Consider the following 113705-nt stretch of genomic DNA (forward strand, 5'->3'; position numbering starts at 1 on the left):
CTTTCAGGCGAGCCAGCACTTCAGGTGGTCGCGTCCGGCAGGGAGCCTAATGAACATTTCGCTCGCACTCATCGCCGCCACCCTGCCTGCGGACTTTTCCGAACTAGAGGCGGATGCGACACTGGATGGTCACCGGCATCTGACCCGCTTCGCCGCGGAGTTTGCGTCTGAGCGAGCCATGTTCCACGCGATTTACACGTGTCGCGTGGATGGCCAATTGGCTGGGACTGGGGCAATTACGGACGAACCTGCGATGACCGTGCATCCCGGCAGGCGGATGCGCCGGCTTACGTGCACCGTCGATTTAGACGGCGCGAAATTGCCCGCACCATAGCGAGCGCGCTGATGTTGGAAGCGGCAACCAAGGTTTCCATCGTGACTGCGCACGCAGGAAACGATGGGGCCGCCAAGTTTTGGGAGGCGATTGGATTTAGACCCGTGCAAGATCAGGCTTGGTCTCACGAAGTACGGATAACAACCAAGTCCTGAGGTGCGGCAATGGCCCCTCAGCCGAACCACGCTGATCCCATCGTGGTGTCGGCTTCCGGCAGCAGTGGAGCGGGAGCGCGCCTGTGCCAACAGCCGCTCTTGTCACACAGCGGACCCCATGTCGGCGATATGCGCTGGCTAATCGGAGGACCTCACGTCCGCTTTCGCGTCGCCAACAGTTGGCGGATGTGGTCCAGCACGGGTCGATAATCCAGCCTCTTCGCGGCGTGCGGACCGTCCTCGCAAAGATCACCCGCCAACGCGAGAACCCTCCCGACTGTCGCGCCCAGCATCGTCTTCACATTCGGCTGGTTGCTCCGAATCCACGCAGAAAGAGCAAACCCCGAACCGGTGGGGCCGCCTACGTCGATCAAGGCGACATCGATAAAGTGTTTCCCGCCTTCGAGGCATTCACGAGCGTCGTCGTGGTGAGTTGCTTCCACAACGCGGTACCCACACTCGCGAAGGTACTCCGCCAGCGGATGGCGCACGAGCACATCTTGCTCGACAATCAACACAGTTGTTGTTTGCATGCAGATTACAGCGCCGGGCCGAGCATCTCCACGATCAGCATTGCGATCTGCTTGGGATCGTAGGGCTTGCGGATGAACCTACCTACGCGGCTCGCTGCGCTCTCCAATTCTATGCTTCCGGAGGCAACGAGGACAAGGAGCATCGGTTGCATATCGCGTACCCTCCCAGCCAACGCAAGGCCATCAAGGGTTCCCGGCATTCGGACGTCGGTTATAAGCGCGTCAATCCGCTCGCCTGATGCAATGTAGTCCATCGCCTCATCTGCGGTGCTCGCCTCAACAACCTCAAGCCCCACGCCTCGAAGCTGCTCAGCGACGTCGAATCGGATGAACCATTCGTCCTCCACGAGCAAAACCCTCACGCGCTCACTCTTCAGCTGCTCTTGGGGGACCATTGTTGCTCCTCGGACGCTGGTCGGCCAACCTCCGGAGTGGCGCAACGTTCCAAACCATTGACTTGTTCGCTAATTGCATGCCGCAAGCACCACCAAAAGTATCCCATGTTAGTGGGGAGTTCTGCTCGCGATGATAGATGTTGCCCATCACCAGCAGCGGCTCTGTTCGTAGGCACCGGTGGCTGAGAGACCGATTGCGCTCCCGCCTGCACAACCAGGGAGCGCAGCCATGCTAGTGCGCCGCGGAATTTGTCGTCCGTCCCAACACGAGTTCAACGAAATAGAACGATTACGAGAGCTCGTCACGGAAGCCCGAGACACCCTGATGCGATTTCCTGTGCCGGACACGTTCCTCGGGAGGAAAACACAGGAGCCGTTCCCGCAAGAGACCGCAAATGGCCGCTCGAAAATTCCGAATGATTCACATAGGTAAATTCCCGAATCAGGAACAGGTTGTTTGCTTGCGCCATCCTGCGTGACGGGGAAGTCACAATGCCTCATCGTATGTACCGTGCGTTAGAGCGGGATTGCCAGCTGCAGGCGGCCCTTACAGAGCACAAAGAAACGAGAGAGGAATTGAAGAAGATGCAAAGGGAGTACAAAGTCATAGCCGATTGGCTGGAGCGGCAATTGGCTGAGGCGGAACGGTCTCCCGATGTGCGATAGGTGCATCAGCATCGACAAAGAGCTTGCCGCGCTCAAACGTGTGAGACCTCTTGTAGACGATCAGCTGGCGCTGGCTCTGATGGCTGAAGTCGTCAAGGACCTTGATACAGAGCGGGCCACACTGCATTGGGACGAGAACCACACGACTAAGTGAATGGTCTGATCCGCACCGGCCACGGCGCGGAGTGTTGGCGGTTCATCCCGGCATGACTATCCCCGACAAACTGACGGAGTGTAAGGAAGCTAAGCCGTCCCGGCTGGAGCAGGCACGACTGGATGACTTCGCCTTACCTGCGACGCAGTACGCGCTCAGCGGTGACGTGAGCATCGCCTATCAGGTCATGGGCAATGGTCCCATCGATCTCGTGATGGTGCCGGGCCTGGTTTCGTAGCCGCGAAGCGGACGAAGCCTTGGTACACGACGGCCGCCCCCTCGAGTTGGACCAGGCACGGACGGAGCGCAACAAGTTTGAGGGTGAGCTATCAGCGAGTGTTTCTGACCGCCTCAGCCAGAATGGCGTAAAGCTGCGGCTTGCTGAATTCGTCGGGCTGCGGCCTCTTCCCTGTGTTTCGCGACACCTTCTTTGCGACTGGACGGGCGCAGGCTGCCGACGATGCCGGCCTCAGCTTCGGGGGCGGCCTTATGCTCGGTCTTGCTGTAGGTGGCTTGCGGCCGCGCTTCAGGCCCCTTCGGGTCAGCATGCCGCAGACCGCATTACGGCTGCACCCGAGACGGCGCGCAATCTGCGCGGCGCTCTGTCCTGCGGACCAGAGTTCAGTGAGAAGCGCGATGTCTTTCGCATCCCAGCCCATGGGAGATATCATAGCGCAGACTGCCGAACGCGCACCAGTCTAGTCTTCGTCCGGCTCGCGCACGACCGGCGGTTCATCAGCGTCATCTTCCTCATCGTCGTCTTCGTCTTCGTCGTCTTCATCGGGGTCTCTTGGCGGCATCGCGGTGCCCATGAGCACGAGCGGTGTCCAGCCGATCGCGGCGGCGAAAAATGTTTCGGAGGTGTGTTGCTTCATGGTGTTGCCACTCCTCGAAAAGAACGCGCAGTCGCATATCCCTGGCCGATGACGTGCAGATGCCGAAGGCGCGCAAACGCGACGGGATCAGGTCGACTGCATCAGCCGCGGGCGGCCCCCGCCACGTAACCTTGTGACGTTTGCGCCTACCTTATGCCAGAGGACGCATCGGGCTCTATGTTCACCAACACTTCGCCGGTGGTAATTTCGGGAACTCCAAGATCGAGGTCATGTAGACTTGCTTGAGCAAACGCCATTATCTTGTCGTTCGCTGTATTGGCGCTTTCGCGGTCGTCAAAGATCATCACGGCGATACCGACACCCTCGCCCGCATCCAGCACATAGTAAGATCTGAATCCCGGCGATTGCCTCAGGATCTGGCCGACCCCACTCCTGGCGCGGCGAGCGGCGTCCGCTACCGAACGAACCTTGGTGTACTTGCGAATGAGCATGTACATGACGTCACCACGCTGCCAAACGCCGCTCGCATCAAAGCATATCGGTCCCCCGTCAGGCTAGGGGCCAACTTCCGAGCTGTCACACCGCCCGGTTGGGCGGACCGCGCAACGCGCCTGTTTCCAATGAGCCATCTTCGCCCACAAGCGCGGGCGAGGTGCGGAGGCTTAGGAGCCCTCGAACTTGAACGACACGTTGAGCTTGGCGCGATAGGCTTCAACCTTTCCCTTTTCATCAAGTTGCATATCGAGCTTGACGACCTCTGCAATGCGAAGATCGCGGAGAGATTTTGCAGCTTGCTCGACCGCATTGGCGGCCGCTTTCTCCCACGAGTCACTGCTGGTACCGACCAGTTCTATGACCTTGTAGACGCTATCAGGCATGTCATCCTCCTGTCCGACATGACCCGGGAAATCTAGCATCAGGATCTCGACGCCGATACCGTTTCGCGAATGCCCCGGAACAAGAAGACAACTGCATTCGCGGAGGGCGGCTCTTGGCCCGAGCTAAAAGGGTCCGACTGGCTGTCGCTTTGCTGTTGAGCTGTCCTCTGTGATCCCAATCGTCCTGATGCTTGCCTTGGGGCCGCAGGGTCGGACAGCATCAGGATGCCCGCTCCCGACCCGGATCGTACGTCGGATCTCGTGTTGTGCGAAACCGTCGACACTGCTGCCCATGGAATGCTCTTCATTTACAGCAGGCTGGCCTGTCGCAGTTTACGCGCAAGACGGCGCGAGAACTGGATTTAACGATGCCGACATCCATTCTACTCAGCGCCGACGAGGTGCTCGAACAGGCGGGTCGACGTCGCTTATTGCCTTTAGGGCGTTGCGGCGCGCAGGGGCCACAAATCGTTCGAGTCGAGCGTTCGGCGCGGTGCTGACGAGACGAGATATTTCGACTATCCTTCCATGCGGGCATTCAAGGCGGGGCCCACGAGAGGAGACCGATGAGCACCGTAAAAAACGCTCTGGCCCAGAAGGGTGGCGCCCTGATCCACGTCGGTTCCGGCGACATGGTCGTCGAAGCTTTGCGCAAGATGCGCGACGACCGGGTCCGGTCGGTGCTGGTCATCGACGACGACGTGCTTGTCGGCATCGTGACCCAGGGTGACTGCGCGATCAAAGTGCTGCTGCCCGGGCTCGATGCGAAGCAGACACCGGTGGGCCAAGTGATGACCGGCAACCCGGTGACGGTCAAGCCGGACGATCCACTGGACGGCTGCATGGCAATGATGGCTCAGCGCAGTTTTCGCCATCTGCCGGTGCTGGACGCGGGCAAGGTCGTCGGAGTGATCTCGATCGGAGACGTTGTCAAGAACATCATCCGGGACTTGGAGCACAACGTGGACGACCTGATGGGCTACATCATGAAGGACGGGCCCGGGGGCTGACAGACGAACTGCCGTGCCGCACATCCAGGCAAGTTGCCCGGCGAAAAGCAAGTCGCCGAAAGCCGCCGCCAAGCCCAAAGGCCCCGGGGTCTCTCCCGGGGCCCTTCGATCACGCGCAGAATTTCCCGAGGGGGCGGACCAACGCCTTTATCCCCCCGCTGCACCAACCGCGGCGACGCCAGGCACGACGGTCTCCGACGTGCCCTCTTCGACCAGACCTCGCTCGTCTTCCCACTTCGCCACGGCAGCCGTTGCGATGCCGTTGCCGATGACGTTGGTCATGGTCCGCCCCATGTCGAGGAACTGGTCGATACCCATGATCAGAAGCATGCCGCCCACCGGCAGGTTGAACATCGGTAGCGTCGCGGCAACGACGACGAGCCCGGCGCGCGGCACGCCGGCGATGCCCTTGCTGGTCACCATCATCACCAGCAGCATGACGAGCTGCTGCGTGACGCCCAGCTCGATGCCGTAGGCTTGGGCGATGAACAAGGCCGCAAACGCCTGGTACATCATCGAGCCGTCGAGGTTGAAAGAATAGCCCAGCGGCAGCACGAAGCCGGAGATGCGCTCGCTGACACCGAACCTGGTCAATTGCTCGATCATCTTGGGATAGGCAGCCTCGCTGCTCGCCGTCGAGAAGGCCAGCAGCATCGGCTGGCGCAGCAGGCCGATGAGATGAAGGACGGGCCGGCCCAGCGCCAGCAGACCGGCGAGGACGAGGACGGTCCAGAGCACCGCCAGGCTGAAATAGAAGGTGGCGATGAACTTGCCGTAGGTCAGGAGCACGCCGAGCCCCTGCGTGGTGATGACAGCCGCAATCGATGCGAACACGCCGAGCGGCGCGAACTTCATCACGAAGCTGGTGATCTGCAGCATGATGTGGACCAGTTCGTCGATCGACGCCGCGATGGTCCCGGCATGGCTGGTCTTCAGCCTGCTCAGCGCCAGTCCGAAGAACACGGCGAAGACCAGGATCTGCAGGATCTCGTTCGCGGACATGGCCTGGGCGATGCTGGTCGGAAAGACGTGGGTGATGAAGTCCTTCAGATTGAAGCCGGCGGTCTGCAACGTGCTGGTGGCATCGGCATCGGGAAGCGGCAGCTGCAGGCCGTGCCCCGGCGCGAACAGGTTCGCAAAGACCATGCCGAGGCCGAGCGAGACGAGCGAGGCCGAGACGAACCAGCCCATCGACCTGGCGGCAATGCGGCCGACCGCTCCGCCTTCGGAGCCGAGGCTGGTGATGCCTGACACGATCGTGGCGAAGACGAGCGGCGCAATGATCATCTTGATCATGCGCAGGAACACATCGGTGACAACAGAGAAATAGCCGGCGATGGTCTTCGCCATCTCCGGCGTCGGAGCCAGTTCGTGGCAGGCGTAACCCGCCAGGATGCCGAGCAGCAGGCTGAGCACGAGAGCATTGGTCAGACGGTTGGACCGCGCAGGTGAATTATCGGCGCTTGATGTCATTTCCTTGTTTCCTCCCTTGGACGCTTTGGTTCACGACGGTTGGATCTGGCGGCCATCCTGGTCCGCGGCGGCCAGACTTTGCGGCCGCGTCAGCATCTCGGGCTTCAGGATCGCCGCGAGGGTGGCCTCGGTGAGCAGCCCGCGCTGGCGCACCAGCTCGGCAACACCGCGACCCGACGCATGAGCCTCCACGGCGACGGCCGTGGCGGCGGCATAGCCGATGTATAGATTGAGTGCGGTCACCAGGCCGATCGAGTTCTCGACATCGGCCCGCAGCCGGTCCCGGTTGGCTGTGATCCCCGCGACGCAGCTCCGCTCCAGTGTCAGGCAGGCCTGGCTGAGATGGCTGATGCTCTTGAACAGGCTGTGCGCAATGATCGGCTCGAACGCATTGAGCTGGAGTTGGCCGGCTTCGGCGGCCATCGTCACGGTGATGTCGTTGCCAATGACTTCGAAGGCGACCTGGTTCACGACTTCAGGGATCACGGGGTTGACCTTGCCGGGCATGATCGAGGAGCCGGCCTGGACGGCCGGCAAATTGATCTCCCCGAAGCCGGCCCGCGGGCCGCTCGAGAGCAACCGGAGATCGTTGCAGATCTTGGAGATCTTGACCGCGACGCGCTTCAGCACGCCCGAGATCTGAACGAATGCACCGCAATCCTGCGTCGCCTCGACGAGATCAGGCGCGGTGACCAGCGGCAATCCGGTGATCGCATTGAGATAGCGGCAGACGAGACGCGCATAATCCGGATGCGCGTTGATGCCGGTGCCGATGGCGGTCGCGCCCATGTTGATCTCGTGGATCAGCAGCCCCGCCTCGCGCAGCCGCTCCTGATCCTCGCCGACCATGACGGCGTAGGTGTTGAACTCCTGTCCCAGCGTCATCGGCACCGCATCCTGCAGCTGGGTGCGGCCCATCTTCAGGACATCCTTGAAAGAACAGGCCTTGCCGGCGAAGGCGAGACGCAGCACGTCCATCGCCTCCACGAGATTCTGCAGGCCATGAGACGTCGCGATCTTCAGCGCGGTGGGGTACACGTCGTTGGTGCTCTGGCTCATGTTGACGTGCTCGTTCGGATGCAGCGCGGCGTACTCGCCCCTGCCATGGCCGAGGATTTCCAACGCCCGGTTCGCGATCACCTCATTGGCGTTCATGTTGGTGGAGGTGCCGGCGCCGCCCTGGATCACGTCAACGACGAACTGGTCGTGGAGGCGGCCGGCCCGCAATTCCTCGCAGGCCGCCACGATCGCCCGCCCGCGGCGCTGGTCCAGCAGACCGAGCTCCATGTTGGAGAGCGCCGCCGCCTGCTTGACGGCAGCGAGCGCATTGATCAGCTCGGGATAGGCCGAGATCGCGGTGCCCGAGATCGGAAAGTTCTCGACGGCGCGCATGGTGTGAACGCCGTAATAGGCCTCAAGCGGCACCTCGCGCTCGCCAAGCAGATCATGTTCCGTCCGCATGTTTTCTCCCGCAAATCGGCTCCGTTGTCCGCAGACAGCGGCAGGGGATGCATGCGCCGAGGGACGGAGGGCCGTCCAATGTTATGCCGGCAAGTTCTATTCCGAATTTGCATAGATTTCCCCGGCGCGTCAGGGCATCTTCCGGCGAGCGAGGCTGACCGGAGCAGGCACGATGGAGTTGAAATGGCTGGAGGATTTTCTCAGCCTCGCCCGCACCCGCAGCTTCTCGCGCGCGGCCGATGAGCGGCACGTGACGCAATCGGCGTTCAGCCGCAGGATCCAGGCGCTGGAGCTTTGGCTCGGCGTGTCCCTCGTCGACCGCAGCAGCTATCCGACCACGCTGACCACCGAGGGCCGCGAATTCCTGGAGACCGCGGAAGAAACGGTCCGTATGCTGCATGCGAGCCGTCTCGCGCTTCAGGCCAGCAAACGGCCGAACACGCAGATGGTCTCGGTCGCGGCCCTGCACACTTTGTCGCTGCATTTCTTTCCGCGCTGGTTCAGGAGCATCGAGCAGGAGGTCGGGCCGATCGGCAGCCGGTTGCTGCCCGACGATTTTCACAGTTGCCTGCAGGCGCTCGTCGAAGGCAGCTACGACTTCCTGCTCACCTTCCATCACGCCAATGTGCCGATCCTGCTGGAGCCGGAGCTCTACCCCCATGTCGTCGTCGGCATGGACAGTTTCGTCGCCGTGCGCAGTGCAACATTGCCGGCCGCGGCGGACGATGCCGCTTCGCTTCCCCTGCTCAGCTATGCCTCGAACTCTTTCCTGGGGCGGGTCGCCACCTTCGCGCAGGCCCAGGCCGGCTCGCCGCCCGCGCACGTGACGCATACCAACGAGAACGCCATGGCGGAGGGGCTGAAATTCATGGCGCTGGAGGGCTATGGCCTGGCGTGGCTGCCGCGCAGCCTGGTCGCCCGGGAGCTGGACGAGGGCACCCTCACCATTGTCGGCCCCGAGATTCCGCTGGAAGTCCGGCTCTATCGCAGCGCGCGGAGGACGCGGCCGATCGTGGAGAAGGTCTGGAGCGCCGCGCAGGCGGCCAGCCCCGAAACTATGTAGAAGCCGCATATGCCGTTCTGAACAGGCATTGGATTTGCCTGAAGCAAGCATGCATCGTGGCTCCAACAAGGAGACTTCGATGCTTGGTATTCTGGGCGGCATGGGCCCGATGGCGACCGTGGATTTCATGGGCAAGATCGTCAGGAACACACCCGCATCGTGCGACCAGGACCACATCCAGATGGTGGTGTGCGCGGCAACCGATGTGCCCGACCGAACCGCCGCCATTCTCGGCCGGGGCCCGGATCCGCTTCCCGCCATGCTGAATGCCTTGCGCCGGCTCGAGCTGTCCGGCGCGACCCGGATCGCCATCCCCTGCAACACCGCCCACCATTGGCACGGCGCGCTGCAGGGCGAGACGCCGGTGCCGATCATCCACATCGTCGACGCCGTTGCCGACGGGCTCGCTGCGCAGCAGGCGAGCAACCCGACCATCGGCCTGCTTGCGACCGACGGCACGGTGCACGCCGGAATCTACCAGCAGCGCCTGGCCGAACGCGGTTATGCCTGTGTGGTGCCTGGCGCGAAGGCGCAAGCCGAGGTCATGCGCGCGATCCGACTGGTGAAGGCGGGACACACGGACGAAGCGGCCGGCATTCTGGGCCGGGAAGCAGAGGCGCTCGCGGCCAGGGGCTGCTCGCACGTCGCCATGGCCTGCACCGAAATCCCCCTGGCCCTCGCCACGCCGGACAGCGATATCGGCGCGGCATTGCTGGACCCGACCGACCTTCTCGCACGGGCCTGCGTCAGATCATGCCTGGCCGCGCCGCAGGAGGCGATGCGGGAAGTCGCCTAGCCCTTCCCTCACGCCGCAGCGGGCGCCTCGATCTCGCGCGGCAGGATGATCGCCGCCGCGATCGCGAGCAGGCAGAGGCCGGCGAAGGCGTGCAGCATGGTGACGAAGCCGCCCTGCCCGTAGAGCCAGGCGACGAGGCCGACCGAGGCGCCCGCCGCGGTGAAGCCGATGAAATAGCGCACCGCGTAGGCGCGCGAGCGCCATTCCTCGCTGGTGTATTTGCCGACCATGGCATCGTTGACCGTGACCTGGCCGAACGCGCCCATGACGATGCCGATCGAGACCAGGATCAGCGGCAGATTCGACAGGCTCGCGGCCAGATACAGGAACGGCGCCAGCATGAAGGACAGCGGCAGCGCCACCGTCTTCAATGAGTAACGGTCGAGCAGCCGGCCGATCGTGTACTGCGTCATCGCGCCGAACACGTAGACGCAGGCGGCGATGACCCCGAGCCACGCGGGGCTCCTGGTCAGGTCCGCGAGCCGCTCGGCGAACAGCTTTGGCAGCGCGACGGTGACGGCATTGAACGTGGTGGAGATCGCGATCACGACGATGAGCAGCGACAGCACCACGCGCCACATGTCCTGTTTTGCCACCCGCGCCTGCGCCGCCGCCTGCTTGCTGCCCTTGCGGTCCTCGTGCACCACCATCATCGCGAAGGCGAGGCCGATCAGGATGGTGACGATGCCGGGGATGATGAAGGCAGAGCGCCAGCCGAGATATTGCCCGATCACGCCGGTGACCAGGGCGGACGAGGCCACGCCGAGATTGCCCCAGACGCCGTTGATGCCCATCTCGCGGCCGAGCCTCTCGGCATAGGACACGATCATCGCCGTGCCGACAGGGTGATAGATCGAGGCGAACACGCCGATCGCAAGCAGCGCGCCGCCGAGCTGCAGCGGGGTCTGCACGAAGCCGACCGAGATCATGGCGGCGCCGATGCCGATGAAGAAGATCAGCATCATGTGGCGGCGGCTCCAGCGGTCGCCGAGCCAGCCCGTCAACAGCGAGCCGGCGCCAAAGGCGATGAAACCGGGGGTCGCGTAGGGAAGCAGTTCCGAATAGGCCATGCCCAGCGCCGGCCCCATGATGATCACGGCGGCGGCGAAGATCAGCATCGAATAATGGTCGATGAAATGGCCTGCGTTGACGAAACTGATGACCCTGGCGGGGCTGTTCATTCGGAATTCTCTCCTGCTCCGAAAGGAGTTATATGTCATGGGCATGACGGAATGCTGCCAATGACTGTCGTCGAAACGCCAATCCTCCGGGAGGTCCAGGGTAATCATCGCTCCACCGCGGGCGTGCACCTGGTCGCGCGCGATTATCCGAAGGGCATGCGGATCGATCTGCACATGCACCGCGAGTCGCAGCTGATCTATGCGGCGAAGGGCACGATGCAGGTGACGACGCCAGGAGGACGCTGGCTGGTGCCGCCGGACCGCGCGGTCTGGGTGCCGGCCGGGCTCGAACATGCCATCGACCTGCTCGCCGACATCGAGATGCGCACGCTGTATTTCGACCTCGCCTGGCTCAAGCGGGAGCAGCGCTACGAGGGGCTGACCAAAGAATTCGTGGTGCGGGTGTCGCCGCTGCTCAACCAGGCGATCCTCGCGCTGTTCGACGCGCGCAACACCGCGGAGCGCACCGAGCTGCTGGTGCGCCTGGCGATGCTGGAATTGCACCAGGCCGAGGATTCCGCGACCTTCGTGCCGCTGCCGCACGAGCCGCGCTGCCGGCGCGCGGCGATGATCGTGCTCGACGATCCAACCGGCCTGCACGACATCGACACGCTGGCGCGCGAGGTCGGCACCTCCGCGCGCACGCTGTCCCGGCTGTTCTCGAGCGAGACGCAGCTCAGCTTCAAGAGCTGGTGCCAGCGCGCAAGGATTGCCGCGGCGATCCGGCGGATATCCACGGATGCGAATGTCTCGATGAAGCAGCTCGCGACGCAACTCGGCTATGCCAGCGTGCCGGCGTTCTCGGCCGCCTTCCGGCAGGTGACGGGTCGGACGCCGACGGAGTTTGCGGGGAAGGATTGAGGCGAACGCGCCCGCGTCCCTGTCAGCGAGGAGATCGCGACAAAATTGGTAGCAATTTTGCGCTGATGCCACCAAGCAATACAGACTGTCCGGCCAAGGGACTCTGGATTGGTTCGCTTCGCTCCAATGGCGTTGTGAGGCAACTGCCCCCAGCCCGGCACAGCGGCAGTCTCGGAAATGCACGGCCCGACTAAAGATGCCGCATCCCACCGCTTGATTGTGATCGGCTTCCGCCTAAATCCGATGTAAGCTTCCGCACCGCACAAACCCGGATTCGAAAGCCCAGATGGCCAATGCCTTCTTCTCCGACCTGCTCGCCACGATCTCCGAGCGCGGCCGCACCCTGCTGCGCCGGGGGAATTCAGCCGATACCCGGCAGGACGCCGATGGACTGATCGCGCTCTGCGGTGCGCTGCTGTCGGGCCGGGGCGAAGCTTCCGGCACCGCCATGGCGCGCGAGGTGCTCGACATCTACCGGCAGCTGGATGCGGCAGGACGCCGCGCCTTCTTCGAAGGCCTGCTGCGCGATTTCGGTCCCGATCGGGAGCGGCTGTCGAAGGCGATCGAAAGGTGGCGCACTCAACCTGATGACGAGGATGCGAGCTCGCTGCACTTCGCCTCGGAACCGCGGCGGCAGGAGCTTATCCGGCGTCTCAACCGCGCGCCTGGCGGGACCGGCGACCTCGTCGCCATGCGTGCCGATCTGCTCGGCATGATGAACGGACACACCCACCTCGCCGCGCTCGATCGCGACGTCTCGCATCTTCTCTCTTCGTGGTTCAACAGGGGGTTTCTCGTGCTGCGCCGGATTGACTGGTCGACCCCGGCCAACATCCTCGAAAAGATCATCCGCTACGAAGCCGTGCATGAAATCAGGGACTGGGACGATCTGCGCCGTCGCATCGATCCGGTCGACCGCCGCTGCTACGCCTTCTTCCATCCCGCGATGGTCGACGAACCCCTGATCTTCGTCGAGGTCGCGCTGACCGAGACGATTCCCGGCGCGATCGCGCCGCTGCTGGCCGTCGATCGACAGTATCTTCCGATCGAGAAAGCGCGCACCGCCGTGTTCTATTCGATCTCCAACACCCAACGCGGCCTGGGCGGCATCTCGTTCGGCAGCTTCCTGATCAAGCAGGTGGTCGAGGAGCTGCGCCGCGAATTGCCCAAGCTCGACAGTTTCGTGACGCTGTCGCCGGTGCCGGGCTTCATGTCATGGCTGAAGCAGGACAAGGACCTGCCGCTCTCGGACGAGGACCGCGAGATCCTCAAGCGGCTCGACGATCCCAAATGGTACGAGAATCCGGAGACGACGACGCAGCTGCGCGGCGTCATCGAGCCGCTCGCCGCCTATTATTTCCTGAAGGCGCGGACGTCGAAAGGCCGCCTGATCGATTCCGTCGCCCGCTTCCACCTCGGCAACGGCGCGCGGCTCGAGCGCATCAACTGGCTCGGCGACCTCTCGCCGAAGGGCCTGCGCGAATCCGCCGGCGTCATGGTGAACTATCTCTACCGCCTCGACGACATCGAGAAGAACCACGAAGCCTACGCCAATGACGGCGAAGTCGTGGCGTCGAGCGCGGTGAAGAAGCTGCTGCGGGGCGAAGGACGACGGTTGCTGGATATGCGGTTGTCGTAGGGGGGCGGGCGGACTCACTGTTCACGCCCGCCGTCATTGCGAGCGCAGCGAAGCACTCCAGACTGCCTCTGCTGAAAGACTCCGGGTTGCTTCGCTTCGCGCGCAATGACCGAGTATGCGGCAGCGTGTCGGCCTACTCCGCCAGCGCCTGCATCTCCCTGTAGAGTTCGGACTTGCCTTCGAAGCCGATGCCCGGGAGCTCAGGCATGGTGATGTGGCCGTTTTCGACGCGGACGCCGTCGGGGAAGCCGCCATAGGGCTGGAACAGGTCGGGGTAGCTTTCATTGCCGCCGAGCCCCAAGCCGGCCGCGATGTTGAGCGACATCTGGTGGCCGCCGTGCGGGATGCAGCGGCTGGGGGACCAGCCGTAGGTCTTCAAGACTTCCAGCGTGCGCTGATACTCGCACAGGCCGTAGGACAGCGCGCAGTCGAATTGCAGCCAGTCGCGATCCGGGCGCATGCCGCCGTAGCGGATCAAATTGCGGGCGTCCTGGTGGCTGAAGAGATTCTCGCCGGTCGCCATCGGACCGGGATAGAATTCGGCGAGCGCGGCTTGCAACGCGTAATCGAGAGGATCGCCTGCTTCCTCGTACCAGAACAGCGGATAATCGCGCAGCATTTTTGCGTAGGCGATACCGGTCTCGAGATTGAAGCGACCGTTGGCGTCGACGGCGAGCTGCGCGTCCTTGCCGATCTCCTTCAGCACCGCCTCGATGCGCTTGCGGTCCTCCTCGATATCGGCGCCGCCGATCTTCATCTTCACGACGTTGTAGCCGCGATCGAGATAGCCCCGCATCTCAGCTCGCAGCATCGCGAGATCCTTGCCGGGATAATAATAGCCGCCGGCGGCGTAAACGAAGACGCGCGGATTGGCCTTCACACCATGGCGCTCGGCGAGCAGACGAAACAGCGGCTTGCCCGCGATCTTCGCCACCGCATCCCACACCGCCATGTCGATGGTGCCGACCGCGACCGAGCGCTCGCCATGGCCGCCCGGCTTCTCGTTGGTCATCATCGCGGCCCAGACCTTGTCAGGGTCGAGATTGTCAGCCGATGCATTCAGCAGCGACTTCGGATCGGCCTCCGTGATGCGCAACGCAAAGCGCTCGCGGATCAGGCCGCCCTGCCCGTAGCGGCCGTTGGAGTTGAAGCCGTAGCCGACGACGCGCCTGCCGTCCGCTACCGCGTCGGTGACGACGGCAACGAGGCTCGTCGTCATCTTGGTGAAGTCGATATAGGCGTTGCGGATTGGGGACGAGATCGGTTTGGTGATCTCGCGGATGTCGACGATGCGGACGGACATGGGGACGGCCTTTCACTTTCGTCATTGCGAGCGTAGCGAAGCTATCCAGAGTGTATCCGCGGAAATAGTCCGGATTGCTTCGCTTCGCTCGCAATGACGGGGAGAGGGAGTGGGGCTCCTCGCAATGACGAGGACAGAGAGCGCCCGTCGCAACGACGAGGAGAGTGCGCGACGCTTACTTCTTATCCCTGAAGTACGGCTCCACGGGCCCATGCACCTTGATGGTCAGCGGATTGCCGTAGCGGTCCTTGGCGTTGCCGGCGGTGACGCGGACCCAGCCCTCGCTGATGCAGTACTCTTCCACGTTGGTCTTCTCGATGCCCTTGAAGCGGATACCGACGTCGCGCGACAGGATGTCGGCGTTGTAGTAGGGGCTGTTGGGATCGACCGAAAGACGGTCGGGAAATTCGTCGCTCATTGATGTCTCGCTCATAACAGGGTCTCGATCTTCTGCCGCAATCCTTCCGGCCGCGCGGTCGGCGCGTAGCGCGCAGTCACGTGGCCGGCACGATCCACCAGGAATTTGGTGAAATTCCATTTGATGGAAGCGCCGAGGAGTCCGGATTGCTGGCGTTTCAGGTACTCATACAGGGGGTGCGCCCGTGCGCCGTTGACGTCGATCTTTTCGAACAGCGGAAAGGTGACGTCGTAGTTCGTGGAGCAGAACGCCTGGATCTCGTCGGCCTGCCCCGGCTCCTGCGCGCCGAACTGGTTGCAGGGAAAGCCGAGCACCGCGAAGCCGCGCGGCGAGAGATCGCGATGCAGATCCTCCAAGGCCCGATATTGCGGCGTGAAGCCGCATTTGCTGGCGGTGTTGACGATCAGCAGCACCTGCCCTTCGTAGGCGCGCATGGACACCTCGTCGCCGGCAAGAGAATTGGCCTTGAAATCATAAAACGCGGACATGGCTAACCCACGGGATCGATCGGCGACGGCGGCACGCCGCCCGCCTCGATCGCTTCGCCGGCGAGCAGACAGAGATCCTCGCGATAGCGGCCGGAGACGATGTGGACGCCGACCGGAATCTTGCCGACGAGGCCTGTCGAGACGACCAGGCCCGGCAGCCCCATGAAGGGGGTCGCGATCTGCGGCAGCTGCGCTTCCCAGACGCGCTCGAAGGATTGAGCGTCCTTGCGGTCGAGATGATCGGGGAACGGCAGCTCGCCGGACACCGGCGTCAGCACGACGGCGTATTTCTCGAAGAACAGCATCCAGTCGCGGGTCAGCGTGGCGCGGCGGGTCAGCGCCTGCGCGTAGTCGGCCTGGTCCATCGGCGTCACCTTGGCGCGGTTGCCGCGCAGACACGCCAGCGCGCCGGGATCGCCCTCGCGCTCGGCCATCTCAAGCTGCGCCTCATAGGCTTCGCCAAGCCAGAGTTTTCGCTGCCATGTGACGGCTTCGCGCATCGGCGGGGTGTTCTCGATCACCTCGACGGTCCACCCCGCGCGCTCGAGGCGCTTGCCGGCGTCGGTCACGGCCGCCTTCACCTCAGGCGTGGTGGCGAGGCCGTCCGGGTTGAGGCAGACCGCAGCGCGCTTGTCGCGCGCGGGGCCTTCCAGCGGGACCGGCACATACCAGGGATCGCGCACGTCGCGCGCCGACATCGCGGCGAGCGAAATGCGCAGGTCATTCACGGTGCGTGCCAGCGGGCCCGACACTGCCATGAGCTGCGGCCCGATCGGGCGTTCCGGCAGCGCCGGGTTGAATGCGGGAATGCGGCCCAAGGTCGGGCGCAGGCCATGCACGCCGCAGGCATAGGCGGGATAGCGGATCGAGCCGGCGATGTCGGTGCCGTGGGCGATTGCACCGATGCCGGCAGCGACCGCCGAGCCGGCGCCGCCGGACGAGCCGCCGGGGGTCAGCGAAGCATCGCGCGGGTTCTTGGTGTCGCCATGGACGAGATTGGTGGTGAACCAGCGATAGGAGAAGGCCGGGCAATTGGTGCGGCCAAGGAGAACAGCCCCGGATTTACGGAAATTGGCGACGACGGGATTGTCCTCGCGGGCGATCAAGTCGCTCTGCAGCTTGAGGCCGTTGGTGGTGGCAAAGCCCGCCTGGTCGACATTGGCCTTGATGGTCACGGGCACGCCGGCGAGCACGCCGGGGTCTTCCCCCCTGGCAATGGCGGCATCCACGGCGTCGGCCTGCTTGATCACGTCCTCGGGCCGGTGGTCGATGACGGCGTTGAGCTGGGGGTTGACCGCGTCCAGGCGATCGAGGCCGGCCTTGGCCGCCTCCCGGGCCGACACCTTCCTGGATTTGACGAGATTCGCGAGGTCGGCTGCCGAGAGGCGCCAGAGATCTTGCATGACATGCTCCGTGTAACCGGCGTCTTTTAGCGCCGGGAACGCGGCAAAGCCATGCGGATTTCGCAGGGAAACCGTCATTGCGTGCGAAGAAGCAATCAAGGCTGTCGCCGCGGAGGCAGTCTGGATTGCTTCGTCGCTTCGCTCCTGCCAATGACGGGAGGGAGCGGCGGCCCCTCTAATGCCGCGTCGCGGACTCGCCCGGCATGTCCAGCAGCGCCTCGCTGAAGGGAAATTCCAGAACGATCTCGCCGTCATCGTCGGTGACCTCGATGACCGCCTCGAGCAGGGCCGGCTGCGCGCCCTCGGACTTCACGACCTCCAGGATCATCTGGCGGGCGACCTCCCAGGCGCGATCCGGGTTGCGCAGATCCTCGCCGTCGGGATCCACGATCAGTTCGTCGCCGATACGGGTGTTGAAGAAATATTTGGGCATCACGAGATCCAGCTAAAGGCGCCTGTATCGGATTGAAAGCTGCACTGCACTCACAACTGCTTTATCAGGACAGGGTTCGCGACCGAATGTGCCAAGCGCGAGGCCGCATCCCCGGAAGTAATGTTCCCAGTGTCATTTTTCGCGTCGCAACATGGCGTTTCTCGGGAAGATTTCTCTGGCGAACTTTTTCGCCCGCATTAGTTTACCCATGGTCGGACACGTCCGAGTTCGCAGAAATGGAGAACCAAAATGGCCTGGAAAGCCCCCAAAATCGTCGAAGTGCCCTGCGGCATGGAAATCAACATGTATGTGAGCGCCACCCGTAAGTAAGCGGTCGGCGAGTTAAGCGTTCTGCGCATGGGTCTTTCGGTCGCGAGCGGTTTCCCGGCGGGAAACTGTGTCGGTCTGAGATCCCCTTCGCGAATTTGCCCCAGGAGACGGATCATGCTTCGCGTCGTCGTCCTGGGCGCCGGCGCCGGCGGCGGTGTTCCGCAATGGAATTGCGGTTGCGACGGTTGCCGGGCGGCCCGCGCCAATGGCCATGAGCTTTATCGAACCCAGGCCTCGGTCGCCTTCAGCGGTGACGGCGAGCACTGGTTCCTGATCAACGCCTCTCCCGATCTCCGCCAGCAATTGAATGCCACGCCGCAGCTGCATCCCAAGGCGGGCGCGCTGCGCCATACGCCCGTTGCCGGCGTGATCCTGACCAACAGCGAAGTCGATGCGGTCGCGGGCCTGCTGTCGATGCGCGAGGGCTCGCCCTTCACTGTTTATGCGCATGAGAAGGTTCTGGCGATCCTGGCCAGCAACAGCATCTTCAACGTGCTGAACGAGAAGAGCGTCAAGCGCCAGCCGATCGGCATTTCCGAGCCGTTCGAACCGAGATTCCCGGACGGCGCGCGCTCGGGCCTTGAAGTGCTCGCCTTCGCCGTGCCGGGCAAATCGGCCTGGTATCTCGAAGGCAAAACGCATCCCGGCGGCGAGAGCGGCGACGGCGACACGCTGGGCGTGAAGATCACCGACAAATCGACCGGCAAGTGCTTCTATTTCATCGCCGCCTGCGCCGAGGTCACCGATGCGGTGAAGGCCGAGATCGACGGCGCCGCACTGGTGTTCTTCGACGGCACGGTCTGGCAGGACGACGAGATGATCAAGGCCGGGCTCGGCCACAAGACGGGCAAGAGCATGGGCCATGTCGCGATGTCCGGCGCCGATGGCGCGATCGCGCGGCTGGCCGATCTCTCACTCGACAGGAAGATGTTCCTGCATATCAATAACTCGAACCCGGCGCTGCTGCCCGGTACGCCTGAACGCAAGACGGCCGAGGCGGCGGGATGGCAGATACCCGCCGACGGAACGGAGATCGTGCTGTGACTGCCGCGTCCAAGCCTGAAATGAACATGACTGGAATCACTGCGCTCTCTGTCGGCAAGGACATCCGGCTCACGACCGCCGAGGAACTGGAGGCGACGCTGCGTCACATCGGCGCCACGCGCTATCACAGCCTGCATCCGTTCCATAAGCTGCTGCACGGCGGCAAGCTGAACAAGGGCCAGGTGCAGGCCTGGGCGCTGAACCGCTACTATTACCAGAGCACTATCCCGATCAAGGACGCGGTGGTGATCTCGCGCTTCCGCGACCGCGCCACGCGGCTGGAATGGCGCCACCGCATCGAGGATCATGACGGGGATGTCGGCTCTGAAGGCGGCATCGAGCGCTGGCTGAAGCTGACCGAAGGTCTCGGCCTCGACACGGCCTATGTGGAATCGACCGAAGGCATTCTGCCGGCGACGCGCTTTGCGGTGGAGGCCTATGTGCACTACTGCCGCGAGAAGAGCCCACTGGAGGCGATCGCCTCCTCGCTGACCGAGCTGTTCGCGCCAAACCTGCACGAGGAACGCATCTCGGGCATGCTGGAGCATTACGACTTCGTCAATCCCGACATCATGAGCTACTTCAAGCGCCGCCTCACGCAGGCGCCGCGCGATGCCGGTTTCGCGCTCGACTATGTCAAGACGCATGCCACGACGCCGGAGCAGCGCGCGCAGGTCTGCAACGCGCTGATCTTCAAGACCAACGTGTTGTGGGTGCAGCTCGATGCGCTCCAGCACGCCTATGTCGAAGGCAACATTCCGCCGGGCGCGTTCGTGCCCAAAGAAAACTGAGAAGGCGAGCTGAGGAATAAGAGCATGGTCCGGCCGCGGAACATCAGCGTCAGCGAGGCAAGCCGCCCCGTGCTGCCGCGGCACGCCAAGCTCAAATATGACGAGACGCGACAAGTCTGGGTGATCCTGGCGCCGGAACGCGTGCTGGCGCCTGATGAAATCGCGGTCGAGGTCTTGCAGCTCTGCGACGGCAGGCGCAGTGTCGGGGAGGTATCCGATCAGCTGGCGGCGAAATACGCCGCCCCCCGAGAGGCGATCCTGGCCGACGTCATCGTCATGCTCCAGGATCTCGCGGACAAGGGCTTCCTCACCGAAGTCAGGGAGAAGACGCCATGAGCGATGTGCTCCCGACCATCCCGCTTGATACCGGCGACAGTCTCGCGGTGCTGGAGAAGAGCCGCTCGACGGCCGAGACCTTCGGCATTCCGCTCGCGGTGCTGCTGGAGATCACGCACCGCTGCCCGCTGCAATGCCCCTATTGCTCCAACCCGCTCGAGCTCGACCGCTCGGGCAACGAGCTGACCACCGAGGAATGGAAGAAGGTGCTGAGCGAGCTCGCCGAGATCGGCGTGCTCCAGGTGCATTTCTCCGGCGGCGAGCCGACGGCGCGCAAGGACCTCGTCGAGCTGGTCAAGCATGCCAGCGATGTCGGCCTGTACACCAACCTCATTACCTCGGCCGTGCTGCTGACGCGCGAGCGGCTCAGCGATCTCGCCGACGCCGGGCTCTGCCATGTGCAGATCTCTTTCCAGGGCATCGAAGAGGGCCTCGCCGACCGCGTTGCCGGCTACAAGGGCGGCCACCGCAAGAAGCTCGAAGTCGCGAAATGGACGCGCGAGCTGGATCTGCCGCTGACGGTGAATGCGGTGATGCACCGGCAGAATTTGCATCAGCTCCCTGAGATCATCCAGATGTCGGTCGATCTCGACGCCGACCGGCTCGAGGTCGCCAATGTGCAATATTACGGCTGGGCGTTGAAGAACCGCGCCGCGCTGATGCCGACGGTCGCGCAGCTCGAGCAATGCACCCGCACCGTCGAGGAGGCCCGCGAGCGGCTCAAAGGCACGCTGGCGATCGACTACGTCGTCCCTGATTACTACGCGCTGCGGCCGAAGAAGTGCATGGGCGGCTGGGGCCGGCAGTTCTTCAACATCTCGCCGGCCGGCAAGGTGCTGCCCTGCCACGCCGCCGAGAGCATCACCGGGCTCGACTTCGAATCCGTGCGCTCCAACCATTCGATCGCCTGGATCTGGCGGAACTCCGAGGCCTTCAACCGCTATCGCGGCAGCGGCTGGATGAAGGAGCCGTGCAGGAGCTGCGAGTTCCGCGAGATCGATTTCGGCGGCTGCCGCTGCCAGGCCTTTGCGCTGACAGGCGATGCCGCCAACACCGACCCGGCCTGCGCGCTGTCGCCCTTGCACGAGACCATCTTCAAGCAGGCCGAGCGGGAGGCCGAGGGCGAGACCAACCGCTTCCTCTATCGCAACTTCGCCGGCGGCACTCTGGAACACGAGAATGGTGCCTGACGCGGACGCGGCTGCATCCGCGAGACGTGCCGATCCCTTTGCGCCGCTGACATCGGACATGCTCGATGTCGGCGACGGCCACGAGCTCTATGTCGAGAGCGTCGGCCGCGCTGACGGCATCGCCGCGATCTACCTGCATGGCGGCCCCGGCAGCGGCTGCCAGCCCGATCACCGCCGGCTGTTCGATCCCGAACGCATGCACGCCGTGCTGTTCGATCAGCGCGGCTGCGGCCGCAGCCGGCCGAAGGGATCGCGCGAGCACAACACCACGGCGCATCTGATCGCCGACATGGAGAAGATTCGCGAGAAATTCGGTCTTGACCGCTGGATGGTGGTCGGCGGCTCCTGGGGCGCGACGCTGGCGCTGGCTTATGCGCAGGCCCATCCCGCGCGCGTCTGCGGCATTGCGCTGCGCGCGACGTTCCTCGGCACGCAGGCGGAGGTCGAGATCGCCTTCACCTCGCGCCTGGCGCAGTTCTATCCGGCGCTGCACGAGGATTTCCTGAGCGTGCTGACGCCGGAGGAGCGCGCGCATCCGGTTGAAGCCTATTATCGCCGCATCCTCGATGCCGATCCCGCCGTGCATGGGCCGGCCTCGCGCGCCTGGCACGACACCGAGCGCGCCCTGTCGGAACACAAGGCGACCAAGACCCGCATCGACCTCGCCTCGCTCAACGTCTGGCGTACGCTGCCCGCGACGCCGTTCATGGAGGCGCATTATTTCGCCAACAGCTCCTTCATGAGCGAAGACCAGCTGCTGCGGAATGCAGACAAGCTCGCCGGCATTCCCGGCATCATCGTGCAGGGCCGCTACGATTTGTTGTGTCCCCCTGAGACATCCGCGCGGCTTGCGCAGGTTTGGCCGGGTTCCGAGGTCAGGATCGTAGAAGGCGCCGGGCATTCGCTCTATGATGCCGGCGTGCGGGACGCGGTCATGAAGTCGATCGCCGATCTCGCGTCGAAGGCCGCGCGCTGACGCGCCCTTCCCGCTGCCCGTCTCCCTCGGCACCTATGCGCACATGTGGGGCCTCGCGAAGAGCGATATGGTGCGCGGCTGAAGTCGGAAGATCGCCACGCTGCCCGCCAGATCTTTTCGCGGATGCACCTCGCAGCGACGGAGATAGAGCACCGCGTGATGCTGCACCGCCGCATGACTGCGCGCGGACGTTAATGCTGTCTGCGCGGAGCTCCCATGAAAGCAGGTGATCGCGAAAATTTGCCGTTGTACTCCGGAGCGGTTCTAATAAGCTAACCCAATGACGTCATTCAGAAACCAGATTGCGACGCGTTAAGCGTTCGACAAGCTCGAGAAAAGGCCGCCGGGTCTTTGAGCCTGTGCGGACATGGTAGGAATGAAACCGACCGATATCGCGGCCCCCGACTACTTTCACAAAGTGGTCGATTGCCAGTGGGCCTGTCCTGCGCACACCCCCGTTCCCGAATACATCCGACTGATCGCACAAGGCCGCTATAGCGACGCCTATATGATCAATTGGAAGTCGAACGTGTTTCCCGGAATCCTGGGACGCACGTGCGATCGTCCATGCGAACCGGCGTGCCGGCGCGGACGCGTCGAGGAAACGCCGGTGGCGATCTGCCGCCTCAAGCGCGTCGCTGCCGACTTCAAGGACGACATCAAGCAGCGCCTGCCGCACCCTGTTGCGAAGAACGGCAAGCGTGTCGCGTTCGTCGGCGGCGGTCCGGCCTCGCTGACGGTGGCCCGCGACCTCGCGCCGCTCGGCTATCACTGCACCGTGTTCGACAGCGATCCTGAAGCCGGCGGCATGATGCGGACGCAGATCCCGAAATTCCGCCTGCCCAATTCCGTGATCGACGAGGAGACCGGCTATATCCTGGGTCTCGGCGTCGAGTTCAAAGGCGGTCACCGCATCGAGAGCATGAAGGCGCTGCTCGCGGAAAAATATGACGCGATCTTCGTCGGCTCCGGCGCGCCGCGCGGCCGCGAGCTCGACATCCCCGGGCGGAAGGAGGCCGCCGCCAACATCCATATCGGCATCGACTGGCTCTCCTCCGTGTCGTTCGGTCACACCGACAAGATCGGCAAACGCGTGATCGTGCTCGGCGGCGGCAACACCGCGATGGATTGCTGCCGCACCGCGCGCCGCCTCGGCGGGGAGGACGTCAAGGTGATCGTGCGCTCCGGCTTCGAGGAGATGAAGGCCTCGCCCTGGGAGAAGGAGGACGCCATCCACGAGGACATCCCGATCCTCAACTACATGGTGCCGGTGGAATTCAAGCATGTCGCAGGCAAGCTGATCGGCGTCACCTTCCAACACGTCAAGGCCGAATACGACGCAAAAGGTCGCCGCAATCTGGTGCCTTCGGGCGATCCCGATCAGACCATCCCCTGCGACGACGTGCTGGTCGCGGTGGGCCAGGAGAACGCCTTTCCCTGGATCGAGCCGGATTGCGGCATCGAGTTCGACAAATGGCATATGCCGCAGGTCGATCCGAAAACCTTCGTCTCGACCAACCCAAAGGTGTTCTTCGGCGGCGATGCCGCGTTCGGGCCGAAGAACATCATCTGGGCGGTGGCGCAGGGCCACGACGCCGCGCTGTCGATCCACAAGCTGCTCTCGGGCGAGGACATCACCGAGCGGCCGCTGCCGGAGGTGAACGTCTCATCGCAGAAGATGGGCATCCACGAATGGAGCTACGACAACGACATCTCCATCGATAAGCGCTTCAAGGTGCCGCATCGCGACAAGGTCGTCGCGCTGAAGGACATCCGCACCGAGGTCGAGCTCGGCTACGACGTCAAGCTCGCGCTCGGCGAGGCGCATCGCTGCCTGAACTGCGACGTCCAGACGGTGTTCTCGACCTCGCTCTGCATCGAGTGCGATGCCTGCGCCGACATCTGCCCGATGGACTGCATCACGTTCACCGCCAACGGCGAGGAAGACGATCTGCGCCATCGCCTGAAGGCGCCCTCGCCGCATCAGGACCAGGACCTCTACGTGTCCTCCGCTCTCAAGACCGGCCGCGTGATGGTCAAGGACGAGGACGTCTGCCTGCATTGCGGGTTGTGCGCCGAGCGGTGTCCTACCGGGGCCTGGGACATGCAGAAATACTTCATCGAGATGACTCACGCAGGTTCGACATGTCCGACAAAAAGCCGATCAGCAGCGTAAACGACTTCGTCGTCCGTTTCGCCAACGTCAACGGCTCGGGCTCGGCCAGCGCCAACGAGATGTTCGCGCGCGCGATCCTGCGCCATGGCGTACCGGTGTCGCCGCGGAACATCTTCCCCTCCAACATCCAGGGCCTGCCGACCTGGTACGAGGTGCGCGTCACGGAAGCCGGCCATCTCGGCGCCCGCGGCGGCGTCGACATGATGGTGGCGATGAACCCGCAGACCTGGGACAAGGACGTCGCCGGCATCGAGCCCGGCGGCTATCTGTTCTACGATTCCACCAAGCCGATGCCGTCGACCAAATTCCGCGACGACATCACCGTGATCGGCGTGCCGCTGACCGCGATCACCAACTCGACCTATACCGATCCGCGCCAGCGCCAGCTGTTCAAGAACATCATCTATCTCGGCGCGCTGTCCGCGCTGCTCGAGATGGATCCGAAGCTGATCGAGCAGCTGATCGGCGAGCAGTACAAGGGCAAGGAGAAGCTCTTGTCCTCCAACGTCCATGCGCTGCATCTCGGGCGCGACTGGGCGCTGCAAAACCTGAAATGCCCGCTGGGCTTACGCATCAAGAAGTCCGACAAGGTCGGCGACCGCATCTTCATCGAGGGCAATAGCGCCGCCGCGCTCGGCGCCGTCTATGGCGGCGCGACCGTCTGCGCCTGGTATCCGATCACGCCATCGTCCTCCGTGGCGGAGGCCTTCACCGCGCATTGCAACAAGTACCGGCACGATCCTGAAACCGGCAAGGCCAAATACGCGATCGTGCAGGGCGAGGACGAGTTGGCTTCGATCGGCATCGTCATCGGCGCCTCCTGGAACGGCGCCCGCGCCTTCACCGCGACCTCAGGGCCCGGCATCTCGCTGATGACCGAGTTCATCGGCCTCTCCTACTTCGCCGAGATTCCGGCCGTGATCATGAACATCCAGCGCGCCGGCCCGTCCACGGGCATGCCGACCCGCACCCAGCAATGCGACATCATCGCCTGCGCCTATGCTTCGCATGGCGACACCAAGCATGTGCTGCTGTTCCCGGAAGACCCGGCCGAGGCGTTCGAGTTCGCGGCGGCCGCCTTCGATCTCGCCGAGCGGCTGCAGACCACGATCTTCCTGATGCTCGATCTCGACATCGGCATGAACCACCGGCTCTGCCGCCCGCTGAAATGGGACGATGCCAAGCAATATGACCGCGGCAAGGTGATGACGGCGGAGATGCTGGAGGAAGGCCGCGATTTCGGCCGCTATCTCGACGTCGACGGCGACGGCATCCCCTACCGCACCTATCCCGGCACGCACCCGACCAAAGGCTCGTATTTTACCCGTGGCACCTCTCGCGACCGCTATGCGCGCTATTCCGAGGAAGGCACCGTTTATGCCGACAACATGCAACGCCTCGTGCGCAAGTTCGAGACCGCGCAAGACCTCGTGCCGCGACCGCTGCAGGCCAATGCGGAACGGCCGACCAAATATGGCGTGATCTATTTCGGCTCGACCTCGCCGGCCATGGACGAGGCGATCGGCTTGTTGGAAGCGCGCGGGCACCAGCTCGATCGCCTGCGCATCCGCGCCTTTCCGTTCCACTCGAGCGTGGCGAGCTTCCTTGCCGAGCACGACTTCGTCTACGTGGTCGAGCAGAACCGCGACAGCCAGCTTCGGCAGCTCATCGTCAACGAGAACGGCATCGACCCCGTCCGCCTCGTGCCGATCGTGCACTATGACGGCACCCCCATCACCGCACGTTTCATCGCAAAAGCCATTGGCGACCACCAGGATCACCTCAAGGTGACCCCGCTCCGCAAGGCCGTGTCATGATGGCCGGCTGCATCTACATCGTCTTTGCGAGCGCAGCGAAGCAATCCAGAGCCTTGCCGCGGAGGGATTCTGGATTGCTTCGCTGCGCTCGCAATGACGGGTTGCCGCAGCAACAGCCCGGGCGGGGCTGAAAGACGTGGGATTGCGGCGAGGAAGCAGAAAGAAATTGTCATGACCTACATCGCAAAGCCGAAATTTCATCATCCCGGGCTGAAGAAGAACGAGCTCGGCTACACGCACCGCGACTACGAGGGCAAGATCTCGACGCTGTGCGCCGGCTGCGGCCATGATTCGATCACGGCGTCGATCATCGAGGCCTGCTACGAGCTCTCGATCGAGCCGCACCGGGTGGCAAAGATCTCCGGCATCGGCTGCTCGTCCAAGACGCCAGACTATTTCCTCGGCAATTCGCATGGCTTCAACTCCGTGCACGGCCGCATGCCGTCAGTGCTGACCGGCGCCAATCTCGCCAACCGCGACCTGATCTATCTCGGCGTCTCCGGCGACGGCGATTCCGCCTCGATCGGCTTCGGCCAGTTCGCGCATTCGATCCGGCGCGGCGTCAACATGACCTATATCGTCGAGAACAACGGCGTCTACGGCCTGACCAAGGGTCAGTTCTCGGCCACCGCCGACCGCGGCTCAAAGTCGAAGAAGGGCGTGACCAACACCGACAACGCCATCGACCTCGTCGCGATCGCACTGCAACTCGGCGCCACCTTCGTGGCGCGCTCGTTCTCCGGCGACAAGACCCAGCTGGTGCCGCTGATCGCAGCCGCAATCCGCCACAAGGGCGCGTCCTTCATCGACGTCATCAGCCCCTGCATCGCCTTCAACAATCACGCCGGCTCGACCAAGAGCTTCGATTACGTCCGTGAGCACAACGACGCCGTGAACCGGCTCGACGTGCTGGTCGGCCGCGACCCCATTGCGGTCGACTACGCGCCTGGTACGGTGCAGGTGGTCGAACAACATGACGGCAGCAAGATCGCGCTGCGCAAGATCGATGCCGACTACGATCCCCATGACCGGTTGGGGGCCCAGACCTTCCTCGCCAAGCACGCCGCCAAGGGACAGATCGTCACCGGCCTGCTCTATGTGGATCCCGATGCGGAAGATCTGCACGCCCATCTCAACACGGTCGAGACGCCGCTCAACAGGCTCGAAGCGGACACGCTGTGCCCGGGCTCGGCGGTGCTGGACAAGATCAACGCCAGCCTGCGCTGAATCACTGGCTGCGCTGCGACGGTGGCCTGACACGCACGGTGATCTTGTCTGAGACGACGGGCGGATCGAACGGATAGTGCTTGGCATCGCCCAGCAGCAGCTGAAGGGTGTGGGTGCCGGGCGGGAGCTCCAGAAACGTTTCGGTCTGTCCCGCGCCGAAATGCAGATGCGACTTGTCCTGGAGAATCGGCTCCTTCGGGTCAATCGGGTCGGTGACGTCGACAAGCAAATGATGATGACCGGCGTTCTGGTAATCATCACCGGCATGCGTCACCCCCATGTTGCGTAAGCCGAACCGGACCCAGAATCCGCCGCGGACCTTCTGCCCGTCATACGGGGTGATGAAGTAGAGCTTTGCGTCCTTTGGAGCTGTCTTGCCTTGCGCAAGTGCTGTGCCCGGAAGCAACGCAAGCGCCATCGACAACGTGATGCAACGAAGGATTTGCATCAAACCCACTCCCCTGACTAAGGACCAAGAGCGACTCGGAATCCATGCGTCGGATAGCGAACATTGGTGTCGTAGCCATCGCGGTTGGATGGCCTCACATATCTCGAATCGTTCTTCCACGAGCCCGAGCGCAAGACATGCGATGTACAGTCCCCGCCGTTCCACGCCGAGCCGTCACCAGGCGCGCCCTGGTAGGTTCTGTGCCAGCAGTCCTCGACCCACTGGTCGACGCCGCCGCCCATGTCATGGAGCCCGAATGGATTCGGCTTGAAGCTGCCGACCTTCGCCGGCTGCTCGGCCGCGAGATCACCGCAATCCTTGCATCCGGCCATGCCCGACTGGAGCTTGTCACCCCACCAGTATTTGGTCTGCGTTCCGCCGCGGGCGGCAAATTCCCATTCGGCTTCGCTCGGAAGCCGATAGGGCTTTTTGGCTGCTTGCGCGAGATAGGCCACGTACTGCTGCGCGTCGGTCCAGCTCACATTGGTGACGGGCGCATCGTCCTTTCCGGTCGCAACAAATCCGCATGCCTTCGCAGCAGCGCATTCGTTCCATTCGGCGGTCGTCACCGGGTACTTGCCGATTGAAAATGGCTTGATCGTCACCTGGTGGACAGGCCGCTCGGTCGGGTCGTCATTGCTTCCCATCGCGAAGCTGCCGCCGCGAATGGCGATCATCTCGGGTTCGCGGGCGGGCGTCGCCGATGGGCTCGGCGACGGCGCGGATGACGGAGTTGAGGCGGCCACTGACGGAGACGGTTGAGGTGTCGGCGCCGCCGCTTCGCGTGGCGGCGGTTGCGGACTTGGAGATGCGACCGGAGGGACGGCCGGCGCGGCGGCGCGCTCGCCTGTCTTGCCCGGCTGCTGCGCCAGCAGATATCCCAGCACGCCGGCAGCAATCACCAGCAGCGTGACCGCGAGGAGAAAGATCAGCGTGTTCTCGCGCCGGCCCCGTGTCCTCCCGACCGCATCGGCGTCCGGCAGGACGCGATAGACGCGAACGGGATCCGTGATGTTCTTGACCTTGCGGTCTCCGAGCGACTCGTAGCCGCACACGACCTTGTGCTTGATCTGCTCGTAGATCGCGCCCGAAATGTAGACCTGACCGGGATCGGCGATTCCCTCGATGCGCGTGGCAATGTTGACGCCGTCGCCATACACGTCGTCCGGTTCTACGATCACGTCACCCAGGTTGATGCCGATCCGGTATTCGATCCGCGATTCCCTCGGCAGCGAAGCGTTGCGGCCGATGAGATTCTGCTGAATGACGATACTGCACCTGACAGCCTCGACAGGACTGTCGAAAATCGCGATGAAGCCATCGCCGGTCGTCTTCACCAGCGCGCCATGATGCTCGATGATGCTGGGCCCAATGAGGTCTCGCTCGATCCGCTTGACACGGACATGCGTGCCTTCCTCGTCGGCTTGCATCAAGCGGCTGTAGGAAGCAATGTCACCGACAATGATCGCAGCGAGGCGACGGGGCATTGAGCCCTGCGGAGGCGGCTCGCCGTGATTTCCGGATCTGAAGTTGCGAATTTCGCCCATGACGGGGCTCCACAAACTTGCAAAGACGGATCAGCTTAAAACTCCGAAATGCGATTGCCTGTGAAGAGTATCACATCGATGAACCGCGACAACGTCGTAGCGGACCGCGCGCGGTTCCCAGACACAAGCGCCGCTGAACCTTCCTGGTCCGACGGCGACTAAGGCTGACGCGAGCGCACCCATTAACCTGCGTCTATTCTCCGCGACACGTTGCGCGACAACCTGTTCGACCTCGGAAAGCTCCACACTACTTCAGCGAGGCCGCCGGAGCGAGGGCAGATGAACGCTCGGCGAGCGGCTTGCGACTAAACCGCAACGGCCCGCTTCCTTCCCGATACGGGCCGTCAATGGCCAACGTCCCCGGTGCGATCATGAAGCTTGCCCTCATCCTCCCGCTTGCCCTCGCCGCCTTCATCGGCGCCGCCCGGGCCGAGGAGGTCGACGATATCCACGAGGCCACCACGGCCGAAGCCGATACCTTCAACGCGCGCATCTATGCAGGCCCACCCGGCAAGACGGCCTATGCCTGCTTCGTTCGCCGTTACGATGCCGCACATCTGGCGCAGCATCCGAAGCAGAAGGTTGCCTCGATGAAGCTGCTGGTCTCGGCCGAGACCGACGCAGTGGACAATCAGCTGCGCAACTCGTTCCGGATCGGCTTCCACTATCGCCACCGCAGCGGCGCTTTCGACTCCAGCGGCTCCTGCCACCACGCGGTGTTTACCAAGCACGGCAGCGAGGTGCGCCTCGACTGCGGCGTCGATTGCGAGGGCGGCGGCGTCGGCATTGCACTGTCAAAGGACGACAAGTCAGCCATCGTGCGGCTCGAAAGCATCAGGATCTGGCTGCACAACAACCCGACTGAAGATAAAGACCGATCCCTGGTCGCAGGCCAGGACGACGGGATTTTCCGGCTCGATCGGACCGACAACAGCGAGTGCGCCGCGTTGGTGACCGACCGCAAGGAACTCGCTGCGCTGCGCCACAAGTGATATGCCTCCGGCAAAATCAGGAGATCATCATGAACCGCCGGAACATGTTGTGGAGCACCGTCTCGGCGCTTGGCGCAACCTTTGCGGCCTCGCGCGCCAAAGCGGCGGCTGAACCCACCAAGCCCGACAAGCTGAAGGTCGTCTATCACCTCGCTGACGCCGACAAGGTCAATTTCGTGCTCGGCAACATCCAGAACCACATCGACGGCGTCGGCGGTCCCGACCACGTCAAGCTCGCGCTTGTCATCCACGGGCCGGCGTTGAAGGCGTTCCACTGGGCGCACGCCAACCCCGACGTCAGCCGGCGGATCAGCAATTTCGCGAAGGACGGCGTCGAGCTCGCCGCCTGCGGCAACACCATGAAGGCGCAGAACATCAAGCTGACCGATCTGCTGCCGGGGTTCGTGAGTGCGGAGAAGGGCGGCGTGGTTCATCTCGCTGAGCTTCAGTCGCAGGGGTATCTGTATTTGCGGCCGTAACGGCTGCCGCGAATTCGCGCTCTCTCCCGGCTTGCGGGGGAGGGGGTGTCTCCGCGACGGGACAATCCCCCAGAGCAAAAAGCCCTCCCGCAAGCGGGCGAGGGAAGGCGGAGCCCGCAGAGTCGCCTACTCACTTCGATCTCACTTGACACACCCATAACTCCACGGTTATGGGTTGATCCATAACTTCTGAGTTATGGATTCCCGATGTCCGCCGCCCCCGACCTCCTGTTCCGGACGCTCGCCGACCCCACAAGGCGGGCGATCTTCGAGCGGCTTTGCCGCGAGGGCGAGCAGACGGTCGGGGCACTGACGGCGACATCAGGCGTTTCCCAGCCGGCGGTCTCAAAACATCTGGGCGCGCTGAAGCAGGCGGGCCTGGTGCGTGACCGCCACGAAGGACGCCAAACCCATTACAGCGCGCAGCCCGGTGCGCTCGATCCACTGATCGACTGGACCAGCCAGATGGCGGGCTTCTGGCAGAACCGGCTCGATGCGCTCGACGATCTCCTCAAGAGGATGGACCAATGACTGAAGCTGCGACCGAAACACGTTCCGTGGTGATCGAGCGGGAATTTGCCTTTCCCCCGGAGCGGCTGTGGCGCGCGCTGACGCAGCCGCATCTGATCGAGGAATGGCTGATGAAGAACGACTTCAAGCCATCGGTCGGTCATCGCTTCAATCTGCGCGGCGAATGGGGCGGTGTGCTGGACTGCGAGGTGCTCGCCATCGAACCGCAACGCTCGCTCGCCTACACCTGGAATTTCACGCATGAGGACGCGGCCTACGACCTCAAGAGCGTCGTGACGTTCACACTCACCCCACGGGGATCAGGCACGCATCTGCGCGTCGAGCAGGCAGGCTTCCGTCCCAGCCAGAAGCAGGCCTATGGCGGAGCGCATGCCGGCTGGAAGCAGTTTTTCACCAAGCTGGACGAGCTGCTGGCGCGGACCGAATAGTCCGGCTGATTCCGTCCATCCCACACATCGCCGAAGGAGATTGAGATGAGTTCGAACACGTGGATCCGGCAGATCCATCGCTGGCTGTCGATTGCCTTCACGATTGCCGTGATCGCCAACATCGTTGCGCTGACCATGCAGATTCAGGCGACATGGATCGGACTGCTGGCTTTCGTGCCGCTGATCCCGCTGCTCGCGACCGGGCTCTATATGTTCGCGCAGCCCTATCTCGGCCGCTCCAGCGAGGCGCGATGATGAAGAAGGCCGTGACCGCAAACAAGAAAGAAACGGACGGGCCGTCGCCGTCAAAGCTGATCGACGGTCGGATCAAGGAGCTCGGCGACTGGCGCGGCGAGACGTTGAAGCGAATCCGCGCGCTGATCAAGGAGGCCGATCCTGATGTCGTCGAGGAATGGAAATGGCGCGGCGTTCCCGTGTGGGAGCACGATGGCATCATCTGCACCGGCGAGACCTACAAGACCGTGGTGAAGCTGACCTTTGCCAGGGGCGCGGCGCTGGACGATCCGGCCGGCCTGTTCAACTCCAGCCTCGACGGGAATGTGCGGCGCGCGATCGATATCGGCGAGGGTGCGAAGATCAACGAGAAAGCCTTGAAGGCGCTCATCCGCGCGGCCGTGGAGCTGAATGGGTCGAAGAAGAAGCGACCGGCGTAGGCACGCCATGCAGCCACGGCGCCTTCCTTCTCCCCTTGCGGGAGAAGGTGGCGCGAAGCGCCGGATGTGAGTATCCACGAACACCAAAGTGTGCCGGGAATACCCCTCACCCGAGCGAGCTTGTGTCTCCCGCCGTCGCTGCCCTCTCCCGCAAGGGGCGAGGGCACATCAACGCACATCCCGCCATGTCGCTTCGCGTGCCCGCCTCAGGCCACCGCCGCCGCGATCGGACGCGGGCTGACGACATACTCCCGCAGCACCTTGTCGCTGGAATCGACCTCGATCAGCGAGACGTCGTAGGTCCAGAGATCGGCGAGATGCTGAAGCACCCGCTTGGCATCGGTCTCGTTGAGCTGCGAACCCTTGATGACGCGGTGATGCAGGATCAGCCGGCGGTCGCCGGAGAGATCGACGTCGACCACCTCGATATTGGCATCGATGAAGCCGACGTCGTGCTGCCGCGCCAGCTCGCGGCGAACCCGGCGGAAGCCGCGCTCGTCGTGGATGGCATCGACGCGGATGCCGGCGCGCTCCTCGGGATCGTCGTGCAGGTGGAACATGCGGAAGTGCCGCATCAGCTTCGGACTCAGGAATTGGCCGATGAAGCTCTCGTCACGATAATTGGCCCAGACGTCGCGCAGCACGCCCATCACGTCGTTCCTGCCGGCGATATCGGGGAACCACTCGCGGTCCTCATCTTGCGGATTGGTGACGATGCGCTCGATGTCCTGCATCATTGCGAAGCCGAGCGCATAGGGATTGAAGCCGGAGAAGCGCGGATCGTCGAATTCGGGCTGGAACACCACGTTGGTGTGCGATCCCAGGAATTCGAGGAAGTTGCCGTCGGTGATGCGGCCCTGCTGATGCAGCTGGCTCATGATGCGATAGTGGACGTAGGTCGCCGTCCCCTCATTCATCACCTTGGTCTGGCTCTGCGGATAGAAATATTGCGCGATGTGGCGGACGATGCGCAGGAGCTCGCGCTGCCAGGGCGCCAGCCTTGGCGCGCTCTTCTCCAGGAAATAGAGCAGGTTTTCCTGCGGCAGGCCGAGCAGCTTGCGGCGTCGTTCGAGCGAGATCGCGGTCCGGGCCTTCGAGGCGCCCTTGGGTACCGTGCGCCAGAGGTCGTTGAAGACTTCCTGCTCGTGCTGCCGGCGACGCCCTGCCCGCTTTTCTTCCTCGCGCAGATCCAACTGCTTCTTGCCGGGATAGCGGTCGATGCCGTGCGACATCAGCGCGTGCGCGGCATCCAGCGTGCGCTCGACCTCGGTGCGGCCGTAGCGCTCCTCGCACTGCATGACGTAGTTCTTGGCGAAATCCAGATAGTCCAGAATGCCCTCGGCATCGGTCCACTGCTTGAACAGATAATTGTTCTTGAAGAAGTGGTTGTGACCGAAGGCCGCGTGCGCGATCACCAGCGTCTGCATCGTCGCCGTGTTCTCCTCCATGAGGTAGGAGATGCAGGGCGAGGAGTTGATCACGATCTCATAGGCAAGGCCCATCAGGCCCTTGCGGTAGGAGGCCTCGTGATACGCGAAGTGCTTGCCGAACGACCAGTGCTTGTAGAACAGCGGCATGCCGACCGAGGAATAGGCATCCAGCATCTGCTCGGCGGTGATGACCTCGATCTGGTTCGGGTAGACGTCGAGACCGAGACCCTTCAGCGCCACCTCCTCGCACGCATCGGTAATGCGCTGCAAGGTGTGGAAATCCCAATCGGCGCCTTCGAACAAGCGTTCCGTCATGGAGCGGCTTTCTCCTGGGCAGTTTCGCGGCGCTGGAACAGGTCGTGGAACACCGGAAAGATCTCGCTGCGCTCAGAGACCTTGCGCATCGAAAGCGGTGCGCCGGAGTTGCGGAGGCGCTCGTAGAGGGTCCAGAGCGAGGAATCGGAGAGATCGAAGGCGCTGCCGCCGGATTCCCCGACCTCGAGATAGGCGAAGAACTGGCAGGCCGGCAGGATCTTTTCGGTCAGCAAGAGACCGGTGAGCTCGCCGTCGGAATAGGAATTGTCGCCGTCGGAGGCTTGCGCGGCATAGATGTTCCAGTCCGAGGGATTGAAGCGCTCGCGCACGATCTCGTGCATCGCCTGCAGCGCGCTGGAGACCAGTGTGCCGCCGGAGGCCGGACCGTAGAAGAAGGTCTGCTCGTCGACCTCTTCGGCGCGATCGGTATGGCGGACGAAGACGATCTCGACATGCTTGTAGCGCCGCTTGAGGAACACGTACAGCAGCATGTAGAAGCGCTTTGCCAGATCCTTCATGTGCTCGGACATCGAGCCCGACACGTCCATCAGGCAGAACATCACGGCCTGCGCGACCGGCCGCGGCATCTTCTCGTAGCGGCGGTAGCGGATGTCGAGCGGGTCGATGAAGGGAATGCGCTTGGTCTTGGCCTTCAGCTTTTCGAGCCGGGCGACAAGCTCGGCGCGCTCGTCCTCGTCGGTGCAGGCCTCAATCGCTGCTTCCAGCTCCTCGACCTCGTCCTTGCGCGGACGCTTGAGCGCGATGCGGCGGGCAAGCGCAAGCTTCACCGTTCGGCTCACCGAGATGTTGGCGGGCGAACCCGACGTGGTGTAGCCGGCGCGCTGGATGCCTTCGCTCTCGGTCTGCGCGATCTTGCGCTTGGCCAAATCGGGCAGCTCGAGATCATCGAGGAAGAGATCGACGAATTCATCGCGGCTCAGCACGAAGCGGAAGGCATCTTCGCTGTCGCCCTCACCCGGTCCGGAATCCTTGGCGCTGCCCTGGCCCTGGCGCTGGAGATAGTCGCCCTCGATGAACTTCTTGTTGCCGGGCAGCACCATGTCCCGCGTTCCGCCTTCACGGCGGAAACGCGGCTCGTGCATCCCGTCGAGCGGGATCGTGACCTCACCACCCTCCAGGACGTCCTTGATTTCGCGTTCCTGCGAGGTCTTCTTGACGGCGCCCTGCACCAGGGATTTGGCCCGACGCAAGAACCGCTGGCGGTTTTCAAGGCTCTTGCCGCCTGGATTCAGGCGCCTGTCGATGATGTGAATGGCCACTTTCTCATCCGCCTCAACCGGCTTGCTTCACGCGCATGTACCATTCGACCAGTCGGCGAACCTGACGCTCGGTGTAGCCACGCTCCACCATGCGTGCGACGAATTCGCCGTGCTTCTTCTCCGTCTCGCCGTCCTTCTTCGAACCGAACGAGATGACCGGAAGCAGGTCCTCGACCTGAGAGAATATCCGCTTTTCGATCACATCGCGAATCTTCTCGTAGGAGGTCCAGGTCGGATTCTTGCCGCCGTTCTGGGCCCGGGAGCGTAACGAGAATTTGACGACCTCGTTCCGGAAGTCCTTGGGGTTGGCGATGCCCGCCGGCTTCTCGATTTTCGTCAGCTCCTGGTTCAAAAGCTCGCGATCGAGCAGCTGGCCCGTATCAGGGTCCTTGAAGTCCTGATCCTCGATCCAGGCGTCGGCGTAATCGACGTAACGGTCGAACAGGTTCTGGCCGTAATCCGAGTAGGATTCCAGATAGGCCTTCTGGATCTCGTTGCCGATGAATTCGGCGTAGCGCGGCGCGAGCTCGGCCTTGATGAATTCGAGGTAGCGCTTTTCGACTTCCTCGGGCAGCTGCTCCCTGCGGATCGACTGCTCCAGCGCGTACATCAGATGCACGGCGTCGGCGGCGACTTCCTGCGGATCGTGATTGAACGTCGCAGCCAGGATCTTGAAGGCAAAGCGGGTGGAGACTCCGTCCATGCCCTCATCGACGCCAGCGGCATCGCGATATTCCTGGACGCTGCGCGCCTTGGGATCGGATTCCTTCAGGCTCTCGCCGTCATAGACCCGCATCTTGCCGAACAGCGTCGAGTTCTCGTGCTTGCGCAGGCGCGACATCACCGAGAATCGCGCCAGCGTCTCCAACGTCGAGGGCGCGCAGGGGGCGGACGCGAGCTCGGAGCCCTGGATCAGTTTCTCGTAGATCTTCTGCTCTTCGGTGACGCGCAGGCAGTACGGCACCTTGATGACGCAGATGCGGTCGATGAAGGCTTCGTTGTTCTTGTTGGACTTGAAGCTCGCCCATTCCGCCTCGTTGGAGTGCGCGAGGATGACGCCGGTGAACGGGATCGCGCCGATATTCTCGGTGCCGATATAGTTACCTTCCTGCGTTGCGGTCAGCAACGGGTGCAGCATCTTGATCGGCGCCTTGAACATCTCGACGAACTCCAGCACGCCCTGATTGGCGCGGTTGAGGCCGCCCGAATAGCTGTAGGCGTCGGGATCGTTCTGAGCGTAGGTCTCGAGCTTGCGGATATCGACCTTGCCGACCAGCGAGGAGATGTCCTGGTTGTTCTCGTCACCGGGCTCGGTCTTGGAGATTGCGATCTGGCGCAACCGCGAGGGCTGGATTTTTGCGACTCTAAACTGAGAAATGTCGCCGCCGAAAGCTTCGAGCCGCTTGTAGCACCACGGACTCATCAGACCGGTGAGACGCCGGCGCGGAATGCCATACTTCTCTTCCAGCATCGGACCGAGATGATCGGGATCGAACAGGCTGAGGGGGCTCTCGAACACCGGCGAGAGTTCATCGCCGGCCTTGAGCACGTAGATCGGATGCACTTCCATCAGCGACTTCAGCCGCTCGGCGAGAGAGGATTTGCCGCCGCCGACAGGCCCGAGCAGATACAGAATCTGCTTGCGCTCCTCTAGTCCTTGCGCCGCATGGCGGAAGAAGCCGACGATGCGCTCGATGGTTTCTTCCATGCCGTAGAAGCCGGCAAAGGCCGGATAGGTACGGATGGTGCGGTTCAAAAAAATACGGCCAAGGCGTGGGTCCTTGGCCGTGTCAATCGTCTGAGGCTCGCCGATCGCCGCTAGTAACCGTTCGGCCGCATTCGCGTATTTCATGGGATCGCTTCGACACGATTCCAGATATTCCGCCATCGACATGTCGTGCTGGCTTCTCGCCTCGAACGACCGAGCGAAAGCGTTGAATAGAGAATCGTTGTACATGATCCCTCTCCGCGTGAGTTCCGCTACAAGCTGAAACGAAAGCAGTTGCTGGACCGTTCCTCAGGCCGCGTTTCGAATCAGCGTGAGCACATGACGATCATTGGACACCCGGCTGCCAACACGACGCAATGCACAAGGTAGGCACTCGCTGAATTACGAACAGGCACTTGCCTGTAATTTGTGCGAATCTTCGTCTATCTTGGCTCATTTCCAGAAATTGTCACTGGCTCGCCACATCCGGGCAAATACCGGGGATCGCTCCATCCGGCACTGCAACATAGAACGATCTGCGCGCGGCGAACTTATGACGCTTGTAGGGCGACGCCTTGGGTGTCGCGTTCATCTTCCTGGTGCAAGACAGGCCGTCACCGGGCGAACAGCGCGACCCCGGCATAGCCGATCGTCGCATCGTGAGAGCTGAGTCACCCCGCCATTCCAAGGCCAAGCTCGCGCTCAGCAGCGTCGCGACGAGGCTCACAGCGACCCCGGCCGCAGACGCGTGACGCATGGACCGATTTCGAGATCATGGGATGCACCCACACAGCCGGCCGGCAATCGATGCCCGGCTATCGGCGACGGCAATACCATCAGGACAAGCATGTATGCTTTCCCCCAGCATGGCCATTCGCGACCGAGCCAATGACTATCGGCGCTATCCGCCGATGACACTCAGCGGCACGACAGATCAATCTCACGCAGCAATCCAGCCAGACCATCCGGCCAAATCTTTATTACGCAAAACGGCGACCGCCGCCTGGATCGCCATGATCGTGACGGAGTTACACCTGGAGTATGACGCCTGTACCCTTGATTGGTTCCCTCCCGGGAGCATGTGAGCTAAAGGATAGCGCGTCAGGACCGTCGCGGAAACCCCCTCCGCCCGCAGGCTTGGAGATAAGAGCATCATGAATCCCGTCAAAGAACTGGAAAAGCACGGACAAGCCGTCTGGCTGGACTTCCTCGCCCGCGGCTTCATCGGCAAGGGCGACCTGAAGCGGCTGATCGACTCCGACGGCGTCAAGGGCGTCACCTCCAATCCCGCGATTTTCGAGAAGGCGATCGGCAGCTCGGACGAGTACGACGCCTCGATCGGCAAAGCGCTGAAGCGGGGAGACCGGACCGTGGCCGACCTGTTCGAGGCGGTCGCGGTCGAGGACATCCAGAACGCCGCCGACGTGCTGCGCCCGGTCTATGACAGGCTCAAGGGCCATGACGGCTATGTCAGCCTCGAGGTCTCGCCCTATCTCGCAATGGACACATCCGGCACGGTGGCCGAGGCGCGGCGGCTCTGGAAGGACGTCGACCGCAAGAACCTGATGGTGAAAGTGCCGGCGACGCCTGAGGGGCTGCCGGCGATCGAAACGCTGATCGGCGAGGGCATCAGCATCAACATCACGCTGTTGTTCTCCAGAGCGGTCTACCTGAAGGTGGCCGAGGCCTATCTCGCGGGTCTCGAAAAATACGTTGCCGGCGGCGGCGACCCCTCCCATGTCGCGAGCGTGGCGAGCTTCTTCGTCAGCCGGATCGACTCCGTCGTCGACAAGCAGCTCGACGAGAAGATTGCCCGCGCCAACGACCCATCTGAAAAGGAGCGGCTCGCCGCCCTGAAGGGCAAGGTCGCGATCGCCAACGCCAAGGTCGCCTATCAGGACTACAAGCGGCTGTTCTCGGGTCCGCGCTGGGAGAAGCTCGCCGCCAGGGGCGCCAGGCCGCAGCGCATGCTGTGGGCCTCGACCGGCACCAAGAACAAGGATTACAGCGATGTCCTTTATGTCGAGGAGCTGATCGGGCCCGACACCATCAACACCGTGCCGCCGGCGACGCTCGATGCTTTCCGCGACCACGGCAAAGCGCGCGACAGCCTGGAAGAGAACGTCGATGACGCCCGCCGCGTGCTGGAAGAGCTGGAGCGCTCCGGCATCTCGCTCGACGCGATCACCGAGGAGCTCGTCAGGGACGGCGTCAAGCAGTTCGCGGATGCCGCCGACAAGCTCTACGGCGCAGTCGCCCACAAGCGCGCAACCGTGCTCGGGCCGGCAATCGACCGCCAGCAGCTCTCGCTGGGTGACAGCCTCGCCAACGCCGTGGCCAAGAGCACCGAAGAGTGGCGCGCCTCGGCCAAGATCCGCAGGCTGTGGCAGCGCGACAAGTCGGTCTGGACCGGGACGGACGAGGACAAATGGCTCGGCTGGCTCGACAGCGCGGCGAAGGCCGACGTCGCCGATTATGAGGACTATGCCAACCGCGTGAAGGGCCAGAAATTCTCCGACGCCGTCGTGCTGGGCATGGGCGGATCGAGCTTGGGTCCGGAGGTGCTGGCCGAGACCTTTGCGCGGAAGCCGGGCTTCCCGAAGCTGCACGTGCTTGACTCCACCGACCCGGCCGAGGTGCGGGCGATGGAGGCCAAGATCGACATCGCCAATACCGTCTTCATCGTCTCGAGCAAATCCGGCGGCACCACCGAGCCGAACGCGATGAAGGATTATTTCCACGAGCGGGTCGCGCGGGCGCTCGGCCCCAAGGCCAAGACCGGCTTCCGCTTCATCGCGGTGACCGATCCCGGCTCCTCGCTGGAAAAGGCCGCCAAGAAGCTGAATTACGCCCGCATCTTCCACGGCGAGCCGTCGATCGGCGGCCGCTATTCGGTGCTGTCGCCGTTCGGCCTTGTGCCGGCGGCCACGGCCGGCATCGACGTCAAGACCTTCCTCAAGCATGCCCTCTCGATGGCGCGCTCCTGCGGACCGGACGTGCCGCCAGCCGAGAATCCGGGCGTGCAGCTCGGCCTCGCCATGGGACTTGCCGGCCTCGAAGGCCGCGACAAGGTGACGATCCTGTCGTCGAAGAAGATCGCCGATTTCGGTGCCTGGGCCGAGCAGCTCATCGCGGAATCGACCGGCAAGGAAGGCAAGGGCCTGATCCCGATCGCCGGCGAGCCGCTCGGCGAGTCCTCTGTCTACGGCAACGACCGCTTCTTCATCGATATCCGTACCGAAGGAGAGACCGACGCGGCCCACGACTCGGCCCTGGCCGGAATCGAGGCCGCCGGCCATCCGGTCGTGCGCATCGTCATGAAGTCGATCGAGCATCTCGGCCAGGAATTTTTCCGCTTCGAGATGGCAACTGCCGTTGCAGGCGCGATCCTCGGCATCAACCCGTTCGACCAGCCGGACGTGGAAGCCGCCAAGATCAAGACCCGCGAACTGACGTCAGCCTATGAGAAGACCGGCGCGCTGCCGGCCGAAGAGCCTGTCGTCAGCACCAAGGAAGCCGATCTCTACACCGACGCCGCCAACGCCAAGGCGCTGCGCGCAGCCGGCGCCGATGGCGACCTCACCTCCTGGCTGAAGGCGCATCTGTCGCGTTCCAACCGCGGCGATTATGTCGCCCTGCTCGGCTACATCGAACGCGACAAGGCCAATGTCGACGCGCTTCAGGCCATGCGTCTGGAGGTGCGCGAGAAACGGCATGTCGCAACTTGCGCCGAATTCGGGCCGCGCTTCCTGCACTCCACCGGACAAGCCTACAAGGGCGGCCCCGACAGCGGCCTGTTCCTCCAGATCACCGCAGATGACGCCAAGGACCTGGCGGTGCCGGGCCAGAAGGCGAGCTTCGGCGTGATCAAGGCAGCGCAGGCGCGCGGCGACTTCGATGTGCTCACCGAGCGGGGCCGGCGCGCACTTCGGGTGCACCTGAAGGGTCCGCTCGAGAAAGGTCTCGCGGCGCTCAATGCGGCGCTCAACGACGCACTGAACTAAGGGAATATCTCAATGCAACTCGGCATGATCGGCCTCGGCCGGATGGGCGGCAACATCGTTCGCCGGCTGATGCGCCAGGGACATTCGACGGTGGTCTATGACAAGGACAGCAAGGCCGTCGCCGGTCTCGCTGCGGAGGGCGCGGCCGGTTCGGCAACGCTGGAAGAGTTCGTCTCGAAACTCGAGCGGCCGCGCACGGTCTGGGTGATGCTGCCTGCAGGCCGCATCACCGAGGAGACCATCGACACCATCGCAGGCGTGATGCAGGAGGGCGACGTCATCATCGACGGCGGCAACACCTTCTGGCAGGATGACGTCCGCCGCGGCAAGGCGCTGAAGGCGCGCGGCATCCACTATGTCGACGTCGGTACGTCGGGCGGCGTCTGGGGTCTCGAGCGCGGCTACTGCATGATGATCGGCGGCGAGAAGCAGGTGGTCGACCGGCTCGATCCGATCTTCGCAGCGCTTGCGCCCGGCGCCGGCGACATTCCGCGCACCAAGGGACGCGACGGCCGCGACGCCCGCATCGAGCAGGGCTACATCCATGCCGGCCCGGTCGGCGCGGGCCATTTCGTCAAGATGATCCACAACGGCATCGAATACGGCCTGATGCAGGCCTATGCCGAAGGCTTCGACATCCTCAAGAACGCCAATATCGACGCGTTGCCGGCCGATCATCGCTATGATTTCGACCTCGCCGACATCGCCGAAGTGTGGCGGCGAGGCTCAGTGATCCCGTCCTGGCTGCTCGACCTCACCTCGACCGCGCTCGCCGACAGCCCGCAGCTCGCAGAATATTCCGGCTTCGTGGAGGATTCGGGCGAGGGCCGCTGGACCGTGAATGCGGCGATCGACGAGGCCGTGCCGGCCGAAGTCCTGACTGCAGCGCTCTACACGCGTTTCCGTTCGCGTCGGGAACACACTTTCGCCGAAAAAATTCTCTCCGCGATGCGCGCGGGTTTCGGTGGACACAAGGAGCCGACGCAGCCCGATGCCTCGAAGATCAAATAAGAGACACCATCAAGCGAAGGCCGCTCGTTCGTGACAAAAGACCAGCAAGCCAAGCGCAAGCCGGAAAATTGCGCTTTCGTCATTTTCGGTGCCACCGGCGATCTCACACACCGTCTCGTGATCCCGTCGCTTTACAATCTTGCCGCCGAACATCTGCTGCCGGAGAAATTCTGCGTGGTCGGCGTTGGCCGCAGCGCCATGTCCGACGAGGAATTGCGCGAGAGCCTGTTGAAGGGACTGCGCGCGTTCGCGACCCGTCCGGTGGACGATGTCGTCGCCAGGAGACTGCTGGAGCGCGTGAGCTTCGTCGAGGCCGATGCAAAGGATCCGCCATCGTTCGACCGGCTGCGCGAGCACCTGGATGCGCTGGACTGCGCGCAGGACACCGGCGGTAACAGGCTGTTCTACCTCGCGACCCCCCCGGCTGCGTTCGCACCGACCGCGCGCGAGCTCGGCCGCACCGGCATGATGAAGGAGAACGGCACCTGGCGCCGGCTGGTGATCGAAAAGCCTTTCGGCACCGACCTCGCCTCGGCACGCGCGCTCAACGCCGAACTGCTGAAGATCATGGACGAGCACCAGATCTACCGGATCGATCATTATCTCGGCAAGGAGACCGTGCAGAACATCCTGGTGCTGCGCTTCGCCAACGGCATGTTCGAGCCGATCTGGAATCGCAACCATATCGACCACGTCCAGATCACGGTGGAGGAGAAGCTCGGCGTCGGCCATCGCGGCGGCTTCTACGACGCCACCGGCGCGCTCCGCGACATGGTGCCGAACCATCTGTTCCAGCTGATGTCGCTGGTGGCGATGGAGCCGCCGGCGCGCTTCGACGCGCATTCCGTGCGCTCCGAGAAGGCCGAGGTCCTCAGCGCGGTGCAGCAGCCGAACCAGGAAGAAGCGCTCAGGAGCTCGGTTCGTGCGCAGTATCTCGCAGGCCGCATCGGCGACGACCAGATCCCGGACTACCGGAAGACCTGCGACGTCAAGCCCGGCAGCACCACCGAGACCTTTGTCGCGCTGAAGCTGATGATCGACAATTGGCGCTGGGCCGGCGTGCCGTTCTATTTGCGCACCGGCAAGGCGCTGGCCCACAAGCGCACCGAGGTCGCGATCAAGTTCAAGCAAGCGCCGCTGTCGATGTTCTCAGGCACGGCGGTCGACCGTCTCTCGCAGAACTTCCTCACCATCGGCATCGCGCCGACCGAGACGATCGAGCTTCAGTTCAACGCCAAGATTCCGGGACCGAGCATCACGATCGACGGCGTCGAGATGAAATTCAAGTACGGCGACTATTTTCAGGCCGATCCGTCGACCGGCTACGAAACGCTGATCTATGACTGCATGATCGGCGACAACATCCTGTTCCAGCGTGCCGACGGCATCGAGGCCGGATGGCAGGCGGTGCAGCCGTTCCTCGATGCCTGGAAGAACGCCGGCACCAACGGTATCGAGACCTACGAGGCCGGCAGCGACGGTCCGGCCTGCGCCGACGAGTTGCTGCGACGCGACGGCCGCAGCTGGCGGAAGTTCACGTGATGGCGGCGGCCGGGAAGCCAAACCTGATCGTCGTCGCCGACGCCGAGGCCCTCGCGCAAGCCGCAGCCGAACGCGTGATGGCCCGGATATCAGCCAATCCCGGCCGCATTGCGATCTGCCTCACCGGCGGCTCCAGCCCGAAGAAGCTCTACCAGTTGCTGGGCAGTGATGCCTGGCGCGGCAGGATCCCTTGGGACCGCGTGCACTGGTTCATTGGCGACGAGCGTTTTGTCGCCGAGAGCGATCCCCTCAACAACATGGCGGCGGCTCGCGCCACGTTTCTGGATCGCAACGCGCCGTCTGACCTCATCCATCCGATCCCGACCGCGGCCGAGAGCCCCGAGGTTGGCGCCGAGGCCTATGCGCGCGAGTTGAAGGCCTTTTATGGGGCGGACCAGCTCGACCCGGCCCGACCGCTGTTTGACGTCGTCCTCATGGGCGCCGGACCCGACGGGCACACCGCCTCGCTCTTTCCCGGCTATCCCGCGGTCGAGGAGACCGCGCGCTGGGTCGTCGGCGTCCCCAAAGCCAATGTCGCGCCCTTCGTGCCGCGGATCTCGTTGACGCTGCCTGCATTGGCCGCCTGCCGTGAAATGCTGTTCGAGATTGCAGGCCATGACAAGCAGGCGATCTTGACGCGCCTGCTCAATGGCGAGAATCTGCCGGCTGTACGCGCGCGCTCGAATGGTGAGACCGTCTGGCTGGTCGACCAGGCCGCGCTTCCGGAGGGGATTCGTGGCGGGCGTTAAAGCACCTTGTGCGTTGATCGTGATGGGCGTGTCGGGTTCGGGCAAAAGTACAATTGCAGAGGCGCTCAGCGAGCGTCTCGGCTGGCGATTCGAGGATGGCGACAGCTTTCACCCCGTCAGCAACGTCGAGAAGATGAGAGCCGGCCATCCGCTGACCGACGAGGACCGCTGGCCCTGGCTCAACGCCATTGCCGACGAAGTCGCGCGGGTCTGCAGCAAGGGCGAGCACGTCATCATCGCCTGCTCGGCGCTCAAGCACAGCTATCGTGACGTGCTGCTGCGCGGCCGCGACGACGTCCGCTTCGTCTTCCTCAAGGGCACGCAGGAGCTGATCGCCGACCGGCTCGCGCACCGCAAGGGTCACTTCATGCCGCCCGGGCTTCTCGCCAGCCAGTTCAACACGCTGGAGCCCCCGGACGCGGACGAGCACGTCATCACGGCGTCGATCGACGAATCCGTCGAAGAGATCGTCGACGGCATCATGCGACAGCTGAAGATCGACGGCGCGACAGGCAAGGCCAAGGAAACCAAGGCTCAACCATGACGAAAATCTCTTTGGTCGTTTCCGACGTCGACGGCACGCTGCTGACCAAGGACAAGACATTGACGGACCGCGCGCGGTCCGCGGTGCAGCGGTTGCACCAGGCCGGGGTCGCCTTCACCATCACCTCCAGCCGGCCTGCGATCGGCATGCGCTTCCTGATCGAGCCACTGGCGCTGTGGCTGCCGGTCGGTCCGTTCAACGGCTCCTCGATCATCGATCCCGAGATGAATCCGGTCGAGCAGCATCTCATCCCGGCAAGCGCGGCCGAGACATCGCTGCAGATCCTGCGCGATTTCGGCGCCGATCTCTGGATCTTCACCGCGGACAAATGGCTGATCGACAATCCGAGCGGTAAATATGTCGCCCATGAGCAGCACACGATCCGCGCCGATCCGACCATCGTGACGGACTTTACGCCGTATCTTGCCGGCGCCTGCAAGATCGTCGGTGCCAGTGCCGATGCGGCAGGTCTCGAGCGTTGCGAAAAGGTGATGCAGGAAGCGCTCGGCAGTGAGGCGACCGCCGTCCGTTCGCAGACCTATTATCTCGACATCACCCCGCCCGGCTTCAACAAGGGCACCTTCGTGCAGGCCATGGCCAAGCGCCTGGGCATCTCCCTGGATGCGGTCGCCACCATCGGCGACATGCAGAACGACCTCGCCATGTTCCGCGTCAGCGGCGTCTCGATTGCAATGGGCAATGCCACCGACAACGTCAAGGACCAGGCCACAAACGTCACCGCGACCAACGAGCAGGACGGTTTTGCGGAGGCGATGGAGATGATCTTGAAGCGGAACGGGGCTGGTTGAGGCGAAATTGCATCGAGCGGGTCGATCGAGCCGCGGGCTCTCTTAACCTCTCCCGCTCGCGGGAGAAGGGGCGCACCACTTTCGTGGAAGCAACCAAATCGAACCTTTACTTCGATCGCTGCATCGCCGGCTTCGCGCTCGCGTGCCGCGCGGCGGACAGATTGTGCGCGGTGTTGATCAGCGCGATGTGGGTCAGCGCCTGCGGGAAATTGCCCGTCTGGCGACGCGCGATCGAATCATACTCCTCGGCCAACAATCCGACATCGTTGGCGAGCGCGGCCACGCGATCGAACAGCAGCTGCGCCTTGTCGGTGTCGCCGGCCAGCACATGGGCATCGGCAAGCCACAGGGTGCAGGCCAGGAACGCGCCCTCGATTGGCTGGGTCTCCCCGGACATCTCGCGCGGATCGTGTCGGAGCACGAAACCGTCGCGCATCATGTGCTTTTCAATGGCAGTGACGGTGCCGCGGATGCGCGGATCGTCTGCCGGCAGAAAGCCGACGCCCGAGAGCAGCAGCACGCTGGCATCGAGCATTTTCGAGCCGTAGCATTCGACGAAGGCGTTCTCCTCCGCGTCGAAACCCTTGTTGCAGACGTCGTGGTGAATGGCCTCGCGCAAGGTGCGCCAGTGCAGCAGCGGTGCCTTGAAGCCGAATGTCTCGGCGCTCTTGATGGCACGATCGAAGGCGACCCAGGTCATCACCTTGGAAAAGACGTAGTGCCTGGGCTGGCCGCGCCGCTCCCAGATGCCATGATCGGGCTGGTCCCAGACCTCGGCGAGATGCTGGAGCACCGCGCATTCCAGCGCCCAGGTCGCTTCATCATCGAGCTTGAGCTTGGCCATCCGCGACTGATGGAAGGCATCGATCAACTCGCCGTAGACGTCGAGCTGGAGCTGCGCATGGGCGGCATTGCCGACGCGCACCGGCTGCGCGCCCTCATAGCCGCCGAGCCAGCCCGCCTCCCATTCCAGGAGGCGCCGCTGGCCCCAGATGCCGTACATGATCTGCATGTTTTCGGGCGAGCCGGCCGCGGCGCGCAGGAGCCAGCTGTGCCAGGCCGAGGCCTCCTCAGTATATCCGGCGTTCATCAGCGCCAGCAGCGTGAAGGTGGCGTCGCGCAGCCAGCAGAAGCGATAGTCCCAATTCCTGGCGCCGCCGAGCTTTTCCGGCAGCGACGTGGTCGGCGCCGCGACGATGCCGCCGGTGGGGGCGAAGGTCAGAGCCTTCAACGTGATCAGCGAGCGCATGACGAGATTCTGGTAATCGCCCTCGCGATCACAGCGCTCACTCCACTGCTTCCAGAATTTCTCGGTCTCCCGGAGCGCGATCTCGGGGTCGATCGCCTGGGGCGGATCGAGATGCGATGGACCGTAGGTCAGCACGAACGGCACGGTCTCGCCGTTCCTGACCTCGAACTCCGCGACCGTGGTCAGATCCTCGCCGCGCGTCTCGACCGGCGTGCGCAGCACCGTCATGTCCTGGCCCGCGACCGCCAGCAGCGAGTGGTCGATCCGCCGCACCCAGGGAATGTTCACGCCGAAGCCGAAGCGGATCACCAGCTCCATCCGCATCTTCACCGTGCCCGTGACGCCGCGCACCAGCCGCACGATGTCGGAGGCCTTGCCGCGCGGCGGCATGAAGTCGACCAGCGACACGGTGCCGCCTTTGGTCTCCAAGCGTGTTTCCAGGATGAGGGTGTCGCCGAGATAACGGCGTGAGATCGTGGTGACGTCCTCGCTCGGCGCAATCAGCCAGCGGCCGTTCCCGGGCGTACCGAGGATGGCGGCAAAGCAGGCGTCGGAATCGAAGGCAGGCCAGCACAGCCAGTCGATCGAGCCGTTGCGCCCGACCAGCGCTGCGGTCTCGCAGTCGCCGATCAACGCATAGTCCTCGATCCTCTGTGACAATGTCGTGCGAGCCCTGGCTTTCCGAACCTTGGAAATCCCGCCGGATCAACTCCCGCCGGGCAGCGAACGTTCCCGCGTCGCCGCCTTCAAAGCCGCGAGATCGATCTTGGCGGCGATCTTGTCGAGCGCAACGGGCAAGCGCTGGCGCCAGTTCGGATGCTCGTCGATGGTGCCGGGAATATTGGGCTGGTCGATCACGCCGAGCAGGTCCTCCATCGACACCGCGAGCAGCCGCGACGGCGTGCGCGACAGGAAGGTGAGCACCGAGTAGAGATCGTTGGCGTTGATGCCGTTCTGGCGCAGGATCGCGTCGAGCCCGCCGAGCGCGTTCCAGCGCGCCTGATCGTCCTCGCCGGGATCGAGCCCGAGCGAGCGCTTCATCCTGAGATCGCTGAACGAGCGCCAGCCCGCATAGGTGCAGAGGTCATGTGTGTTCAGCGTGACCAGTGCGTTGGGCCGGTAATGGTCGATATTGCGGAAATGGCCGGCATCGTCGCGCTCGAACATCATGACGAGATAGGACCAGATGCCGAAATCCTGCATGGTCTCGCGGAAACCTTCCGGCACGGTGCCGAGGTCTTCGCCGATCACGATGCATTTATGGGTGACGCTCTCCCTGACCACCGCGGCCAGCAGCGCCTCGAGCGGCATCTGCACATAGGCGCCGTTGTCGGGCTTGAAGCCGCGCGGCACCAGGTACAGCCGCTTCAGTCCGAGTACGTGATCGAGCCTGATCGCGCCGGCATGCCGCATGGAGGCGGCCACCATGTCGGCGAACGGCACGAAGGATTGCGCCTCCAGGCCGCCGGCGTTGAATCCCGCGAGGCCCCAATCCTGCCCAACCGTGTTGAGCACGTCGGGCGGCGCGCCAACCGCGAGGTGACGCGAGATCGCGGTCTGCTCGTTCCAGGCATCGAAACCGTTCGACTGCACGCCGACGGCAACATCGAGATAGAGGCCGACGCGCATGCCCAGTTCCGCTGACAGATCCTTGGCGGCGCGCAGTTGTGCGTCGGCCGTCCATTGCACGAACTCGACGAATTCGACCTCGTGCTTGTCAGGGCCGTTGCGCAAGCCGGCGCATTTGGCATCATCGGGTTGCTGCCATTCCGGCGGCCATTCCCACCACGGCGCGGCGAAACGATGCCGCAGCACCTCGAAGCAGGCAAAGCGCGACAACAGCGGCGCACGCTCGGCGCGGAAGGCATCGAACTGGTTGCGGCGTACACCGCTCGCCGACTTCACGAAACTGTCAAAGGCCGCGCGCAGGCCCAGCCATTTCAGCGCCGCCATGTCGGCGTAAGGGACACGATCGCCTTCGCGCAGCCGCGCAGCGGTCGCGGCCGCGTTCGGAATGAGGTCCGGAGAAAATTCCGGGATGGCCTCGACATCGATATAAAGCGGATTGAGAAAAAGCCGGCTATTTGGCGAATAGGGACTGCAATCGGCCGGGTGATCGTCGAACAGCACATGCAGCGGATTGAGCCCGACGCCATCGGCACCCAGCTGTTTGGCGAGCCGGACGAGCCCCGCCAGATCGGTGAAATCGCCGATGCCCCAATTGCGGTCCGAACGGACGCTGTAGAGCTGCACGGCGAGCAACCAGCCGCGGTCGAAATCACCACCAAAGGCACGCTCCGGTGCCACGATCATCGGCACCTCTTCCGTCGCACCTGCCGCATCGGTCAGGGTCAGGCGGTGATAGCCGAGCGGCAGGCCGGCGGGCCAGGCGATCACGGGCTCGCGCGTCTCACCTTGTGCGATCAAATCGCCGTTGCCGGTGATCTTCCATTGCAGCGGCACCGCGCCGACGGAAGCGAGTTCGGTGCGCGGACTGCCCAGCGCGCGCACCACGACCGGCCCGCTGACGAAGCGGTAGACCCGCTTTTCCGGCAGGGCATCGAGGATGGATTTGAGCGCCTCGGGCGCGGTGACCCGCAGCTTTCCAAGGGCGTCGATGAATTCGGACTGAACGCCCTTGATCCGGGCTTGAGCTAAAAGATCCATTCGGCACGCAGCTTGCAGGCCATTGTCAGGCCGGGGTCATCGATTTTAATGAGGTCGTGGAAGAGGTTAGTCACGCTTAACTCGCAAACTGCGCCTGCTGTTCCCGAGGGAACCAATGCCACACAACCGGCTTTCTATACTGGTACCAAGCGTGGATCCCCGACAAGGGAAACGGGCTCCTGCTTTCTTGTCAATGGCATCACCGTGAACAAGACAATTCAAACTGTCGAGAGTGCCGCGGCCGGCAGCGCTTTCCTGATCGAAGACGTCTATCCCCTGATCGACGGCGGCCGCTTCGCCGTGAAGCGGATCGCGGGTGATCGGGTCGAGGTGTGGGCCGACATCTATCGCCACGGCGACGCCACGATCAGCGCCGCGTTGATCTGGCGCGGCGAGCAGGAGCGAGAATGGCGGCGAGAGAGCATGATCCATCATGGCGATGACCGCTGGTCCGGCGCATTTGTTCCGCCCGAGCCCGGCCTCTATGTCTATGCCATCGAAGCCTGGACCGACGAATTCGCCACCTGGCGGCACGGCGTCGAGCGCAAGCAGTTGTCAGGCAGCGACATCACGCTCGATGCGATCGAAGGCGCCGGCCTCCTGACCAAGGCGCAAGGAGCGCGGCAGGACGCGGCGGCTGTCATCCTCAGGCAATGCGAGGACTATCTCGGCAGCGGCGATGTCACGCCGCTGCTCGCCACCGAACTTGGCGAGGCCATGGCGGAAAGCCAGGCGCGGCCCGACCTCACGCGATCGCCGAACTTCCCGCTTGTCGTCGACCGTGACAGAGCGCGCTTCGGCGCCTGGTATCAGATGATGCCACGAAGTCAGAGCGCGGTCGCCGGCCAGCACGGCACGCTGCGCGACTGCATCGCGCGGGTGCCCGACATCGCGGCGATGGGCTTTGACGTGCTCTATTTCACGCCTGTCCACCCGATCGGCAAAACCCGGCGCAAGGGTCGCAACAATTCACCGGTCGCGAGCGACGGCGAGCCCGGCTCGCCCTACGCGATCGGCGCGGCCGAGGGCGGCCATGATGCGCTACATCCAGAACTCGGCACCATCGAGGATTTCCGCGCGCTGGTCGCGACCTGCCTGGAATATGGCCTCGAAATCGCGCTCGATTTCGCCGTGCAATGCTCACCGGATCATCCCTGGCTGACGCAGCATCCGGAATGGTTCAAATGGCGGCCGGACCGCTCGGTGCGGACGGCGGACGGTGCTTATTCGGATATCGTCATCCCCGATTTCGCCTCCGTCGACCGGGCTGGATTGTGGAACGCATTTCGCGACGCCATGCTGTTCTGGATCGACCACGGCGTGACCATCTTCGCGATCGATAATCACGACACCGCGCCACTACCGTTCTGGGAGTGGCTGATCCGCGACATTCGCTCGCGCCATCCCGAGGTGATCCTGTTCTCGAAGACGTTTGCGCGGCCGAAGCTGATGAGGGGCCTCGCCAAGCTCGGCTTCGCGCAGTCTTTCAGCTATTTCCCCTGGCGCACCGGGAAACGGGAGCTCGAGCAATATCTCGGCGAACTGACGCGATATCCGGAGCGGGACTTCGTTCGGCCGAACCTGTTCGTCAACACGCCGGATTTGCTGCCCTACCATCTCCAAGGCGGCGAAGCCTGGATGTTCAAGTCGCGCGTCGCGCTGGCGGCCACGCTGTCGGGCAATTATGGCCTGTACAGCGGCTTCGAGCTGCTCGAGCACGAAGCCATCCCCGGCCACGAAGAATATCAGGATTCCGAAAAGTACCAGATCCGCCAGCGCGACTGGGACAAGCCCGGCAACATCAAGGCCTACATCACCGCGCTCAACCGCATCCGTCACGACAACGCCGCGCTCCAGCAGACCACTGATCTGCGCTTCCTTGGCATCGAGGATGGCGAGACGATCGCTTTCGTGAAGGAAGCGACCGAGCCGGCCAACATCGTCGTCGTGGCCATCGCCCTCTCGCGCCCCGTGCGCGAAGTCTGGTTGTCGCTCGGCGAGCTCACCATCGACGTCGGCGGCGAACGCCGCCGCATCTCCGCACTCGAAAATCTCATGACAGGCGAACAGTCCCGCATCGAATGGGGCGGGATCAGGTTGCGTATCGATCCCGACTGCGATCCGGCACTGCTATTCCGCTGCCTGGCGTAAGGATCACGCCATGAATGTACTGTCTTCCGTCGACACCCAGAAAGCCGAGGCCGCCGAGGTCGTGGATGAGCTGTGGTACAAGGATGCGATCATCTACCAGCTCCACGTCAAGGCCTTTGCCGACAGCAACAATGACGGCATCGGCGATTTCGTCGGGCTGACCGAGAAGCTGCCCTATCTGCAGGACCTCGGCGTGACCGCGCTGTGGCTGCTGCCATTCTACCCCTCGCCCGGCCGCGACGACGGCTACGACATCGGCGACTACGGCTCCATCAATCCCGATTTCGGGACGATGAAGGATTTCAAGCGCTTCATCCAGGAAGCGCAGAAGCGCGGCCTGCGCGTCATCACCGAGCTCGTCATCAACCACACCTCCGACCAGCATAACTGGTTCAAGCGCGCGCGCCGCAGCCCCGCAGGCTCGAGCGCCCGCAACTGGTACGTCTGGAGCGACACCGACCAGAAATACCAGGGCACGCGGATCATCTTCACCGACACCGAAAAGTCGAACTGGACCTGGGATCCCGAGGCCGGCGCGTTCTACTGGCACCGCTTCTTCTCGCACCAGCCCGATCTCAATTTCGACAATCCTCGCGTCGTCAGCGCAATCATCCAGGTGATGAAGCGCTGGCTCGACGCCGGCGTCGACGGCTTCCGCCTGGACGCCATTCCCTATCTCTGCGAGCGCGAGGGCACCTCCAACGAGAACCTGCCCGAGACGCATGCGATCATCAAGCGCCTGCGCCAGGAACTCGACGCCTATTCCAAGGGCAAGCTGTTGCTGGCCGAGGCCAATCAGTGGCCCGAAGACGTGCAGGAATATTTCGGCCGCGGCGACGAATGCCAGATGGCCTACCACTTCCCACTGATGCCGCGCATCTACATGGCGATCGCGCAGGAGGACCGCTTCCCGATCACCGACATCCTGCGCCAGACGCCGGACATTCCCGCGAGCTGCCAGTGGGCGCTGTTCCTGCGCAACCATGACGAGCTGACGCTGGAGATGGTCACCGACGTCGAGCGCGATTATCTCTGGACCACCTACGCCAACGATCCCCGCGCCCGCATCAATGTCGGCATTCGCCGGCGGCTTGCGCCGCTGATGGACAACGACCGCCGCAAGATCGAGCTGATGAATTCGCTGCTGCTGTCATTTCCCGGCACGCCGATCATCTATTACGGCGACGAGATCGGGATGGGCGACAACATCTATCTCGGCGACCGCAACGGCGTGCGCACGCCGATGCAGTGGAGCCCCGACCGCAACGGCGGATTCTCCCGCGCCGATCCGGCCCGCCTCTATGCGCCGCCGATCATGGATCCGGTCTACGGCTACGATTCGGTCAACGTGGAGGCGCAGTCGCGCAGCCTGTCGTCGCTGCTCAGCGCCACCAAGCGGCTGATTTCCGTGCGCAAGTCGACGCTCGCCTTCGGCCGCGGCACCATGACCTTCATCCGCCCGGCCAACCGCGCCGTGCTGGCCTATGTCCGGCAATATGGCGACGAGGTGATCCTCTGCGTCGCCAATCTGTCGCGCGCGGCGCAAGCCACCGAGCTCGACCTGTCGCCGTGGAAAGATCGCATCCCGCAGGAGATGCTCGGCCGCACCCGCTTCCCCGCGATCGGGGAGGTGCCATACATGATCACGCTGGGACCCTACGGCTTCTACTGGTTCCAGCTCCAGGAGCGTGACAAGTCCGAGCCGGTCGTGCCGCGGGCGGTGCCGGAATTCGAGACGCTGGTGGTCCCCGTCAACTCGAACTGGGTTTCGCTCGCCCGCGAGCGCGGCGTGTTCGAGCGTGACGTTCTGCCGGGTTTCCTGTCGCGGACACGCTGGTATCCCGAGCACAATCCCAAGCACATCAAGGCAACGCTGACCTCGGCGGTGCCGTTCAGCGACATCGGCGACAACAGGCCCTGGATCGCGTTCTTCGAGACGGCGCAGGCCGACATCACGACGCGTTATGTGCTGCCGATGCAGATCGAGTGGGTACGGTTCGACCGCGAGCGCTTCAACCCGAAGGCGCTCGCCGCCGTGCGCCAGGGTGCGCGCGAAGGCACGCTGCTCGACGTCGCGACCGACCAGATCTTCATTGGCCTGTTCCTGCGAGGCTTGTCGCAGAACCTGGTCGTGGACGAGAACAATCTGCGGCTCGAATTCAAGGCCACCAGCCGGTTCGCCGAATACACCATCAAGGAGCCCGCCCGCATCCGCGCCGTCGAGCAGTCGAACAGCACGGCGCTGGTCGACAATCAGTATGTGGCCAAGATCCATCGCCGGCTCGAGAGCGGCATCAATCCCGAGATCGAGATCGGTCACTACCTCACTGAAGTTGCCCGCTTTGCCAACGCGCCGGCGCTGCTCGGCAGCGTCGAGCTGGTCGAAGGCGATACCCACAGCGCGATCGGCGTTCTGCATGCCTATGTCGAGAACCAGGGCGATGGCTGGGCAGTGACGACGGGCTATCTGGACCGCTACATCGATGAGCAGCGGTTAGGGCCGGTGGGCGAGATGCCCCGGGTGACCCAGGAGCAGGCGCCCTATCTGCACTTCATGGCGCAGATCGGACGGCGTCTCGCCGAACTGCACATGGCGCTCGCGGCCGCCAAGACGACCGACCTCGCCCCCGAAACGATCGGCCCTGCGGATGTCAAGCGTTGGACATCCGAGCTCAAGGGACGCGCCGAGCGGGTGTTCGAGCGCCTTGCCGACATCAGGGACGGCCTGCGCGAGGGCGACCGGCCCCTGATCGACCGGCTGGTGGCGGTGCGCGCGACCGTGCCGAACCATATCAACGCGCTCTTGCCATCCGGCATCGGCGGGTTGAACATCCGTCATCATGGCGACTTCCGGCTCGGGCAAACTCTGATTGTGAAGGACGACATCTTCATCATCGATTTCGACGGCGATCCGCATGTTACGTTGGCCGACAGGCGCCGCAAGCTGCCTGCCGCGCGCGACGTCGCCGGCCTGGTCCGCTCGATTGATCTTTCGGTTAACGCGGCGCTTCACCGCGCCCTGTCGGGTGCCAGTGACGAACAGGGCCGGCTTGCCGCCGCGCTCCGCGAATGGCGCGAACATGCCACCTCGACCTTCTTGACCGCCTACCGCGAGGCCATGACCGATCGCCGGATCTGGCCGCAACAGAGGCACGCTGCGGAAAACATGTTAAGGTATTTCCTGCTTGATCAAGCGTTCGACGAAGTAGAGTACGAGCTGTCCCACCGGCCGGAGGGGCTCAATGGGGCGCTGACCGGGCTGCTTCGCATTTTGTCCAATGAGAGCGAAGCCCATGCCTAAACTGCCAGCCGAGGCCTACGCGATCATCGAGGGCCGCCATTCCGACCCCTTCCACTATCTCGGGCTGCATCCGGAGGGCGACAAGAGCGTGGTACGGGCCTTCCTGCCCGATGCTTCCAATGTCGAAGCGGTCGGCGAGCACGGCGAGGTCGCAAAGCTCGATCGCGTCCACGCTTCCGGTCTGTTCATCGGCCCCCTGCCCAATGGCTCCAAGCACTACCAGCTCCGCGCCAAGTTCGGCGACAACGTCGTCGAATTCGAGGACGCCTACCGCTTTCCGCCGATCCTGAGCGATTTCGACCTCTATTTGCTCGGCGAAGGCACGCACCAGCGCCTTTACGACAAGCTCGGCGCGCATCCGATGCGGCTGCAGGGCATCGACGGCATCGGCTTCGTCGTGCTGGCGCCGAACGCGCGGCGCGTGTCGGTGGTCGGCGATTTCAACTTCTGGGACGGCCGGCGCCATCCGATGCGGGTGCGCGGCGCCGGTTATTGGGAATTGTTCATTCCGCACGCCAAGCCCGGCGATCACTACAAGTTCGAGATCATCGGCCCGCACGGCCATCTGCTGCCGCTGAAATCCGATCCCATGGCATTCGCGAGCGAGCTGCGGCCGAAGACGGCTTCCATCGTGTTCGACGAGGCGCATTTGCCGCGGCCGCGCCCGGCGCCTGACGGCATCAATGCGCTGTCGGCGCCGATGTCGATCTACGAGGTTCATCTCGGCTCATGGCGGCGCAAGGACGGCAATGAATGGCTGACCTATCGCGAGCTCGCCGAGCAGCTCCCGGCCTATGCCCGCGACATGGGCTTTACCCACCTCGAATTCCTGCCCGTGAGCGAGCATCCGTTCGACGGCTCCTGGGGCTATCAACCGACCGGCCTGTATGCGCCGACCAGCCGCTTCGGCAGGCCGGAGGATTTCGCCGCGCTGATCGATGCCTGCCACCGCGAGGGCATCGGCGTGCTGCTCGACTGGGTGCCGGGTCACTTCCCTGACGATCCGCATGGGCTCGGCAGCTTCGACGGCACGTCGCTCTACGAGCACGCCAATCCCCTGCAGGGCCGCCACCTCGACTGGGGCACGCTGATCTACAATTACGGCCGGACCGAAGTGACGAATTTCCTGGTGTCGAACGCGCTGTTCTGGCTGGAGCGCTACGCCATCGACGGCCTGCGCGTCGATGCGGTCGCGTCCATGCTCTATCTCGACTACAGTCGCCCGCCCGGCGCCTGGATTCCGAACCAGTATGGCGGCCGCGAGAACATCGAGGCGATCAACTTCCTGCGCCGCTTCAACACCGAGCTGTTCGCACGCTTTCCGCAGGCGACCACGGCGGCGGAAGAATCCACGGCGTGGCCGCAGGTCTCGCGCCCGGTCGAATTCGGCGGGCTCGGCTTCGGCTACAAGTGGAACATGGGCTGGATGCACGACACGCTGAACTACATCAGCAAGGATCCCATCCACCGCAAGCATCATCACGGCGACATCCTGTTCGGCCTGCACTACGCGTTCTCCGAAAACTTCATCTTGCCGCTGTCGCATGACGAGGTCGTGCACGGCAAACGCTCGCTGCTCGGCCGCATGCCCGGCGACGAATGGCAGCGCTTTGCCAATTTGCGCGCCTATTACAGCTTCATGTTCGGTCATCCCGGCAAGAAGCTGCTTTTCATGGGCGGCGAGATCGCTCAGAGCCGGGAGTGGAATCACGACCAGTCACTCGACTGGCACCTGCTCGAATACAAGTACCATTCCGGCATCCAATCCCTGATCCGCGACCTCAACCGGCTCTACCGCGCGGTGCCGGCGCTGCACCAGATGGATTGCGACCATGCCGGCTTCGAATGGCTAATCACCGATGATGCCAACCGCAACGTCTTTGCCTGGCTGCGCAAGGGCTTTGACGAGCACGCGCGATGTCTCGTGGTCACGAACTTCTCGCCCAACGTTTATCGCAACTATCGCGTTCCGGTACCCTTCGCCGGCAAGTGGAAGGAAGTGTTCAATTCGGACTCCGCCCATTACGGCGGAACCAATGTCGGGAACGTCGGCGAGGTGCAAACCCTCGAAGGCAAGGCACCCGAGCTTCGCCTCACCATTCCGCCGCTCGCCGCGATCTTCCTCGTTCCGGAAGGCTGACCGATGCGCCTGACTGCTGGATCGCCCGCACGCCTCGGCGCAAGCTGGGACGGACGCGGCACCAATTTCGCGTTGTTCTCCGCCAATGCGCAGAAGGTCGAGCTCTGCCTGTTCGACGCGCAGGGGCGCCGTGAGCTCGAACGCATCGAGCTGCCTGAAAGAACCGAGGACGTCTGGCATGGCTATCTCAACGACGTCTCGCCGGGACAGCTCTACGGCTACCGCGTGCACGGCCCCTACGAGCCAGAGCACGGCCACCGCTTCAATGCCAACAAGCTGCTGCTCGACCCCTACGCCAAGCGGCTCGCCGGACGCCTGGTCTGGAGCGATGCGCATTTCGCCTATCGCACCGGCTCGGCGCGGGAGGACCTGTCGTTCGACCGCCGCGACAATGCGCGCGGCATGCCCAAGGCGGTCGTGGTCGACGAGACATTCAACTGGGGCCGGCGCGAGATCCGGCCCCACGTCGCCTGGGAAGACACGATCATCTACGAAGCCCACGTCAAGGGCCTGACGCAGAAGCGCGACGACGTGCCGCCGAATCTACGCGGCACCTATGGCGGGCTGTCGTCGCCGGCGATGATCGAGCACCTGAAGAAGCTCGGCGTCACCACGATCGAGCTGCTGCCCATCCACAGCTTCGTCGACGATCGCATCCTGGTCGAGAAGAAGCTCGCCAATTACTGGGGCTACAACACGTTGTCCTTCTTCGCGCCGGAGCAGCGCTACGCCCAGGACAACGCGCTCGATTCCTTCCGCACCACGGTGGCGCGGCTCCACGATGCCGGCATCGAGGTCATGCTCGACGTCGTCTACAACCACACCGCCGAGGGCAATCACCTCGGGCCGACGCTTTGCTATCGTGGCATCGACAACGCCTCCTATTACTGGCTGAGCCGCGAGAACCCGCGCTACTACGACGACTTCACCGGCTGCGGGTCGTCCGTGAACCTCACCCATTCGCGCGTGCTGCAGATGGTGATGGATTCGCTACGCTACTGGGTCGAGGTCTGCCACGTCGACGGCTTCCGCTTCGACCTCGCAACCACGCTTGCGCGCGGGCCCAACGGATATGATCGCGGCATCTCGTTCCTGACTGCGATCCGGCAGGACCCGGTGCTCGCCACCGTCAAGCTCGTCGCAGAACCGTGGGACCTGGGCCTCGGCGGCTATCAGGTCGGCGCATTCCCATCGCAATGGTCGGAATGGAATGATCGCTATCGCAGCGCGATGCGCCGCTACTGGAGCGGCGAAGGCAGCCTGATCGGCGATATCTCCAGCCGCATGACGGCGTCCTCCGACCTGTTCAACCATGACGGTCGGCGGCCCCGCGCCAGCATCAACCACATCACCGTGCATGACGGTTTCACCCTCGCCGACCTCTTCAGCTACAATGAGAAGCACAACGAGGCCAATGGCGAGGACAATCGCGACGGCTCCAACGACAACCACAGCAACAATTGCGGCGTCGAGGGCCCGACCGACGATCCCGCCATCCTCGCGCTGCGGCGGCAGCTGCGCAAGAACGTGCTGGCCTGCCTGATGCTGGCGCAGGGCATCCCGCTGATCCTCGCCGGCGACGAGGTCGGCAACACGCAATCCGGCAACAACAATGCCTATTGTCAGGACAACGAGATCGGCTGGGTCGGCTGGGACAATCTCGGCAAGGACGGCGACGACATGATCGACTTCGTCTCCCATCTGACCGGCATCCGCAACCGTTTCTCCCAGCTTCGCAGCCATCGCTGGCTCGACGGTCGGCCGAAGGATGGCATCTCCTATGGTGCTTTATGGCTGACGCCTGAAGGCAACGAGATGACGGAAAGCGACTGGACCTTCCCGGACGGGCGCTTCCTCTCTTATGTGGTGGGCCCCGTGGAACCGGGCAGCGCGGCGATCTTTATCGTACTGAACGCCGCCCCCGAAGAGATCGCATTCAAATTGCCAAAGATGCCCGAATACAAGAGCTGGCAGCAAATCCTGAACACGACCGATGCCAAGCTGAACAGCACTGACTTCCTGCCCGGGAGCGACAGCAAGGCGCCGCCGCGTTCCGTGCTCGCCTTTACGGGGGCGCTATGAGACCATCCTTCGGGGCGAAGCCGACCAACGACGGCGTGTCGTTCCGTTTGTGGGCGCCCGGCGCGCGTCGCGTCGATCTGCTGCTCGAGGGGCGACATGCCATGCAGCGCCGGCAGGATGGCTGGTATGTCGCTGAGATTGCGGGCCTTCCTGCTGGCAGCTCCTACAAGTTCAGGATCGACGACGAGATCGATGTGCCGGATCCGGCCTCCGCCTTCCAGCCCGAGGACGTCTCCGGCCCGAGCGAGGTGATCGACCACGACGCCTTTGCGTGGCGCGCCAAGGATTGGCGCGGTCGCCCCTGGGAAGAGACGGTGCTGATCGAGGCCCATGTCGGCACCTTCACGCGCGATGGCACCTATCGCGCCATGATCGACAAGCTCGATCATCTCGTGAGGACCGGCATCACGGCGCTGGAGCTGATGCCGCTCGCCGACTTCGCCGGGCGTCGCGGCTGGGGCTATGACGGAGTGCTCTGGTACGCGCCCGACAGCGCCTATGGCCGCCCCGAGGAGCTGAAGACGCTGATCGACGAGGCGCATCAGCGCGGGCTGATGGTCTTCCTCGACGTCGTCTATAATCATTTCGGCCCCGAGGGGAATTATCTCGGCCGCTATGCGCCCGATTTCTTCACCGACGCACACACGCCCTGGGGCAGCATCATCGACTACCGCGTGCCGCAGGTGCGGGCCTTTGCCGTCGAGAATGCACTCTCCTGGCTCACCGATTATCGCTTTGACGGCTTAAGGCTCGATGCCGCGAACCACATCATGGCGGTCCCCGGCGAGCAGTCGTCGATGCTGCAGGACCTCAGCGTCGCCGCCGGCGAGCTCGCCAAGGCCACCGGCCGCCACATCCATCTCGTGCTGGAGAATGGCGACAACCGCGCCAGCCTGCTCGATGCCGCGCAGGAGCCGCCAAACGGTAAATATCGCGCGCAGTGGAACGACGACTATCACCACGTTTGGCACGTCATGCTGACCGGCGAGCACAACGGCTACTATGCCGACTACCAGACGCCGCGCATGGATCTGGCGCGCACGCTCGCGTCCGGCTTCGTCTATCAGGGCGAGATATCGGAATTCTGGGGGAAGAAGCCGCGCGGCGAGCCGAGCGGCGATCTGCCGCCGGCAACCTTCGTCAATTTCCTGCAAAACCACGACCAGATCGGCAACCGCCCGTTCGGCGACCGGCTGGAGAGCCTGGCCTCGCCCGAGCAAATCGACGCCGCGCTCGCGGTGACGCTGCTCGCACCGATGGTGCCGATGCTGTTTCAGGGCGAGGAATGGGGCTCGAAGGTGCCCTTCCCGTTTTTCTGCGATTTTCAGGGCGGCCTCGCGGACGCCGTGCGCAAGGGGCGCAAGAAGGAATATGCCTGGGCCTATGAGAAATACGGCGAGGAAGTGCCCGACCCGCTCGATCCGGCCACAGCGCAATCGGCCGTGCTTGATTGGACCGGCCACACCCCGGACCAGGACGCGCGGCTCGCGCGCGTGCGCGACCTGCTCGCAGTTCGCCGCAAGGAAATCATGCCGCGGCTGAACGGGGCAAGCTTCGGTGCTGCCGAGGCAGCAGACAGCGGCCTCCTCACCGCGCATTGGCGCATGGGCGATGGCACGACGCTGCGGCTCACCGCAAATCTGTCGGACAAGGCTATCGCGCTTTCCAACGACAATGCCGGCACGCCGATCTGGGGCGGCGCGACCGGTGACCGGCTTCCGCCCTGGTCGGTGGTCTGGCATCTCGGAGGTTGATATGCCTTCGGCGATTCCGCTCGCAACTTACCGGCTCCAGCTGACTGCGGACTTCGACTTCGACAAGGCCGCCGCGGTGGTGCCTTACCTGAAGGCGCTGGGGATCACACACCTCTATGCCTCGCCGTTGATGAAGGCCCGCAAGGGCTCGACTCACGGCTACGACACGGTCGATCACAGCCAGTTCAATCCCGAGCTCGGCGGCGAGGCCGGCTTTGCACGGCTGAGCGAGGCGCTGGCCCAGCACGACCTCGGCCTCATCATCGATTTCGTGCCGAACCATGTCGGCGTGCACTTTGCAGACAATCCCTGGTGGCTCGACGTGCTGGAATGGGGCCAGGCCTCGCCCCACGCGGCCTCATTCGATATCGATTGGGATCAGCTGGCCTTCCGTGCCCGCGGCGGCGTGCTGCTGCCGATCCTCGGCTCGTCTTACGGCGAGGCACTCGAGCGCGGCGAGATCGAGCTACGCTACGATCCCGATGAGGGCAGCCTTTCCGCCTGGTATTTCGAGCACCGCCTGCCGATCGCGCCGGAGCGCTATGGCGAGATCTTGCGGATGATCGTGAAGGAAGCGGACGCTGCCGATACGGTCGCCGGCAAACGCCTGCTCTCGCTCGCCGCACACTACACGGGCTTGCGCCGTCCCAACCGCAAGGAAGCGCCCGCCTTCAAGTCGGAACTGAAGGAGATCGCTGGCAGCGCCGACATCATCACCCACGGCCTAGCGGCATATCGTGCGGCCAAGGACCGCCCGGCGCAAACGCTGGCGCTGCATCATCTGCTCGAGCGGCAGCATTACAAGCTCGGCCATTGGCGGCTCGCCTCGAGCGACATCAACTATCGCCGCTTCTTCGACGTCAACGGGCTCGCAGGCCTGCGCGTCGAGGACGCGAGCACGTTTGCCGCCACGCACCGGCTGGTGAAGCAGCTCGTCGCCGAGGGAAAGCTGCAGGGCATCCGCCTCGATCACATCGATGGCCTGCGCGACCCCGCTCAATATTGCCAACGATTGCGCCGGCTGGTGCGCGATGCGCAAGGCAACACCAAGCCATTCTACACGGTGATCGAAAAAATCCTGTGCGAGCACGAAAAACTGCCGCACTTCGCCGGCGTCCAGGGCACCACCGGATACGAGTGGATGAATGCCATCACCCAGGTGCTGGTGGATGCGAAGGGGCTGGAGGCGCTGGACGAGACCTGGCGGCAGATCAGCAACCGCTCGCCGCAGCTCGGACCCTACGTCAAGGAGGCCAAGCGGCGCGTGCTGGAGACGCTGCTCACCAGCGAATTCACCGTGCTGACGCGCCTGCTCGCACGCATCGCCAACGGCCATTATTCGACCCGCGACTTCTCCGCCGACAGTTTGCGGCAGGCACTCGAATTGTACGTGCTGCATTTTCCGGTTTACCGCACTTATCTGACGCACAGCGGCCCGACGGTGCTCGACCGAAAGCTGATCGATGACACCATCGAACGCGCCCGCGCGGAGTGGTTCGCCGCCGATGAAGGCATCTTCGAGTTCCTGCATGATGCCCTGACCATGGACCTGCTCAAGCCCGGCCGCCCGCCACACAGCGCTCCCCGCGTGCGCCGCTTTGCGCTGAAGGTGCAGCAGTTCACCGGGCCCGTCATGGCGAAGTCGCTGGAGGACACCGCATTCTACCAATTCCACCGGCTGCTGGCGCTGAACGAGGTCGGCGGCGATCCTGCCAGCAAAGGCCTCGCAATTCTCGCCTTCCACGCAGCGATGCGCGCCCGCGCCAAGGAATGGCCGCAAGGGATGACGGCGACCGCGACCCACGACACCAAGCGCGGCGAGGATGCGCGTGCGCGCATCGCGGCGCTCAGCGAAATCCCCGGCGAATGGACCAGCGCGGTGGCGCGCTGGAAGGTGCTGAACGCGTCGCACCTTGCCCTCAACGGCAATCTGCGCGCGCCGTCGACGACGTTCGAATACATGCTCTACCAGACCCTGCTCGGCGCCTGGCCGCTGCAAGGCCCGAATGCGAGCTTCGTCGAGCGAATCCAGGCCTATGCACTCAAGGCGGCGCGCGAGGGCAAGGAGGAGACGAGCTGGCTCAATCCGCATGAGGCGTATGAGAACGGGGTGAAAAGCTTTATCGAGAAGATTCTCGATCCGGCGCTGTCAGGTGAATTCCTGGATGCGCTGCAGACGCTTGGCCGCCGCGTCGCACAGCTCGGTGCGCTGAACTCGCTGAGCCAGCTCACGCTGAAGGCGACGCTCCCCGGCGTTCCCGATTTTTACCAGGGCACCGAATATTGGGACCTCTCGCTGGTTGATCCCGACAATCGCCGCCCCGTGGATTTTGTCGCGCGCAGCGCGGCATTGACGTCGCTGGACGCGCCGGACTGGAATAGACTGATCAAGAGCTGGCCGGATGGCGAGCTCAAGCTGGCCTGGACACGGCACCTGCTCAAGCTGCGCAACGCGCGCGCCGACGTCTTCGCGCAAGGCGACTACCAGCCGCTGGAGGTGCGCGGCGCGCACGCCGGCCATGTCATCGCCTTCGCCCGCCAGCACGGCCGTGATGCGGTGATCGTCGTGGTCGGGCGGCAGTTCGCGCCCTTCACGCAAGCAGGTCGGGAATGGCCTGCGTTTGACAGCTTCGACGCTACTGTCGACATCAGCGGTTACCAGGCGCCGGGCCTTGCCGGCAACGAATTGCCCGTGGCTCAGGTTTTTCGCGATCTACCCGCGGGCATCATCGAAGCCCGCACCAAAAGCCAGGCCAAATCGCTCCGCCAGCGCGCCCTCGCCTGACCCTCACTTCCCGTCGCCCTTGGTCAACAGCAACTGCCCGCGCTTGCGGATGGTCGCCTGCGCCATCTCGGCAAAGCGCTGCAGCAGCCACGGCAACACGACCTGCACCGCGACATGGTCGTCGGTGACATCGACCTGCCCGCTCGCGATCTGCCCGAGCGCGCGGATGCGAAAATTCATGGTGTCCCCGTTCCAGCGCTCCTCCTCGACCTGCATCACGGGAATGCTGGCCGCGGCACGACCGAGCCCGGTCTTGAGCCGGCGCACCGCCTCCTCGCGGCCGAGACGATGCGGAATGGAGACGACAAGTGGTGCTGACATGGCCTCTGCCCTGTGGTGACGGATCCTCACATAGTCATGCCGGCCGGACGGTCAAAGGTTCCATGCAAGTTGAACCTGTCGTCGCGTTTCAAATCTGGAACTTTAGAACCTGCGGCAAGTTGCCCCCCGCATATCGGACAGATGCAACGACCCTTTCAACAAAGGGCTGGAGGAGATTCGCATGTCTATCGGTACAATCATTCTGATCATTTTGGTCATCGCGCTGCTCGGCGGCTTCAGTGGCATCGGCGGCGGCCCGTTCTACGGCACCGGCTATTACGGCGGCGGCGGCCTTGGGCTCGTCATCATCATTCTGCTGATCCTGCTGCTGATGGGACGAATCTAGGCAGGCCGTCATTTCCGGAGCGCGCACAAGCGTGAACCCGGAATCTCGCACCACAAATCTCTGGATTCCGGGTTTGCGCTCGGCGCAGCCCGGGATGACCTTTTGGAAAGCACCTATTTCGTCCCCGCCAGCTTCTTCATCGCCGCCTTGATCGAGGTGGCCGCATCGTCATAGCCCTCCCAGGCTTTCGAGCGCGCCAGCAGGCCCGGCACCGTCCGCACCGTATATCGCTTCGGATCGAGATCGCTCTTCACCTGCGCCCAGGTCAATGGCATCGACACCGTGGCACCGGCACGCGCACGCGGAGATAGCGGCGCCACCGCCGTCGACATCCGATCATTGCGCAGGTAGTCGAGGAAGATCTTCCCGTTGCGCAGCTTCTTGGACATGTTGAGCAGATAGCGCTCGGGATCGTCATCGGCCATCCACTGGCAGACGCCTTGTGCGAACGCCTTCGCCTCTTTCCAGCTCACCTTGTCGCGCGCGCCGTGAAGCAGCGGCACCACCAGGTGTAGCCCCTTGCCGCCGGTGGTCTTGCAAAAACTCTCCATCCCGACATCGACCAGCCGCTGGCGCATCTCCTTGGCGGCGTCCACGACCTCGGTAAACTTGACGTCCGGCGCGGGATCGAGATCGAACACCAGTCGGCCCGGCGTGTCATAAGCGTCGGGTGCACAATTCCAGGGATGCAGCTCGACGCCGCCGATCTGTGCGACCGCGGCGAGCCCCTCGACGCGATCGATCTGCAGGTAAGGCTTGCGATCGCCCGAGACTCTTGCGAGCTCGAGCAGGTTCGACGTGCCCTGCATGGCATGGCGCTGGAAGAAGCACTCTCCTTTGATGCCATCGGGCGCACGGATCAGCGAGCATGGCCGGCCCTTGAGGTGCACGATCATCCATTCGCCGACGGCCTCGAGATAGCGCGCAAGGTCGAGCTTGGTGACCGGAGCCCCCTCTCCGTCGTCAGGCCAGAGCTCCTTGTCAGGCTTGGAAATAACGACGCCCATCACTTCGGCGGTGCCGGTCGTCTTCGATGACTTGTCAGCCTGCGGCGCGACGCGCTTCCGGGCGGAGGGCTTTGCCAGCTTGGTATCGGCAGGCGTCTCCGCCTGGACCTCCTCGGCCGGCTTGTCCTGCCGCAGGCCCTTGAAGGCTGCCTGGCGGATATTGCCGTCGGCGGTGAAACCGGCGAATTCGATTTCGGCCACGAGCTCCGGCTTGAGCCAGTGCACGTCGCGGGTCTTTTTCGGCGCATTCTTGCCGCCGAAGGGACTTTCCTTGGCCTCCACGGCCTTCAGCGCCGGCATGATCCGAGCGACCTTGTCGGCGCCAAAACCAGTCCCGACCATGCCGACAAAGGCGAGATGGTCGCCACGATGCACACCCGCCATCAGCGAACGGAATTTTCCGTTGGTGGTCTTGTAGCCGCCGATCACGACCTCATGGCCCGCGCGGCATTTCGCCTTGGTCCAGCTCTCCGTGCGGCCCGAACGGTAGGGTGCGTCGAGCTTCTTCGACACCACGCCTTCGAGCTCGAGCTTGCAGGCCGATTGCAGCACCGCATCGCCGCCGCTCTCGAAATGCTCGACATAGCGGATCTGGCTCGACTTCTTCCTGCGCGCCTCCAGCAATTCCTTCAGCCGGTCCTTGCGGTCGCTGAGCGGCAGACGGCGATAGTCGAGGCCCTCGGCAAACAGCAGATCGAAGGCGAAGAAAATCAGGTTCTCGGTCTTGCCGTCGGACAGCGCGGCCTGGAGCGAGGAGAAGTTCGGCGCGCCGTTGTGGTCGAGCGCGACGATCTCGCCGTCGATGAGCACATCCGGCAGCGCGCCCGCCTCCTTCGCGATCGACGCGAACTTATCGGTCCAGTCGAGGCCCTTGCGGGTCTTCAGCGTCGCCTCTCCGTCCTCGACGCGGAGCTGCACACGGTAGCCGTCGAATTTGATCTCATGGCACCAGCCATCGGCTGCAGGCGGCCGCTCGACCGAGGTGCAGAGCTGCGGCGCGACGAAGTCCGGCATCTCCGAGACCTTCTTGGCCGTTGTCGCGGTCGTCGCCTTCGTATTCGAGGTCTTGGCGCTCTTCAAAGCGGCCCGCGGCGCCGGCTTGAGCGTGCGCCCCTTGGTCTCCTCGGCGCGATTGGATTGCCAGACCGCATCGGCCTTGCCCTTCGTTCCCTTTGCCAGCATGAACGGCTTGGGCGCCCGCCCCTTGCCCCCGGCGATCTGGTCCATGGCGCGCCCGGAGGCCACGGACTTGTCCTCGGCCAGGATATCCTCGTCCTCGCTGGCATAGTCGTCGCGGTGCTTGATCAGGAGCCAGTTGGTGCGTTTCTCGCTGCCGCGGTTACGCATGCGCACCAGCACCCAGCTGCCATGCAGCTTTTCGCCATGCAGGGTGAACTTGAGGTCGCCCTTCCTGAAGCCGGCTTCGGGATCATCGGACTCCCAGGTGCCGCGGTCCCACAGCATCACCGTGCCGCCGCCATATTGTCCTTCCGGAATGGTGCCTTCGAAATCGCCATAGTCGAGGGGATGGTCCTCGACTTCCACCGCCAGTCGCTTGTCCTGCGGATTGAGCGATGGACCCTTCGTCACCGCCCAGGACTTGAAGACGCCGTCGAACTCAAGCCTGAGGTCGTAGTGCAGCCGGGTTGCATCATGTTTCTGGATCACGAAACGCCGCTGTTCTGACGGCGCAACTGCCGCCTTGCCCGACGGCTCGGGCGTCTTTTCGAAATCACGCTTCTTTCGATAGGTGGAGAGTTTTTGCAGCACGACCCGTCCCGCTTCACTTTCGGCATTCAGCCTATCACTGCCAAAGTCCCGCCCGGAACCAAAACCCCGGAGGTCGGTTGGAGTTCCTGAAAGGCCTTGAAATCACTGGAGAATGGAATGGCTCCGCGCGCCTATTGGAAGGGAACGTTGAAGCTGTCGCTGGTCAGCTGCCCGGTCGTGCTTTATCCGGCCACGACGGCGGCCGAGAAGACGCGGTTTCACCTGATCAACCGCGAGACCGGCAACCGCCTCAAGCAGCAGATGATCGACTCCGAGACCGGCGACGTCGTGGAGAGTGACCAGAAGGGCCGCGGCTATGAGCTCTCCAAGGGCAAATATGTCGAGATCGAGCCGGAGGAGCTCGAGGCGGTGCAAATCGAGAGCAACCACACCATCGACATCGAGAGCTTCGTGCCGAGCGAGGAGATCGACCAGCGCTATCTCAATCACCCCTATTACATCGCGCCCGACGGCAAGGCCGCGATCGACGCCTTTGCCGTGATCCGCGACGCCATGAAGGACCAGGATCGCGTCGCGCTCGCCAAGATCGTGCTGACGAACCGCGAGCACATCATCGCGATCGAACCGCTCGGCAAGGGCCTGCTCGGCACCACACTGCGCTTCCCATATGAGCTGCGCGACGAGCACGAATTTTTTGGCGACATCAAGAACCCGAAGATCACCAAGGACATGGTCGAGCTCGCCGGCCACATCCTGCACACCAAGGCCGCGCATTTCGATCCGAGCGAGTTCAAGGACGAATACGAGACCGCCCTGAAGTCATTGGTGAAGCGCAAGGCGAGCGGCAAGACGATCGAGCTGCCGGAGCCGGAGCAACGCCCCAGCAATGTCGTCAGCCTGATGGACGCGCTGAAGCAGAGCCTGAAGGGGCGGGCTGCGAAGAAGACGACGGCGAAGTCGCATCCGCGGCGTGCGACCGGGCGGCACCGTCCTGCGAAGAAGGCGCATCGTTCCACGGCGCGGCACAGGAAGGCCGGGTAGCTCCGCATCATCGCGAGCGCAGCGAGGCAATCCAGACGAGGGACCCTGGATTGCCTCGCTGCGCTCACAATCACGATGTGGATAGAGCATCGCTCCCGATAGGAACGTCAATCCGCCGCCTTCAGCCGGTACCCGATTCCCGTCTCGGTCAGCACGTATTGCGGCCGCTCCGGATCGGCTTCGATCTTCTGGCGCAGTTGGCGAACATAGACGCGCAGATATTGCGCATCCGTCAGTTCGTCCCAGAGCTCCTTGAGCAGGAAGCGATGGGTCAGCACCTTGCCGGCGTGCTGCACCAGCACGCGCAGCAGGTCGTATTCCTTCGGCGACAGCTTGACCTCGCGCTCGCCGAGCTTGACGATGCGACGAACGAGATCGACCGAGAGATCGCCGGTGCGGAACACCGGCCGCTCGCCCTGCACCTGAAGCTGGTGCCGCAGCGCGGCGCGCAGGCGCGCCAAAAGCTCGTCCATCCCGAATGGCTTGGTCAGATAATCATCGGCGCCGAGGTCGAGCGCCTGGACCTTGCCGGCCTCGTCGCCGCGGCTCGACAGCACGACTATCGGCACACTGTCATGGCGGGCACGGATGGTGCGCAGCAACTCATGGCCTTGAATGTCGGGCAGGCCGAGATCGAGGATGATCAGCGCGGGCTCCTCGGCGAGCTTCTCCAGCGCGATCTTGCCGTTCGATGCCTCCAGGATCTCGTAGCCCTGCGTTGAAAGCCCCATCCGCAGCAATTTGCGGATCGGCGGCTCGTCGTCGATCACCAGGACCTTGATCGGGGCAGCGCTCATGCGGCGGTATCCAATGCTTGGGTCTGTGCTGGGACCGGCAGACGGATGGTGAGAACCGCACCGCTGCGATCGCTGCGATTGGCTGCCGTGATCGTGCCGCGCATCGCCTCGACGAAGCCGCGGGAGATCGCAAGCCCAAGCCCGGTGCCGGGGCGAACATGGTCGCCCTTCTGCACGCGGTAGAACTTGTCGAACACGCTCTCGACCTCGTCGGCCGGGATGCCGGCGCCTTCGTCGGCGATCTCAAGCACCACCTGATCGTGCTCGCGCCGGCTCTTGATCGCAATCATGGTTTCGGGCGGCGAATACTTTGCCGCATTGTCGAGCAGGTTGAACAGCACCTGCTCGAACAGCACGGCATCGAGCTCGAGCATGGGAAGATCGGCGGCGAGGACCAGCTCGACCTTGTGCGCGGCCAATATCTTGGACGCCCGCCGCAGAGCGCTGCCCACGATCTCGCCGAGATCGTGCAGCGCCGTGTTGGGCACGATGGCACCGGATTCGAGCTTGGTCATGTCGAGCAGATTGGCGATGAAGCGGTTGAGGCGCTCGGACTCGTCGATCACGGTCGCGAGCAGATCGCGCTTCTCGGTGTCGGACAGTGCGCCGGCGAGATCGCGCATGGTCGAGGCCGCGCCCAGCACGGAAGCAAGTGGCGTCTTCAGATCGTGTGAGATCGAGGTCAGCAGCGCCGAGCGCAGGCGTTCGGATTCCACCGTGCGTTTGACGCGATCCATGTCCTCGACCAGCAGCACGCGCTCGATCGCGAGAGCGCCTTGGTCGACCAGCGCATCCAGCAGCCGGCGCTGGTCCGGTGTCAGCAAAGGGCCAGTACGGTCGTCGTCGATACCGATGACGCCGATCGGGCCGCGCCCGGTGCGCATCGGCAGGAACAGGCGCTTGGCGCCCGGCAGCGTATCCGAACCGCGGCCGGCGGAGCGGTCATTGCTCCAGGCCCAGTTGGCGGCGGCGAGGTCGGCCTGGTCGAGCTGATCTTCCGGCGGATAGCCTGACTTCACGGTCAAAAGCCCGTCCTCCGGCAGCAACAGGACGACGCGGACCTTCAGCATCAGCGCGATCTGATAGGCCGAGGCCCACAGCACGTCATCGAGCGTCGCCGTGCCGGCAAGCTTGCGGCTGAAGGCATAGAGCTGCTCGGTGGTCCTGATGCGGCCGATCGCGGTGTCGGCCTGCGTGCGCACGCGTGCGGCGACGTTCGAGACCAGGATCGCGATCAGCATGAAGAAGAAGAACGCCGCGACGTTGGTCGGATCGGTGATGGTGAAGGTGTAGACCGGCGGCAGGAAGAAAAAATTATAGGCGAGCGAGGCCGCCAGGCTCGCGAGCAGCGACGGCCAAAGGCCGTAGCGCACTGCGACCGCAACCACGGCCGTGAGCAGCACGAGGTCGACGTTCTCGATGCCGAAGCGAGGCTGGAGCAACTCTGCGGCGCCAAGGCCGACCAGCACGACGCCGAGCGATTTCAGATAGGGCAGCGGATTGAACGGCTCGGCCCGCGCCGCGGTCTGCACCGCCGTCTTCGGCACCGCCTCGTCCGTCAGCTCGTCGCCGGGAATGACGTGAACGCTGATATTGCCGGCGCGCCGCACCAGGTCGTGCACGACAGACCCGCGCGTCATCTCGAACCAGCGCGAGCGGGTCGATTTTCCGATCACGATCTGGGTGACGTTGTTGCCTTGCGCGAAATTGATGACGTCGTCGGCGATGCGGCGACCGACGGCGGGAATGGTCAGCGCCTCGCCGCCGAGCGATTCCGCGAGCCGCAGCGTGTCCGCCAGCCGGTCACGCTCCTGCTCGGAGAGCTGGAGGGAGCGCCGGGTCTCGATCGAGATCGCCGTGAACTGTGCATGCAGCCGGTCGGCCAGCCGCTTGGTGTAGCGCACCAGGCCTGCCGCGCGGGGATCCTCGCTGACGCAGACGAGGATGCGCTCGCCGGCGGCCCAGGGCCCGGCGATGGCGTTTGCCTGCATGTGAGTGAGCAGCTGCTCGTCGACCCGCTCGGCCGTGCGCCGCAGCGCGAGTTCGCGCAGCGCGGTCAGATTGCCCGGCGAGAAGTAATGCTCGAGCGCCCGCTCGGCCTGCTTGGGGACATAGACCTTGCCTTCACGCAGGCGCTGGATCAGGTCGTCGGGCGTGAGGTCGATCAGCTCGATCGCGTCGGCGCGGTCGAAGATCGAATCCGGTACGGTCTCCCGGACCCGCACATGGGTGATCTGGGCGACGACGTCGTTCAGGCTCTCGATGTGCTGGATGTTGACGGCGGTGTAGACGTCGATGCCGTTGGAGAGCAGTTCCTCGACGTCGAGATAACGCTTGGGATGGCGGCTCCCGGCGGCATTGGTGTGGGCGAGCTCGTCGACCAATGCGATCTTCGGTCGCCGCTCGATCACGGCATCGAGGTCCATTTCCTCCACGATCTGGCCGCGATAGTCGAGCCGCTTGCGCGGGACCACCTCGAGCCCGCGAACCAGCGCCTCAGTCTCGGCCCGGCCATGGGTCTCGACAAAGCCGACCACGACATCGATGCCGGCCTTGCGCCTGGCATGGGCGCTTTGCAGCATCTCGTAGGTCTTGCCGACACCGGGGGCGGCGCCGACGAAGATCTTCAGCTTGCCGTTCGCGCTCTCCTCCCGGCGCGCGGCTTCCAGCAGCGCCTCCGGCGACGGTCGTTGTTCGGGATCGCGGCGCTGTTGAACCATCAGGCCAATATAATCATCCTGATATTCCCGGCATAGAGCGCTACTTCGTGGAAGCACGATCCAGCGCGAGATTCAGCGCCAGAACGTTAACCCTGGGTTCGCCAAGCAGGCCGAACAGACGGCCCTGGGTGTTGGCGGCGACGAGCTGCTTCAGTTGGTCCTCCGACATGCTCCGCGCCTTGGCGACGCGCGCGACCTGGAATTCCGCCGCCGCAGGGGAGATATCAGGATCAAGTCCGCTGGCCGAGGTCGTGACAAGATCGACCGGCACCGCGGCATTCGGGTTCTCGGCCTTAAGCCTCTCCACGTCCTCCTTCAGCCGGTCGGCCAGCGCCTTGCTGGTCGGGCCGAGATTGGAGCCTCCGGAATTGGCGGCGTTGTAGGGCGCCGGGACCGTCTTGCTCGAATCATTGGGGTCCGGCGCCAGCGTCGCCGAGGGACGGCCGCGGAAATATTTGTCGTCCTTGAATTCCTGCCCGATGAGGGCGGAGCCGATCACCTTGCCGTCCTTCTCGATCAGGCTGCCTTGCGCCTTGGCGGGAAAGATCGCGCCGGCAATGCCGGTCATGGCGAGCGGATAGGCGAGGCCCGTGATGGCGGTGAGCACCAGCAGGAGGACGATGGCGGGGCGGATTTCTCTGAGCATGTTGGGGCTCCTTTAGGCGAGGTGCAGGGCAACGACGACGAGGTCGATCGCCTTGATGCCGACGAAGGGAATGACGATGCCGCCGAGGCCGTAGATCAGCAGGTTACGCCGAAGCAACGCGCCGGCACCGACGGCGCGATAGGCGACGCCCTTCAGCGCCAGGGGGATCAGGCCGATGATGATGAGCGCGTTAAAGATGATCGCCGACAGGATGGCGCTCTGCGGGCTCGACAGGTTCATGACGTTCAGCACGTTGAGCTGTGGGTAGAACGCCAGAAACATGGCCGGGATGATCGCAAAATATTTTGCGACGTCGTTGGCGATCGAGAAGGTCGTCAGCGCGCCGCGCGTCATCAAGAGCTGCTTGCCGATCTCGACCACCTCGATCAGCTTGGTGGGATTGGAATCGAGGTCGACCATGTTACCGGCCTCACGCGCAGCCTGTGTGCCTGTGTTCATGGCGACACCGACGTCGGCCTGGGCGAGCGCCGGCGCGTCGTTGGTGCCGTCGCCGCACATGGCCACCAGCTTGCCTTTCGCCTGCTCGTCGCGGATCAGCTTGAGCTTGTCCTCGGGCGTTGCCTGCGCCAGGAAGTCGTCGACACCGGCTTCCGCGGCGATCGCCGCCGCCGTCATCGGGTTGTCGCCAGTGATCATGACGGTGCGGATACCCATGCGGCGCAGCTCGGCAAAGCGCTCGCGGATGCCGCCCTTGACGATGTCCTTGAGCTGGATGACGCCGAGCAGCTTTCCGTCCCTGGCGACGGCCAACGGCGTCCCGCCGGCTTTCGAGATGTCGTCTGCAATGGTCTGGATCTCGCGGCCGATCTCGGACAGTGCTGCAGGCTGGATGGCGCGCGCCGTATTGCCCGACGCCACGGCCATCGGCGCGCCGCCGCCGACATAGTTGAGCATGGCATCAACCGCGCCCTTGCGCACCGAAGAGCCGCCGGCATCGACACCGCTCATGCGGGTCTGCGCCGTGAACGGGATGAAAGTCGCCCCGAGCTCGGCCATGTCGCGGCCGCGGATGCCGTATTTCTCCTTCGCGAGAACGACGATGGAGCGGCCCTCGGGGGTCTCGTCGGCAAGCGAGGCGAGCTGAGCGGCGTCCGCCAGCTCCTGCTCGCCGACACCGCGCACCGGTCGGAACGCGGTGGCTTGGCGGTTTCCGAGCGTAATGGTGCCGGTCTTGTCGAGCAGCAGCGTGTCGACGTCGCCGGCCGCCTCGACCGCGCGGCCGGACATCGCGAGCACGTTGAAGCGCACCAGGCGGTCCATGCCGGCGATGCCGATGGCCGAGAGCAGCGCGCCGATCGTGGTCGGAATCAGCGTCACAAACAGCGCGACCAGCACGATCACCGAGATCGAGCCGCCCGCATAGGCCGCATAGCTCGGAATGGTGACGGTCGCGAACACGAAGATGATGGTGAGGCCCGCGAGCAGGATGTTCAGCGCGATCTCGTTCGGCGTCTTCGCGCGCTCGGCCCCCTCGACCAGCTTGATCATGCGATCGATGAAGGTCGAGCCCTGCGCCGCCGTGATGCGGACGCGGATCCAGTCGGATAGCACCTGGGTTCCGCCTGTCACCGCGGAGCGGTCGCCCCCGGACTCGCGGATCACGGGTGCGGATTCGCCTGTTATGGCGGCCTCGTTGACGGACGCGACGCCTTCGATCACCTCACCGTCGGACGGGATGGTGTCACCCGCCTCGACCAGCACGATGTCGCCGACCTTGAGGCTCGTGCCCGGCACCAGCTTGAAGTCCTTACCCGCGCCGCTCAGCAGCTTGGCCTGGCTCTCGCTGCGGGTCTTGCGCAGCGAATCGGCCTGCGCCTTGCCACGGCCTTCGGCCACCGCCTCAGCGAAGTTCGCGAACAGCACTGTGAACCAGAGCCAGACGATGATCTGGAAGGTAAAGCCGAGATTGGTGCCCTCAGTGACGAGATCGCGCAGGAAGATCACCGTGGTGAGCGCGGCCACGATTTCGACCACGAACATTACGGGGTTCCTGATCATCAGCCGCGGGTCGAGCTTGGTGACGGAAGCGCGGATCGCCGGCACGACGATCTTGGGATCGAGCATCGCCGAGACGGACGCGCGCTTCTGCAGTTTCATGGTTTCCATGGAGGTCACTCCAGACAATCAGAAGAGGTTCGATCAGAACACTTGGCCTGCATTCATCGCGAGATGCTCGACGATGGGGCCGAGTGCGAGCGCCGGGAAGAAGGTGAGGCCGCCGATGATCAGGATTACGCCGACGACGAGGCCGACGAAGAGGCCGCCGGTGGTCGGGAACGTGCCCGCCGACGGCGGAATGGATTTTTTGGCGGCGAGCGAGCCCGCGATCGCCATGGCCGGCACGATCATGAAGAAGCGGCCGACGAACATCGCGCTGGCGAGGGTGAGATTGTAGAACAGCGTGTTGCCGGTGAGGCCCGCGAACGCCGAGCCGTTGTTGCCGGTCGCCGACGTATAGGCGTAGAGCACCTCGGTGAAGCCGTGGGGGCCGGCATTGGCCATGGAGGCCACCGCCGCGGGATAGACCACGCCGACCGAGGTCCAGCCCAGATACATCAGCGGCAGCACCAGGATCGCGAGCATCGCCATCTTGACCTCGCGCGCCTCGATCTTCTTGCCGACATATTCCGGCGTGCGGCCGACCATCAGGCCCGCGACGAAGATCGCGAGCACGACGAACAGCAGCATGCCGTAGAGGCCGGCCCCGACGCCGCCGATGATGATCTCCCCTAGCTGCATGTTGATCAGCGGGATCATGCCGCCGAGCGCGGTAAAACTATCATGCATGGCGTTCACCGCGCCGCAGGACGCCGCCGTGGTGATCACGGCGAACAGCGAGGACGCAACGATGCCGAAGCGAACTTCCTTGCCCTCCATGTTGCCGCCGGTCAGGCCGAGCGCCTGAAGCATCGAAGTGCCGTTGGCTTCCGCCCAATAGGTGATCGCGACGCCGGCGACGAACAGGACGCCCATCACGGCGAGGATCGCGAAGCCCTGGCGCTGGTTGCCGACCATGCGGCCGAACACATTGGTCAGCGCGGCGCCCAGCGCGAAGATCGACAGCATCTGCACGAAGTTCGACAGCGCGGTCGGATTCTCGAAGGGGTGCGCCGCATTGGCATTGAAGAAGCCACCGCCATTGGTGCCGAGCATCTTGATTGCGACCTGCGAGGCCACCGGCCCGACAGCGATGGTCTGCTTGGCGCCTTCGAGCGTCGTGGCCTCGACATAGTCGCCGAGCGTCTGCGGCATGCCCTGCGAGACCAGGAACAGCGTATAGACCACGCAGATCGGCAGCAGCACATAAAGGGTGCAGCGGGTCACGTCGACCCAGAAATTGCCGACCGTGCGCATCGAGGCGCGCGAGAAGCCGCGGATCAGCGCCACGGCGAGCGCGATGCCGGTCGCGGCCGACAGGAAGTTCTGGTGCGTCAGGCCGACCATCTGCACGAGATACGAAATCGTGCTCTCGCCACCGTAGTTCTGCCAGTTGGTATTGGTGATGAAGGAGATCGCGGTGTTGAAGGACAGATCCTCGGCAACCGCGGTCTGCCCGGCCGGATTGAAGGGCAGCACCGCCTGCAGGCGCATCACACCGTAAATGATCAGGAAGCCGCCGACATGGAACAGCAGCATGGAAACCGTATAGGTCAGCCAGTGCTGCTCGCGCTTCTCGTCAACGCCTGAGATCCAGTAGATGCCGGCCTCGATCGGACGCAGCACCGGCGAGAGAAACGTTGTCTCGCCATTGAACACACGCGTCATGTACCAGCCGAGCGGTTTTGTCAGCGCGACGATGACGACGCAGAAAAGAATGATCTGGAGCCAACCGATCACAGTCATGGAATCAACCCTTCAGGCATTTTGTCCGCCGCAACAGCGGCAGCCGCACGGCTCAGAACCGTTCCGGCCGCAGCAGCGCATAGGTGAGATAGACCAGAAGGCCGAACGAGACGGCACCGGCGAGCGCATAATCGAACATCATGATCCGCTCCGTCACAGCCGTTCGCAGGCGTAGGTGTAGCCGATCGCTAGGGCAAAGAAGCCGAAGCCCAGCGCCAGCATGAGAATGTCCATCATGGGAAAACTCCTCGTTGCGCTCCGTGGCGGAGGCAACTGTGTCTCACTTCCCCGGCAGGCAGCTTGCGTTGAATCATGTGCAGCAGTTGCCGGCCGGGACTTTCACCGCCTTCACGTGCCACCACGCACATAGGTTTTCGAGACGTCGGCTCTGGCGAAGTTATAGGAATCTCATAAAGGACGGCGCGCCGGCGACGCGTTGCATCCCGCGCGGATGGGGCCAGTGCTTATGAGATTCCTATATCTCCCAACCCCTTCCCGTCTCGTTTTCCAATGCTCTTCCCGCCATCCTGAACAGGCCGGCCGACGGACCGACGCCCGCTCCAGGAGGCCTGATATGACCGTCGCTTTCCAACACTATGATCCACCGGCCCTCACCGACCGCCTCCGCAACGCGCAAGGCATGACGCGGCCGTTGATGCTCGAAATCATGGACAAGGCCTGCCGCCGCTTCCCTTCTCTCGGACAGACCGAGCGCACCGCGCGCGTCATGCGCCTGATCGATGCCGAGGCGTGGACCGATGCCGCGCTGGCGCTGATGGAACTCGAACTGCCGCTGTGGCAGGTCCGCCGCATCGCCTACGATGAGGGCGAATGGCACTGCGCACTGTCGCGCGAACGCGAACTGCCGGACTGGCTCGACGCGGCGGTCGAGGGATGCCATGGCGACCTCGCGGTCGCGCTGATGTCGGCTTTCGTGGAGATACAGGCACTGGCCGTCGAAACTTCGCGGCCGAGCGTTCCCAGCGTGCGTCCCGCCGCGGATGCGCTCTACGAGCCGGCGGCTTGCGAGAATTTCAACTGAGCGCGAAGCCTTATGGCGTTCCTATGAGATCGCCGAGCGCCCTCTCTCGAAATCCTATCCATCGAGAAAGATATTGATCGGGAGGTTGCGGGACGAAATTCCGCCCCTCGCGTCAATTGGAAGGACTTCATCCGTGAAACTCGTCGAACCTCCCTCGTGCAGCTCGCTCTCCAGCATCGTCTTCATCGGCCGGAACCATCGCGGACAATGGATTGCGCAGGAGCAGCACGGCCTCTATGGCGGCCTGTTCGTCAGCCGCGCCCAGGCGATCAAATACGTGCTGTTCGAGAACGGACATCATCCCGAGACCATCGTCGAACTGCCGCGCGAGATCGAGCTCGACATGGGTAAACACCCCGACCTCTCGCAGCGCGCGGCCTGAGCGCCGCGCATCCGGGCAAGCAAGCCATGTTCATTCCTCCTTCATCCTGGATCACCGGTTTCATCCCGGATCTGCCGACGCCGCTCGACGCAGCCGACACGATCGACCTCAGGGCGTTCGCCGCACTGTGTGAGCGCCAGGTTGCAGCCGGCGTGCCTGCGATCGTGGTTTGCGAGACGGCGGGCGAAGCGCCGACGCTTTCGGCCGCCGAGCAGGAACTCGTCATTCGCACCGCGGTCGAAGTTGCCCGCGGGCGGGCGCGGGTCATCGCGGGTGCGATGTCGAATGCGACCGGCCGCGCTGTCGAGCTTGCGCGGCGCGCAGAGGCAGCCGGTGCCGATGCCGTCATGTCGGTGGTGCCCGCCTACAACAAGCCGATGCAGGAGGGGATGCTCGCGCATTTCCGCGCCATAGCCGGCGCGATCGGCCTGCCCGTGATCCTGCACGACGTCCCCTCCCGCACGCTGCGTCCGCTCGCCGACGAGACATTGCTGCGTCTGGTCGAAGCCCGCCAGTTCGTGGGCCTGCGCGATGGGAGCGGTGACAGCCGATGCGCCTGAGCCGGCTGCTGCCATCTGGCTTTCGCCTGCTATCGGGCGACGACGTCTCCACATTCGGCACCCTCGCCGGCGGCGGCGACGGCGCAATCTCGGAGGTTTCCAACATCGCGCCAGATCTATGCCGCACGATCTTCTCACAAATCCGGCAGGGTCGCCTGCAAACGGCGCGCTACCTGCACAAGCGCCTCGTGCCGCTCATCGCCTGCCTGTCCCGCGAAAGCCCGGCTGCACTCAAATACGCACTGAGCACGCTGGGCCTGATGTCGCCCGCGACAAGGCTGCCGATCGTGCCGCTGGATGATCTGGCTCGGGCCGAGGTCCGGAGAGCCTTCATGGCGATTGCCGACGAGGAGCTGATCGACAGCATCGGCGCTTAGAGAGCGCGCCTATAGCGCTCCTATACGACAACACCCACACCCGTCTCGCATTCCTATGCTGCGATGCTCACTATCAGAAGCCAGATAGGGCGACTGTCTCGTCGCCCGAGAGACAAGGACTTCCATATGTCGATGCTGACACAGGGCTTTCAACGCCCCTTCCGCTGGGCCGAAGGCCCGGCCAGGGAACGCAAGGCCGAGCTCAAGCGCGTCGCGCGGCGTGCACTTGCGGTGCTCACGATGGGCAGCGTGCTCACGGCGCTCATCGTGCTGAAGACCGCCATCCACGTCTGGCACCTCCACGCCTGAGGGCGCTATGATGACCTTGCAGACGTGTGAGGAGGCCGCCATGGCCGCGATTGCTCTTCAAGCTGTTGATCGCCAGCCGCGGCAGCGGCCTGCGGCGGAATTGACGCCGCTCGATCCCGACGTCGTCAGCGCCGCCATTCCCGCCTTTTTCATCGGCCGCAACAAGGTCGGCCTCTGGGTCGTCCGCGAGGCGCGCGGACGCATCGGCGGCCTGTTCCTGTTCAAGAGCTCGGCCGTCGATTTCGCCAACCGCCAGAGCGCGCCGGCACGGTGTGCGCTGGTGTTTCCCGCCGAGACCTTCGAGCTCGACATCGAGAACCGCGGCAATCCGCTGATCGTGCTGGCCGAACGAGCCAGGCGGCTGCTGGCTCGCCTCACCGCGGTGCCCACCGCGGACAGCTAGCATATGCCGCTCTTCAGGGGACCTCTCGAGCACGCGGTCACCACGACCATCCTGACCATGACGCTGAGCCTGATCTGGGGGGCGGTCCTGACGATCGTGATCACGCTCGCAGCGCGTGGGCTCGGGGTCTAGAGCCTTCGATCACTTCCGCGGGCCGACCGCGAAGTGACCAAGGCTGCCCATCAGGCGAGCAACCGGGCAAGAACGGCGATCGCGATGACGGACAGGCCGCCCCGGTCCTTGCGGAAAACGCCCGGCCGATCTGGCGCAGTTTCACGGAACCGTGTTAGACGGGCTGCATGAGCACAAGCAGCGTCAACGTCGTCGCCCACCCCCTGGTCCAGCACAAGCTTTCCCTGATGCGGGAGAAGGATCGCTCGACCAAGAGCTTTCGCGAGATCCTGAACGAGATCGGGATGCTGCTCGGCTACGAGGTGACGCGCGACCTGCCGCTGGAGCTGGTCGGGATCGAGACGCCGATCTCGCCGATGCAGGCGCCGAAGATCGCCGGCAAGAAGCTCACGCTGGCGCCGATCCTGCGCGCCGGCGTCGGCTTCCTCGACGGCATGCTGGCGCTGATGCCTTCGGCCCGCATCGCCCATATCGGGCTCTACCGCGACCCCGAGACGCTGCAGGCCGTGGAATATTATTTCAAGGCACCACAGGACCTGTCGGACCGCACCGTGATCCTGATGGACCCCATGCTGGCGACCGGCAATTCGGCCTGCGCCGGCGCCTCGCTGCTGAAAGACCGCGGCGCCCGCGACATCCGTTTCGTCTGCCTGCTGGCAGCGCCGGAAGGCGTTGCGAAGTTCCAGGACGAACATCCGGACGTGCCGGTCTGGACCGCCGCGATCGATGAGCGGCTCAACGACCACGGCTATATCGTGCCGGGCCTGGGCGATGCCGGCGACCGAATGTTCGGCACCAAGTAGACAGGTTTGCGCGATCGGGCTACTCCGGTGGCCATGCACGCCGACGATGTTTCGCTGCAATCGCTGATCGAATCGGAGACATCAGCCGAGCCCGCCTTCGTGTTCGACGGCACGTCCGTGTCGCGCACGGAATTTTCGATGAAGGTCGAGCAGACCGCTGCCTGGCTTGCCGCGCAGGGCATCGACAAGGGCGACGTCGTCGCGGTCTGGCTGGTCAACCGGGTCGAATGGATCGCGCTGCTGTTCGCCGCCGCCAGGCTCGGTGCGATCGTCGCCGCCGTCAACACGCGGTATCGCAGCGCGGAGGTGGTGCATCTTCTGAAACTGTCCGGCGCCAAGCTTCTGGTGGTCGAGGCCGCGTTTCGCTCGATCGATTTCGCTTCCATTCTCGCCGACATCGCCGGCGAAGAGGTGCCGGCCCTGCAGAAGGTCGCGACGGTCGGCGCGGATGCGATCGCCGCAAAATGGTCCTGCACGCGCTTCGATGCGTTCGATAAGCCCTATCCGCTGACTCCCGCCCAAGAAGACATCGACCTGCCCGTACTGCTCTACACCACATCGGGCACGACAAAAGGCCCGAAGCTGGTGGCGCATTCGCAGCGAACGCTCGCAAGCCACGCGAAAGCCGTTGCCAAGGCACTCCAGCTCTCGCCGCAGCGTCACGCTCTACTGGCGATGCTGCCATTCTGCGGCACCTTCGGCATGACGAGCCTGCTGGGCTTCATCGCGGCGGGCGCGACCGTCCACGTGCTCGACGCTTTTGAGGCGGCACCGGCTTTGAACATCCTCAGCAAGCAGCAAATCACACACGCCTTCGGCTCCGACGAGATGTTTCGCCGCATCCTCGCACTGACCCACGCGCCGCGGCCGTTCCCGCATCTCGAAGTCTGCGGCTATGCCGCGTTCCAGCCCGGCTGGCGCGAGCTGGCTGCAGAGGCCGAGACGCGCGGCCTGCCGCTGTTCGGCCTCTACGGCTCGAGCGAGGTGCAGGCGTTGTTCTCGATCGGCCGCCCCGGCGACGCTTTCGCCGATCGCATCGAGGGCGGCGGCTGGCCGATGTCATCAGAGGCGAAGGTGCGCGTGCGCGATACCGAGAGCGGCGAGCTCACCGCTCCCGGCGTCTCCGGCGAGATCGAGATCAGCGCGCCATCGCGCTTCCTCGGCTATTTCAACAACCCGGAAGCGACGCGCGAGGCCATCACCGCGGACGGCTTCTTCCGGACCGGCGATATCGGCCGTCTCCGCGGCAACGGCGCCTTCGTCTATGAGACCCGCGCCGGCGACGCCATGCGCCTCGGCGGCTTTCTGGTCGCGCCTGGCGAGATCGAGGACGAGCTCAAGTCCTGTGCCGGTGTCGCCGACGCCCAGGCGGTCGCTGTCGATCTGAAAGGCCAGGCGCGCTGCGTCGCCTTCGTGATCCCGGCTGGTCGACCGCCGCAGCAGGAAACCTTGGTCGCGCGCCTGCGTGAGCGGCTCGCCGGCTACAAGGTGCCGGCACGCATCTATGTCGTGGATGCCTTCCCGGTCACCGACAGCGCCAATGGCGTCAAGATCCAGCGCGCAAAACTCCGCGCCATGGCGATGGAACGGATCGCCGCCGAATAGAAACCTTCAGAGCAACCTGCTCAGTACGATTTGGCGAGGCCCAGCACCTTCTCCGCGATGAAGCTGAGCGCGAGCTGCGGACTGACCGGCGCGATGCGGGGGATCAGCACCTCGCGCAAATAGCGCTCGACGTGAAATTCCTTGGCATAGCCAAAGCCGCCATGGGTCATCACCGCCTGCTCGCACGCCGAGAAGCCGGCTTCGCCGGCGAGATATTTCGCAGCGTTGGCCGCGGCGCCGCAGGGCATGCCCTTGTCGTATTGCCAGGCCGCCGACATCACCATCAGCCATGCCGCCTCGAGCTCGACCCAGTTCACGGCGAGCGGATGCTGGATGCCTTGATTTTTGCCGATCGGGCGATTGAACACGACGCGCGTCTTGGCGTATTCGGTCGCGCGCGACAGTGCGAGCTTGCCGAGGCCGACGGCCTCCGCCGCGATCAAGATACGCTCGGGATTCATGCCTTCGAGGATGTACTCGAAACCCTTGCCCTCTTCGCCGATGCGGTCCTCCATGGGAATTTCAAAGTCCTCGAAGAACAGCTCGTTGGAATCGACGATCTTGCGGCCCATCTTCTCGATCTCGTGGACCTTGATCTTGTTGCGGTCGAAGTCCGTGTAGAACAGGCTTAGACCGTGGGTCGGCGAGCCCACGTCTTCGAGCGGCGTGGTCCGCGCCAGCAGCAGGATCTTGTGCGCGACCTGCGCGGTCGAGATCCATACCTTCTGGCCATTGACGATGTAGCGGTCGTTCTTGGCGACCGCGCGGGTCTTGAGCTGCGTGGTGTTAAGGCCGGTGTTGGGCTCCGTGACGGCAAAGCACGCCTTCTCGCGGCCCTCGACCATCGGCGGCAGCATGCGCTTGCGCTGCTCCTCGGTGCCGAACACGACCACCGGATTGAGGCCGAACACGTTGATGTGCACCGCAGAGGCGCCGGACATGCCGGCGCCTGACTCCGCGATGGTGCGCATCATGATCGCGGCTTCAGTGATCCCGAGCCCGGAGCCGCCGTAGGCTTCCGGCACGCAGATGCCGAGCCAGCCCGCGTCGGCCAGCGCCTTGTGGAAGTCGTGCGGGAAGCCGCCGTCGTGGTCCTTCTTCAGCCAGTAGGCATCGGGAAAGCCTTCGCAGATCTTTGCGATGGCGCCGCGAATGGCTTCCTGCTGATCGGTGAGCGCGAAATCCATCCGTGTTGATCTCCCTGATCGCCCTGCTCGCGCTGTTGACTTGAAGCTCGGTACATAGACCTGAACGCCCCCGTCAGGTAGATGTACCACGCATGCGGCCATGTTCGACGGAAATGCCGCCACGCGGCAAGATCATCAGACGACGTTGAGCGACATGTCCGGCAAGCCCTCGGGCTTGCACCGTAGCGCGTCGCTCTTCAGCATGGGGCCGACATGCTCCGGCGTGCCGGAATAGATGATGTCGCCGGCCTTCAGCTCGAACGCTTCCGACGACTTTGCGATCTGCTCGGCGACGTTCCAGATCCACCCAGGCCGGTCCGCCCAAATGTGCTAGCATGGAACTTGCATAGATTCTGGGCGACATGGACGCCGCATGAACCTCATCAGTCTCGATATCCGCATGCTCCGGTCGCTGATCTCGGTGGTCGAGACCGGCAGCATCACCGAGACTGCGCGACGGCTGGGCCGCACCCAGCCGGCGATCACGCTGCAATTGCAGCGGCTGGAGGAGCTCACCGGCAAGCAATTGTTCGACCATGCCGGCCGCAGGCTGACGCTGACCGACGACGGCACTGTCGTCCTCACCTACGCCAAGTCTATCCTGAGGTTGCATGACGAGCTGATCTCGCAGCTGGCTTCGCAGGAGATCGAGGGCCAGGTCGTGCTCGGCACGCCCGACCTCTACGCGGCGTTCATGCTGCCGCAGATCCTCAGCGTGTTCCGGAAATCTTTCCCGCGCGTTCAGGTCGAGCTCAACTGTGCGCTGTCGACGCCGCTCGTCGGCCTCGTCAAGCGCGGCGATGTCGACATCGCACTCGTCACCCGCATGAACGATTTCACCGGCGGCCAGGTGGTGCGGCGCGAGCAGCTGGTGTGGATGACGGGCGAGCAGTCCACGGCGCATCAGGAGCGACCGATCCCGCTTGCGCTGCTGCCGCCGGGCAACATCTATCGCGACTACGCCATCGATACGCTGGAACGCGCAAACCTGCGCTGGCGCGTCGCCTGCGTCAGCGAAAGCGTCGGCGGACTGCAAGCCGCCGCCTTCGCCGGCATGGCCGTCACCGTGCTCGGCCGCAGCGCCCTGGTGCCGGCGATGCGCGAGATCGGGCCGAATGAAGGGTTGCCCCCGCTGCCGAAGATCGAGCTGCTGCTGTACAAATCCAACGGCGCCACCTCGAAGGCCGCGACCGCGCTGCACGACTATCTCGCGCACTATCTGCGGCTCGACGACGAGCTCAGCGGCCGCGGCACGCCGATCGAGCTGTCGTAACTCCTGCGATTCAGTGATGCTCGCCAGCGTTTCGCAAAGCCCTCGACACCCAACATCGAGGATTTAGCCAGCCCGGGGCGCAGTGATGAGGCCTTGCAGAGCGAGAAACGGAACGACGCAGACCGCCGAGGCCTGACCGAGCAGCACGAGCCCGAGAACAGTCTGCGTGAGCATCATGTGCTTTGCCCCTCTGCGGCGGCCCGTGGCCGCCGCAGCCGCATCGGTACGCCGCCGCCGCGCGGCGGGTCGTCATTGTCGTTGTCACCGCCGAGCTTGCGCAGGGCGGCCAGGATATCGGCGAGCCGGACCGCGTGGTTCATGCCGGGGATTTCGCGCAAGGCGGGACAGGATTCGACGGTGTACATGTCGGACGCCCAGGACGACAGGATCATCCGCTTCTCCGGGGTGGAGAGCTCCTGCGCATTCAGGACCTCGGCAGGCGAATCGTAATGGGCTGCGGGATGAAACAGCGGATTGAGATCGCCGGAATTGGCCTTCACGTTGGTCATTGGCGGTGCCTCCCTCATACTCCTTTCAAATCGAGGGTCTGTTGACGGGGACGGCGGCGTCGATCGCCGCCGTCCGTGACGCTAATGCGTGTTGATCGGGATGCGCTTGACGCCTTCCCGCGCCTTCTCGGACTTCGGCAGCGATACGGTCAGGACGCCGTCCTTGAACGAAGCCTCTGCCTTGTCCTCCTCGACGCCGTCCAGCGGGATCTGCCGTTCGAAGGCGCCATAATAGCGCTCGGTGAAGTACCGGCCATCGCCGTTGCGCTCAGCCTTCTTCTCGCCGCGCACGGTCAGGACGCCGTTGGCGATCTCCACCTGGACGTCCTTCTCGTTGAGGCCGGGAAGCTCGGCCGAGACCGTCAACGTCTTGTCGGTCTCGCTGAGCTCGACCTTGGGCCAGCCGAAACGGCCTTCCATCAGCGGCGACAGGCTGGTCCCGCCGAAGCCGCGGAAGACGTCTTCGAACAGGCGATTCATCTCGCGGTGAAGCGTCAGGAAGGGGTCGAAATTGTCGCGCGACGGCGCGAGCTCCTGGTTTTTCGACCAGGGAATGAGATCACGAAAAGCCATTGTTCTCTCCTTGATGCATCGGGAGCGCGGCGCGCATCCGCACGCCGCGTTCCGCCACTGAACCGATCGAGCGCTTAGGCTGCTTTCTTCTGCTCGATCTGCGATGCCGCAGGAGTGCCGCCCGCGATCGGAATCCGGCGCGGCTTCATGGCTTCCGGAACCTCCCGGACGAGGTCGACGATCAGGAGCCCGTCCTGGAACGAGGCCTGCTTCACCTGGACATAGTCGGCGAGGTTGAACACGCGCCGGAATGGCCTGGCGGCGATGCCCTGATACAGGTATTCGCGCGCAGCGGTCTCGGGCTTCTTGCCCTCGATGGTGAGCGCGTTCTGCTCGGCCGTCACGTTGATATCGCTGGGACCGAAACCTGCCACGGCAAGGCTGATCCGGTAATGGTCTTCACCGGAACGTTCGATATTGTAGGGGGGATAGTTGTCCTCGTTCGCCTGGCGCAACGTGCTGTCGACGAGGTCGGCCAGGTGATCGAAGCCGATGGTGGAGCGCCACAGGGGCGCGAAGTCGAAACTGGTCCTCATAACCAAGTCCTCCAAAGAGCAAGATGGATACGAAGGAGCGCAAGACAGGTATCAGACGGGTCCGATGACCGGTCCGGCGCCCGCGCCGGGCCCGATCTGGCACCCGGCACACCGCTCTCGCGGCAAAAAACGACTTATAAAAACCGCTGTCGATTTCAAGAGGTCGCCTCGAAAAATTTTCGAATCCCGGCAGACGAGAGGCGGGGCCGGTTCCAGCCCTACGCCTTGGGTCGTCCACGCAGGGCCACCTGCGGCCAGAACTTCGCCCAGGGCTGCGCCTGCTCGAACGCGGCGGCGATCCGGAAGATCGTGGGCTCGTCGAGCCAGGGCGCGATGATCTGAAGACCGATCGGCATGCCGTCACGATCGAGACCGCAGGGCAGTGTCGCGGCCGGAAGCCCGGCGAGGTTGATCGGCCAGGTGAACGGCGACCAGCCGAGATGCGGATCGACCTTGCTGCCGTCGATGGTGTCGACGCCGATCTTGGCGGCCCCGAACGCGGTCACGGCAACCGTCGGCGTCACCAGCACATCGACGCGTTCGAACAGCTTGATGAAGGCATTGCGCACCTGGCCGCGGCGATAGCTCGCTTCGATGTAATCCGTACCGCTGTAGCGCCGGCCGGCGCTGACGACATCGCAATAGTGCGCTTCGGAGTCCGCGAGATCGGCCCGCGTCTTGGCCGAGACCGCGGCCGCCTGCTCGGTAAATGCGATCGGCTTCAACGTATGCTCGAGGATATCAGGATCGAGACCCGGCTCATCCATGGTGACTCGCGCGCCGCACGAATCGAGAATCGCGAGCGCCCTGCCGAAAGCTGCGCATACGTCGGAACTGACGGCGGCATAGCCGAGATCGGCGCTGGCGCCGACACGAATACCATCCAAACGCCCTGCAGTCGTATCGAAGCGGCGCGCGGACACGCGAAGGCTTGCGGCATCGCGCAGATCGTAAGCAGCGATGATCTCCAGCGTCAGCGCGGCATCGGCAACGGTCCGCGTGATCGGCCCGGTATGCGCGAGCGAGGCCCAGGACGGCGGCGAGAAGCCGGGCGAGCGTGGCACGAGACCGAAAGTCGGCTTCAGGCCAAACACACCGCAAAAGGAGGAAGGCACACGGATCGAGCCGACGCCGTCGGTGCCGATTGCGATCGGGCCACAGCCGGCAGCGACGCCCGCTGCCGCACCGCCGCTCGATCCACCACTGGTGCGACCAGGATTCCAGGGATTGCGCGTGATGCCGGTGACCGGGCTGTCCGCCGTCAACTTGTACCCGGACTCGCAAGTGGTGGTCTTGCAGGTGATGATCGCGCCTGCTGCCTTCAGCGCCGACACCACGGCAGCATCGGCTTCAGGAACAAAGCCTGCGTTCATCGGCGAGCCGGCATAGGCCGGCACGCCCGCGACGAAGATGAGGTCCTTGATCGTGACAGGCACGCCGGCGAGCGGTCCCTGGTCTTCGCCCGCGTGCATTGTCTTCGTGAGGCGATCGGCCTCCGCTCGCGCCTGCTCGTACATCGGCGTCACCACCACGTTGCAGGTCTCGTTCGTCGCCTCCAGCGCGGCGATGGTGTCGTCAACGACATCGCGCGGCGTGAATGCCTTGCGCCGGTAGCCGGCCATGATCTCGGTTGCGGAGAGCGCGCCAAGGCCAGTCGGCGCCGGCGGGAGGGCCGTTCGGCCGGAACCATCAGTCATCATCAACCCTGCGGAACTAGACGAGCGCCGCGTCGACGGCGCGCTTGGCCATGACAGTGACGAGATGCGCCCGGTAATCGGCTTCGGCATGGATGTCGGATGTGAGACCGTCGGTGTCGATCTTGATCGCCGCGATCGCGGATGGATCGAAATTTTGCGACAGCGCCGCTTCCATCGGGGGCACACGGAACACACCCGGCCCCGCACCCGTGACCGCGACGCGAACACCATCGGCGAACTTCGCGACGAACACGCCGACCAGCGCATAGCGCGAGGCCGGCGCCTTGAACTTTGCGTAGCCCGCCTTGAGCGGCACCGGAAAACGGATCGCGGTGATGATCTCGCCCGCTTCCAGAGCGGTCTCGAACAAGCCGAGGAAGAACTTGTCCGCCGCGATCTCACGCATGCTGGTGATGATGGTGGCGCCGAGACCGAGAACGCCGGCGGGATAATCCGCGGCCGGATCGTTGTTGGCGACTGAGCCGCCGAGGGTGCCGCGGCTGCGCACGGCAGGATCACCGATCATCGAGGCCAATGCCGTGAGCCCGGGGATTTTCGCCTGCACCAGTTTCGAGGCTGCAACCACCGCATGCGGCGTCATCGCGCCGATGGTGATGGTCTCACCGTCGTCGGTGATGCCCTTGAGGGATCCAAGCTTCGACAGATCGACCAGCGCAGGCGGATTGGCCAGCCGCTGCTTGAGCGTCGGGATCAGCGTCATGCCGCCAGCGAGGAGCTTGCTGTCCTCGATCGAGGTCAACAGCTTGGCCGCATCGGGAATTTGGACGGGCTGATGATAGGCAAATGGCTTCATTGTTGTCCTCCCTATTCCGCGGCGACCGGCAGCGACGCATTTTGCAGCAGGCGCCAGATCCGGTTGGGCGTCGCGGGCATGTCGACATGGGTGACGCCGAGATGCGACAGCGCATCGACCACCGCGTTGATCACGGCGGCGGGCGAACCGATGGTGCCGACCTCTCCGCAACCCTTCACGCCCATCGGCGTATGCGTGCAGAGCGTCGAGTGGGTCGCAACTTTCATCATCGGGATATGGTCGGCGCGCGGCATGCAATAGTCCATCAGCGAGCCCGACAAGAGCTGACCGGTGCCCTCGTCATAGACCGCGTTTTCGAACAGGGCCTGGCCGACGCCCTGCACGATACCTCCGTGCAACTGCCCCTCGACGATCATCGGATTGATGACAGTGCCGACATCGTCGACTGCCGTGTAATTGACCAACGTCACCGTGCCCGTCTCCGGATCGACCTCGACCTCGGCGATATGGCAGCCGCCGGGATAAGTGAAGTTGACAGGATCGTAATAGGCCTGCTCCTCCAGGCCCGGCTCCAGCACCTCGAGCGGATAATCGTGCGGCACATAAGCCGCGCCCGCGATCTCCTCGAACGTCTTCATACGGTCGGTGCCGGCCACCGAAAATTTGCCGCTCTCGAACTGGATATCCGCTTCGGCCGCCTCGAGCAGGTGCGAGGCGATTTTCTTGCCTTTGGCGATTACCTTGTCGGTCGCCTTGGACAGCGCGGCCCCCCCGACCACGAGTGAGCGCGAGCCATAGGTGCCCATGCCGAACTGCACCCGATCGGTATCGCCGAACACGATGTCGACATTCTCGAAGGCGACGCCGAGCTTGTCGGAGACGATCTGCGCAAAGGTCGTCTCGTGGCCCTGGCCGTGATTGTGGGTGCCGATCATGACCGTCACCTGGCCGGTGGGATGCACGCGCACGGTGGCACTCTCATAGAGGCCCCCGCGCGCCCCGAGCCGTCCCGCGAACCGCGACGGCGCGAGGCCGCAGGCTTCGACATAGGTGGAATAGCCGAGCCCGCGGAATTTGCCCTTGCTGGCGGAGGCCGCCTTGCGCACGCCGAAATTCTTGACGTCGGCGGCTACAAGCGCGCCGTCGAGACAGCCCATGGGATCACCGGAATCGTACTGCACCAGCACCGGCGTCTGATAGGGATAGGCTTCCTTCGGGATCATGTTGCGGCGGCGGATCTCGACGCGGTCGATACCCATCTCGGCGGCTGCGACATCGACGATGCGCTCCAGCACGAAGGTCGCTTCGGGGCGGCCCGCGCCGCGATAAGCGTCGACAGGCACGGTGTTGGTGAAGACCACCTTCACGTTGCAATAGATCGCGGGCGTGGTGTAGACGCCGCCAAGCAGCGGACCGTAGAGATTGGTCGGAATGTTCGGCCCGAAGGTCGAGAGATAGCCGCCCATATTGGCGAGCGTGTTGACGCGGAAGGCGAGGAATTTTCCGGTCTCGTCCAGCGCCAGTTCGGCCTCGGTGACGTGATCGCGGCCGTGGCGATCGGAGACGTACCCCTCCGAGCGGCTCGCCACCCATTTCACCGGCCGCTTCACGCGCTTGGCAGCCCAGGTGACCACGGCCTCTTCGCCGTAGTGGAACTGCTTGACGCCGAAGCCGCCGCCAACATCGGGGGCAACCACGCGCAGCTTGTGCTGCGGGATGTTCAGCACCAGCGCGCCCATCAGGAAGCGCACGACATGCGGGAATTGGCTGGTGGTCCACAGCGTGAAGCGATCGGTGCCGGGCTCGTATTCCGCGATCGCCGCGCGCGGCTCCATGGGATTGCCGATCAGGCGGTTGTTGACGAGGCTGAGCCTGGCGACATGGGTGGCCCTGCGAAACGCGGATTCCACCGCAGCCCTGTCGCCGAGCTCCCAGTCACAGCAGATATTGTTTGGGATATCGTCGAACAGTTGCGGCGCATTCGGCCTGACCGCTTCGAGCACGCCAATCACGGAGGGCAGCACCTCGTAATCGATCCTCAGCAGCTCAGCGCCGGCGTTCGCCTGCTCCGGCGTCTCCGCGATGACAAAAGCCACCATATCGCCGACGAAGCGCACCTTGCCTTGCGCCAGCATCGGGAACGGCGGTTCCTTCATCGGCACGCCCTTGGCATCCGAAATGCCCCAGCCGCAGGGCAGTGAGCCGAGGCCGTCGGCCTTGACGTCATCGCCGGTGAGGACCGCGATCACGCCAGGCGATGCCAGCGCCGCAGCCTTGTCGATGCCGCGCAGTATCGCGTGTCCATGCGGCGAGCGCACGAACACACCCGCGGTCATGCCGGGACGTTTGATGTCCGAGACGTAATTGCCGCGGCCGGTGAGGAAACGCTGGTCTTCTTTTCGCTTCGGTGCGGCGCCGATGCCGATCACATTGGCCATGGTCATTCTCCCTTGGCGGCGCTCATGGCGGCAGCGCCGGCCATGACCGAAACGACGATATTCTGGTAGCCGGTGCAGCGGCAGATATTGCCTTCGAGGCCGTGACGGACATCGGCCTCGGTCAGATCCCTCTTCTCGGTCGCGAGCGCGACCGCGGTCATCAGCATGCCGGGCGTGCAGAAGCCGCATTGCAGACCATGATGCTCGCGAAACGCCTCCTGCATCGGATGCATCTGGTTCGAGCCGGGCGCGCCTTCCAGACCCTCGATGGTGAGCAGCGTCGCTCCGTCGAGCGCGGGCGCCAGCAACGTGCAGCTCTTCACGGGCAGTCCGTCGAGATGGACCACGCAGGCGCCGCACTGGCTGGTGTCGCAGCCGATATGGGTGCCGGTGAGGTTGAGCTGCTCCCGCAGCAGCTCGGCGACCAGCGTTGCCGGTTCGACCTGGACAGTGATGGGCCGGCCGTTGAGTGTGAAGGATATCTGCACGGTCATGCTCCTGTGCGCAGGGGTCTTGAGGCCAGAGGCAACGCGCTGCCGGTGGCCCATGTGGCCATCACGACATCGCCGACGGTGAAGGGATCTGCGAAGAAGGTTTTTTCCGGCACGTAGGCGACGAACTCGTCGTCGGGCACGGTGTCGAGCATCACCTTGACGAAATAGCCCTGGTACTCGATCGCGAGCACGCGGCTCGGCAGCGACGTGGTGCAACCTGGCGGCAGGTCCCTGCCCGGCCTGACAAGAGCAACGTCGTCGCGGCGGACCGCGATATCGACGATGTCACCGATGCCGACGGTCGCGCGCGCCTGCAGCGGCACCTCGATGCCATCAGGTGCGGCCTGCGAGAGGGTGAAGCTTGCACCGTTGACCTTCTCGACCCGACCGGACAGCACGTTCTGCCCGCCCATGAACTCGGCGACATAACGATCGTGCGGATGCGCGTAGACGTCGCGCGCCGCACCAGCCTGCTTGATCTTGCCGTGCTCCATCACCACCACGAGATCGGCGAGCGCGATCGCCTCGAGCTGGGTGTGGGTGACATGGATGAAGGTGATGCCGAGCTCCTGCTGCATGCGCCGGAGCTCCTGGCGCATCTGCACGCGAAGCTGCTCGTCGAGCGCGGACAGCGGCTCGTCGAGCAGCAGCACCCTTGGTTCGGTGATCGCCGCCCGCGCCAGCGCAACGCGCTGCTGCTGGCCGCCGGAGAGCTGGGCCGGCAGACGGTCGGCGAACTGCGTCAGCCGCACCTTCTCGATCATGGCGTCGGCCGCCCGCAGGCGATCGGCCTTCGACTGACCGCGGACCCGCAATGCAAAGGCGATGTTCTCGCGCACCGTCAGATGCGGGAATAGCGCGTAGGACTGGAACATCATGGCGGTGCGGCGCTGCACGGGCGCGAGCCCGACGACATTCTGGCCTCCGATGACGATTTCGCCTGAGGTCGGATCCTCGTGACCGGCGATCATGCGCAGGATCGTGGTCTTGCCGCAGCCGGACGGGCCGATGAAGCAGCAATAGGCGCCATCTGCGATCCTGAGATTGACGCCGTCGACCACGTTGGTGATGCCGTCAAAGCTCTTGCAGACGCCTGCAAGTTCGATATCGCCACGATCGCATTTCATTCCCGTCTCAACCCTTGCTCAACCTTTGGCCTGGCTGCCGCGTCTCTTCTGGATCAACACGATGCTGCCGAGGCTTGCGCCGATGACGATGAAGGAAACGACGGTGGTCACCGTGCCGAGCGCATAGAGCGAGGGCGAGGTGACGTTCAGCGTCATGCTCCAGATTTCCAGCGGCAGCGTGTTCAGCGAACCCGCGGTCTGAAGGCTGCGCGCGAACTCGTCGTAGGACAGCGTGAAGCCGAACAATGCGACTGCGACGAGGCCGGGCGCCAGCACGGGGATCATCACCAGCCGGATCGACTGCCAGCGACTGGCGCCGAGATCGTAGGCCGCCTCCTCCCAGGCGTGGTCGAAGCGCGACATCACCGCGAACATCACGAGCACGCCGAACGGCAGCGTCCAGGACAGCTGCGCCCCCAGCGCCGAGGTGTACCAGCTTGCGTTCAGACCGAGCGCCTGGAACAGAAGACCCGTGCCGAGGCCGAGCACGAGCCCGGGCGCCACCAGGCTGCCGATCATCATGTAGAAGACAAAAGTGTCCCCGCGAAAGCGCCTGCGGAAGCCGAGGCCTGCAAGAAACGACACCAGCACGGTGATGATGGTGACGACGACGGCGAGCTTGATCGAGCGATCAAACGAGCCCTTGACGTCGCCGGTCCGCACCTGGGTGAAGAGATCAACGAACCAGTGCAGCGAATAGCCTTTCATCGGAAACACCAGGCCGCCGCGGATGTCCTGGAACGACAGGACGTAGATGCAGAACATCGGGCCGTAGAGCGCGATGACGTAGAAGGCGAACAGCGTCGCCAGCACGTAGAACGTCCAGGGCCGGCCGCCCTTGCTGGGCGCGATCGCCTTGGTCGTCGCGGGCGTGACCGTTTCGGGCATGTCGGCAAGGACAGCGCTCATCGCGTGATCTCCTGCCTGATGTCGACGGTGCGCAGGATCAGCGAGACGATCGCAACCAGGACCAGCGTCAGCAGCACGGCGCTTGCCGCGGCGGTCGGATATTGCAGCACGCCGACGTCCTCGTAGGACGCGCTGACGACCGAGGCCGAGCCGCCGCCGGACATCACCTTGACCACGAAGAAGTCGCCCATCACGATCGAGACCACGAAGATGGTGCCGAGCGCGATACCGCTCTTGGACATCGGCACCACGATCAGGCGCATGATGTCGAACCGGCTGGCGCCGGCATCGATCGCGGCTTCGATCAGCTTCTTGTCGATCCGGGCCATGGAATTGAAGATCGGCACGATCATGAAGATCGTGAGCTGGTGAACATAGGCGATGACGACGGCGAGATCGGAGAACAGCAACACCTCGAGCGGCTGATGGATCAAACCCATCGCCAGCAGCGCCTGATTGATCAGGCCCTCCTTGCCGAGCAACGGGATCCAGGAAATCATCCGAATGATGTTCGAGGTCCAGAACGGAACGGTGCAGAGCAGGAAAAGGCCGATCGCCAAGAGCTGGTTTCGAACGTGGAAGACGAGGAAATAGGCGACGAGGAAGCCGATGACCAGCGTGAGGACCCACGTCAGCGCGGTGAACTTGATCGTCGCCAGATACAGCTTCAACGTCAGCGCCGAATGCAGCACTTCGACATAGCTTGCCAGCGTAAAGCCCGGGGTCAGCCCGCCAAAGCCGTCGGTGGCGAAGAAGCTCGCAGCCAGCACGACCAGGATCGGCGCCACGAAGAACGGCACGAGAACCATGACCAGCGGCGAAACATAGAGCCAGCCGGCGAGATTGGAGCGTGATGGAAATGGACCTGGACTCGGCTGCATATGACCAATGGCCTCGATGGCGGTCTTATCAGCACCGGCGCGTCACGGCGCCGGTGCTTCGTTGACGTCAGGGAATGCAGGCCTCAGGCCACCTTGAAGTCGTTCCAGCGCTTGTTCATGTACGCCGCCTCGTCCATCAGCGTGTTCCAGCACGAGATGTTCTTGACGCGATCGAGGAACGAGCCGCCGTCGCGCTTGGTGCCGGCCTTCTCCATCGCAACGCCATAGGGATCGTTGACGACCTCAGGCGAGGGCTGGCCCTCGTACCAGAACGCCCATTCGGCCGGGGTGAGGAATTTCTTCGCGGTCGAAGGCACCGGGCTGTAATAGCCGTAGCGCGCGACGAAGCCGCCCTGCCAGCCTGAGAGATACCAGTTGAGATATTCGTAAGCCGCCTCCAGCTTCTTGCCGGAGAGATGCTTCATCAGGCCCATGCCGTTGCACCAGCCGCGATAGCCTTCCTTGCCGTCCTTGACGTTAACAGGCGCGTAGACGCAGGGAATCTCCTTGACGCGGACGGCAGCGACCGCGGGCGACCACATCGACTGGATCACCACTTCGCCCGCGGCCATCAGTTGCACCGACTGGTCGAAGGTGGTCCAGGTCGCGCGGAACTGGCCCTGCTTCTTCAGCTCGATCAGCTTGTTGCAGGTGAAGTCGATCTCCTCCTTGGTCATGTTGCCCTTGTTGCCGTACTTGATCAGCCCGGCACTTTCGAAGCAGAGCGCGGCATCCATGATGCCGATCGCGGGCACGTCGAGGATCGCGGCCTTGCCCTTGAACTTGGGATCGATCAGATCCTTCCATTCGGTCACTTCGTGGCCGACGAGGTCGGGGCGATAACCGATGGAGTCGGCGTTGTAGACCTGCGGCAGGAACGTCGCCCATTCGGTGACACCGTCATTCAAATCGGTCGCGTCGGGCTTGGCGATGTACATGGCCTCATAGGGCGAGATTCCCTGGCGCGGGATCTTGTGGCCGTCGATCTCGCCCTTGGTGAAGATCGGCAGGATATTGTCGAACTCCTTGATCTTCTTGACTTCGATGCCCTGGATGACGGCTCGCTTCGCGGCGAGCTTGGCCTGCCAGCCCTCGAGATCGGCGATATCGACCGTATTAGGCTGGCTTATGAAGCGGTTGATGGCAGCGGAGGTGTCGAGGTTCTGCATCGTCACCTTGAAGCCGAGATCCTTGGCGGCCTGGTCACCGATCGCCTTCACCACCGAATAGGACACGCCGACATGGCGCAACTCGATGTCCTTGATCTCCTGCGCCCAGATGGTCGGGAATCCGCGGATCGCATCCGATCCTGCGGCTGCGCCCGCAACCGCGGCCGCCCCCTTCAATAGCGTGCGCCGGCTCAGCTTTTTCACGGGCTTCGCTGCCGTTCCCGCCGGATCGGACGTGAAATTCCCCTTCGTCTCGTCAGACATGGCAACCCTCGTTGGCTACGATGAACGCTCGCACCGATCGCCATTGACCGGCTGCAGATGGGATCAGTTGCGCGTGAGGCTATGGCTGAGATTTTGCGAAGTAAAATTGGAAGTAAAAATTCGCCGCATAAACGCGGCTAATGGATCGGCCCGCTGCATTTGCTTTTGGCAGAAGCGCATAAGAAGGCGCCAGACCGTGCAGAATAGGCGCGGCAATGGGGCTCGCCCGCCCGTTCACACAGCGGAGCTGACGACGAGTCCTGTCAGGACTTGAGCGTCTCGCGCGCCGTCTCCGGCGTCATCAGCGTCGCGATGATGGTGATGATCGACAACGCGATGATGTAGAGCGACACCGGCCAGTAAGTGCCGGCCCAGGCGAGCAACGCGGTTGCGATCAAGGGCGAGAAGCCGCCGCTCAGTGCGGCTGCGACATTGGCACCGAGCGAGGCGCCGCTGTAGCGCACTTGCGTGCGGAACAGCTCCGGCATGAACGCGGCTTTCGGTCCGAACAGCAGCGCATGTGTCAGGGTCATGGTGACGACGAGTGCGAACGTGATCAGTCCCGGATCCCTGGTATCGAGGAACCAGAACAGCGGAAACGCCAGCGCCACCGAGAACACGCCGCCGGCGAGATACAACGCCTTGCGGCCGAAGATATCCGATAGCCAGCCGGCCAGCGGCAGCGTCGCGAACTCGACGATCGCGGCGTAGACGACTGCATTCAGGATCACCTGGCGCGGCAAGCCGAGCGTTGCCGTGGCATAGACCACGACGAAAACGGTGAGGAGATACGCAAGCCCGACTTCCGACACCGTGATGCCGATCGCCAGCAGAAAGCTTCGCCAGTCGCGGCGCAGCACGTCCCAGACAGGCTGCGCCAAGACTTCCTTGCGTTCGACGACCTTCTTGAAGTGCGGCGTCTCCGCGAGCTTGAGACGTACGATGAAGCCGATGCCGACCAGCACGATGCTGATCAGGAACGGCACACGCCAGCCCCAGCTCAGAAAATCCGCTTCGGGCAATTGCGTCATCAGCCCGAAGATGCCGGTGGAAGCGGCAACGCCAACCGGAAAGCCTATTTGCACCAGGCTGCCGTAAAAGCCGCGCCTGCTGCCGGCGTGCTCGACCACCATGACCACAGCGCCGCTCCATTCGCCTCCGAGACCGATGCCCTGAATAAAGCGCAGCGCGACGAGCAGGATCGGCGCCCACACGCCGATCTGGCTGTAGGCCGGCAAGCAGCCGATCAGGAACGTGCCGAGCCCCATCGCGATCATGGTCGCGACCAGCATTGTCTTGCGGCCGAGCCGGTCGCCATAGTGCCCGATGATGGCACCGCCGATCGGCCGTGCCACGAAGCCGACCGCGTAGGTCGAGAATGCCGCGAGCGTGCCGACGAAGGGATCGAAGCCCGGGAAGAACAGCTTGTTGAGCACGAGTGCGGCGGCCGTGCCATAGATCAGAAAGTCGTACCACTCGATCGCGGTGCCGAGCGCGCTCGCCCACACCACATGGGCCGTCGTCGATCGCTCCGTTGCGCCGGAGACTCCCGCTGCTGCCGTCATTGCCATCCGCCCCACAATTCCGGAGGGCATCATGGCCAAACACGGTCGGGGCTGCAACGTGCGGCGCATTCGACCGATCTCGCCTCGTTATTCGTTATTGACAAACTCATTCGTCTTTATTTAATTTGGATCAAAACAACCCGCCGCGCCGAGCGGCCATAAAAGAGAGGGAATGACATGAGAGGGCTTTTGGCCTGCGCCATGCTCGCCGCCATGATGTCTGCTGCCATGACCACGGTCGCGAGCGCGCAAGTCTCCGACGACGTGGTGCGCATCGGCGTGCTGACCGACCTGTCGAGCTGGGGCCGTGACAACTCGGGGCCGGGATCCGTCGAGGCGGCCAAGATGGCGGTCGAGGAATTCGGCCCGACCGTGCTCGGCAAGCCGATCGAGATCATCAGCGCCGACCACCAGATGAAGACCGACGTCGGCGTCAACATCGTGCGCGGCTGGTTCGACAACGGCAAGGTGGACGCCGTCGCCGACATCCCCAATTCCGGCATCGCGATCGCCGTGCACAACATGGTGCGCGAGCGCAACAAGATCGCCCTGCTCTCCGGCCCCGGCGCGAGCTCGCTCACCGACGAGCTGTGCAGCCCGAACACCGTGCACTTCACGTACGACACCTACGCACTGTCCAAGGTCACAGCGTCCGCCGTGATCAGGGAAGGCGGCAAATCCTGGTACTTCATCACCGCGGATTACGCCTTCGGCCAGCAACTCGAGAAGGACGCCACGCGCTTCATCAACGAGATGGGCGGCAAGGTGCTCGGCGGCGTCCGGCATCCGACCAACACGGCCGACTTCTCCTCGTTCGCGCTGCAGGCGCAGAGCTCCAAGGCTGACGTCGTCGCGTTCGCCAATGCCGGCCAGGACACCGACAACGCCATCAAGCAGTCCGGCGAGTTCGGTCTGGTCCAGGGCGGCCAGAAGCTCGTCGGTCTCCTGATGTTCGACACCGACGTGCACGCGGTCGGCCTCAAGGCCGCGCAGGGCACCTACATGACGACGGCGTCGTATTGGAACATGGACGAGGCGACCCGCGCCTGGTCGAAAAAATTCTTCGCCCGCACCAATGTGATGCCGACCATGATCCATACCGGCGTCTACGGCTCGGTGCTGCACTATCTCAAAGCCATCAAGGCCGCCGGCACCGACGATCCGGCCAAGGTCATGGCCAAGATGCGCGAGCTGCCGATCGAGGACACCTTCGTTCACGGCGGCAAGTTGCGAGAGGACGGCCGCGTCGTCCGCGACATGTATCTGGCCAAGGTGAAGTCGCCCGAGCAGTCGAAGGAACCCTGGGATTATCTCGACATCATCAAGACGGTGAAGGGCGAGGACGCCTTCCGCCCGGTCTCCGAATCCAAATGTCCGCTTCTGAAGAACTGAGGTGAGACATGACCGGCAACGCGCACAACGCAATTGAGACTTACGAGTGCGATGTGCTCGTGGCCGGATCGGGCTGCTCGGGCATGTCGGCCGCGATCACCGCACGATATCGCGGCCTCGAGGTGCTGATCGTCGAGAAGGAGCCGCGCTTCGGCGGCACCACGGCGCGCTCCGGCGGCTGGTTGTGGATCCCCGGGACCTCGCTGGCGAAGGCCTACGGCATCGCGGAGACGCCGGAGCAGGCTCGCACCTATCTGCGGCACGAGGCCGGCAACAATTTTGACGCCGCGCGCGTCGATGCGTTCTTGAGCGCTGGCCCTGAGGCTGTCGATTTCTTCACCACCAAGACCGCGCTGCGTTTCGACATGCCGCTGGTGTTCCCGGACTATCACGCCGAGGCGCCAGGCGGCGCGCAAGGCGGTCGCTCGATGGTGACGCGGCCGTTCGACGGCCGCGAACTCGGCGACCAGATCACGACGCTGGGCATGCCGCTGCCGGAGCTCACCGTGTTCGGCATGATGCTCGGAAGCGGCAAAGAGATCATCCACTTCATGCGCGTAACGAAGTCGCTGACCTCGGCGGTCTACGTCGCCAAGCGGCTGTCTCGGCATCTGATGGACGTGCTGCGCTACGGCCGCGGCATGACCTTGACCAACGGCAATGCGCTCGCGGGGCGTCTCGCCAAATCCGCGCAGGATCTGAAGATTCCGATGTGGCTGTCATCGCCGGTGCGCAAGCTGAGCGTCGAGAACGGCGCGGTGATCGGCGCGATCGTCTCGCGCGACGGCCGCGACGTGCGCGTCCGCGCGCGGCGGGGCGTCGTGCTCGCCTGCGGCGGCTTTCCGCACGATGTCGAGCGCCGCAAAAAGCTGTTTCCGCACGCACCGACCGGTCATGAGCATTTTTCGCCCGGCCCGACCGGCAACACCGGCGACGGTCTGCGCCTCGCGGAAAGCGCCGGCGGACATGTCGAGGATCGGCTGCCGAACGCGGCGGCCTGGGTGCCCGTGTCGCTGACGACGCGCAAGGACGGCTCGAAGGGCGTGATGCCGCATTTCATCGATCGCGCCAAGCCCGGGGTGATCGCGGTCATGCGCGACGGCAAGCGTTTCACCAATGAAGGCAACTCCTATCACGACTTCGTCCAGGCCATGACCAAGGCGGCAAAGCCCGGCGAGGAGATCGCGGCCTATCTCGTCTGCGATCACCCAACGCTGCGCAAATACGGACTTGGCTGCGTGCCGCCGTTCCCGATGCCGCTCGGTCATCATCTCGCGACCGGCTACCTCATGCGCGGCGAGACGCTGGAGGCGCTGGCGGCGAAAGCCGGCATCGATGCCAAGGCGTTCACCGAGACGATCAAGCAATTCAACGCAACTGCGCCGCTGGGTCACGACGCTGCCTTCGGCAAGGGATCAAAAGCCTATAACCGCTATCAGGGCGACGCCATGCATGGTCCGAATCCCTGCATCGCGCCCATCGAGAACGGGCCGTTCTATGCCATCAAGATGGTCATCGGCGACCTCGGCACCTATGCCGGCATCGTCACCGACGAGAACGCCCGCGCGCTGGATTCCGAGGGCCGGGTGATTCCCGGGCTCTACGCGGCCGGCAACGACATGGCGAGCATCATGGGCGGCAATTATCCCGGCGCCGGAATCACGCTTGGGCCAGCGTTGACCTTCGGCTACATTGCCGGCCGTCATCTCGCCGACAGCGCCGCCAAGCGCGACGCGGCCTAAGCGAAGCGCATCGGAGGCGCATGAAGAGAGAAAGCCGCGGCATCCAGTCCATCGAGGTCGGCGGAGAATTGCTCCGTGCGCTCGCCAGGAGCGGCGAGCCGATGATGCTGCGCGATCTCGCGCGCGAGGCCGGCATGACGCCCGCCAAGGCGCATCCTTATCTCGCCAGCTTCTCGCGCATCGGCCTGATTGAACAGGACGAAACCACCGGCCGCTACGAGATCGGCGCGCTGGCGCTGGAGCTCGGCCTGATCAGCCTGCGCCGCCTCTCCGGCGTCCGCATCGCGCAGCCGAAGATTGCCGCGCTCGCGAGCCAGGTCGGTCACGCCGTCTCGCTCGCGGTGTGGGGCACGTACGGCCCGACCGTGGTGCAGTTGGAAGAGCCCGGCCAGCCCGTGCACGTCGTGATGCGCGCGGGCTCGGTGATGGCGCTGCTGGAGACCGCCACCGGCCGCGCCTTCGCGGCCTTCCTGCCGGAGAAGACGATCAATGCCGCGCTCGAAAGCGGCCTCGATCGCCAGGGCGTCGGCTACAATCCGAAGCGCGCCGTGAAAGGCGCCAAGGTCGCCGACATGCTCACCGAGGTCCGCAAGCACGGTCTCGCCCGCGCGCTCGGCGATCCCCTGCCCGGTGTCAATGCGTTCTCCGCGCCGGTATTCGATCATTCCGGCCATGTCGCGCTTGTCATCACCGCGATGGGGCCGGAAGGGACGTTCGATGCGCGCTGGGATAGCCCCATCGCGCATGCCTTGCGCGATTGTGCCGGCGGCATCTCGAAGCGGCTCGGTTATGGGATGACCTTGGCGGCGGAGTAGGCCGTCATGGCGGCTTGTCCCGGCCATCCACGCAGCGCCACAATTGCCAAAGCACGCGGATGCCCGCGTCGAGCCGGGCATGACGACTGAGATGCACCGGCGAGACCTACTCGTCCTTCACCGGCACAGTGTAGTTAGGAGCAATCGCCCGCCATCAGGCCGTCGCAAATCCGAGATGAGCCCGGAACCGGTTCTTGATAAAGACGGCATCGCGGGACGGCAGCGAGCGCGGCGGATTTTCGGCCCTGACCTTGACGACAAAAAGCCGCGGGCCGTCGGCCGGTTCGGCGATGTCAGCGGCCAGGCCTCGCACCTCCTCCAACGTCCGAACGGTCGCCGTTGCGACAAAACCGCAGGCGGTTGCGATCGCCGTGAGATCGACACCGCGCCCGGTGTGGCTCGCCTGCATTCCGGTCTCGCCAAAATGCTGGTTGTCGATCACGACGATGGCGAGATTGCGCGGCCGGGCGACGCCGATGGTGGCGATGCCGCCGAGGCCCATCAACTGCTCACCGTCGCCGGTCAACGCGAGGACGCGCCTGGAAGGTTGCGCCTGGGCAAGACCAAGGCCGATCAGCGCGGCGCCGCCCATGGCGCCCCAGAGATAGAAATTGTCGTCGCGGTCGCCGGCCGCGTGCAGATCGTAGGTCGGCGAGCCGAGGCCAGCGACAACCAACGTGTCCTTGCGATTCTTGAGAAGGGCCGCAACCGCTGCACGACGATCGAGTTCGGAGGGAACGCTCATCGGTATCACCACTTCTTCTTGCCAATCAGGCGTTGCCCGATCAGAACAGCGATCTGCTGGTCGGATTCGTAGGCGAGCGCTGCCGCGGATTCGACTGTCTCGACCAAGTCCCCTGCCGTCTCGGCGCGCATCACCTTCAGGCCGATCGCCTCCAGCGAAGGCTGCGTCGCCCGGCTCATCGGCACCTGCCAGGGATTGAACTCGGCCCATTCGCCGCGCATCGTCACCAGCATCAAGAGCGGAAAGCGGCCAATCGCGGACAGCGACAGCATGTTGATGCAATTGCCGACCCCGCTCGACTGCATCAGCAGCACGCTGCGCTGACCGCCAAGCCAGGCGCCCGCGGCGATCGCAATGCCTTCCTCTTCGGTCGTCAGCACATTGGTGGTGACGTCAGCGTCGGCGGAGAACAAGCGGATCAGCTGGCTGTGGCCGGCATCCGGCACGTAGGACATCTGCTTGACGTCGGCCGTCTTCAGGACGCGATAGAGCTCGGATGGCCAGTCGATTTCGGGATGGGGCTTGGGGCTTTGCACCTGAGTCTCCGTGAATTTCAGGAGAGATGCTAGCGATGTTTGCGAACGAAAGCTCTGACTGTCTGGGACGATCAGGTATCGAGGGATTGTATAGCTGGGAGCATGGAGCCACCGACCGCCTCCCTCTGGTGAATTACAGATGCGTTCTCCCCACCCCGGACGAGGTGAGAACCTCAATTCGCCGCCGACCTCACCGCGGCCGGCATGTAGATCTGCGCGTAGCCTTCCTTGATCGCCGACGTGATGCGATCCAGGCGGCGATCGATGTGCTTCTCCAGCACGGACACGCAGACCTCTTCGTTGCGCGCCTTCAGGCCTTCGAGGACGGCGCGGTGCTCGGCCTGGGTGTTGGAGCGGTTGATGCTGTCCATGTCGATCCAGCGCACGAAGCGGATGCGGGCATTGACGTTGCGCAAGACACGCAGCATCTCGGCATTGTTCGACATGGCCATCAGCCGCTCGTGGAACGTCTCGTCGAGTTCGACCAACTCCACGGAAGAGCGCTCGCCGGGATCGGGGCCAGTGGCTTCGAGGAATTTCAGGAGCGAGTCGATGTCCTCGTCCCTGGCGCGCCTGATGGCGAGGCGGACCGAGGCGACCTCGATCGATTTGCGCAGCTCGTAGAGATCGAAGATCTCGTGCGCGTCGAGTTCGCGGCAGAAGAAGCCCTTGCCTGGCGTGAAGCGCAGGAAACCTTCGGTGTTGAGACGGTTGAGGGCTTCGCGCAGCGGCGTGCGGCTGACGCCAAGCCGCTTGGCCAGCTCACCCTCGTTGAGCCGTTCGCCCGGCTTGAACTCGTAGCTCACGGCCATCGCCTTGAGTTGTTCATAGACGCGATCGACGATACTGTCGGAAGCCAGTTCCACGTTACTCATCATCAGCAGCATTCATGCTCGAACACAGCCAATATACTGGGGCTGCAGGAATGATTGCAATGCAAACGAAAGTGGAGGTCGTGAAGGGTGACATCCAGAATCAGCTGAAGGCGCGCGGGCGCAGCCCCGCATGAAACCAGGTGATCATGGAATAGATGTCGTAGACCGGCAACCCCACCTCGGCCCGCAACGCGGCCGCATAAGGCGGCATGTTGGTGCATTCGAGCACAATGGCGCCCACGTCCGGATTCTTCGCAACCAGCTGCTTTCCCGCCTCGACGACATCACGCTCGGCCTGGGCCACATCCATGTCGTCCTTCTCGGCCTTGATCAGAACCCGGAAAAATTCCTTGCCGTGCTCGGTGCCGACCAGCGGTGTATCGAGCGGCACGCCTGCGCCTTCGAGATGGGCCGGCGTCAGGGTCGAGCCCGACACCGTGACGAGGCCGACGCGCTTGCCCGGCGGCAAGGTCGCCTGTACCCACGGCACCTGCATCAGCGAGGAGGTCGCAACGGGAACGCCGACAGCCGACGCGATCTCCTTCTGGAACAGCGAGAGGAAGCCGCAATTGGTGGTGATGGCTTCGGCCCCGAGCCGCACCAGATCCTTGGCAGCATCGATGAAATCGGGCAGCAGGCCGGCGGCGCCTTTCAGCACCACCTTCTCCGGCGATGCGCCGCTCACCACGCGATACAGCACGGGAAACGGCCAGGTCGTGCCATTGCCCATGTCGCCGGGGATGCGGGGGAAGCGCGCTTCCAGCATCAGGATGCCGAGAGGTGCGCCGTAGATGGCCTTGCCGCCACGGGCGATGCGGGAAGATGAGCTGGCTGCTTGAGTCATGGTGCGATCTCAGAGGAAGCGATTGGGCGAGAACGGTGCGAGCGGAATTTCCGGCTGCTTGCCGCTCAGGAGCTGGGCGACAAGACGGCCGGTACGGGCCGAGCCGACCAGCCCGATATGGCCATGGCCGAAGGCATAGACGATATCGCGCGAGGCGCGCGCATGGCCGATGCAGGGAATACCATCAGGCATGCTGGGGCGATGACCGAACCAGGTCTTGATACGCGACGCCGGAATGTCCCTCGGCAGCTTCGGAAACATGCTGAGAAGGTGGTTGCGCAGGATCTCGGCGCGCTTCCAGTTCGGCGCGGCCTCCAGGCCCGCGATCTCGACCGTGCCGGCGGCTCGCAGGCCCTTGTTGGTCCAGTTCACCACCATCTTGGCGTCGGACGCCATCATCGAGCTGCGTGGTCCCGTTTCGGGATTCTCGATCATGACGTGATAGCCGCGCTCAGTTTCGAGCGGCAGCGGATCGCCGACCGATGCGGTGAGTTTTTTTGAACGCGCGCCGGCTGCGACCACCGCGGCATCGCACGCAATCTCACCGGTCTCGGTAAAGACGACGACCTTGTTGCCCGCAAGCTTGAGCCCCGTGGCTTTCGCATGCACCAGCTTGGCACCGTTCGCCAGCGCATGCCGGGCGAGCGCCGCAACGTATGCGCCGGGATCGCGGCAGCGTCCGGCTTCCTCCACCACCACACCGAAAGTGTAGCGCGGATGCAGATCCGGCTCGCGCTGACGCATCTCGTCGGCATTGAGCTCCAGCCATTCGATGCCGACCTTCCTGCGCAGCCGCCAGCCGAGATCGTCATCGAAATTGCCGCGCGACGGGAAGACGTGCATCACGCCGTTGCGCTCGATCAGTTCGGGAACGCCTGCCTCTTCCGCGAGCTTCCGGTGCAACAGCGGCGCGTCCTTCAGGAGATCGCGCAGCACAAGCGCCGTCTTCTCGACGCGCGCCTCGGTCCAGCCCGAAAGGAGATACTTGAGCAGCCAGGGCAGCGCCTTCGGCAAATACGACCAGCGGATCGCGAGCGGGCCGAGCGGATCCATGAGATACCCAGGCACCTTCTTCCAGGTGCCCGGCTCGGCCGGCGGGATCACCGAATGCGAGGAGAGCCAGCCGGCGTTGCCGTAGCTCGCGGCCTGTTCGCCACCGGGCGCGCCGGCATCGATCAGTGTAACGCGATGTCCCTCGCGCAGTGCCTCGATGGCGCTGATCACGCCGATCGCGCCGGCTCCGATGATGGCGACGTGACGGCTCTCCGACATCGCCTACGCCTTCACCGCGGGCGTAAAGTCCTTGCCGACCGAGATCGCGCGGGGATCGATGATGCAGTGGAGGATCGACGGCTTGCCCGAGGCCAGCGCGCGCTCGAACGCCGGCGCGAATTCTTCCGTGCGCTCGACGCGCTCACCATGACCGCCGAACGCCTTCGCATACATCGCAAAATCAGGGTTCTTGAGCTGGGTGCCGACGACGCGGCCGGGATAGTCGCGCTCCTGATGCATGCGGATGGTGCCGTATTGCGAGTTATCGACGACGATCACGATCAGCGGCGCGTCATACTGCACGGCGGTCGCGAATTCCTGGCCGTTCATCAGGAAGCAGCCGTCACCGGCGAAGGCGACGACGACACGATCCGGGTACTGCCGCTTGGCGAGCACGCCCGCCGGCACGCCATAGCCCATCGACCCCGAGGTCGGCGCGAGCTGAGACGCAAAGCTGTGGAAGCGGTGATGGCGATGGATCCAGCCGGCATAATTGCCGGCGCCGTTGCAGACGATCGCGTCCTTCGGCAGCCGATCGCGCAGCCAGGTCATGACTTGGCCGTACTGGAACGTGCCCGGCAGCTCACGCGCCTTGTCGGTCCAGGCGAGATAGTCGGCATGCGCCTTGGCGGCTTCGCCCTTCCAGGCAACCGCGCCTGAAGGCTTCAGCGCCTGGACGGCGGCGGCGAATGCGGCCGGCGTCGCCTGGATCGCGAGATCAGGCTGATAGATGCGGCCGAGCTCTTCCGAGCCTGGGTGCACATGGATCAGCTTCTGCTTCGGCGCGGGAATGTCGAGCAGCGTGTAAGACGACGACGGCATCTCCGACATGCGGCCGCCGACGAGAAGGATGAGATCGGCATTGTCGACGCGGGCCTTGAGACTCGGGCTCGGTCCGATGCCGAGGTCGCCGGCATAGTGCGAATGGTCGGCATCGATCAGCGAGGCCCGGCGGAACGAGGTCGCGACCGGCAGGTCGAAGCGCTCGGCGAAACGCGCGACGCTCTTGGTCGCCTCATCGGTCCAGCGCGAACCGCCGAGGATGACCAGCGGCGCCTTGGCGCTCGCCAGCATTGCACCGACCTGCTCGAGATCTGATGGCGCCGGCCAGCTCACCGCCGGCTCGATGCGCATGGCATCGGCGACAGCGGCGGTCTCGGTCAGCATGTTCTCGGGCAGCGCGATCACGACGGGACCGGGGCGGCCCTGCATCGCGACGCGGAAGGCGCGCGCGACCAGTTCGGGAATGCGGTCGGGACGATCAATCTCGACCGCCCATTTCGCCATTGAGCCGAACACCGCCCTGTAGTCGAGCTCCTGGAACGCCTCGCGCTCGCGCATGCCGGTATCGACCTGGCCGACGAACAGGATCATCGGCGTCGAATCCTGCATCGCGATATGGACGCCATGGCTGGCATTGGTCGCGCCGGGACCCCGGGTGACGAAGCAGACACCGGGCCGGCCGGTGAGCTTGCCATAGGCTTCGGCCATCATCGCCGCGCCACCTTCTGCGCGGCAGATCACGACGTCGATCGGGCTGTCATGCAGCGCATCGAGCGCCGCCAGGTAGCTCTCGCCGGGCACGCAGGTGACGCGGTCGACGCCCTGCGCGACCAGCTGGTCGATCAGGATCTGGCCCCCGGTGCGGGTGTTTCTGATGGTCATTGACAGCTCCCTGCAGGCTTTAGCGAATGCGTTTTTGTTCCGAGGTGGCGTAGGACAGGCGGAAACAACGCGCAAGGCCGATGCAATCGGTTCAGAGGGCAGCGGCGCGCATGTCAGCGGCGCGCGGCAATCGCGATCACCTCGATGCGGTAGGCCGGATCGGCGAGCTCGACCTTGCCGCAGGCACGCGTCGGTGCGTTGCCCGGAACGACCCAGGCATCATACACCGCGTTCATCGCGTCGAAATCGTCCATGGTTTTCAGCCAGACCTGAACGCTGAGCAGGCGCGACTTGTCGGTGTCGGCGCGGGCCAGCATGTCATCGACCTTCGCCAATGCTTCGCGGGTCTGCTGGGCGATGTCAGCGGTCTTGGTATCCGCTACCTGGCCGGCGAGGAAAACGAGATCACCGAACATGGAAGCGCGGCTGCGGCGGGCGTTCTGGTCGATGCGCGTGATATCAGACATGGATGTCCTTTACGTGCCGGTCGCGATGACGCGGCGGCAGTGATCGAGCGCCGCGCCGATGAGATTGTCGCTGGCCTCGGGCGTACGAAACGCCGAATGCGCCGACAGCGTCACGTTCGGCAGCTTTGTCAGCGCGTGGCCTGCGGGGAGCGGCTCGACGGTGAAGACGTCGAGGCCGGCATGCGCGATATGGCCCGAGCGCAACGCATCCAGCATTGCTTCTTCGTCGACGACAGCGCCGCGCGCCGTGTTGATCAGGATGCTGCCCTTGCGCATCCGGGCGATACGCTCGCGCGATAGGAAACCCTTGGTTTCGTCGTTGAGCAAGAGATGCAGCGAGACGACGTGGCTCTCCGCCAGCAGCTTCTCCAGCGAGACGAACTCGACGCCGGGATGCGTCTTCGGCGTCCTGTTCCAGGCGATCACCTTCATGCCGCAGCCGGCCGCCATGCGCGCGGCTTCGGCCGCGATGCCGCCGAAGCCGATCAGGCCGAGCGTCTTGCCGGTGAGCTGCACGGCATCACGCCGTAGCCAGTTGCCCTCACGCATGCCGCGGTCCATCTCGCTAAAATTCTTGGCCGAGGCCCACATCAGCGCGATCGCGCATTCGGCCACCGCGGTGTCGCCATAACCCTTGATGGTATGGACGGCGATTCCACGCGCAGCGAGCTCCTCCGGATTCATGTAGCTGCGCGCGCCGGTGCCGAGAAAGATGACGTGCTTCAGCTTCGCGCACTTCTCCGCGATCGCTGATGGCACGGCCGTATGGTCGACGATCATGATCTCGGCATCGCCGAGCAGGTCGGGCAGATCGTCCGACTTGATGGAAGGATTGCGGTTGATGCCAACAGGCAGCTTGGTCCCGCCCAGCAGCTTCTCGGTGACCGCTGCCAGCGTGTCGTTGGCATCGACGAAAACAGCGCGCACAGACTTCCTCCTCTGACGCAATTTTCTCTCGCTTTGCCAGAGGACTAGGCTCTAACCTGCTTCATCGCACAACTCCCGGCAAGGCTGTAATACCATATTGCATTATGCCCTGAATACAGAAATAGTGCCCAGCCGGAGCTGCTGATCAGGGAGCACTGACCATGAACCGTAGGGACGCACTCACCACCGTCGCGCTGGCAGGCGCCGCAATGGCCGCGACCGCCTCGGCCCGGGCCGACACCGCGCCGGCCTCAACGCTCGATCGCATCAAGAAGAGCGGTGTGCTGCGGATCGCTGTGATCGCCGGCCAGGATCCCTATTTCCACAAGGACCTCGCGACCAATCAATGGTCAGGCGCGTGTATCGACATGGCGAACGACATCGCCGGCAAGTTAGGGGCCAAGGTCGAGACGCTGGAATCGACCTGGGGCAACCAGATCCTGGATCTTCAGGCCGACAAGATCGATCTCGCCTTTGCCGTGAACCCGACGCCAGAGCGCGCGCTGGTGATCGACTTCTCGACGCCGATCCTGGTGCACTCCTTCACCGTCATCACAAAGAAGGGCTTTGCCAAGCCGCAGAGCTGGGCCGAGCTCAACAAGCCCGAGGTCAAGATCGCCGTCGACATCGGCTCGACCCACGAGACCATCGCGCGCCACTATTGCCCGAAGGCAACCATCCTCGGCTTCAAGACGCGCGACGAGGCGATCCTCGCGGTGTCGACCGGCCGCGCCGACTGCAACGTCTCGCTGGCGGTGCTGTCGGTCTTCACGCTGAAGAAGAATCCGACGCTTGGCGATCTCGCGATCCCGCGGCCGCTGCTGACCCTGCCGACCAACCTCGGCATCCGTGCCGAGTCCGATCGCCGCTACAAGGATTTCCTCAGCGCCTGGGCCGACTACAACCGTTCGCTCGGTCAGACCCGCGAATGGCTGCTGAAGGCCTATGAAACCGTCGGCCTCAGCGCCGAGGACATCCCGAGCGAAGTGCAGTTCTAGACCGGCGGTCTGAAGCAGCTGAATCGACCAGCTACGGGCACCTGGCCTCTCCCGCTTGCTTGCGGGATAGGTCGGCACGACGCGCCGGGTGAGGGGTCTCTCCGCACAGCGGCTCTCGCTTGCAGAGACACCCTGTGCCAATTGCGGACATCCGGATCACGATAGGATGAACCAACAGGTTGACTTATCTCAAGACTGCAGTCGGAACGCGAGCTAACCTGTCCTTGCAAGGCAGCGATACGTCCGGACAATCGGGAGGTAGAGCATGTACCGGCACATTCTCATTCCGACAGATGGGTCTAAGCTAGCGGAGCGTGGGGTTGCGCACGGATTGGCGCTGGCGAAATCCCTCGGGGCCACCGTATCCTTCATCTTCGTTGTGGAAGCGTTTTCCGAAGTCTCAGGCCGGTTCCTCGAAGCGGTCGCAACATATGCCGAGTTGCGCAAGGAACAGGCCGCCAGCATATTGAATGGCGCGGCAAAGGCGGCCAGGACGGCCGGTGTTTCCTGCGAGACGATTCAAGCGGAGAGCGGGCAACCCCATCAGGCCATCATCGCAGCCGCCGCGGAGAAGGGCTGCGATCTCATCGTCATGTCGTCGCATGGGCACAGCGGACTTACCGCGCTTCTCATCGGGAGCGTGACGAACAAGGTGCTTACACACGCAAAGACCCCCGTCCTGGTCTGTCCTTGAATGGGAGGCGCCTGTTAAGGTCAAACAACCGCACCGGGAGATGGCGACGGGTTGTCGAGAAAGGAGGCCGCCAAATGTACACCCGGATTCTCCTCAGCACGGACGGATCGGACGTCGCAAGAAACGGCATCAGGCATGGGATTGCCTTGGCAAAGGCCTTGAAGGCCAAAGCGACCGTCATTGCCGTGACGGAGTCACTGCCAATCGACTACGGGAGCGGACACGCCCCGGGATGGATCCCGTCGCAGCAGGAAATCGACAGCTTCGATGCGGCCTGCAGGGAGCGTGCGCGCAAAGTCCTCGACGAAGCACGAGCCATGGCAGAGCAAGCCGGGATAACCGCGGAACTCCTGCACGTTCCGAATGCGCACCCGGCCACCGCGATTATCGAAACAGCAAAGTCAGGAGGCTGCGACTTGATCGTTATGGGCTCCCATGGGCGCCGGGGGCTCAAGAAGCTATTCCTGGGAAGTCAAACATCGGAGGTCCTGGCCGACGGAAGCGTGCCGGTGTTGGTCGTACACTGACCGCGATAGCGCAGGCCTTCATTGAGCGGCACCATATCGACGTTCCCGGCGAGGTGCAGTTCTGATCGGTCATTTGTGTCTTGGACGTCTCCAGCCGTGCAACAAGCGGCTGGAGACGTTCTTGAGTGGATGTCACGAGACAGATTGACGCGGATGCCCTGAGCAAACCGGGACGCTGATATGCGGACCGCTTTACGTGGGCCTGCGGTGTTGACGCGAATCCTGACGCGTTTAAGTAGGTGGGACAAAGACTGCAGGGATGGCGACGTTTGCTGGGCTGGTTCCCGTTGCCGTCACCTAAGCAGGACACATGACGACCTCGCCTCACGCGACCTCGCCGCGCAATTCAACGCCCCCTCATCTCGCCATCGTCCTGTTCTCGCTCGCGATGGGCGGCTTTGCGATCGGAACCACCGAATTCGCATCGATGAGCCTGCTGCCGTTCTTCGCGGCCGACCTTCATATCGACGAGCCGACGGCCGGACACGCGATCAGCGCTTACGCGCTCGGCGTGGTGCTGGGCGCGCCGCTGATTGCCGTGATCGGCGCACGGTTCGCACGACGCACGCAGCTACTGGCGCTGATGGCCATTTTCGCGCTCGGCAACGCCCTCACCGCGCTGGCGCCGGGCTTTGGCGCGATGATCGCGGCCCGTTTCCTGTCAGGCCTGCCCCACGGCGCCTATTTCGGTATCGCTGCGCTGGTCGCGGCCTCGCTCGTTCCGCAACATCGCCGCTCGCAGGCAGTCGGCCAGGTGATGCTGGGCCTGACCGTCGCCACCATCATCGGCGTGCCGATGGCCAATCTGATCGGCCAGATGGCCGGCTGGCGCGCGAGTTTCGGCCTCGTGTCGGGACTGGCCTTGCTCACGATGCTCCTGTGCGCGCTGTTTGCGCCGCGCGACCAGGCCGGCCGGTCGGATCCGCTGCGCGAGCTCGGCGCGCTCAAAAGCCGCCGCGTCTGGATCACGCTCGCGATCAGCGCCATCGGCTTCGGCGGCATGTTCGCCGTCTATACCTATCTGGCGACGACGTTGATCGAGGTCACCAAGGTCAGCACCGACGTCATCCCGTTCTTCCTCGCGATCTTCGGCGTCGGCGCCACGCTCGGCAATCTGTTCGTGCCGCGCTTCGCCGATCGCGCGCTGATGCCGACGGCGGGAGGCATCCTGCTGTTTGCGGCCGTGGCGCTGCTGGTGTTTCCGCTCGTCGCCGGCAATCCCTGGCTGCTGGCGATCGATATTTTCGCCATCGGCGCCAGCGTCGCACTCGGTGCCATCCTGCAAACGCGCCTGATGGATGTCGCGGGGCACGCACAGGCGCTCGCGGCCGCGCTCAACCATTCGGCATTCAACACCGCCAATGCGCTCGGCCCGTTCCTCGGCGGCCTCGCCATTCGCCAGGGGCTGGGCTGGACCTCCACCGGCCCCGTCGGCGCCGGACTCGCGCTTCTGGGCTTTCTGATCTGGATCGTCGCCTATCGCGACACCGGCCCGGCTGCGGTCAAGCCCGGCTCGGGCGACGCCTCCGCACCTCGCGAGAACGAGCCGGTCAGACCCGCGCCAGCACTGGCGCCGGAGAACCGGACGCGTGCGGATCGTGCGAGGGACCCGGTGGCATGACGGATCGCGGCGCTCGGAACAGAGCGCGTTGAGAGCCTGTCCGTGGATCATCGCGGCCACGAAGGAGGCCAGCAGGCCCGCGCCCGAGAAGATCACGACGATCTACAGGGGGTTCGATGTCGACATTGGTTCCCGTCGCGCGGATTTTGCTCTTGCCAGTGCAGCAATCATCGCCAGCTCCGAAGCCGGCCGCGCGGACGCGGGGCCTGATCTCATCTGGCGCGGATCGGCGCAACAACCTGTGAAGCAGAGTATGGGTCGCGGCCCCGCGCGAATTGCGCACCAGGCCGGGTCGACATCAAGCCCCTCACCCACTCTGCTTCCGTCGCGCGCTCGCCAGCAGCACCAGCATGAAGGACGCAGCGGTCATCAGCGTCGAGATCGCGGCAATGGTAGGGTCGATCTCATCGCGGAGCGCGGTGAACATGCGCTTGGTCAGCGGCTGATACTGGCCGCCGGAAATAAACAGCGCGACGATGGTCTCGTCCATTGCGGAGATGAAGGCGAAGATGCCGCCAGCCATCACGCTCGACTTGATCTGCGGTAGCGTCACCGCAAAGAAGCTGCGCAGCCGGTTCATGCCGAGGCTACGCGCTACCATCTCCTGCGCCGGGTCGAAGCTCTGCAAGCCCGCCAGCACCGAGATGACGACATAAGGCAATCCCAGCATCACATTCGCCAGTACCAAGCCCGGCAGGGTCGCCACCAGGCCGACCTTGGCATAGACGAAGAAGATGCCGACCGCGGTGATGATGATGGGCACCACGAGCGGCAGCAGCAGCGCCATATGGATGACGCGCATGATGCGCAGCTTCGCCTGGCTGATGGCATAGGCGGCGGCGACGCCGCATGGCGTTGCAATCAGAACGGTGAAGAAAGCGACCGTCAACGTCACCTGCGTCGCCTGCATCCAGGCGGGATTGGCCAGATATTGTTGATACCAGCGCAGCGAGAAGGACGGCGGCGGGAAGGTCAGGAAGCGCGCGCTGGAGAACGAGATCGGTGCGATGATCAGCACGGGAAGGATCAGATAGACCAGCACCAGCGTGCTGATCGCATAGAGGGCGATACGCGCGGGCGACAGTCGCATCATTTCTGCCCCAACACGCGATCGA

At 64.0% G+C, this 113705-nt stretch carries 104 protein-coding genes and 2 pseudogenes (1 of these 106 cut by a window edge); 53 read left to right on the plus strand and 53 right to left on the minus strand.

Translation table 11 applies throughout. The features are described from left to right. The first annotated feature begins 49 nt into the window (after positions 1-49). Entirely contained in the window at positions 50-334 is a 285-nt protein-coding gene (locus tag ACVW16_RS10365) for a hypothetical protein (protein WP_456736064.1), read from the plus strand. A gap of 307 nt (positions 335-641) precedes the next feature. Here ACVW16_RS10365 and ACVW16_RS10370 read toward each other — a convergent pair whose 3' ends face one another. Continuing rightward, positions 642-1022, minus strand: coding sequence for a response regulator (locus ACVW16_RS10370; RefSeq protein WP_456736065.1), 381 nt, complete (start codon positions 1020-1022; stop codon positions 642-644). A 5-nt stretch (positions 1023-1027) separates the two neighbouring features. Further along, positions 1028-1417 (minus strand): response regulator, encoded by a 390-nt coding sequence (locus ACVW16_RS10375; protein WP_456736066.1) that lies wholly within the window; start codon positions 1415-1417, stop codon positions 1028-1030. An 872-nt stretch (positions 1418-2289) separates the two neighbouring features. Here ACVW16_RS10375 and ACVW16_RS10380 point away from each other — a divergent pair. Further along, complete coding sequence (locus ACVW16_RS10380) at positions 2290-2475, plus strand: hypothetical protein (protein ID WP_456699145.1); 186 nt, start codon at positions 2290-2292, stop codon at positions 2473-2475. Between the two features lie 91 nt (positions 2476-2566). On the opposite strand, the gene ACVW16_RS10385 is transcribed toward ACVW16_RS10380, so the two are convergent. The 4 genes from ACVW16_RS10385 to ACVW16_RS10400 form a co-directional block, all read right to left on the minus strand. Continuing rightward, a complete protein-coding gene (locus tag ACVW16_RS10385) occupies positions 2567-2908 on the minus strand; it encodes a GcrA family cell cycle regulator (RefSeq protein WP_456699146.1) in 342 nt (113 codons plus the stop codon). 27 nt (positions 2909-2935) lie between these two features. After that, positions 2936-3112, minus strand: coding sequence for a hypothetical protein (locus tag ACVW16_RS10390; RefSeq protein ID WP_456699147.1), 177 nt, complete (start codon positions 3110-3112; stop codon positions 2936-2938). Between the two features lie 146 nt (positions 3113-3258). Beyond that, on the minus strand, positions 3259-3570 hold the full coding sequence (locus ACVW16_RS10395; protein WP_456736067.1) for a hypothetical protein: 312 nt from the start codon (positions 3568-3570) through the stop codon (positions 3259-3261). Between the two features lie 165 nt (positions 3571-3735). Next, on the minus strand, positions 3736-3951 hold the full coding sequence (locus ACVW16_RS10400; RefSeq protein ID WP_456699149.1) for a dodecin family protein: 216 nt from the start codon (positions 3949-3951) through the stop codon (positions 3736-3738). 566 nt (positions 3952-4517) lie between these two features. Between ACVW16_RS10400 and ACVW16_RS10405 the strand changes: the two genes are divergently transcribed. Further along, a complete protein-coding gene (locus tag ACVW16_RS10405) occupies positions 4518-4961 on the plus strand; it encodes a CBS domain-containing protein (protein ID WP_456736068.1) in 444 nt (147 codons plus the stop codon). Positions 4962-5108: 147 nt separating this feature from the next. Here the strand turns inward: ACVW16_RS10405 and ACVW16_RS10410 are convergent, their stop codons facing one another. Together ACVW16_RS10410 and aspA are read right to left on the minus strand one after the other, a co-directional pair. Then, the gene (locus ACVW16_RS10410) at positions 5109-6434 is read right to left on the minus strand and encodes a dicarboxylate/amino acid:cation symporter (protein WP_456738798.1); all 1326 of its coding nucleotides are present in this window, start codon (positions 6432-6434) and stop codon (positions 5109-5111) included. A 30-nt stretch (positions 6435-6464) separates the two neighbouring features. Then, a complete protein-coding gene (aspA, locus tag ACVW16_RS10415) occupies positions 6465-7895 on the minus strand; it encodes an aspartate ammonia-lyase (RefSeq protein ID WP_456802347.1) in 1431 nt (476 codons plus the stop codon). Positions 7896-8067: 172 nt separating this feature from the next. On the opposite strand from aspA, the gene ACVW16_RS10420 reads away from it, so the two are divergent. Both ACVW16_RS10420 and cuyB read left to right on the plus strand, forming a co-directional pair. Further along, positions 8068-8958, plus strand: coding sequence for a LysR family transcriptional regulator (locus tag ACVW16_RS10420; RefSeq protein ID WP_456736071.1), 891 nt, complete (start codon positions 8068-8070; stop codon positions 8956-8958). A gap of 79 nt (positions 8959-9037) precedes the next feature. Next, entirely contained in the window at positions 9038-9754 is a 717-nt protein-coding gene (gene cuyB / locus ACVW16_RS10425) for a cysteate racemase (protein WP_456736072.1), read from the plus strand. Between the two features lie 8 nt (positions 9755-9762). Here the strand turns inward: cuyB and ACVW16_RS10430 are convergent, their stop codons facing one another. Then, positions 9763-10935 (minus strand): MFS transporter, encoded by a 1173-nt coding sequence (locus ACVW16_RS10430; RefSeq protein ID WP_456699156.1) that lies wholly within the window; start codon positions 10933-10935, stop codon positions 9763-9765. Between the two features lie 60 nt (positions 10936-10995). Here ACVW16_RS10430 and ACVW16_RS10435 point away from each other — a divergent pair, with 60 nt between their 5' ends. Both ACVW16_RS10435 and ACVW16_RS10440 read left to right on the plus strand, forming a co-directional pair. Further along, positions 10996-11796: an AraC family transcriptional regulator gene (locus ACVW16_RS10435; protein WP_456699157.1), complete on the plus strand. Its 801-nt coding sequence runs from the start codon at positions 10996-10998 to the stop codon at positions 11794-11796. Between the two features lie 286 nt (positions 11797-12082). Next, entirely contained in the window at positions 12083-13435 is a 1353-nt protein-coding gene (locus tag ACVW16_RS10440) for a malonyl-CoA decarboxylase (protein ID WP_456699158.1), read from the plus strand. A gap of 133 nt (positions 13436-13568) precedes the next feature. Here the strand turns inward: ACVW16_RS10440 and ACVW16_RS10445 are convergent, their stop codons facing one another. The 5 genes from ACVW16_RS10445 to ACVW16_RS10465 form a co-directional block, all read right to left on the minus strand. Then, positions 13569-14738: a mandelate racemase/muconate lactonizing enzyme family protein gene (locus ACVW16_RS10445; RefSeq protein WP_456736073.1), complete on the minus strand. Its 1170-nt coding sequence runs from the start codon at positions 14736-14738 to the stop codon at positions 13569-13571. Positions 14739-14913: 175 nt separating this feature from the next. Further along, positions 14914-15171 carry a DUF3297 family protein gene (locus ACVW16_RS10450; protein ID WP_092237479.1) on the minus strand — a complete coding sequence of 86 codons (258 nt, stop codon included), beginning with the start codon at positions 15169-15171 and terminating at the stop codon, positions 14914-14916. Then, the gene (locus ACVW16_RS10455) at positions 15168-15644 is read right to left on the minus strand and encodes a glutathione peroxidase (protein WP_456699160.1); all 477 of its coding nucleotides are present in this window, start codon (positions 15642-15644) and stop codon (positions 15168-15170) included. The genes ACVW16_RS10450 and ACVW16_RS10455 overlap by 4 nt, the downstream gene beginning before the upstream one ends. 2 nt (positions 15645-15646) lie before the next feature. Beyond that, positions 15647-17047 carry an amidase family protein gene (locus ACVW16_RS10460; protein WP_456699161.1) on the minus strand — a complete coding sequence of 467 codons (1401 nt, stop codon included), beginning with the start codon at positions 17045-17047 and terminating at the stop codon, positions 15647-15649. Positions 17048-17222: 175 nt separating this feature from the next. Then, positions 17223-17480 carry a DUF6894 family protein gene (locus ACVW16_RS10465; RefSeq protein ID WP_456699162.1) on the minus strand — a complete coding sequence of 86 codons (258 nt, stop codon included), beginning with the start codon at positions 17478-17480 and terminating at the stop codon, positions 17223-17225. A 249-nt stretch (positions 17481-17729) separates the two neighbouring features. On the opposite strand from ACVW16_RS10465, the gene pqqA reads away from it, so the two are divergent. The 9 genes from pqqA to ACVW16_RS10510 all read left to right on the plus strand — a co-directional run bounded on the left by pqqA (position 17730) and on the right by ACVW16_RS10510 (position 27367). Beyond that, the gene (gene pqqA / locus ACVW16_RS10470; protein ID WP_007595659.1) at positions 17730-17810 is read left to right on the plus strand and encodes a pyrroloquinoline quinone precursor peptide PqqA; all 81 of its coding nucleotides are present in this window, start codon (positions 17730-17732) and stop codon (positions 17808-17810) included. Positions 17811-17924: 114 nt separating this feature from the next. Next, on the plus strand, positions 17925-18854 hold the full coding sequence (gene pqqB / locus ACVW16_RS10475; protein ID WP_456736074.1) for a pyrroloquinoline quinone biosynthesis protein PqqB: 930 nt from the start codon (positions 17925-17927) through the stop codon (positions 18852-18854). A gap of 20 nt (positions 18855-18874) precedes the next feature. Next, a complete protein-coding gene (pqqC, locus tag ACVW16_RS10480) occupies positions 18875-19645 on the plus strand; it encodes a pyrroloquinoline-quinone synthase PqqC (RefSeq protein ID WP_456738217.1) in 771 nt (256 codons plus the stop codon). Positions 19646-19669: 24 nt separating this feature from the next. Then, positions 19670-19981, plus strand: coding sequence for a pyrroloquinoline quinone biosynthesis peptide chaperone PqqD (gene pqqD / locus ACVW16_RS10485; RefSeq protein ID WP_456802348.1), 312 nt, complete (start codon positions 19670-19672; stop codon positions 19979-19981). After that, the gene (pqqE, locus tag ACVW16_RS10490) at positions 19978-21171 is read left to right on the plus strand and encodes a pyrroloquinoline quinone biosynthesis protein PqqE (RefSeq protein ID WP_456699165.1); all 1194 of its coding nucleotides are present in this window, start codon (positions 19978-19980) and stop codon (positions 21169-21171) included. Before pqqD ends, pqqE begins: the two co-directional genes overlap by 4 nt. Beyond that, positions 21161-22147 (plus strand): prolyl aminopeptidase, encoded by a 987-nt coding sequence (gene pip, locus ACVW16_RS10495; RefSeq protein WP_456736076.1) that lies wholly within the window; start codon positions 21161-21163, stop codon positions 22145-22147. The genes pqqE and pip overlap by 11 nt, the downstream gene beginning before the upstream one ends. Positions 22148-22523: 376 nt before the next feature. Then, positions 22524-24323, plus strand: coding sequence for an FAD-dependent oxidoreductase (locus tag ACVW16_RS10500; RefSeq protein WP_456699167.1), 1800 nt, complete (start codon positions 22524-22526; stop codon positions 24321-24323). Then, positions 24293-26140: a 2-oxoacid:acceptor oxidoreductase subunit alpha gene (locus ACVW16_RS10505; protein ID WP_456736077.1), complete on the plus strand. Its 1848-nt coding sequence runs from the start codon at positions 24293-24295 to the stop codon at positions 26138-26140. The genes ACVW16_RS10500 and ACVW16_RS10505 overlap by 31 nt, the downstream gene beginning before the upstream one ends. A 171-nt stretch (positions 26141-26311) precedes the next feature. Then, complete coding sequence (locus ACVW16_RS10510) at positions 26312-27367, plus strand: 2-oxoacid:ferredoxin oxidoreductase subunit beta (protein ID WP_456699169.1); 1056 nt, start codon at positions 26312-26314, stop codon at positions 27365-27367. A gap of 1 nt (position 27368) precedes the next feature. On the opposite strand, the gene ACVW16_RS10515 is transcribed toward ACVW16_RS10510, so the two are convergent. Both ACVW16_RS10515 and ACVW16_RS10520 read right to left on the minus strand, forming a co-directional pair. Continuing rightward, positions 27369-27815 (minus strand): DUF4399 domain-containing protein, encoded by a 447-nt coding sequence (locus ACVW16_RS10515; protein ID WP_456699170.1) that lies wholly within the window; start codon positions 27813-27815, stop codon positions 27369-27371. A gap of 17 nt (positions 27816-27832) precedes the next feature. Continuing rightward, the gene (locus ACVW16_RS10520) at positions 27833-29362 is read right to left on the minus strand and encodes an SUMF1/EgtB/PvdO family nonheme iron enzyme (RefSeq protein ID WP_456699171.1); all 1530 of its coding nucleotides are present in this window, start codon (positions 29360-29362) and stop codon (positions 27833-27835) included. A 371-nt stretch (positions 29363-29733) separates the two neighbouring features. Here ACVW16_RS10520 and ACVW16_RS10525 point away from each other — a divergent pair, with 371 nt between their 5' ends. The 6 genes from ACVW16_RS10525 (at position 29734) to ACVW16_RS10550 (ending at position 32466) form a co-directional block, all read left to right on the plus strand. Then, positions 29734-30354 carry a hypothetical protein gene (locus ACVW16_RS10525; RefSeq protein ID WP_456738218.1) on the plus strand — a complete coding sequence of 207 codons (621 nt, stop codon included), beginning with the start codon at positions 29734-29736 and terminating at the stop codon, positions 30352-30354. Between the two features lie 29 nt (positions 30355-30383). Further along, positions 30384-30833 (plus strand): DsrE family protein, encoded by a 450-nt coding sequence (locus ACVW16_RS10530; protein ID WP_456736078.1) that lies wholly within the window; start codon positions 30384-30386, stop codon positions 30831-30833. Positions 30834-31040: 207 nt separating this feature from the next. Then, positions 31041-31364, plus strand: coding sequence for an ArsR/SmtB family transcription factor (locus ACVW16_RS10535; RefSeq protein ID WP_456736079.1), 324 nt, complete (start codon positions 31041-31043; stop codon positions 31362-31364). Beyond that, a complete protein-coding gene (locus ACVW16_RS10540; RefSeq protein WP_456736080.1) occupies positions 31361-31792 on the plus strand; it encodes an SRPBCC family protein in 432 nt (143 codons plus the stop codon). Before ACVW16_RS10535 ends, ACVW16_RS10540 begins: the two co-directional genes overlap by 4 nt. 45 nt (positions 31793-31837) lie before the next feature. Next, positions 31838-32047: a hypothetical protein gene (locus ACVW16_RS10545; RefSeq protein ID WP_456699175.1), complete on the plus strand. Its 210-nt coding sequence runs from the start codon at positions 31838-31840 to the stop codon at positions 32045-32047. Then, complete coding sequence (locus ACVW16_RS10550) at positions 32047-32466, plus strand: DUF1801 domain-containing protein (protein WP_456705061.1); 420 nt, start codon at positions 32047-32049, stop codon at positions 32464-32466. The genes ACVW16_RS10545 and ACVW16_RS10550 overlap by 1 nt, the downstream gene beginning before the upstream one ends. A 206-nt stretch (positions 32467-32672) precedes the next feature. Here the strand turns inward: ACVW16_RS10550 and ACVW16_RS10555 are convergent, their stop codons facing one another. The 3 genes from ACVW16_RS10555 to ACVW16_RS10565 are packed head-to-tail and all read right to left on the minus strand — an operon-like array spanning position 32673 to position 37448. Further along, positions 32673-34211, minus strand: coding sequence for a SpoVR family protein (locus ACVW16_RS10555; protein WP_456699176.1), 1539 nt, complete (start codon positions 34209-34211; stop codon positions 32673-32675). Continuing rightward, a complete protein-coding gene (locus ACVW16_RS10560) occupies positions 34208-35485 on the minus strand; it encodes a YeaH/YhbH family protein (RefSeq protein ID WP_456705062.1) in 1278 nt (425 codons plus the stop codon). Before ACVW16_RS10560 ends, ACVW16_RS10555 begins: the two co-directional genes overlap by 4 nt. A 19-nt stretch (positions 35486-35504) precedes the next feature. After that, positions 35505-37448 carry a PrkA family serine protein kinase gene (locus ACVW16_RS10565; RefSeq protein WP_092237520.1) on the minus strand — a complete coding sequence of 648 codons (1944 nt, stop codon included), beginning with the start codon at positions 37446-37448 and terminating at the stop codon, positions 35505-35507. A 602-nt stretch (positions 37449-38050) separates the two neighbouring features. Between ACVW16_RS10565 and ACVW16_RS10570 the strand changes: the two genes are divergently transcribed. The 7 genes from ACVW16_RS10570 to ACVW16_RS10600 all read left to right on the plus strand — a co-directional run bounded on the left by ACVW16_RS10570 (position 38051) and on the right by ACVW16_RS10600 (position 45858). Then, entirely contained in the window at positions 38051-38284 is a 234-nt protein-coding gene (locus tag ACVW16_RS10570) for a hypothetical protein (RefSeq protein ID WP_456699177.1), read from the plus strand. Positions 38285-38353: 69 nt separating this feature from the next. Next, complete coding sequence (locus tag ACVW16_RS10575; RefSeq protein ID WP_456736081.1) at positions 38354-41203, plus strand: bifunctional transaldolase/phosoglucose isomerase; 2850 nt, start codon at positions 38354-38356, stop codon at positions 41201-41203. Between the two features lie 12 nt (positions 41204-41215). Further along, positions 41216-42214 carry a phosphogluconate dehydrogenase (NAD(+)-dependent, decarboxylating) gene (gene gnd / locus ACVW16_RS10580; protein ID WP_456736082.1) on the plus strand — a complete coding sequence of 333 codons (999 nt, stop codon included), beginning with the start codon at positions 41216-41218 and terminating at the stop codon, positions 42212-42214. 30 nt (positions 42215-42244) lie between these two features. Then, the gene (gene zwf / locus ACVW16_RS10585) at positions 42245-43756 is read left to right on the plus strand and encodes a glucose-6-phosphate dehydrogenase (RefSeq protein WP_456736083.1); all 1512 of its coding nucleotides are present in this window, start codon (positions 42245-42247) and stop codon (positions 43754-43756) included. Then, a complete protein-coding gene (gene pgl / locus ACVW16_RS10590; RefSeq protein ID WP_456736084.1) occupies positions 43756-44505 on the plus strand; it encodes a 6-phosphogluconolactonase in 750 nt (249 codons plus the stop codon). Before zwf ends, pgl begins: the two co-directional genes overlap by 1 nt. Then, positions 44492-45049, plus strand: coding sequence for a gluconokinase (locus tag ACVW16_RS10595; protein ID WP_456736085.1), 558 nt, complete (start codon positions 44492-44494; stop codon positions 45047-45049). The genes pgl and ACVW16_RS10595 overlap by 14 nt, the downstream gene beginning before the upstream one ends. Next, on the plus strand, positions 45046-45858 hold the full coding sequence (locus ACVW16_RS10600) for an HAD family hydrolase (protein WP_456736086.1): 813 nt from the start codon (positions 45046-45048) through the stop codon (positions 45856-45858). The genes ACVW16_RS10595 and ACVW16_RS10600 overlap by 4 nt, the downstream gene beginning before the upstream one ends. Positions 45859-45964: 106 nt before the next feature. On the opposite strand, the gene ACVW16_RS10605 is transcribed toward ACVW16_RS10600, so the two are convergent. Together ACVW16_RS10605 and malQ are read right to left on the minus strand one after the other, a co-directional pair. Beyond that, on the minus strand, positions 45965-47767 hold the full coding sequence (locus ACVW16_RS10605; RefSeq protein ID WP_456736087.1) for a glycoside hydrolase family 15 protein: 1803 nt from the start codon (positions 47765-47767) through the stop codon (positions 45965-45967). A 45-nt stretch (positions 47768-47812) separates the two neighbouring features. After that, positions 47813-49774, minus strand: coding sequence for a 4-alpha-glucanotransferase (gene malQ, locus ACVW16_RS10610; RefSeq protein ID WP_456736088.1), 1962 nt, complete (start codon positions 49772-49774; stop codon positions 47813-47815). Positions 49775-49978: 204 nt separating this feature from the next. On the opposite strand from malQ, the gene ACVW16_RS10615 reads away from it, so the two are divergent. From ACVW16_RS10615 to treY, 6 genes are read left to right on the plus strand one after another with little or no spacing between them, the layout of a single operon-like run. Continuing rightward, positions 49979-51925 (plus strand): maltotransferase domain-containing protein, encoded by a 1947-nt coding sequence (locus ACVW16_RS10615; RefSeq protein WP_456736089.1) that lies wholly within the window; start codon positions 49979-49981, stop codon positions 51923-51925. A gap of 10 nt (positions 51926-51935) precedes the next feature. Beyond that, complete coding sequence (treS, locus tag ACVW16_RS10620; protein ID WP_456736090.1) at positions 51936-55226, plus strand: maltose alpha-D-glucosyltransferase; 3291 nt, start codon at positions 51936-51938, stop codon at positions 55224-55226. Beyond that, positions 55219-57366 (plus strand): 1,4-alpha-glucan branching protein GlgB, encoded by a 2148-nt coding sequence (gene glgB / locus ACVW16_RS10625; RefSeq protein ID WP_456736091.1) that lies wholly within the window; start codon positions 55219-55221, stop codon positions 57364-57366. The genes treS and glgB overlap by 8 nt, the downstream gene beginning before the upstream one ends. Before the next feature lie 3 nt (positions 57367-57369). After that, entirely contained in the window at positions 57370-59448 is a 2079-nt protein-coding gene (glgX, locus tag ACVW16_RS10630) for a glycogen debranching protein GlgX (protein WP_456802349.1), read from the plus strand. Then, on the plus strand, positions 59445-61202 hold the full coding sequence (gene treZ / locus ACVW16_RS10635; protein ID WP_456736092.1) for a malto-oligosyltrehalose trehalohydrolase: 1758 nt from the start codon (positions 59445-59447) through the stop codon (positions 61200-61202). The genes glgX and treZ overlap by 4 nt, the downstream gene beginning before the upstream one ends. A 1-nt stretch (position 61203) precedes the next feature. Beyond that, positions 61204-63987 carry a malto-oligosyltrehalose synthase gene (gene treY / locus ACVW16_RS10640; RefSeq protein WP_456736093.1) on the plus strand — a complete coding sequence of 928 codons (2784 nt, stop codon included), beginning with the start codon at positions 61204-61206 and terminating at the stop codon, positions 63985-63987. 3 nt (positions 63988-63990) lie between these two features. Here treY and ACVW16_RS10645 read toward each other — a convergent pair whose 3' ends face one another. Continuing rightward, positions 63991-64308, minus strand: a complete 318-nt coding sequence (locus ACVW16_RS10645; RefSeq protein WP_456736094.1) for a polyhydroxyalkanoic acid system family protein — start codon at positions 64306-64308, stop codon at positions 63991-63993. 181 nt (positions 64309-64489) lie between these two features. Between ACVW16_RS10645 and ACVW16_RS10650 the strand changes: the two genes are divergently transcribed. Continuing rightward, on the plus strand, positions 64490-64654 hold the full coding sequence (locus tag ACVW16_RS10650) for a DUF3309 family protein (protein WP_084298933.1): 165 nt from the start codon (positions 64490-64492) through the stop codon (positions 64652-64654). A 113-nt stretch (positions 64655-64767) separates the two neighbouring features. Here ACVW16_RS10650 and ligD read toward each other — a convergent pair whose 3' ends face one another. Continuing rightward, a complete protein-coding gene (gene ligD / locus ACVW16_RS10655) occupies positions 64768-67431 on the minus strand; it encodes a DNA ligase D (protein WP_456736095.1) in 2664 nt (887 codons plus the stop codon). 117 nt (positions 67432-67548) lie between these two features. Here ligD and ku point away from each other — a divergent pair, with 117 nt between their 5' ends. After that, positions 67549-68433, plus strand: a complete 885-nt coding sequence (gene ku / locus ACVW16_RS10660) for a non-homologous end joining protein Ku (RefSeq protein WP_456699193.1) — start codon at positions 67549-67551, stop codon at positions 68431-68433. Between the two features lie 107 nt (positions 68434-68540). On the opposite strand, the gene ACVW16_RS10665 is transcribed toward ku, so the two are convergent. Genes ACVW16_RS10665 through ACVW16_RS10690 form a run of 6 tightly spaced genes read right to left on the minus strand, consistent with a single transcriptional unit; the run spans position 68541 to position 76602 of the window. Beyond that, positions 68541-69230, minus strand: a complete 690-nt coding sequence (locus ACVW16_RS10665; RefSeq protein ID WP_456699194.1) for a response regulator — start codon at positions 69228-69230, stop codon at positions 68541-68543. Continuing rightward, entirely contained in the window at positions 69227-71950 is a 2724-nt protein-coding gene (locus tag ACVW16_RS10670) for a DUF4118 domain-containing protein (protein WP_456736096.1), read from the minus strand. The genes ACVW16_RS10665 and ACVW16_RS10670 overlap by 4 nt, the downstream gene beginning before the upstream one ends. Positions 71951-71990: 40 nt before the next feature. Then, positions 71991-72596, minus strand: a complete 606-nt coding sequence (locus tag ACVW16_RS10675) for a K(+)-transporting ATPase subunit C (RefSeq protein ID WP_456699196.1) — start codon at positions 72594-72596, stop codon at positions 71991-71993. A gap of 12 nt (positions 72597-72608) precedes the next feature. After that, positions 72609-74723, minus strand: a complete 2115-nt coding sequence (gene kdpB, locus ACVW16_RS10680; RefSeq protein ID WP_456699197.1) for a potassium-transporting ATPase subunit KdpB — start codon at positions 74721-74723, stop codon at positions 72609-72611. Between the two features lie 33 nt (positions 74724-74756). Continuing rightward, on the minus strand, positions 74757-76460 hold the full coding sequence (kdpA, locus tag ACVW16_RS10685; RefSeq protein WP_456699198.1) for a potassium-transporting ATPase subunit KdpA: 1704 nt from the start codon (positions 76458-76460) through the stop codon (positions 74757-74759). Positions 76461-76512: 52 nt separating this feature from the next. Then, positions 76513-76602 (minus strand): K(+)-transporting ATPase subunit F, encoded by a 90-nt coding sequence (locus ACVW16_RS10690; RefSeq protein ID WP_456699199.1) that lies wholly within the window; start codon positions 76600-76602, stop codon positions 76513-76515. Between the two features lie 432 nt (positions 76603-77034). Between ACVW16_RS10690 and ACVW16_RS10695 the strand changes: the two genes are divergently transcribed. From ACVW16_RS10695 to ACVW16_RS10730, 8 genes and pseudogenes are all read left to right on the plus strand, one after another. After that, complete coding sequence (locus tag ACVW16_RS10695) at positions 77035-77502, plus strand: hypothetical protein (RefSeq protein ID WP_456699200.1); 468 nt, start codon at positions 77035-77037, stop codon at positions 77500-77502. Between the two features lie 133 nt (positions 77503-77635). Then, the gene (locus ACVW16_RS10700; protein ID WP_456736097.1) at positions 77636-77884 is read left to right on the plus strand and encodes a hypothetical protein; all 249 of its coding nucleotides are present in this window, start codon (positions 77636-77638) and stop codon (positions 77882-77884) included. A 26-nt stretch (positions 77885-77910) separates the two neighbouring features. Then, positions 77911-78821: pseudogene (gene dapA, locus ACVW16_RS10705) on the plus strand (4-hydroxy-tetrahydrodipicolinate synthase). Positions 78822-78947: 126 nt separating this feature from the next. Further along, positions 78948-79130, plus strand: coding sequence for a hypothetical protein (locus tag ACVW16_RS10710; protein ID WP_456736098.1), 183 nt, complete (start codon positions 78948-78950; stop codon positions 79128-79130). 10 nt (positions 79131-79140) lie between these two features. After that, positions 79141-79533, plus strand: a complete 393-nt coding sequence (locus tag ACVW16_RS10715) for a hypothetical protein (protein ID WP_456738219.1) — start codon at positions 79141-79143, stop codon at positions 79531-79533. 3 nt (positions 79534-79536) lie between these two features. Beyond that, positions 79537-79665 carry a hypothetical protein gene (locus ACVW16_RS10720; RefSeq protein ID WP_456699205.1) on the plus strand — a complete coding sequence of 43 codons (129 nt, stop codon included), beginning with the start codon at positions 79537-79539 and terminating at the stop codon, positions 79663-79665. Between the two features lie 167 nt (positions 79666-79832). After that, positions 79833-80468 (plus strand): uracil phosphoribosyltransferase, encoded by a 636-nt coding sequence (gene upp, locus ACVW16_RS10725; RefSeq protein ID WP_456736099.1) that lies wholly within the window; start codon positions 79833-79835, stop codon positions 80466-80468. A 33-nt stretch (positions 80469-80501) separates the two neighbouring features. After that, complete coding sequence (locus ACVW16_RS10730; protein WP_456802613.1) at positions 80502-82073, plus strand: AMP-binding protein; 1572 nt, start codon at positions 80502-80504, stop codon at positions 82071-82073. A gap of 20 nt (positions 82074-82093) precedes the next feature. Here the strand turns inward: ACVW16_RS10730 and ACVW16_RS10735 are convergent, their stop codons facing one another. Next, positions 82094-83260 (minus strand): acyl-CoA dehydrogenase family protein, encoded by a 1167-nt coding sequence (locus ACVW16_RS10735; RefSeq protein ID WP_456736100.1) that lies wholly within the window; start codon positions 83258-83260, stop codon positions 82094-82096. Between the two features lie 135 nt (positions 83261-83395). Beyond that, a pseudogene (locus tag ACVW16_RS10740) lies at positions 83396-83563 on the minus strand (fumarylacetoacetate hydrolase family protein); the annotation flags it as partial. Positions 83564-83633: 70 nt separating this feature from the next. Between ACVW16_RS10740 and ACVW16_RS10745 the strand changes: the two are divergent. Then, positions 83634-84533: a LysR substrate-binding domain-containing protein gene (locus tag ACVW16_RS10745; protein ID WP_456699207.1), complete on the plus strand. Its 900-nt coding sequence runs from the start codon at positions 83634-83636 to the stop codon at positions 84531-84533. Between the two features lie 173 nt (positions 84534-84706). Here the strand turns inward: ACVW16_RS10745 and ACVW16_RS10750 are convergent, their stop codons facing one another. The 12 genes from ACVW16_RS10750 to ACVW16_RS10805 form a co-directional block, all read right to left on the minus strand. After that, positions 84707-85042, minus strand: a complete 336-nt coding sequence (locus ACVW16_RS10750) for a hypothetical protein (RefSeq protein ID WP_456736101.1) — start codon at positions 85040-85042, stop codon at positions 84707-84709. Positions 85043-85123: 81 nt separating this feature from the next. Continuing rightward, positions 85124-85615 (minus strand): Hsp20/alpha crystallin family protein, encoded by a 492-nt coding sequence (locus ACVW16_RS10755; RefSeq protein WP_456736102.1) that lies wholly within the window; start codon positions 85613-85615, stop codon positions 85124-85126. Between the two features lie 74 nt (positions 85616-85689). Beyond that, a complete protein-coding gene (locus tag ACVW16_RS10760) occupies positions 85690-86151 on the minus strand; it encodes an Hsp20 family protein (protein WP_456699210.1) in 462 nt (153 codons plus the stop codon). 218 nt (positions 86152-86369) lie between these two features. Beyond that, complete coding sequence (locus tag ACVW16_RS10765; RefSeq protein WP_456738221.1) at positions 86370-87848, minus strand: amidase; 1479 nt, start codon at positions 87846-87848, stop codon at positions 86370-86372. A gap of 16 nt (positions 87849-87864) precedes the next feature. Further along, positions 87865-88662 (minus strand): FAD binding domain-containing protein, encoded by a 798-nt coding sequence (locus tag ACVW16_RS10770; RefSeq protein WP_456736103.1) that lies wholly within the window; start codon positions 88660-88662, stop codon positions 87865-87867. An 11-nt stretch (positions 88663-88673) separates the two neighbouring features. Next, positions 88674-91061 (minus strand): xanthine dehydrogenase family protein molybdopterin-binding subunit, encoded by a 2388-nt coding sequence (locus ACVW16_RS10775; RefSeq protein ID WP_456736104.1) that lies wholly within the window; start codon positions 91059-91061, stop codon positions 88674-88676. Between the two features lie 2 nt (positions 91062-91063). Further along, positions 91064-91555 carry a (2Fe-2S)-binding protein gene (locus ACVW16_RS10780; RefSeq protein WP_456736105.1) on the minus strand — a complete coding sequence of 164 codons (492 nt, stop codon included), beginning with the start codon at positions 91553-91555 and terminating at the stop codon, positions 91064-91066. After that, positions 91552-92682, minus strand: a complete 1131-nt coding sequence (locus tag ACVW16_RS10785; protein ID WP_456736106.1) for an ABC transporter ATP-binding protein — start codon at positions 92680-92682, stop codon at positions 91552-91554. Before ACVW16_RS10785 ends, ACVW16_RS10780 begins: the two co-directional genes overlap by 4 nt. Positions 92683-92700: 18 nt before the next feature. Next, positions 92701-93591 (minus strand): ABC transporter permease, encoded by an 891-nt coding sequence (locus ACVW16_RS10790; RefSeq protein ID WP_456736107.1) that lies wholly within the window; start codon positions 93589-93591, stop codon positions 92701-92703. After that, positions 93588-94472: an ABC transporter permease gene (locus tag ACVW16_RS10795; protein ID WP_456736108.1), complete on the minus strand. Its 885-nt coding sequence runs from the start codon at positions 94470-94472 to the stop codon at positions 93588-93590. Before ACVW16_RS10795 ends, ACVW16_RS10790 begins: the two co-directional genes overlap by 4 nt. Before the next feature lie 83 nt (positions 94473-94555). Then, positions 94556-95905 carry an ABC transporter substrate-binding protein gene (locus ACVW16_RS10800; RefSeq protein WP_456736109.1) on the minus strand — a complete coding sequence of 450 codons (1350 nt, stop codon included), beginning with the start codon at positions 95903-95905 and terminating at the stop codon, positions 94556-94558. A gap of 263 nt (positions 95906-96168) precedes the next feature. Next, a complete protein-coding gene (locus tag ACVW16_RS10805; RefSeq protein WP_456736110.1) occupies positions 96169-97470 on the minus strand; it encodes an MFS transporter in 1302 nt (433 codons plus the stop codon). A gap of 177 nt (positions 97471-97647) precedes the next feature. Here ACVW16_RS10805 and ACVW16_RS10810 point away from each other — a divergent pair, with 177 nt between their 5' ends. Genes ACVW16_RS10810 through ACVW16_RS10820 form a run of 3 tightly spaced genes read left to right on the plus strand, consistent with a single transcriptional unit; the run spans position 97648 to position 101419 of the window. Then, a complete protein-coding gene (locus ACVW16_RS10810) occupies positions 97648-98862 on the plus strand; it encodes an ABC transporter substrate-binding protein (protein ID WP_456736111.1) in 1215 nt (404 codons plus the stop codon). A gap of 8 nt (positions 98863-98870) precedes the next feature. Beyond that, positions 98871-100604 (plus strand): FAD-dependent oxidoreductase, encoded by a 1734-nt coding sequence (locus tag ACVW16_RS10815; protein WP_456736112.1) that lies wholly within the window; start codon positions 98871-98873, stop codon positions 100602-100604. Positions 100605-100624: 20 nt separating this feature from the next. Then, entirely contained in the window at positions 100625-101419 is a 795-nt protein-coding gene (locus ACVW16_RS10820; protein ID WP_456699222.1) for an IclR family transcriptional regulator, read from the plus strand. Positions 101420-101573: 154 nt separating this feature from the next. Here ACVW16_RS10820 and ACVW16_RS10825 read toward each other — a convergent pair whose 3' ends face one another. The 8 genes from ACVW16_RS10825 to ACVW16_RS10860 form a co-directional block, all read right to left on the minus strand. After that, positions 101574-102164, minus strand: a complete 591-nt coding sequence (locus ACVW16_RS10825; RefSeq protein WP_456736113.1) for a thiamine pyrophosphate-dependent enzyme — start codon at positions 102162-102164, stop codon at positions 101574-101576. Between the two features lie 5 nt (positions 102165-102169). Further along, positions 102170-102700, minus strand: coding sequence for a phosphonopyruvate decarboxylase (locus ACVW16_RS10830; RefSeq protein WP_456699224.1), 531 nt, complete (start codon positions 102698-102700; stop codon positions 102170-102172). A 173-nt stretch (positions 102701-102873) separates the two neighbouring features. Continuing rightward, the gene (locus ACVW16_RS10835; RefSeq protein WP_456736114.1) at positions 102874-103578 is read right to left on the minus strand and encodes a GntR family transcriptional regulator; all 705 of its coding nucleotides are present in this window, start codon (positions 103576-103578) and stop codon (positions 102874-102876) included. A 97-nt stretch (positions 103579-103675) separates the two neighbouring features. Next, a complete protein-coding gene (locus tag ACVW16_RS10840; protein WP_456736115.1) occupies positions 103676-104419 on the minus strand; it encodes an aspartate/glutamate racemase family protein in 744 nt (247 codons plus the stop codon). Positions 104420-104428: 9 nt separating this feature from the next. Further along, positions 104429-105691 (minus strand): NAD(P)/FAD-dependent oxidoreductase, encoded by a 1263-nt coding sequence (locus ACVW16_RS10845; RefSeq protein ID WP_456736116.1) that lies wholly within the window; start codon positions 105689-105691, stop codon positions 104429-104431. 3 nt (positions 105692-105694) lie between these two features. Next, positions 105695-107356 (minus strand): thiamine pyrophosphate-binding protein, encoded by a 1662-nt coding sequence (locus ACVW16_RS10850; RefSeq protein WP_456736117.1) that lies wholly within the window; start codon positions 107354-107356, stop codon positions 105695-105697. A gap of 113 nt (positions 107357-107469) precedes the next feature. Beyond that, on the minus strand, positions 107470-107823 hold the full coding sequence (locus ACVW16_RS10855; protein WP_456736118.1) for a RidA family protein: 354 nt from the start codon (positions 107821-107823) through the stop codon (positions 107470-107472). 9 nt (positions 107824-107832) lie between these two features. Then, entirely contained in the window at positions 107833-108750 is a 918-nt protein-coding gene (locus ACVW16_RS10860) for an NAD(P)-dependent oxidoreductase (protein WP_456736119.1), read from the minus strand. A 161-nt stretch (positions 108751-108911) separates the two neighbouring features. Here ACVW16_RS10860 and ACVW16_RS10865 point away from each other — a divergent pair, with 161 nt between their 5' ends. The 4 genes from ACVW16_RS10865 to ACVW16_RS10880 all read left to right on the plus strand — a co-directional run bounded on the left by ACVW16_RS10865 (position 108912) and on the right by ACVW16_RS10880 (position 112590). Further along, positions 108912-109748, plus strand: a complete 837-nt coding sequence (locus ACVW16_RS10865) for a transporter substrate-binding domain-containing protein (RefSeq protein WP_456699230.1) — start codon at positions 108912-108914, stop codon at positions 109746-109748. A gap of 265 nt (positions 109749-110013) precedes the next feature. Further along, positions 110014-110442, plus strand: coding sequence for a universal stress protein (locus ACVW16_RS10870; RefSeq protein WP_456699231.1), 429 nt, complete (start codon positions 110014-110016; stop codon positions 110440-110442). A 74-nt stretch (positions 110443-110516) separates the two neighbouring features. After that, positions 110517-110969, plus strand: coding sequence for a universal stress protein (locus ACVW16_RS10875; protein WP_456736120.1), 453 nt, complete (start codon positions 110517-110519; stop codon positions 110967-110969). A gap of 310 nt (positions 110970-111279) precedes the next feature. Further along, a complete protein-coding gene (locus ACVW16_RS10880; RefSeq protein WP_456699233.1) occupies positions 111280-112590 on the plus strand; it encodes an MFS transporter in 1311 nt (436 codons plus the stop codon). 307 nt (positions 112591-112897) lie between these two features. On the opposite strand, the gene ACVW16_RS10885 is transcribed toward ACVW16_RS10880, so the two are convergent. Both ACVW16_RS10885 and ACVW16_RS10890 read right to left on the minus strand, forming a co-directional pair. Beyond that, complete coding sequence (locus tag ACVW16_RS10885) at positions 112898-113683, minus strand: ABC transporter permease (protein ID WP_456736121.1); 786 nt, start codon at positions 113681-113683, stop codon at positions 112898-112900. Continuing rightward, positions 113680-113705: the final stretch of an ABC transporter permease gene (locus tag ACVW16_RS10890; RefSeq protein WP_456738222.1), read on the minus strand. The gene runs 787 nt beyond the window's last position; the window shows 26 of its 813 coding nt (coding positions 788-813); its start codon lies off the right edge, out of view; its stop codon occupies positions 113680-113682. The genes ACVW16_RS10885 and ACVW16_RS10890 overlap by 4 nt, the downstream gene beginning before the upstream one ends.

The organism is Bradyrhizobium sp. USDA 4474 (assembly GCF_054057515.1).

What these genes read in the sequence shown, in the direction of transcription:
- ACVW16_RS10545 (WP_456699175.1), top strand. Translation starts at nt 31,838, where the DNA reads ATGAGTTCGAACACGTGGATCCGGCAGATCCATCGCTGGCTGTCGATT.
- ACVW16_RS10400 (WP_456699149.1), bottom strand. Translation starts at nt 3,951, where the DNA reads ATGCCTGATAGCGTCTACAAGGTCATAGAACTGGTCGGTACCAGCAGT.
- ACVW16_RS10765 (WP_456738221.1), bottom strand. Translation starts at nt 87,848, where the DNA reads ATGACTGATGGTTCCGGCCGAACGGCCCTCCCGCCGGCGCCGACTGGC.
- ACVW16_RS10885 (WP_456736121.1), bottom strand. Translation starts at nt 113,683, where the DNA reads ATGATGCGACTGTCGCCCGCGCGTATCGCCCTCTATGCGATCAGCACG.
- ACVW16_RS10850 (WP_456736117.1), bottom strand. Translation starts at nt 107,356, where the DNA reads ATGACCATCAGAAACACCCGCACCGGGGGCCAGATCCTGATCGACCAG.
- ACVW16_RS10795 (WP_456736108.1), bottom strand. Translation starts at nt 94,472, where the DNA reads ATGCAGCCGAGTCCAGGTCCATTTCCATCACGCTCCAATCTCGCCGGC.
- ACVW16_RS10375 (WP_456736066.1), bottom strand. Translation starts at nt 1,417, where the DNA reads ATGGTCCCCCAAGAGCAGCTGAAGAGTGAGCGCGTGAGGGTTTTGCTC.
- ACVW16_RS10780 (WP_456736105.1), bottom strand. Translation starts at nt 91,555, where the DNA reads ATGACCGTGCAGATATCCTTCACACTCAACGGCCGGCCCATCACTGTC.
- ACVW16_RS10835 (WP_456736114.1), bottom strand. Translation starts at nt 103,578, where the DNA reads ATGATGAGTAACGTGGAACTGGCTTCCGACAGTATCGTCGATCGCGTC.
- ACVW16_RS10845 (WP_456736116.1), bottom strand. Translation starts at nt 105,691, where the DNA reads ATGTCGGAGAGCCGTCACGTCGCCATCATCGGAGCCGGCGCGATCGGC.
- upp (WP_456736099.1), top strand. Translation starts at nt 79,833, where the DNA reads ATGAGCACAAGCAGCGTCAACGTCGTCGCCCACCCCCTGGTCCAGCAC.
- ACVW16_RS10730 (WP_456802613.1), top strand. Translation starts at nt 80,502, where the DNA reads ATGCACGCCGACGATGTTTCGCTGCAATCGCTGATCGAATCGGAGACA.
- ACVW16_RS10430 (WP_456699156.1), bottom strand. Translation starts at nt 10,935, where the DNA reads ATGAACAGCCCCGCCAGGGTCATCAGTTTCGTCAACGCAGGCCATTTC.
- ACVW16_RS10515 (WP_456699170.1), bottom strand. Translation starts at nt 27,815, where the DNA reads ATGCAAATCCTTCGTTGCATCACGTTGTCGATGGCGCTTGCGTTGCTT.
- ACVW16_RS10770 (WP_456736103.1), bottom strand. Translation starts at nt 88,662, where the DNA reads ATGAAGCCATTTGCCTATCATCAGCCCGTCCAAATTCCCGATGCGGCC.
- ACVW16_RS10745 (WP_456699207.1), top strand. Translation starts at nt 83,634, where the DNA reads ATGAACCTCATCAGTCTCGATATCCGCATGCTCCGGTCGCTGATCTCG.
- pqqA (WP_007595659.1), top strand. Translation starts at nt 17,730, where the DNA reads ATGGCCTGGAAAGCCCCCAAAATCGTCGAAGTGCCCTGCGGCATGGAA.
- ACVW16_RS10715 (WP_456738219.1), top strand. Translation starts at nt 79,141, where the DNA reads ATGACCTTGCAGACGTGTGAGGAGGCCGCCATGGCCGCGATTGCTCTT.
- ACVW16_RS10675 (WP_456699196.1), bottom strand. Translation starts at nt 72,596, where the DNA reads ATGCTCAGAGAAATCCGCCCCGCCATCGTCCTCCTGCTGGTGCTCACC.
- ACVW16_RS10670 (WP_456736096.1), bottom strand. Translation starts at nt 71,950, where the DNA reads ATGGTTCAACAGCGCCGCGATCCCGAACAACGACCGTCGCCGGAGGCG.
- ACVW16_RS10565 (WP_092237520.1), bottom strand. Translation starts at nt 37,448, where the DNA reads ATGTACAACGATTCTCTATTCAACGCTTTCGCTCGGTCGTTCGAGGCG.
- ACVW16_RS10695 (WP_456699200.1), top strand. Translation starts at nt 77,035, where the DNA reads ATGACCGTCGCTTTCCAACACTATGATCCACCGGCCCTCACCGACCGC.
- pip (WP_456736076.1), top strand. Translation starts at nt 21,161, where the DNA reads ATGGTGCCTGACGCGGACGCGGCTGCATCCGCGAGACGTGCCGATCCC.
- ACVW16_RS10445 (WP_456736073.1), bottom strand. Translation starts at nt 14,738, where the DNA reads ATGTCCGTCCGCATCGTCGACATCCGCGAGATCACCAAACCGATCTCG.
- ACVW16_RS10450 (WP_092237479.1), bottom strand. Translation starts at nt 15,171, where the DNA reads ATGAGCGAGACATCAATGAGCGACGAATTTCCCGACCGTCTTTCGGTC.
- ACVW16_RS10550 (WP_456705061.1), top strand. Translation starts at nt 32,047, where the DNA reads ATGAAGAAGGCCGTGACCGCAAACAAGAAAGAAACGGACGGGCCGTCG.
- pqqC (WP_456738217.1), top strand. Translation starts at nt 18,875, where the DNA reads ATGAACATGACTGGAATCACTGCGCTCTCTGTCGGCAAGGACATCCGG.
- cuyB (WP_456736072.1), top strand. Translation starts at nt 9,038, where the DNA reads ATGCTTGGTATTCTGGGCGGCATGGGCCCGATGGCGACCGTGGATTTC.
- ACVW16_RS10600 (WP_456736086.1), top strand. Translation starts at nt 45,046, where the DNA reads ATGACGAAAATCTCTTTGGTCGTTTCCGACGTCGACGGCACGCTGCTG.
- malQ (WP_456736088.1), bottom strand. Translation starts at nt 49,774, where the DNA reads ATGGATCTTTTAGCTCAAGCCCGGATCAAGGGCGTTCAGTCCGAATTC.
- ACVW16_RS10380 (WP_456699145.1), top strand. Translation starts at nt 2,290, where the DNA reads ATGACTATCCCCGACAAACTGACGGAGTGTAAGGAAGCTAAGCCGTCC.
- ACVW16_RS10520 (WP_456699171.1), bottom strand. Translation starts at nt 29,362, where the DNA reads ATGGGCGAAATTCGCAACTTCAGATCCGGAAATCACGGCGAGCCGCCT.
- ACVW16_RS10880 (WP_456699233.1), top strand. Translation starts at nt 111,280, where the DNA reads ATGACGACCTCGCCTCACGCGACCTCGCCGCGCAATTCAACGCCCCCT.
- ACVW16_RS10530 (WP_456736078.1), top strand. Translation starts at nt 30,384, where the DNA reads ATGAACCGCCGGAACATGTTGTGGAGCACCGTCTCGGCGCTTGGCGCA.
- ACVW16_RS10555 (WP_456699176.1), bottom strand. Translation starts at nt 34,211, where the DNA reads ATGACGGAACGCTTGTTCGAAGGCGCCGATTGGGATTTCCACACCTTG.
- ACVW16_RS10410 (WP_456738798.1), bottom strand. Translation starts at nt 6,434, where the DNA reads ATGACATCAAGCGCCGATAATTCACCTGCGCGGTCCAACCGTCTGACC.
- ACVW16_RS10855 (WP_456736118.1), bottom strand. Translation starts at nt 107,823, where the DNA reads ATGTCTGATATCACGCGCATCGACCAGAACGCCCGCCGCAGCCGCGCT.
- ACVW16_RS10735 (WP_456736100.1), bottom strand. Translation starts at nt 83,260, where the DNA reads ATGGATTTCGCGCTCACCGATCAGCAGGAAGCCATTCGCGGCGCCATC.
- aspA (WP_456802347.1), bottom strand. Translation starts at nt 7,895, where the DNA reads ATGCGGACGGAACATGATCTGCTTGGCGAGCGCGAGGTGCCGCTTGAG.
- ACVW16_RS10440 (WP_456699158.1), top strand. Translation starts at nt 12,083, where the DNA reads ATGGCCAATGCCTTCTTCTCCGACCTGCTCGCCACGATCTCCGAGCGC.
- ACVW16_RS10540 (WP_456736080.1), top strand. Translation starts at nt 31,361, where the DNA reads ATGACTGAAGCTGCGACCGAAACACGTTCCGTGGTGATCGAGCGGGAA.
- glgB (WP_456736091.1), top strand. Translation starts at nt 55,219, where the DNA reads ATGCCTAAACTGCCAGCCGAGGCCTACGCGATCATCGAGGGCCGCCAT.
- ACVW16_RS10865 (WP_456699230.1), top strand. Translation starts at nt 108,912, where the DNA reads ATGAACCGTAGGGACGCACTCACCACCGTCGCGCTGGCAGGCGCCGCA.
- ACVW16_RS10505 (WP_456736077.1), top strand. Translation starts at nt 24,293, where the DNA reads ATGTCCGACAAAAAGCCGATCAGCAGCGTAAACGACTTCGTCGTCCGT.
- ACVW16_RS10805 (WP_456736110.1), bottom strand. Translation starts at nt 97,470, where the DNA reads ATGACGGCAGCAGCGGGAGTCTCCGGCGCAACGGAGCGATCGACGACG.
- ACVW16_RS10790 (WP_456736107.1), bottom strand. Translation starts at nt 93,591, where the DNA reads ATGAGCGCTGTCCTTGCCGACATGCCCGAAACGGTCACGCCCGCGACG.
- pqqB (WP_456736074.1), top strand. Translation starts at nt 17,925, where the DNA reads ATGCTTCGCGTCGTCGTCCTGGGCGCCGGCGCCGGCGGCGGTGTTCCG.
- ACVW16_RS10870 (WP_456699231.1), top strand. Translation starts at nt 110,014, where the DNA reads ATGTACCGGCACATTCTCATTCCGACAGATGGGTCTAAGCTAGCGGAG.
- ACVW16_RS10465 (WP_456699162.1), bottom strand. Translation starts at nt 17,480, where the DNA reads ATGCCCAAATATTTCTTCAACACCCGTATCGGCGACGAACTGATCGTG.
- glgX (WP_456802349.1), top strand. Translation starts at nt 57,370, where the DNA reads ATGCGCCTGACTGCTGGATCGCCCGCACGCCTCGGCGCAAGCTGGGAC.
- ACVW16_RS10825 (WP_456736113.1), bottom strand. Translation starts at nt 102,164, where the DNA reads ATGAGCGTTCCCTCCGAACTCGATCGTCGTGCAGCGGTTGCGGCCCTT.
- ACVW16_RS10645 (WP_456736094.1), bottom strand. Translation starts at nt 64,308, where the DNA reads ATGTCAGCACCACTTGTCGTCTCCATTCCGCATCGTCTCGGCCGCGAG.
- ACVW16_RS10760 (WP_456699210.1), bottom strand. Translation starts at nt 86,151, where the DNA reads ATGAGGACCAGTTTCGACTTCGCGCCCCTGTGGCGCTCCACCATCGGC.
- pgl (WP_456736084.1), top strand. Translation starts at nt 43,756, where the DNA reads ATGGCGGCGGCCGGGAAGCCAAACCTGATCGTCGTCGCCGACGCCGAG.
- gnd (WP_456736082.1), top strand. Translation starts at nt 41,216, where the DNA reads ATGCAACTCGGCATGATCGGCCTCGGCCGGATGGGCGGCAACATCGTT.
- ACVW16_RS10815 (WP_456736112.1), top strand. Translation starts at nt 98,871, where the DNA reads ATGACCGGCAACGCGCACAACGCAATTGAGACTTACGAGTGCGATGTG.
- ku (WP_456699193.1), top strand. Translation starts at nt 67,549, where the DNA reads ATGGCTCCGCGCGCCTATTGGAAGGGAACGTTGAAGCTGTCGCTGGTC.
- treS (WP_456736090.1), top strand. Translation starts at nt 51,936, where the DNA reads ATGAATGTACTGTCTTCCGTCGACACCCAGAAAGCCGAGGCCGCCGAG.
- ACVW16_RS10435 (WP_456699157.1), top strand. Translation starts at nt 10,996, where the DNA reads ATGACTGTCGTCGAAACGCCAATCCTCCGGGAGGTCCAGGGTAATCAT.
- ACVW16_RS10525 (WP_456738218.1), top strand. Translation starts at nt 29,734, where the DNA reads ATGAAGCTTGCCCTCATCCTCCCGCTTGCCCTCGCCGCCTTCATCGGC.
- ACVW16_RS10650 (WP_084298933.1), top strand. Translation starts at nt 64,490, where the DNA reads ATGTCTATCGGTACAATCATTCTGATCATTTTGGTCATCGCGCTGCTC.
- ACVW16_RS10785 (WP_456736106.1), bottom strand. Translation starts at nt 92,682, where the DNA reads ATGAAATGCGATCGTGGCGATATCGAACTTGCAGGCGTCTGCAAGAGC.
- ACVW16_RS10800 (WP_456736109.1), bottom strand. Translation starts at nt 95,905, where the DNA reads ATGTCTGACGAGACGAAGGGGAATTTCACGTCCGATCCGGCGGGAACG.
- ACVW16_RS10405 (WP_456736068.1), top strand. Translation starts at nt 4,518, where the DNA reads ATGAGCACCGTAAAAAACGCTCTGGCCCAGAAGGGTGGCGCCCTGATC.
- ACVW16_RS10775 (WP_456736104.1), bottom strand. Translation starts at nt 91,061, where the DNA reads ATGGCCAATGTGATCGGCATCGGCGCCGCACCGAAGCGAAAAGAAGAC.
- ACVW16_RS10875 (WP_456736120.1), top strand. Translation starts at nt 110,517, where the DNA reads ATGTACACCCGGATTCTCCTCAGCACGGACGGATCGGACGTCGCAAGA.
- ACVW16_RS10750 (WP_456736101.1), bottom strand. Translation starts at nt 85,042, where the DNA reads ATGACCAACGTGAAGGCCAATTCCGGCGATCTCAATCCGCTGTTTCAT.
- ACVW16_RS10570 (WP_456699177.1), top strand. Translation starts at nt 38,051, where the DNA reads ATGCTTTCCCCCAGCATGGCCATTCGCGACCGAGCCAATGACTATCGG.
- ACVW16_RS10820 (WP_456699222.1), top strand. Translation starts at nt 100,625, where the DNA reads ATGAAGAGAGAAAGCCGCGGCATCCAGTCCATCGAGGTCGGCGGAGAA.
- ACVW16_RS10535 (WP_456736079.1), top strand. Translation starts at nt 31,041, where the DNA reads ATGTCCGCCGCCCCCGACCTCCTGTTCCGGACGCTCGCCGACCCCACA.
- treY (WP_456736093.1), top strand. Translation starts at nt 61,204, where the DNA reads ATGCCTTCGGCGATTCCGCTCGCAACTTACCGGCTCCAGCTGACTGCG.
- kdpA (WP_456699198.1), bottom strand. Translation starts at nt 76,460, where the DNA reads ATGACTGTGATCGGTTGGCTCCAGATCATTCTTTTCTGCGTCGTCATC.
- ACVW16_RS10390 (WP_456699147.1), bottom strand. Translation starts at nt 3,112, where the DNA reads ATGAAGCAACACACCTCCGAAACATTTTTCGCCGCCGCGATCGGCTGG.
- ACVW16_RS10500 (WP_456699167.1), top strand. Translation starts at nt 22,524, where the DNA reads ATGAAACCGACCGATATCGCGGCCCCCGACTACTTTCACAAAGTGGTC.
- ACVW16_RS10665 (WP_456699194.1), bottom strand. Translation starts at nt 69,230, where the DNA reads ATGAGCGCTGCCCCGATCAAGGTCCTGGTGATCGACGACGAGCCGCCG.
- ACVW16_RS10395 (WP_456736067.1), bottom strand. Translation starts at nt 3,570, where the DNA reads ATGTACATGCTCATTCGCAAGTACACCAAGGTTCGTTCGGTAGCGGAC.
- ACVW16_RS10365 (WP_456736064.1), top strand. Translation starts at nt 50, where the DNA reads ATGAACATTTCGCTCGCACTCATCGCCGCCACCCTGCCTGCGGACTTT.
- pqqE (WP_456699165.1), top strand. Translation starts at nt 19,978, where the DNA reads ATGAGCGATGTGCTCCCGACCATCCCGCTTGATACCGGCGACAGTCTC.
- ACVW16_RS10755 (WP_456736102.1), bottom strand. Translation starts at nt 85,615, where the DNA reads ATGGCTTTTCGTGATCTCATTCCCTGGTCGAAAAACCAGGAGCTCGCG.
- ACVW16_RS10810 (WP_456736111.1), top strand. Translation starts at nt 97,648, where the DNA reads ATGAGAGGGCTTTTGGCCTGCGCCATGCTCGCCGCCATGATGTCTGCT.
- ACVW16_RS10510 (WP_456699169.1), top strand. Translation starts at nt 26,312, where the DNA reads ATGACCTACATCGCAAAGCCGAAATTTCATCATCCCGGGCTGAAGAAG.
- ACVW16_RS10455 (WP_456699160.1), bottom strand. Translation starts at nt 15,644, where the DNA reads ATGTCCGCGTTTTATGATTTCAAGGCCAATTCTCTTGCCGGCGACGAG.
- ACVW16_RS10720 (WP_456699205.1), top strand. Translation starts at nt 79,537, where the DNA reads ATGCCGCTCTTCAGGGGACCTCTCGAGCACGCGGTCACCACGACCATC.
- ACVW16_RS10575 (WP_456736081.1), top strand. Translation starts at nt 38,354, where the DNA reads ATGAATCCCGTCAAAGAACTGGAAAAGCACGGACAAGCCGTCTGGCTG.
- ACVW16_RS10840 (WP_456736115.1), bottom strand. Translation starts at nt 104,419, where the DNA reads ATGACTCAAGCAGCCAGCTCATCTTCCCGCATCGCCCGTGGCGGCAAG.
- ACVW16_RS10370 (WP_456736065.1), bottom strand. Translation starts at nt 1,022, where the DNA reads ATGCAAACAACAACTGTGTTGATTGTCGAGCAAGATGTGCTCGTGCGC.
- ACVW16_RS10710 (WP_456736098.1), top strand. Translation starts at nt 78,948, where the DNA reads ATGTCGATGCTGACACAGGGCTTTCAACGCCCCTTCCGCTGGGCCGAA.
- ACVW16_RS10420 (WP_456736071.1), top strand. Translation starts at nt 8,068, where the DNA reads ATGGAGTTGAAATGGCTGGAGGATTTTCTCAGCCTCGCCCGCACCCGC.
- ACVW16_RS10385 (WP_456699146.1), bottom strand. Translation starts at nt 2,908, where the DNA reads ATGATATCTCCCATGGGCTGGGATGCGAAAGACATCGCGCTTCTCACT.
- ACVW16_RS10460 (WP_456699161.1), bottom strand. Translation starts at nt 17,047, where the DNA reads ATGCAAGATCTCTGGCGCCTCTCGGCAGCCGACCTCGCGAATCTCGTC.
- pqqD (WP_456802348.1), top strand. Translation starts at nt 19,670, where the DNA reads ATGGTCCGGCCGCGGAACATCAGCGTCAGCGAGGCAAGCCGCCCCGTG.
- treZ (WP_456736092.1), top strand. Translation starts at nt 59,445, where the DNA reads ATGAGACCATCCTTCGGGGCGAAGCCGACCAACGACGGCGTGTCGTTC.
- ACVW16_RS10690 (WP_456699199.1), bottom strand. Translation starts at nt 76,602, where the DNA reads ATGATGTTCGATTATGCGCTCGCCGGTGCCGTCTCGTTCGGCCTTCTG.
- kdpB (WP_456699197.1), bottom strand. Translation starts at nt 74,723, where the DNA reads ATGGAAACCATGAAACTGCAGAAGCGCGCGTCCGTCTCGGCGATGCTC.